The sequence below is a fragment of the Acinetobacter baylyi DSM 14961 = CIP 107474 genome, from assembly GCF_000368685.1.
Classification (GTDB): Bacteria; Pseudomonadota; Gammaproteobacteria; order Pseudomonadales; family Moraxellaceae; genus Acinetobacter; species Acinetobacter baylyi.
On sequence record NZ_KB849627.1, the window covers coordinates 82,634 to 197,976 of the forward strand.

Below are 115,343 nucleotides of genomic sequence, written 5' to 3' on the forward strand. Positions count from 1 at the left end.
TACTTTGCCGTAGTGGTAAACGTTCAGCGCTTGCAGCAGAAGCCGCCTTTAATGCGGGCTTTGAGCAAATTTATAACATTTTGGAAGGATTTGAAGGTGATTTAAATCAACAGCAGCAGCGTAATAGCCAAAATGGTTGGCGTATTCACCAACTCCCATGGCAACAGGATTAACTCAACCTTTATATCGCAAATCATTTAAATCACTTCATTAAGGAATAAATGTGGCTAAATGGGATATTTCTCCTGTTGTACAAGGTTTACAACAGGCACGTCACGAATGGCGTGAACGTCAAAATCGTATCAAAGAAATTGGGGGACGAGAATTACCATCTAAAGAGGTTTTAAAGTCAATTCTTGATGACTTGTGCGGCATTCTTTTTCCAATGCGTCTGGGACCAGCAGACCTACGTCAGGAAACTGAAGACTATTATATTTCCTATACACTAGACCGTGTTTTAAATGCATTATACGGTCAGGTCAAACTTGCTTTAGATTATGAATTAAAAAGCAAGTCTAGACAAAATTATGAGCAGGATAGCGCAGCAATTAGTCAACAAGCAGAAATTGTTGTTCAAAATTTTGCAAAGACCTTACCACACATACGCCGCTTACTGGATGCAGATGTTTGTGCCGCTTATGAAGGTGATCCCGCTGCACACAGTGTAGATGAAGTTCTACTATGCTATCCAGGTATATTGGCAATCATTCATCATCGTCTGGCCCATCAGTTATACCCACACGTTCCACTATTATCGCGAATTATTTCCGAGCTTGCACATTCTGCGACGGGTATTGATATACATCCTGGTGCAAGCATTGGTTCAGGTTTCTTCATTGACCATGGTACGGGAATTGTGATTGGAGAAACATGTATTATTGGAGAAAAAGTCAGAATTTATCAAGCGGTGACTTTAGGTGCCAAACGCTTTGAAACCGATGCAGATGGCTCGCTCAAAAAAGACTACCAACGTCATCCAATTGTAGAAGATCAAGTGATTATTTATGCAGGTGCAACAATACTAGGCAGAATTACCATTGGTAAAGGCTCTGTCATTGGTGGCAATGTCTGGTTAACACATAGCGTACCTGCAGGTAGCCAGATATTACAATCACCATCAGAATCACATCATCAGAAAAAAACGGCTTAATACTTTACTGATTTTTTAAATATGAGGTTCTCTATTAATAACACGGCGCTCCAATAAGATTAAATCTCTTTTTTATAATGTTTTTTCATAAATATATATTTATGAAGAATAAGAGCGATATTTATAGGAGGTTATATTAATTTATTATTTTAAAAAATCTATAAAGCAACTTAGGCTGCTTAAAGAAAATAAAAGCTCCAGATTAGGCTATTCATTTAAAAACACCATGACTGTCATATTAGGAAACCTTATTCATGACAAAAAACACTGAAAAAGTTCAACTTGCACTTGGGGATCATGCAGCTAGGCAGTTGGCGAACGCGACTAAAACCGTTCCTCAACTTTCTACGATTACACCACGCTGGTTAACCCATCTATTACAATGGATCCCTGTTGAGGCAGGTATTTATCGTGTAAACCGCGTCAATAATACTGATGATATTCAGGTTGCTTGTACGCAACGTGATGAAGCTACCCTCCCTCAAACTTTTGTAGATTATGACCCTCAACCACGAGAATATTTTCTCAATGGCGTTTCTACCGTTCTTGATATTCATACCCGTGTAGCGGATCTTTATAGTAGTCCACATGACCAGATTAAAGAGCAACTTCGCTTAACGATTGAAACCATTAAAGAGCGTCAAGAGAGTGAACTGATCAATAACCCTGAATATGGTTTATTGGCAAGTGTTTCAGATGAACAACGCATCTCGACACTTAATGGTCCCCCAACCCCAGATGATCTAGATGATTTACTTCGTAAGGTATGGAAGGAACCAGGATTCTTCCTTGCCCATCCCGATGCGATTGCAGCATTTGGTCGCGAATGTACACGTCGAGGTGTACCACCACCAACAGTGAGTTTGTTTGGTTCTCAGTTCATCACATGGCGCGGAATTCCACTTATTCCGTCAAATAAAATCCCGGTTGAAGACGGAAAAACTAAAATTTTACTCCTGCGTGTGGGTGAAAAGCGTCAAGGCATTGTTGGACTATTTCAACCAGGTCTTGCAGGCGAGCAATCACCAGGTTTATCCGTTCGGTTTATGGGAATTAATCGTAATGCGATTGCATCCTATCTGATTTCTTTATATTGCTCACTTGCAGTATTAACAGAAGATGCATTGGCTGTATTAGATGATGTGGAGATCGATAAATATCATGACTACCCAGTTAACTACAAATAATATTACGGGTAGTCCAAACAGTGAAGTGGCTGGAATTTCACCCCCAGCCAACTTTCCTGATGAAGCCACCCTATCCCGTCTCGCAAGCGAGTTTTTTGCAGCCTTACCAAGTTCTGGCGGTCATGCATCTGGACTTAATCTGGACCTACCCAATGTCGGCACTCCACCACATGCTCCACAACCTGTCGAACCTGTGGCAGCGTTAAGTGGACGTGCTCCAAATATTGCTTACCAGAAAAGTTTGAATCCTGAATACCCTGAGCATATACCCAATTATCCAGATTATCCTGAACGTCGTGCTATTGCTTCTTCTCCTGTGATTGGAGGGGCAAACTTGCCACGACCACCCATTGAACCACATTTTCCACAAGCAATTCATCAGCAGCCAAATGTCCCTTTGGTAAGCCCAAATGTGCCATTAAATCGTGAACAATCGCCTTTTTATTTCCTAGATGATCTTGCGTCTCCGACAAAATCAAGTTCAGATTTTGATGTGACAAATCATTCAACACCCCAATCATCTCAGTTACCTCAAGGAGAAAAACTAAACGCCCTGTTGCGTGAAGATCGTCCAAATATCACTACTGCACATCAACCACATACCACATCATCAGGATTCTACTTTCTTGATATTCCAAAAGTTGAACAGTCATATCAGAACTATGTGCCGTCTCAATCCACTTTTGTAACCAATAGTGCTCAGCCCTTAGACATACACGCCATACGGCGCGATTTTCCAATCCTTCAGGAACGTATTAATGGGCGGCCTCTGGTATGGTTTGATAATGCAGCCACGACTCAAAAACCGCAATCTGTGATTGATCGTATTGCTTATTTTTATCAACATGAAAATTCCAATATTCATCGTGCTGCACATGAACTTGCAGCACGTGCAACCGATGCTTATGAACATGCACGTAATGTAGTCGCTCGTTTTATTGGGGCAAAATCATCCAAGGAAATCATTTTTGTTCGTGGGACCACCGAAGGCATTAATTTAATCGCCAAAACCTGGGGCGAACAAAATATTGGTGAAGGTGATGAAATTATTGTCTCTCATCTGGAACATCATGCGAATATCGTACCCTGGTATCAGCTCAGCAAAAAAACTGGAGCCAAATTGCGGGTTATTCCTGTGGATGATACAGGTCAAATCCTTCTTGAGGAGCTACCTAAACTTATTAATGAACGTACTAAACTGGTCTCAATCACTCAAGTTTCAAATGCTTTAGGAACGGTCACTCCCGTCGCTGAGGTCATTAAAATTGCTCATAGCAAAGGAGTTCGTGTATTGGTGGATGGTGCTCAATCTGTTTCGCACATGCCAACCGATGTACAAGCGATTGATGCCGATTTCTTTGTGTTCTCTGGACATAAAGTATTTGGGCCAACAGGCATTGGTGCTATTTATGCCAAACCTGAAATTCTGGAGACAATGCCAGTATGGGAAGGTGGTGGTAATATGATTCAAGATGTGACATTTGAACAAGTCATTTACCAACCTGCCCCGAATAAATTTGAAGCAGGTACTGGTAACATTGCCGATGCCGTGGGTCTAGGGGCTGCGCTGGAATATGTCGAACGGATTGGTATCCACAATATTGCCCGTTATGAGCATGATTTACTTGAATATGGTCAACATGCCTTAAGCAGTGTAACTGGCTTGCGGCCAATTGGAACAGCAAAAAATAAGGCCAGTGTGATGTCATTCATCCTTGATGGTTATTCTACTGAACAAGTAGGCAAAGCTCTTAACCAACATGGTATTGCAGTTCGTTCAGGACATCATTGTGCTCAGCCTATTCTACGCCGTTTTGGTGTGGAGCAAACCGTACGCCCTTCGTTGGCTTTTTATAATACTCACGAAGAAATCGACTTAATGATTTCAGTCTTAAATCAACTCGCTAGAAATAAACGGAGTATTTAAAACCTTAACACGTAGAAAAAGACAGTATTAAAGCCATCTTTTTCTACGTCACCTCTATTTCGGATAAAAAATTGACTAGAAAAATAAGAGGCCTAGAGTCATCAGTCGAGCGACCGCACCAAATTCCGATTATGAAACTATTGCTTTAAACAGAATTCAGGTAAATTCAACTTTTCAATAAAGAAATATTCATACTAAATCAAAAAATTTAAGTTCAATCTCTTTGATCATTATTCTTTCACTATATACAATTCATTTTAATTGCCATAAATTATTCATCTCATATGAGCCCAGAAAATCCGTTTTTAAATCATGAAAAGAAAGAACAAGAGCGTCAAGCCAAACGTGATGCTGTGCTTTTAGCAGCGGTAAAAATTTTTAATGAACAAGGTTTTCACTCAACCTCACTCGATGACGTTGCAAAGAGTTTGGGAATTTCCAAACCGACGATTTATCACTATTTAGGCAATAAAGAACAGGTTTTGCTTACTTGTGTCGAAATTGGATTACAACAGTTGATCGAAGCCGCAAAAGATGTCGAAAAGCAATCAATCTCTGGTTTTGAAAAACTTAGACGTTTTTTATTCTTATATGGTTGCCGCAATTTAGATGACTTTGGTCGTTGCGTGATTTTAACTCATGATGATGCACTTTCGAAAGAAGGTTTAGTTAAATTTAAAGCACTCAAACGCGTTGTACATGAAGCACTTTTAAATATTATTCGTGATGCTCAGCTAGATCAATCCATAAATGCAGAACACGATCCCAAAATTCTAGCAGCGACTTTAACAGGTGCCATTAACTGGTCGGCAAAATGGTATAATCCAAATGGTGTTTTAAGCAAAGAAGAGACCATTCAAAAAATGGTTGATATTTTAACCTACGGTTTCGAAAAAAAATAAGTTAGAGCGGCCTAATGCTCTAACTTAATCAATTGTAAATGCGTCTCAGGGGTGTAAATTAACTGTTTTTATAGCGTTGTATCAGCTCTTTAAATGGCAGTGTATGATCACTTAATTGTTCTGTTGGAATACTGATTGATTGCTGAATAATGGCTTTGCCTTGTATAAAATCAGCAGGCCGATTGACACAATCCAGTGCTATGATTGTGCCTTGACGTAAATAAATCACGGTAAATGAGCCTGAGTCGGGTTCACTGCGTAGAACCTCCTGATCATAGCCAATTGAAAGCCCAATCGTTTGTAATTTCAGATCATACTGATTTGACCAAAACCACGGTATGGCCGCGTAGTCTTCACCTTTATCTAAGATTTCTTTGGCGACAATCATGGCTTGATCATTGGCATTTTGTACAGATTCGAGTCTGATACGCTGTCCATCGGCAAAAATATTTTCATGATTAGCACAATCGCCAATTGCAAAAATATCAGGCAGAGAAGTTCGGCAACGGCGATCCGTTTCAATGCCATTACTCGATATCGCACCTGCCTCAATCAAAGCATTAATTTCAGGGTTTAACCCTATCCCAACAATTACCATATCCGTCGCAATTCGTGTTCCATTGGCGAGTATCACCGTATGCACACGCCCCTGATCACCTTCAAGATGATCCACTCCTTGCCCTAAATAAAATTCAATGCCTTTTTGCTGATGATATTGCTGATAAAAATCAGAAATTATGGGCCCTGCAACACGCGCCAGCACTCTTGACTGTGCTTCAACCAAAGTCACATCTCGATTAATTTTGCGTAATGCACTGGCAGCCTCTAAACCAATATATCCACCACCAATGACCACACATTTTTGAACACGATCAAGCTCCTGATTAATGCGATCTACATCTTCGCGATTACGAATATAATGAATCCCGTCTAAATCTGCACCTTCACAACTTAGCCGACGTGGTTTTCCACCAGTCGCCCAAATCAATTTTCCATAGTGATATTCGTGGTTTTGCTGGGTCAAAATACGATGTGACTGGGCATCAATCTGAATCACGCGTTGTCCAAGCTTTAGGTCAATATTTTTATCCTTCCAAAACTGTTCTGGACGCAACAAAATTCGCTCAAACGTTTTTTCACCAGAGAAATACTCTTTTGATAATGGTGGTCGCTCATAAGGCAAATGTAATTCTTCACCGATCATCAAAATTGATCCAGTAAATCCTTGTTGTCTGAGTGCGACAGCCGCCTGTCCGCCCGCATGCCCTGTGCCCACGATAATCACATCGTAATTTGACATTTATTCCTCCAGTGCAATTTCAACTACAAGATCATCACATTGTTCATCAATGATGACCTGACAGGCTAAACGAGAAGATTCGCGGCGTGATAAGCTACTATCGAGCATGTCATTTTCGTCATCACCCAATGGGTTTAAATGAGCATAGCCCTCCAGAATGTACACATGACAAGTAGCGCAAGAACAACAGCCACCGCATAAAGCGCTAATATCCCCAACTCCCGCATTTCGCAAGTTCTCCATGAGTGAAAGTTGATTTTCAACGGTAACCGAGGTGCGTTCACCTTCACGAGTGACAATGGCAATCGTTGGCATAAAACTCTCCTTTTTTTTTCTAATGATGGGCATGTTCAGGAATGAGAACCGCTTTTATACAGCGGCCTTGTGCCTGATCTTGTATGGCCTGATTAATTTCACTTAGTGCATACTTTTTGATAAGTTTGTCGAAAGGAAATTTGCCTGCTTGATAATGTTGAATCAATTCTGGCAAGAAGGTATCCAGATCACTATCGCCTTCGATAATGCCGTGAATACGGTGACCAAAAGTAATGAGTGACACCAGATTGACATTGAGTGTGGTTTCTACACTGGGCGGAACTCCGACTAATCCAAGTAAACCATGACTGCCCAATGATGCCAGTGCCGCTTCAACCACTTCACCTCGTCCACTCGATTCAAATGCAAAATCGACACCTTGCGGTAAGATATTGCGGATGTGTTCGGTAATATTACCCTGTGCTGGATCAATTACATGATGCGCACCCAACTCAAGGGCCAGTTCACGACGTGAAGCCATTGGTTCAACTAAAATAATGGTTGCGCACTGTTGAATGACGGCTCCCATTACCGCTGCCAAACCAACAGGCCCCCCGCCAAAAATCGCAATAGTCGAACCTTGAGGACAAGCCAGTGAACGCATCACCCCTCCTGCACCTGTTTGTAAACCACAACCAAGTGGTCCTAAAATTTCGATCGGTAAATCCTGAGCAACCTTAACAATGTTACGTTCATTGGCAAGCGCATGACTGGCAAAGGAAGATTGTCCGAAGAAATAACCCGATACCGCCTGATCATTTTGTTTTAGCGTAGAGCTTCCATCTGGGCGCGCACCGACATAGTTGAGCTGCGGAAACTGAGTACAATAAGGTGGTAAATGTTCTTTACAGCGTGGGCATTCACCACAACTGTTAAAACTCATTAAGACATGATCACCCACGGCCACTTTGGTCACTGCTTTACCAATTTTTTCAACCACACCTGCTCCTTCATGTCCAAGAACTGCGGGAAGTGGAATTGGAATTAAACGATCGCGAGCGACCAAGTCGGTATGACACAACCCCACACCTTCAATACGGACCAAGACTTCATGATCTTTTGGCTCATCAAGTTCAACCTGTTCAATACTAAAATCCTGATGCGCCTGACGCGCCACTGCTGCTGTAATTTTCATTGCATTATTCCCTTAATCCATTTAATTTTTTAACTTAAAGCCATAATCACAGACTTAGACTCCAGATATGCATCTAAAACTTCCTGTCCATTTTCACGACCTATTCCAGATTGCTTAAAGCCTCCAAATGGGAAGTTCGGATCTGCCAATAAAGCACAATTCACAAACACGGTACCCGCATCCAGCGCTGCTGAAACTTGATGGGCAATGGATAAATCCTGGGTCCAAAGATGTGCTGCCAAACCATAAATGCTGTCATTACTCAGTTGAATGGCTTCATCTAGACTCTGGTATGCTGCAGTGGCAAGTACTGGCCCAAATACTTCTTCTTTCATAATCGCGGCATGTGCAGGAACATTTTTTAAAATGGCTGGACGAACGTAAAAACCGTGTTCGGGTAAAGTCATTGCGGATAAATCAAGTGACTCGATTCCTTGTTGCTCTGCTTTATTCAAAAATTCTTGAATACTGTGCTGTTGACGGGCATTGACTACGGGCCCCAATTGCGTATTTGGATCATCGCTAGACCCTATTTTCAGGGTTTTGGTAAATGCGGCTAAACGCGCTAACACCTCATCATAAATGTCATGATGCACGTACAAACGTGTTCCTGCATAACAGACTTGTCCTGTATTAAAAAAACAGCCCATCGCAATGGTTGGAATGGCTTTATCCAAATCTGCATCTTTATGCAAAATGACTGGAGACTTTCCGCCAAGTTCTAGCGTTACACGTTTAAAATCGGCAATACTAGCCTGTAAAATAGAACGTCCTGTTTGAGTTGATCCTGTAAAGGCAACTTTAGCAATATCTGGATGAGTGGCCAGAGCATGACCAATGTCACTGTTACCGGTCACGACATTAAAAACGCCTTCGGGAAAACCAATCTCTCGTGCAATTTCTGCCAAACGTAAAGCTGTGAGGGGTGTGTCTGACGCAGGTTTCAGTACAATGCAGCAGCCTGCTGCTAGTGCAGGCGCAATTTTCCACATTGACAAAACACTTGGAAAATTCCACGGCGTGATGGCGGCCACCACCCCAACAGGTTGACGACGGCTATACGCATGAAATGAACCCGCAACATTGCTTAGCTCACCTGCGCTACCCATAATTTTACTGGCCCAACCCGCATAATATTTAAGCCAAGCCACTACGGCGGGAATGTCTACAGTTTGTGTGATTGAAATCGGTTTGCCAGCATCTATCGACTCTAATTGCGCCAAACGAGTGCTATCCTTTTCAATTGCATCGGCAAAACATCGAATTAAATTTTCGCGTTGTAATGGCGTCACCTCATGCCAGGCTGTACTATTTAATCCCTGTTTCGCTACTGCGACAATCGCATTCAAATCTTCCACAGATGCTTTTGGAATATGTGCAATCAAGATTTCATCACAGGGGTTTATATCCTGAAAGGTCTGATTAACATCCAGTTTTTTACTACCTGCATACAAAGCCAATTCAGGTAAAAGTTCTTGAAATCTGGCATTCATGTTGGGTCCCTAATTTTTTGGGACGAATTTCTCAAGTGCATTTGAGTTTGCTCAAATGCAACCTTTAAAAATTCGTGTATAAAATTAATATTAGAGGTCAAACTAAAGGCTAAAGCATGTCGTTTAGTATCTCGTGATTGACCTTGTATTATTCATTTCCTAATGCAGTCGTCGCCTTAAGTCTGACGGATTTTTCCCCATTTTTTTTAAAAACAATCGGGTAAAATGTGATTGTGAATTAAATCCTGACGCCTCAGCCACCATGGAAATAGATAGATCGGAATTATTCAACAAATGCTCTGCCCGCTGTAAACGGCATTTCAAGATATATTGGTGAGGAGTAATCCCTGTTGCCTCACGAAACATACGACAAAAATGGGCAGGCGTTAAGTCGATTTCACTTGCAAGGATATCCAAACTAAACTCTTGCTCAGGATGTTCACGGATCATATTTAAAATATGATGCAATCTATGCGCAGAACAACTTGTTATTGGAATTTGATCCGTCAGTTGGGTATCAGCACGATTTAAATGTGCGACAAAAGTGGTCATCAGTAAATCAATATATTGATCCCGTTCTACACTTTGTGGTTCATACAAACTAGCCAGCATTTGTCTAATTAACGCAATACCTAAAGTATCTCTGTATGCAAAACGGACGTCTGTAACGAAATCTCGGATTGCGCGTGGTAAGGTCAGGGTGACAACATCTAATTCACCATTCACTAGCCAGCCAGAAGCAACATGTGCAGGCATATTGGTCATGTCACTAGGTTTAGAGCCTGTATGACTCCAACATTGACCGTCACGCATATGTACCTGCTGTTTACCACCAATATGAGCAACCAGCATTGGCTCGGGCAATGCGTCTAAATTATAATGACCCACGAACTGACGCCAACGCATCATTTGCCAGTCACTTTGTTTGTTGACATAACTCACTTCTGGGCGACAACCCAAAGTTTGACTCACGACATCTTCGTTACGAAGTGCTAATCCTTGCATGATGATCTCCTCATTTGGCGACAAGCACCACATTGAGATTCTTTAATCCATTTAAAAAATTAGAACGAAAGCGTCTTGGTTCAGATTTTAATTCGAAACGCTCTACCCGTTCTGCAAGCAACTCAAACACGACTCGCAGTTGCATTTCAGCTAAACGTGAACCGACACATACATGCTGACCAAAACCAAATCCCACATGTTGAAATCCTTTACGTGTAACGTCAAATTCGTCAGGACGTTCAAACACATCTTCGTCACGATTTGCTGAGGAATACCATAAAACAACTTTATCACCCTTGGCAATTTTTTGCTCACCAATCATGGTGTCTTGGGTTGCTGTACGGCGCATATGCAACACAGGTGAAGCATGACGTACCATCTCGGCTGTTGCCGTTTTAAGTAGTTCAGGATTTTGTTTAATTTTGTCCCATTGCTCTGGATTTTTGCAAAAATTGACGATGGTATGACTCATAGAGTTACGAGTAGTTTCGTTGCCACCAACCAAGGTTAAAATCAGATTTCCAATAAAATCCCGCAATACAGGCGCTTTACCATCAATAGGGACCGTCGCAAGCAACGTTGCAATATCGTGTCCTGGATTAGCACGTCGCTCTTCAAACAATGCCTGACAAAAGCTCATAAACTCAATCATAGTTTGCTGCATGGCTTCTGGTGATTGTCGAAATTCTGGATCATCTTCACCGACAAAAGCATTAGTCCAGTGATAAAGATCTTTCCAAACATCTGGTTTAACGCCCAATAATTCTGCGAGTGTCAGTAATGGTAACGGTGCCGATAATAACTGCACAATATCCACTTCCTGATCAAATGGAATTTGTTCAATTAATAATTTGGCTCGTTCACGAATTCGATTTTCAATATCGCCAAGTCGCGCTGGCGACAATGCTGGCATGATTGCTTTGCGATATTGAGTGTGAAGCGGTGGGTCAATCGAAATAAACGGAATTCCAACTGCAGATTCCCCTGCACCTGTCAGACCGACTTCATTTTCATTAAAAATACGATGACCACCATTTTCATAAGCCGATGAAAATACGGCAGGATTACGAGATACCTCACAAATATCTTTATGTTTCATCACAGCCCAGAAACCTGAACCATCAACTTCATCATTCCAATAAACAGGTTGTTCTTTACGAAGCTGCGCAAATAAATCATGAGGGACACGTTGCTGATATAAATCAGGATCTTTTAAATCAATTCGAGACATTCCTTGCTCCTTAATATTCATTATTTTATTGAGGAATTTTGGGTTTTAAAATGCTTTTCCAATACGTAACAGCACAGAAACATCATTTTTAAAGCCCCCTTCAACCTGTACATCGCGTGCTAACATGCCTGTAGCGATGACACCATTTTTAAATGCGTGAGTCGTGGTTAAACGAAGTTGTGTTACATCCGTTTTCATGCCTGTGTATTGATCGTTTAGAAACTGTTTGCCACCAAATTTCTTTGAAAAACCAATCGCATAGTTGGTCTGTGCACTCGGCTGATAACGCAAATAAGCCTGTGCTTGTGAGGATGGATCTGTTTTTACTTCAAAACCATTGTGATCTTTGGTCTTATAAAATCCAACATCATAAGCAGCATCAATGAGAAATCCTTTGCCTAATCCTTGAATTAAACCAATCTGTGGCGTAAACACCCAAGTACCTGTACCAATATTGACTTTACCAACATCATAATCGCCTGTTGGTGCTGTCACGTAACCACTTAAAGCAATCGTTGTGCCTGTGGGTTCATTTGAGGCTGTGGGATATAAGGTAAAACCAAAATTAAGATCACCTAAACCAGAATTATCAGGTTGATCAATCCCACCTACCGTTGCTTTGTCGATATAACCCGAAGTTAAAAATGTTTGTATGACTGTTTTATAACCTGCAATTTCCTGCCAACTTACTGCGCGTAAAATTCCAGCATAAACCTGAGCATCGGATTGTGGAATTTTACCAACTCCATCGACTTTTAATGTACTGGCATCTTGATAAGCTAAGTAAACCAGACCTACTTTTGTACCATCTCCTAGCCAAGTAAAATCAGCAGGCAACATATCAAAAGCATAACTGCTTACTGAAATGGTAGAACATAATGAACCCAATAACAGGCAATGTTGAACCTTCATAACTACTCCTTATCTGTCCATTCTATATTTTCTTGGTGAGCAAACTGCTGACCTTTTTTTATGTGTCTTGGTATGAAAATAAATCTTATTTTCAAGCCTTGAGCGTCCTTTATAAGGCTTATTCCTAAAGCCCTTACTCATGAGTATAAAGTTCTACCCTCAGTAATCAATGCACAATCTAACGGCTAAATTTGCACTTTCTTGCGCTTTCAAAAGACCAAAACATCAAATAAATCACCACTCCAGTGGGAACAATGAAAATGCTTATCCGTGTTATTCTTTATCTGGATCTGTCACTGCAAATACCATCATTAGATTGGCATACTGTCATGAGGTGATAGTTATTTACGATCCGTAATAATGTATTCATAGACATCTTGATATGATTTCAATAATCATCGAACTTATAAACTGCTCTTAAAATCACGATGTCGTCTTGCGTGGCTATCTCCTGTATCATGCCGAGTGAGCTTGGGTTGAAGAAGCCAAATGCGCTTTATAATCTTCAATCAGTTTGCGTTTCAGTATTTTCCCTGTCGCTTCTCTTGGAAAGTTTTGACAAAATTCAAAAACCTGTGGGCATTTCACACCACCTAAAGCTTGACGCACAAATTGTTTGAGTTTCTGGGCTTCATCTGCGCTCGACAAAATACACGCTTTAAGCTGAACAATTGCAACCACTTTTTCGCCCATTTCGTCATCAGGAATTCCAAAAACGGCGGTATCATTCACATCAGGATGTGTCATTAATAGATTTTCTATTTCTTGAGGATAAATATTGACTCCACCCGAAATAATCATGAAGTTTTTACGATCGGTCAGATATAAATAGCCATCTTCATCTACCCAGCCAATATCGCCCAATGTGGCCCAACCTTGCTTGCTATAAGCTGTTTTAGTTTTTTCAGGGTCTTTGTAGTATTCAAACTGTGGGCCATCCGCAAAATAAATATCACCAATTTGCCCCACAGCCAGTTCGTTTTGCTGTTCATCCAGTACTTTAATTTTTCCTAGTACTGCTTTACCGACTGAACCTGGTTTATCAAGCCATTGCACTGAATCCAATGCAGTAATCCCACATTGTTCAGTGCCTGAATAATATTCATGTAAAAGTGGTCCCCACCAGTCAATCATTGCCTGCTTAACTGGTACGGGACACGGTGCAGCCGCATGAATGACAGCCTTAAGCGAGGATGAATCAAAACTCTGACGTCTGGTTTCTGGCAAGTTAAGTAACCGAATGAAATGTGTCGGCACAAAGGTGGCATGACTGATCTGATATTGCTCAATTAAATTGAGCGTTTGCTCTGCATCATACTTATCCATGATCACCACAGTGCCACCAAAACGATGAACAGCTAAGGCCCATCGTAACGGCGCAGCATGATAAAGCGGTGAGGTCGATAAATACAGGGTGTCTTGATTCATCTGGTATAAATCACGTCCCATCGCCATTAGTGGCACTGGCTGCATCAAATCACCTTCAGGTAAAGGCGGACGTACACCTTTAGGACGACCCGTAGAACCAGAAGAATACAACATATCCCCGCCTGGACTTGGGTCTGTAATATCATCTTCCCGACATTGGCTGAGCGCTTGTGTGAAAGAAGCCACTGAGGTTTTTTGCCCTGTGGCATATAAATAGACATAATCCAGTTGACTCAATTGGAGTGCTTCTAAAGCGGTATCGACCAAACATTCCGAGACAATCAATATTTTGCTTTCTGAATTATCTAGAATATAAGCCAGATCTTTTGCGGAGGTTTTACACGAAATCGCGGTGAGATAAAGTCCTGAACGCTGTGCTGCCCACGCCACCGTAAAAATATCGATACTGTTTTCAAGCAATATCGAAACCACATCACCACGCTTGAGACCATGTTGACGAAATAAATGTGCGCAGCGATTTGCCAACGCATTCATTTGTGCATAGCTTAGAACTTGCTGCGTACTGGCAAAGATACAAGCCGCTTTATCAGGGGTGTTCTGTGCATGAACCATTGGATGCATCTCTTGATCCTCATTCCATGTGGCATTTTTAATTTGAAAATTAACGCCCTTTCCATTCTGGTGTGCGTTTCTGTGCAAATGCTTTTGGTCCTTCAATCACATCCTCTGAATTCAGCATGCATTGCATCGCATTGTACTGCCATTGCTCCTGCATGGCTTGTTCAACCGAACTCTCCAACCCTCTTAACACGGTCTGTTTGGTAGCACGTATCGATAGCGGACTACATGCCAAGATTTCATTTGCCCATCTCTTCGCTGCTTCGAGTACGGGTCCACTGGTTACTTCATTGACAAAACCCAGCTCGAATCCTTCTTGTGCCGATACCCGACGTCCCGTAAGCAACATTCCCATACTTCTTTTTAACCCAATGACTTGAGGTAAACGTTGCATTCCACCTGCCAAGGCAGCCAAACCGACTCTTGGCTCAGGCAAGGCAAAAACAGCATTTTCAGATGCAATAATTAAGTCGCAAGCTAAAGCCAGCTCAAACCCACCACCCATTGCGACGCCATTTACAGCAGCAATGACAGGTTTAGTTAAATCGAAACGTGCTGTTAAACCTGCAAAACCTGATTGCGGTGTCACCAGACCACCACCTGCTGCTTGTTGTTTTAAATCATGACCTGCACAAAACGCTTTTTCCCCTACACCCGTCACAATCGCAACCCATTGCTCATCATCATTTTGAAATTGATCAAAAGCTTGAGCCAACTCCTCATGGGCAGATGCATTTAATGCATTAAAACTTGCAGGACGATTGAGAGTAATAATTGTTAAATGTTGCTGTTTTTCAACCTGAATAAAGTGGTATTCCATTGCCACTCTCCTTAGATTTTTTAATTGATAATTTAAATAAATTGGTTAAGACGCTCACGAATAATCTGATTGGCATCACTAACAATGCGTTGCAGTAGTTCATGACAACTCGGAATATCCTGAATTAAGCCCTGTACTTGTCCAGCCCAGATCAGACCCGCATCCAGATCGCCTGTTTCCAGTGCCTGACGACCTTTGGCACCCGACACATAGCTACGAATATCTTCAAACTGACTGTCAAGTTGGCTTGAAATTTCGACCACACGATCTGACACACTATTTTTAGCGACACGTCCAGTATTGTGAAATTTTCTAAAAATTAGGTTTGTTGCGCGTTCATCATTGCTAACAATGAATTGCTTGATGGCGTCATGGATCGGTGCCTCTTTAGTAGCACAAAAACGGGTACCCATATTGATCCCTTCTGCACCCAAGGCCAGTGCTGCAACCAGCCCACGGCCATCTGCAATTCCACCACTAGCAATCATTGGGATACTGATTTGATTGGCGGCAGCAGGAATCAACACCAAACCAGGTACATCGTCTTCACCAGGATGTCCTGCACATTCAAATCCATCGATTGAAATAATATCTGCACCCATTTTTTGGGCGGATATAGCGTGACGCACCGATGTACATTTATGCAGAATTTTTACCCCATATTTTTTAAACTCATGAATGTGTTCCTGTGGTTTTCCACCTGCGGTTTCCACAATCTTGATCCCACTTTCAATAATCGCCTGACGATATTCAGCATACGGTGGCGGATTAACCGAAGGTAAAATCGTTAAATTCACGCCGAAAGGTTGATCAGTCAGATCACGACAACGTTGAATTTCTTTGACCAAATCCTCAGGTGTTGGCTGTGTTAATGCAGTCAGGATTCCTAATCCCCCCGCATTGGAGACTGCACTCGCTAGTTCAGCACGTCCGACCCACATCATCCCACCTTGAATAATCGGATATTCAATTCCAAGTAATTCAGTAACACGCGTTTGTAATTTCATGAGCAAGCCTCCAAAATCGTAACATTCGCCATACCACCACCTTCACACATGGTTTGTAGGCCATAACGCTTACCTTGTGTATGTAATGCATGAATCAATGTGGTCATGAGTTTGGTTCCTGATGCGCCTAATGGATGCCCCAATGCAATTGCACCGCCATGAATATTCAGCGCTTCAGGGTTTGCATCTAACGCTTGTAGCCATGCCAGAGGCACTGGTGCAAAGGCTTCATTGACTTCATATAAATCAATATCAGTAATTTTAAGTCCTGCTTTTTTTAGGGCTTTTTGTGTAGCAAAAATTGGCTCTTCAAGCATCATCACTGGGTCACCTGCACTGACACTCATATGTATTAGACGTGCTTTAGGAGTCAGATCATAGGCTTTAAGCGCACGCTCACTGACGATGAGTACAGCACTTGCTCCATCACAAATCTGACTGGCATTCGCCGCCGTCACCACACCATTTTCTACTAAGGGTTTAAGCCCTGAGACAGATTCAAGATTAGCATCAAAACGAATACCTTCATCAATACGATGTGCTTCACCATCTACGTCAAGTACAACAATTTCATTTTCAAAATTACCCGTTTCGGTAGCTTGAATTGCGCGTTGATGACTCAACAAAGCGTATTGATCCAGTTGCTCACGATCAAAGCCATATTTTTTTGCCATCATTTCAGCGCCTGTAAACTGGCTAAATTGATCAACATCAAACCGTGCTTTAATGCGTGGGCTTAAAGGATCTGCGGGGAGTCCTGCTTTGGCATGTAAGCTCGCATTGCTCAACATCGGGGCACGCGACATACTTTCGACACCGCCTGCAATCACCACATCCTGCATGCCCGATAGAATCGCTTGGGCAGCAAATTGCACAGCTTGTTGTGAACTACCGCACTGCCTGTCAATAGTGACGCCAGGCACATGAATCGGTAATTTAGAAGCAAGTACAATATTTCGGGCAAATGCAAAAGTTTGTTCGCCTGCCTGAGTGACACATCCAAAAACTGCATCATCAATCACATTCGGATCAATACCTGTACGATCCAGCAAGGCATTAATGACTTCTGCACCCAGATCAACAGGATGCCAGCTAGCCAGTTTACCGTTACGACGACCGCCTGCGGTACGCACCGCATCTACAATATAAGCAACATTCATATTTCACTATCCTGATTAAATTGTGCTGCACGTTTTTCTAGAAACGCCACAAGTCCTTCTTTGGCTGATTCACCTAGACTGATTGCTGCAATACTGCGCGCTTCAAGCTCCAGATGTGTTTCAAGGGTATTTTGATGGCTATTCAACAATAGCTGTTTGACATTGGATAACGCAGGTGTGGCACTATTCAGCAACTGCTCAATCAATGCAGTTTGACGCTTTTGCAGTTGCTCAGTGGTGACCACTTCACTAATCAGACCGATTTGATCTGCTTCAGCAGCGCTCAGTTTTTGATTGAGTATTAAAATCTGTTGGGCTTTGCGTAAACCGACCAATTTAGGCAAATGCCATGTCAATCCAGCGTCTGGACTTAAACCAATCGCCCCATAAGATGGTGCAAATTGCGCATTTTCAACTGCAATAACCACATCCCCAATCAGCGCCAGACTCATACCAGCACCTGCTGCAGTTCCATTGACCACCACCAATAAAGGCTTGTTCATACGCATAAATCGCGAAATGGCTAAATGTAAAATACCCGCAAGCTCACTTAAAAAAGCAGGTACCTGCGCTTGAGCTTCAGTAAATGCAGCAATATCACCTCCAGCACAGAAAAAACGTCCAGCCCCTGTAAGGACAACACAGCGAATGCTTCGATCCTGATCACATTGAATTGCAGCATGAAGTAGCGCTTGTGCAAGTGCCAAATCAATCGCATTGCCTTGCTGGGGACGATTTAAAGTTAAATACGCCACACCTTTTTCTACTTCAACTAAAAGATGCTGACTCATTGGCAGGCCTCCATTGCTTCACGCGCGAGACGTGCCAAGATGGGGAAGCTTTTAGCACGTTCCTGGGCATGAATGGAGGCCGCAGATCCACGAATGACACGCCCCTTAATGCCATGAAAAATTGCCGCCAAGCGGAAAAAATTAAATGCGACATAAAATTTCCATTGTGAAATACTCTGTCGGCCTGTGCGTGCACAGTAACTTTCTATATATTCTTGCTCTGTCGGAATATTCATAGCTTCAATATCGGTATCGACCAGACCCGCGACAATGTCAGGCGGCATTTGATACATCATGGCGTGGTAGGCAAAATCAGCGAGGGGATGACCTAATGTTGATAATTCCCAATCCAGAACAGCCAAAATTTTGGGTTCAGTGGGATGAAAAATCATGTTGTCGCAGCGAAAATCACCATGAACGATGCGAGTTTCATCCCCTTGTGGAATGTGTTTCGGTAACCATTCAATCAGCATATCCATATTAGAATCATGCCCTGCTTCAGGGTCATTAAGATACTGTTTTGACCAACGTGCAATCTGTCGTTCAAAATAATTGCCAGACTTACCATAATCCTCAAGCTTCAACGCAATGGGATCGAGGCTATGTAATTTAGCAATAGTTTGATTCATGGCATCAAAATATAAAGGACGCTGTTGTAGTGATACCTCTGCAAAAGATGCATCCCAAAAAATTCGTCCTTCGACTTTGTCCATAAGGTAAAACTCAGTTCCCAGAATCGAAGTATCGGTACAGAGTCCATGAATTTTAGCCACAGGAAAACCTGTTTGATATAAAGTAGTTTGAATACGTGCTTCTCGCTCTACCGCATGTGCACCCTTTAATGCACCATTGGGCTTTTTACGCAGTACATAACTTGCATCAGGGGTCTTGATCTGATACGTCGGAACAGACTGGCCACCTTTAAACTGACTAATTTCAATATCACCTGAAAAATCACTCACATGAGCTCGCATCCATTCAATTACAGCATGCTTATTCAGTTCCATACCTGCTCTTACGGCAGCAACCCCGGTATTGGCTTGCGCATTTAAACTCGTCATCACTCAGCCTCCTTGCTTCTGTTGCTTGCTTCGTTTCAGCCAATCTCGCTTAATTTTCTTTGCAATTGACCACTTATGTACTTCGGTCGGACCGTCATAAATACGAAAGGCTCGAATCTCACGGAATACTTGCTCGACAATTGTTTGCTCGGTCAAACCAGAGCCACCCATCACTTGTACACAACGATCAGCCACTCGCATTAAGGTTTCACTCACCGATACTTTTGCCATCGAACTTTCAAATGTACCCAATTCACCCTGATCTAAAACCGAGGCACACCAATTAATCATGAGTTCAACCTGCTTTAGATCAATAAGGTTTTCGGCCAGCATAAAGCTGCATCCTTCATGATCAATCAGCAACTGTCCAAATGCCATACGCTGATTGGCATATTCGGTCGCAATTTCATTGGCACGCAAACAGGCACCATACCAGCGCATACAATGCGAAAGACGGGCTGGAGAAAGCCGAACCTGCGCATATTTAAAACCTTCACCCGGTTCACCTAGCATTTGTTGTGCTGGCACTCGCAAGTCATTCATCCATAATGTTGCATGCCCACCTGGCATTGAACTGTCAATGGTACGTGGTACTTGCTCAATCTGAATCGCAGGATGCGGCAATTCGACCAGAAACATACAAGCACCTTGTTCTGCCTTAGCCATAATAATGCCGACCTGTGCACCATCTGCACCAGTAATAAAGGCTTTTCGACCACGAATGACCCACTCATCGCCCTCTTTCCAACAACGCGTTTGCATCATGGATGGATCAGAACCTGCGCCATTTTCTTGCGCAGGTTCGGTCATAAAAAAAGCAGAACGTGCATTTCCTTCGACCAAAGGCTTTAGAAATTTTTGCTTGATAAAATCACTGCCCACTTGACCTAACAAATACATATTGCCTTCGTCAGGCGCGGCAGTTTGACAAGCCAGCGGCCCTAAGGGTGATAAACCCGTTTTAATCAAAACCTGTGCTGTTCCACGCTGACTTAAATGTGTACCATCAGGCAAAATATGTGGTGCAAGAACCCCCGCCTCACGCGCTTTCTCTCGCAGTTCAACAGCCAATTCTTCGGTTGGGCAATTGTGATGATCACGCCGTGGGTCACGCTCATACGGAATTACCACCTCACGTACAAACTTTTCAACCTTAATGGCGATGTCATGTGCCAGATTTAAATCATTATTGATCATTTTGCTGTCATCCGTATTGCACCATCTAATCGGATCACTTCGCCATTTAACATTGGATTGAGGATGATACTTTCGACTAATTGGGCAAATTCATCAGGCTGCCCCAAACGGCTTGGAAATGGCACTTGAGCACCTAATGAGTCTTGAACATCTTGCGGTAACGTGGCTAATAAAGGTGTGAGAAAAATCCCTGGTGCGATGGTCATGACCCGAATGCCGTAACGTGCAAACTCACGTGCCAAAGGCAAGGTCATGCCAACCACGCCTGCTTTGGAGGCTGCATAAGCAGGCTGACCTATTTGCCCATCAAACGCAGCTACACTGGCCGTATTAATAATTACACCGCGTTCTTCACCTTCAACGGCTTCTCTATGCAGCCGTGCAGCAAATTTCGATAAAACATTAAATGTACCGTTTAAATTAATATTAATAATCTTGCTGAAGGTGGATAACGCAAGTGGATTACCTTCACGATCAATGGCTTTACCAGGAGGACCAATACCTGCGCAATTCACCACAACGCGTACTTTCTTCTTATAAAATTCTTCTGCCTGTTGAAAAGCCTGATCAATCTGTTCTTCATTGGTCACATCGGCCTGCACAAATAGTCCACTGACCTGACGTGCAAGTTGTTCACCTAATGATTGATTTAAATCGATAATCACTAACCTTGCTCCTTGCTCAGCAAGGCGCTGTACAACTGCACCTCCTAAACCAGAAGCACCACCTGTCACGAGTACAACATTTCCCTTTAGCCTCATTTTTTACTCCATTAAAACTCATAAGTAAGTATTATTCTTAAGAGTAAAATTAGAAGCACCATTTGCTAAAGTCAACGCAATGAAAAGAATGATCAAAAAGCGTAAAAAAAATGATCATATTCTTTGATTAAAAAAAATAAAAAATTCAATACCAAATTTACCAATCGAAAAATATCGAACAGCATTGAATAAAAAGCATAAAATTTGAACAATAGACACTCGATTATGTGCTTGCTAACGCATATCAATCTACTGATTTTAAATACTTGAAATAACACAATTCAGAGTATGTCGGGTATCCGAGTTGCATGTTAAGTTAAAACCGTTTGGACAAAATTTATTCTTTAAGTATCTAGGCATTAAAGTCGTAGGTTTATGCAACAAAGTCCCTTATTTTTAAAATAAAAAGTCATAGCCGTACGGCCTTTAGCCATTTATAAATGCTGTGCTGTGATACGCCGAAACGTTCTGCAACATCAATGACAGATATCCACGTTCAGTAATCAATTTAACAGCTTCATCTTTAAATTCTGGGGTGTATCGTTGTCCACTCATAATGTTCTCTCCTATGCAAAAAGAATAGACAATATTTATCTAGGAGAGTGGTGGCTGTCCAGTTTGACTCATTGGAGCAATTGCAGGACTATGCTACAAAATGGCTGTGGTTTTACAATCACCAGCGACCACACAAAGCCAGTGAAGGATATTCTTGGGTAAATTAAACAAAACCGACTTAAAGTACCTTCAACTTAACGAACAACCCTGAAAGCTGTCGACTCTGATACAGCTTGATTTGCAGCAACATCAAATAAGGTTCAGTATTCTCTGCAATAGCTTAAGCAGAGTAAACTTGATCTTCAAGATAGAGTTCAGGTGGTCTGCCTTTAGAGAAAATTTGCATCTGCATGTCTTGAACCATTGGAGAAAATGTTGAACGAGATATACCTATATAACGCTTAAACTGAGAATCTGAAAACTTTTTTGAGCCGAAGTATTTCATGCACAAATAATGCTTGAAAATCCAAAATCTTACAGCATGAATATTCACCAATAGATGAGTATTTTTCTGATTTATGAAAGAGGCTTTATCTATAATTTTCACCTCATAAAACACAGTTGCCTGAGGTGAAAATAAATTCTATATTTATATAGATTCTAATGCGATCAAATTCCAATCAGATCTTTTAGCATACTTTTAAAAAGCTCACGTTCATCAGTTGAATATTTCTCAAAGATCTCTTGCTGATGATTTTCAGCAATCCGATATAGCATCTGAGCAGCTTCAATGCCCTGCTCTGTCAATTCGTAACATTCGCCAGTATCAAAAAGTAAACCTTTTTGCGCTAAAATTTCAGTTGCTTGTTCAATTTCAACCACAGGCATAGCCACTTCACGCTGTAACTCACATTTTGAAGTTGCAGTTTTGCTTTCGAGTACGAGTAATAATCGAGCTTCACTCGTACGAAAACCACTTGCGAGTTGCTTCGGATGATAGTTTGCTTGATAAGCACGTACTGCCTGAGTCAGTAGATAATACATGTTGTGATAGAGACGACCAGGGAAACCATCGCCTTCACCAGCAGCAATTTCTTTTCGATCCAAACTTGGATGTGGTAAAACCGAAGAATATGCTCCTTGATGGTAAAGCAAAGGCGAGCGACCATGATCATAAAATCTGACCACACGTCCAATAATAATCCAGTGATCACCACCTTCAACGATATTAAATTTTTCGCATTCAAAATTCGCTGCACATTGTTTTAATAAGATGCATTGCCCTTCACCATGGTCAAAATCAGTTCCTGCAAATTTATCTTCACTGCGTCGTGCGAACTTGTTCGATAAATCAATTTGATTTCCCGACAAAACATTGACAGAAAAATGTGTCGCTTGTTCAAATACTTTAAAACTCGAAGAATTCTTATCGATGCTCCATAAAATAAGTGCAGGATCCAGCGAGACAGAGTTGAAACTATTTGCAGTCACTCCTACTCGTTCTCCTTCAGCATTTTGCGCAGTCATGATCGTCACACCTGTTGCAAAGTTGCCCAATGCTCTACGGAATGCTTTCGGATCTAATACTTCAATTGACTGATCTTGAGTCATCATATTCATGTTCACTATCCTTGTATACTTCAATTAAACCATTGTAGGGTCAGCTTCCATGCCCATTACAGCACGACCTAAAATTTGTGCACATACATCATAGTCTGTATAAGCATGTGCGCCAGTCATGTGAGAATCCCGAAATAAACGCTGTAATTCACTGTTATCTAAAAAACTGGTTGCACCCGCACTCGCCATTAAACGATCAACAGCCTCGATACACATTTTGACTGCGTATGCTTGATAAAGTAATCAATTGGCTGAACGCGCGTGTATTCTGAAACCAAGCTTGACTGGTATTTTAAACCGAATGCAAAATCTTGTGATTAAGCGCAAAGACGAACAAGACCAACGTATTTCACTTATTCGCTTGAGTGAAGAAGGCTTAAATCATTTTGAACACCAAGCCGTCAAAATGGAAAAATCTTATGCACGAATTCAAGAACTCTATGGTGAAGAAAAGCTTAAAGAACTCATTGAAATGCTCAAAGATTTTGAAAAAGTCAGACTATCAGACTAAATTAGGTCTCTTTACTTATATTTTATCAACTGATGAATCAAAAGATATAATAGCAAAAGTCTGTTTTGCACTAATTAAGGTCGCCAGTAAGCAAGTGGCTAATCCTCCTAGTGCATCGAAACCAAAACGAAGTGAGGTATAAATCTAGACTATTCTTCCTCTATACAACTCATGAGTATTACGTTGATGGGTTAATACATGTGCAATTAAAATACCTAAACCTCATAAAAATTAATGGAGCAAATGGACTAATGTAAAACCTCAACAATCCCAAGCATTAAGTTATTAGGTGATAAATTGTCAGCGAAACATTTTTACAGTCAAGTGAATAAAATGCATGCACGTGTAGCTATCTTAAATAAATTTACAGAATTAACCCAACTCCATAGCCAATTTGTCACTTAAATTTAAACGAGTTAAAGACATTTCAAATTATAAATCCTTGTCCAACAAAGCCAGTATGGGTTAACTTTTTCAATCGAATCAGATGAATTTTATAGATGTTTTAAAAAGTACGATAAACCTTCTGGTGCACGTCCATTTAATCGGCTGCTAGTGGTGACACGAACCAGATTACTCCGAGTAACTTTACAGCATTGTTTAATAAATTTTTCAATTAATGAGACATCCTCATGACAAGGAATAGGTTCAAAGCCACCTGCCTGAATATAGGCTTCGGCACTAAAGCTTAAATTCGCCCCATGGATATGTTGATGATCCATGCTGTCTTGATAGTGCGCCAGATATTTTTGCTGTTGTTGTACTGATAAGTGACTAAGATCATCCAGTGTAACGACTCCACAAATGGCATCTGTAGGTTGATGTAGCATTTGGCAGAGTATCCAGTCTGAATCAACAATGGTATCGGCATCCGTGCAAGCGACCCAGATCACGCCCTGATCAATTAACTGTCGAATGCCAAGATCTCTCGCCTTACCTACACAAGCAAAATTACATTCAATCCAGTTCACTTGATGTGATTCTACAACCGAGCGGGACTGATCCGTGCAACTGTCCAACACCACTAAAATCTCGACCTGTTCATGGCCCGTGTGCTGTATGGCCTGTTGGATCGACTGCAAACAGGCAGATAAATGCTGTTCTTCATTATGAGCCGGGATAACAATACCTATTTTCATATTAATCCCTGCTGTTTTGCCAAAGATGAAGTATTTACCGTCCAGATATCAATGATGAAATCTGGATCATTCAGACTTAAATAATGAGCGAAAGGTAAAGATTGTTTTAAATGATGATGGACTTGATGAGCATCCAGTTCAAAGTCCTGAATAGTATGTCGCCAGTGACAACACAGAATTTCCCCCTGTAGCGTTAGGCTGTCTTTGAGCTGATCGATAAATTCATGTAGTTCAGTGAGTGATAAGTAATAAGCCACTTCACTAATAACAATCAGATCAAATTTCTGTTCAGGAAAATTTTCAGGTATTTTTTTCTGTTTAACACTCACATGATTCAAATTCTGTAAACGTTGCGAAGCCCAATGAATAGCATGTGCAGAAACATCTACACATAAAAGCTGATCAGCACGTTGGGCTAGATGAAAACTTAAATGACCATTGGAACAACCGATTTCCAGCACTGATGAATAACGCGGTTGAGTAAGCAATGCCAAACAAATCTGCCTTTTACGAGCCTCATACCAATGATGATCATAGCCCCAAGGGTCATTATTGGTATGATATAAATCTTCGAAATATTGACTAGAATCATTCACAAAGATAAACCTCCCAAGGCATCAATAAACGTTCGATAATTGCTGCAGATAAAACCGCAGCATTTCCTGTACTCTCATCAGCTTCGATCTGACTTTTGAACTGCATAATGGCCTGACGTTTTTTGATTAATTGCGTTTGCGTCAAGCTATAAGCTCTGGCCTGTTGCCAGTTGATACGCGGATCTAACGGCCGCGCCCAATGCCATGCCCAGATCAGCACCTGTAAATATGCTAGATCATGCGCTAAAGCAAAGGCTTGTACCGTTTTTCCTACCGCTTCATGATCGGGATGTCCATCCTGCGCATAGCTACAAATCAGAATATCCTCTGCTTGAACCAGCGCGTCTAATGCTTGCCAAAGTTGCTCTGTCTGCAAATGAATCTGTCCATCTGGTAAATTTAAGGCAATTCGTTGAGCAAAATCTGAAACCTCTAAACAATGTAATGCCGCTAGACTTTCTTGTGGACGAATTTGATTTAATTGTTCTGGACTATATTTGCTTGAATTCGGATGGCTTTGGGTACCATTGCTGACGGCAATAATCAATAAATGACAATTCAAATTAATCAACTGTTGCATCAAGCCGCCACAACCGAGTATTTCATCATCTGGATGCGGTGCCACAATCACAATTCGTTTCGAGTGAAATTTTTCAAGATTCAGTGGTGAGAGGGGCTGTTGAAAAAATGCATGTAACCATTGTTCTCTAGATGTACCTTGCCCTTCAATGATGCGATCTTCAACCAAAGGATGTTTTAAAGCTGCCATGACACTTGCTCCTGTAAACATCGCTCAGCAATTTGCTCATCATCAAATGCCGCATGACTTTGCCGAATAAATACTGGTAAATCTGCCATTAGACTGGCAAAACTCGCTTGTTCACAAAAAGGTCTTGCTCCTAACGCTTTTCCAACGCCTTCAATAACCGCCAGACAGCTTTTTTCGGCCTGTGCACGCAATATCCGTACTTCCCGTTCATGACTGAGCTTGGGTTGACTATCAATCAGTTGTGCGACGTATTGGAAATATTGTCGGGTTATCATAACTTGAGTTGCCAATTGACCTAAATGCATTTTTTTAAAAGGATTTGGGGTTTTAAGACAGCTTTGTTGCAGCTCATCCATTAACCGTACTGCCGCACCATACCAACAAGCTGCAACACCCGCAGCACCATGCCAAAAACCAGCCCGATCAAGGTAATCATTGGGACGGCCAATGAGTTTGACTGCTGTATCCTGAAAATTGACTCTGGCAGTCTGTGTACCTTGCATGCCTACGGCTTGCCATTGATCTAGATCAATGGTGATCGAGGGTTGGTTAAGGTCAACAATGCAGAGCTGAGATTGCCCGTGTTGGTCTTTAAAACTGATTAATGCTTTTTGAACAAATTCAGCACCTGAGCACCACGGTTTAATTCCCAAACAACGCCCATTTTCGACCTTTAACGGCGCTGGCCCACCATCGGCAGCCCAAACAGCCCATGTCTTCTCATCGATTTCATTTTCATATCCGAGCTCATGCAGAATGCTTAGAGCGTCACAATGTGACTCAAAAAGCTTAGCTAAACTTAAATCAAACCCAGCAATCTGAGCAAAAATTTGCCAGCGTTGATAAGTCTCATTAGAAGCAGGTTCAGGCAATCTCCCAGCAGAATGGATCAAATTTTTAAGCAAAAGTGGTCGTTGATTTAATTTCTCTTCAGCTGAGTACTGCTCAAAGCGATTTAACACATCGAAAATTAATCTATTTATAGATACTTGATTTCTCATTCTTAAAATATTAATTTGAGTTAATTTTTAACAATAAATGAAAATTTTGTATAGTTAAATAGACCAATTGTAATGAAATGATATTTATAAATAAATATTACTTAATTAATGAGATTTTAAAATTTTTAATTTAACATTCATTTAAGTGAACATTTTAAATCATCGTTTAATGATATCTGAAAATATAATATATAAAAAACAATCATACACTTAAAATATACTCAACTTCTTTCATAAATTACTTTTTACTCAGCTCTAAATTATAGATTCATGCAATCAAATTGAGCCTTAAGCCAAAATTGGTTTGCTTCTATTTCGATAACATTCCACTCAAATCTTGAAAGTCTTTAATGTACCAAATACATGCTCAACCCCAATTCTTGTTTTATTCATTTTCCCGATGATATCCTATTGGTACAGAATATAATCCACAACGCTTTTTAGCCTTGCTTGGTAACAGGCTATCAGCATATAGCGCATAAATACCTTGATAACCCTTATCTCCAAGAATAAATGAATTTTTTGAGACTACATAAAAATTACACTTGAACAGCTCAAAATTATGTACAGCACCTTTGCTCATGCATAGTATTTACTGGGTTCTACTGTGAATGATTGCTTGAATCTTAAATATGTGAGCTTTTTCTTACCACTATGGCAACTCGATTGTTTTTTAGGTCTTTGTATTGGAATTTCAGTGACATCTATGATCACAACATTCCAGTCTATACCTTCACCTGCGGAGATATTTCTGGGTAAATTAAACAAACCTGACTGGATTAAAGTATCTTTAACTTGATGAACTATTCTGGAAACTGTTGGCTCTGATACACCGTAACTTGCAGCAACATAAAATAAGATCCGGTATTCTCGCCAATAACTTAAACAGAGTAAACTTGATCTTTAAGACACCGTTTTAATGGTCTGCCTTTAGGGGTAATTTGCATCTGCATTTGTTCAACTATGAGAAAAAATATTGAACGTGATACGCCTATATAACGCTTAAACTGGGCATCAGAAAGCTTTTTTGAGTCGAGATATTTCACACACAGATTATGCATGAAAATCTAAAATTTTTCAGAATGAAAAAAATAAAATGATGAACACTTTTTGATTTATGAAAGAGGTTTAATAACACCCATAATTCTCCAATTAATACTATTTTCTAAATAATTAATAACAATAAACGTTGATCGCTCAATTAGCTCTTTTAAAAAAATTGCGACTCTTAATCGCTTAAATAATAGTGTAGATCATTACTATCCATGAATAATTTTCTTTATTAGGAATATAAAAACGCTTCTATAATAGTATGAGATAATTCTGAATAACAAATAATACCAAAGATACCTATATATAGGGATTTCAGCTCAACGATTGAATCTGTATGATTTTATAATCCTCAGCGCAACTCCTGACTCCATGTCGATTTAGGTTGTTGGTACAGATGCCAACAAGTCTGTTGCAGTGATTGCATCAATTCATGCTTTGCAGTTTGTCCATGCGGTACTACACAATACACCACATGAATTCCCTTGGGGTGAAAATCCCTAGCCAAGGACTGTGCTAAAGCTCGAATACTGGCAGACATGCTTTGACTGAGTAAATCCTGCTCCGATTCGATTGGTTGTTGAGTTCCTAGAAAAATCAAGGTGCCTCGCTGTTTAGACAGCATCTGACGAATCACAGCTTGGGCAATACTCACCGCAGTTAAGCCTGTGTTTTGCCAATAGTTCTCAAGCTGTTCAGCGGACCATGCATGGCTATTTTTAGCGAACACAAAGTCAGGCTGAAAAATGCATAAATCGACAAAATACCCTGATTTCTGAATCTGCCGTATAACGCTTTTGAGTGCAGCCGCATCAAGCAGATTTAGTCGTACACGGATCAGCCTCTGTGCTTGAACCTCAAGCTGTGACTGTGTTTGTGTCACATCATGCTGAAGTTGATAAACAGGTATATTGGGGCTAAAAAGCGGGCTCAACGCCTGTATATCATTGCCCACGATCACCGCGCAACCCTGCACTTTTTGTTGGGCTTTTAACCATTGCGGCAGCAACTTAATCATCTTAGAATTTCTCCTGATAAGGACGTAAATCCAGTTCATGCGTCCATAAATCAACATTTTGCTGATAGAGCATCCAGTAATTTTCAGCAATTGCATCAATATTTAAACCACCCGTACCGCGTGTTAACCGCGCCAGCCGTCCCAATCCCCATAAGGCTTTATTGACACGATCACCATCGACCATGCCGTCCACCATCACGTGTGCCACATGGATATTTTGCGAGCGATAGAGTTCAGCCAAATTCAAGGCATAGCTTCTCAGCGCAGACTTGCCCATGCTAAATGCCGCAAAAAAAGGTTTACCCCGCAATGAGGCACTGGCACCCGTAAAAATCAATGTGCCCTGCTGCTGTTTTTGAAAAATGCTTAAACTACGCTGCGCCACCAACACTGAGGATAAAAAGGTGGAACGCCACATTTGGCTAAAAAACTTTAGGCTACTCTGTAAAAAGATCGAAGGAATATTACCGCCCACATTATGGATCACCGCGGCCAATGCTTCTGGCTGATCGTTTAAATGATCAAACAAGGTCTGCAGCTGCTGCTCATTTTCAGCATCTAGCACATAAGCCACCGCCTGCCCACCTTGGCGATGAATTGCCGCTGCCACTTTTTCAACCTTATTTAAGGTTCGCCCCGCCACATAGACTTTGAATTTTTCCTGAGCAAAACGGCGACAGACTGCTGCACCAATGCCTTGCTCGGCACCCACGCCAACCACTGCAATAATCGCTGTTGGCTGCGTTATGTCTTGATTTGACCGATTCATAATTGTTGTATCCAATGCTGAATATGCGGATAACTGTTAATTTTTGGCCCCCAGATTTTACTGGTACGCACCACTTCTAACAGTTGTGAACCCACTGCAATATCGGCAATGGTTTTGCTCTCACCGACGAGCCAGCCCGTTTGGCCCAATACCAACTCAATGCGCTCTAAATGCCGAGTAAATTCTGCCTCGATATCCGCCTTCGCCATTCGTCCTGTGCCTTGCATCTTCACCTGCAGATTCAACGCGGCTTTAAGCAAAGGTTTCATCAATACAATCTCATGCTTGGGACGACCTTCCGCACTAATCGCGACCGCACGATTTAAGGCATCGGCATCACTGACCCGAAAATATACTTCATAGAAATATAACAATTCGTCCGACCAGTCTTCCCACAATTCGACATAGGCTTTTTGTAATGGATCTACAGGATATAAAAGTGGCAAATCTGGATATGCCTCATCCAGATAACGGGCAATTTTAGTACTGTCCTGAATGCGTTGTCCGTTGATATCTAGCACAGGGACTTTGCCGACTTTGCTGAGTCTTGGGACTTTAGCCCCCAATACCCCATTATAATTCACAGTTTCAAATGCAATGCCTTTAAACTGCAACATCCGCGCGACTTTTTTGCAGAATGGTGAAATTTCCCATTGATGTAAAACCACTGTACTCATTGTTATATTTCCATCTTTTTATTGAATTGATCTGAATGACAAACGAGCAGCGCAATGCTGGCTCAACTTATCTTACAGATATTTACTCACTTGGCGATGTGTAACCCAGGGTATTTTTCTCGCTGATTAATGAATAAAAGTCGATTGTTCTGGCGATAAACCAATTTTGATTTTGGTTTTTGCCACGATATCCGACTCATCGGTATCATTTGGATGGAAGTCACGACGATAATAAGAGAAAAATTGTGGCACCAGTTTTCGATAGGATTGTACGGTAAAGCCTGCAAACTTAGCCCACGATTTCAGATTCAGTAATTGCTTGTCTCTGGACATTAACACCACTTGGTAGACATTCGAGAAGGTTGTGATGAGGACCAAGCTCAAACTAAAAATCGCAACCCGCGGGATATAAGCATCTAAACCTTTGCCATAGAGATATTCATACATGTCATAGGCAACCGCTTTGTGTTCGGTCTCTTCGACACTGTGCCATAACCAGAGATTTCGAATGGTGGTATCCGTCATTAATTCATTAACGTTTTTCATCATCTCCACCACCAGTACTGCGGTGTAATGTTCCAGTCCAACTGTCACCAATAGATTCCACTTTTTCGGAAAAGTGCGTTCAATCGCTTTAAGGATGATGCCTGTCGATTTTTCTAATGATTCAGGATCTAGCCCATATTGTTGTGCACTAACATGGAAGGCATGATGTTCTTTGGAATGCATCGCCTCCTGACCAATAAATGCGCCAATATCACGATCCAGTTGCGGGTTACTTTTGACTTGGTCTCGTAAAGCCCTGACCGAACGAACAAAGTAAGACTCTCCTTCTGGAAATAGGGTGGAAAGGCCTGTGAAATAATGGGTAAAGGTTGGTTCATTGTTACACCAGTATTTGGGCATATCCTGAAATTCATAATCCATACGTCGGACAGGAAATGATGTAGGTATCTTTTGCTTTGATTTTTCTTTTAACACTGACGCAGACATAATTCACCTCAAGAATAGATCTCAAAATATTAAGTTCCAAAAAGGAACTCAATAAGAAAATATAGGTGCCTTGATAAGTTGTCAATAAAGCGGATATCTTAATCCTTCAAGTTGTCCTAAAATGACAGCCCGCTTCCTGTAAAGACATATAGATGGTATTGCGATGAAATGGCATGAACTCGGTGAAATGAATTGTCCTATTGCACGGACTTTGTCAATTTTTGGCGACCGCTGGACCTTGCTGATTATTCGTAATGCTTTTATGAAAACCCGACGTTTTGATGATTTTCAAAAGCAGTTAGGCATCACCCGTCATTTGCTGACCGAGCGTATTAACCGTTTGGTGGAACAAAAGATTTTTGAGAAAGTGCTGTATCATGAAGCACCAAAACGTTATGAATATAAGCTGACTGAAAAAGGCTTAGCCCTGTACCCTATTATTGTCACGATGAGTACATGGGGCAATATTTGGCAGAATGAAAATAAGCAATTTCCTGAGTTACGTTATCTGCATAAAAACTGTGGGCAACTGACCAGTCCAAGTCTGACCTGTGACTGCTGCAAACAGCCAATTGATGCGAGACAGATGTCGCCAGTTTATGTGTCGGGTGAGGAGTAAACTGATGCCAAACTAATTTTCTTTGAGCATCCTATAAATATATCCAAAATATTATGAATGTATTGCACAGCTAAAATATATTCATAATAGCTCTATTATTAAAACAAAATTAAAAATGATTGTCTTAAAATAAATCCATCCTATTCATTTTACTTTAAAGAAAAAATTTAATCAAAACATGCTTAATATTTGGGTTAAAACCAGTAGAAAATTTTCAACACCACTTAAACATTTTTCTAGCAATATTGATAACATCTACTTTATTGGTTAACTTGTTTTATAGAATCATCTAGGGCACAGGAAGAAAAGAATACATTCGAATGGAAATCAAACAAATCAAATATTTTTCAACCGTGGTTGAGGCTGGCAGTATTGGTAAAGCCGCTCAAAAGTTAGATGTCGGTGCTTCTGCCATTAGTCAGCAAATTACCAAGCTAGAACAAGAGCTCTGCATTCGTTTATTACAACGTAATGCATTTGGTGTGACCCCAACCCCCGCGGGTCTTGCTTTTTTAAAACACTCTCAATTAATTTTGCGTCAGATTAATTTTGCGATTGATGCAGCGCATTCAGCACGTCTGTCTGGTCATGTGAGTTTGGGTTTTCCGCCAACCATCAGTGCATTGATTGGCATCCCTTTAATGAAATTAATGTCTGAACGCTACCCGGATATTCGCCTAGAAATTGTCGAAACGCTGTCAGGCAATCTGATTCAGTCAATTAATTCGCGCCAGCTTGATATAGCCATTATTTTTACTCATGAAATTGATAAGCAATGGGCCATTCAGCCCTTGGTTAAAGAGCAAATGTATCTGATGGCACGAAAAGAAGTGCTGATCAAACATGGTTTGTCGGATTGTTTGCAAACGGGCATTATTCAGTCACAGCAAATTGGGGATATTCCACTGGTCCTCCCCCGACAGCGCCACAGTTTACGTAAACTACTCGAACACAAAATTGGTCAACTCAATGTGGTGTATGAGATTGATGGCCTACACCTGCTCATGGATAGCCTGATTCATCTAGATCTGGCCAGTGTCCGGCCAGGAAGTGCTTGTTTACAGAAATACAAGCACCAGATCCAGCTCTTAAAAGTGATTGATCCTGAAATCGAGCGAATTAATTATCTGGTCAGTCTGGCAGAAGAAGAGCTTTCGCCAGCAGCACTGGCAGCCAAATCAGCCATTAAAGCCTGTGTAAAAGAATTAATTCGGGCACAAATCTGGCCGTGTTCCGAACTCATTTTATAAAGGGTCATTAATTTTTTTAAATACCCAATTACTTTTAGACTCTCACTCCTTTTCTGTTTTTCCTCGTACATTCCTGCCACATGATAAATGAATTGTTCTTTATCAAACTTTGATAAGTCGTTTGAACTGGAAACACGGTATCACCCTCTCTTACCAAAATATCTGCATGACGTTGTGTCACGATCAATACGACACCTTAAGACGGACCATGCGGTCATAAAAAAAGAGACACGTGATGGTTTCCATTTTTCAGACCAAGGAGGTCTTAATGGAACAGGTTGCTAAACGTAGTGCTACGTTTAAAAAAATTCTAAATGTCACCAGTGGCAATTTCTTAGAACAATATGATTTTTTTCTTTTTGGATTTTATGCAACCTATATTGCAGCCAAGTTTTTTCATTCAGAAAATGAATACGTCTCACTTATGATGACCTTTACCGTATTCGCGGCAGGTTTTTTAATGCGACCGTTGGGTGCGATTTTTCTAGGCGCCTATGTCGACCGCGTGGGACGTCGTAAAGGTCTGATTATCACTTTAAGTTTAATGGCACTGGGTACTATTTTAATTACCTTTGTTCCAAGTTACGATGCGATCGGCATCATTGCACCCATCTTGGTGGTGATCGGACGATTATTGCAAGGATTTTCTGCGGGTGTTGAATCCGGTGGTGTATCGATTTATCTAGCCGAAATTGCCACAGACAAAAACCGTGGTTTTATTACTAGTTGGCAATCGGGTAGCCAGCAAATTGCAGTAGTATTTGCAGCGTTACTGGGTTATTGGCTGAATTCCGTATTGAGCCATGCTCAGGTCAGTGACTGGGGCTGGCGTATTCCATTTTTAATTGGATGTTTGATCATTCCGCTTATTTTTGTGTTCCGTCGTACGCTGGAAGAAACAGAAGACTTTAAAGCACAAAAAACCCATCCAACGACCAAAGAAATTTTTAGCACGCTTGCAAGTAACTGGCGCATTGTACTGGCCGGTATGATGATGAGTGCCATGACCACGACCACGTTCTATTTCATTACGGTTTACACCACTGTCTATGCAAAACGTACTCTAGAAATGTCGATCACAGATAGTCTTTTAGCAACTGTATTTGTAGGGTTATCCAATTTCTTCTGGTTACCTATGGGTGGCTTGCTTTCCGACAAAATTGGCCGTCGTCCTGTGCTGGTCGGCATTACGACACTTGCAATTTTTACCAGTTATCCGGTTTTAAGCTGGTTGGTCAGTGACATTAGTTTTACCAACCTAATCATTGCACTTGCGTACTTCTCTTTCTTCTTTGGTCTGTATAACGGCACCATGGTTGCCACGCTGGCAGAAGTAATGCCAAAACGCGTACGTACAGTTGGCTTTTCTTTGGCATTTAGTCTTGCCGCTGCGATTTTTGGTGGCATGACGCCGATGGCGTGCACCTTCTTGGTTGAGCACACTGGCAACCCAAGCACTCCGGCTTTTTGGCTCATGTTTGCTGCCGTATGTAGCCTGATCTCAAGCCTGTATTTATGCCGTGGTGCTAAAAAGAACAATCCTGACGCAGTTGTTGAACCAGCAAAACTGAGTGTCTAACACGTCAGCATCATTTGAAAATTTTAATGAACAGCACGGCGTGCATATTGCAACCGTGCTGTGTTCTTGTGTCCTTCAAGTGAGTTACTATGAAAAAATCTCCGATTGTATTGAGTATGTGCTTAGCTGGTGCAGGTTTAGGCTCTACATTCACCCATGCAGACACGCTCGAAGTGATCAGCTCTGGCGGTTTTTATTCATCTATGGAAAAACTCATTCCATTATTTGAAAAACAAACTGGTCACACAGTTCATCTGTCTTCTGGTTCATCTATGGGTGCATCGCCCACTGCAATTCCAAACCGTCTCGATCGTGGTGAGCGTTTTGATGTGGTGATGCTGGCTGCTCCAGAACTCAGTAAGCTTGCAGAAAAAGGGTATGTCGATCCACATTCACAACGTGCTCTAGTCAATTCAAGCATTGGCATGGCTGTTCCCAAAGGTGCACCAAAGCCAGACATTAGCTCTGCGGCAAAATTTGAACAAGTTTTACTCAATGCTAAGCACATTGGCTATTCAGCAAGTGCGAGTGGTACACATCTTGAAAAAGATGTTTTCCCAAGCTTTCCACCGGTCGAATACAAATTAATTTCGAGTAAAGCAGAAAAAGTCGTCGGCGACCGCGTTGCAAAACGTATTGCTGAAGGACAGTTTGATATTGGCTTCCAGCAAATTAGTGAAATCAAACCGTTTACTGGCCAATATGGTCAAGTTGATTTGGTCGGCCCGATTCCTGCACCTTACCAAAAAGTCACGGTATTTGCTGCTGGCATTGGTAAACACTCTGAACATGCAAAAGCAGCAAAAGAACTGATTCAATTTGTAAAATCGCCTCAAGCGACACAAACGATTGAAGAACAGGGTCTTGAGCAGGTTAAACAATAAAAGCTCTAAAAGGCAGCATTTTGAGAGGATGTTGCCTTTATTCTTTCGGCGGTTTACGCAGCATAATAGAACAAAATGCACAGCGATAAACCCGTGTAGAATAATAAACAAAGGACAATGTAGTATTTGCCGTGGAACTCAAACAATTAAAGTATTTTATTGCCGTGATCGAGTCTGGAAGTTTGGGTAAAGCTGCAAAAAATCTCGATATTGGCACTTCTGCATTAAGTCAGCAAATCTCAAAATTAGAAAGCGAGCTTTCTATTCGCCTTTTACAACGTACTACTTTGGGTACAGTCCCCACCCCTGCGGGTTTAGCATTTTTTCAACAAGTACAACTGGCGCTTAGGCACCTAGAGCATGCCGTAGATTCTGCGCATTCTTCACGCTTAAGTGGTCATGTGACCGTCGGTTTTTCACCAAGTGTGGCGGCTGTGATTGGCACACATTTTTTAAAACTCATGAGAAACCGTTACCCCGACATTAAAGTCCGTTTAATAGAAGGATTATCGGGTGATTTAAAAGCTTTAGTTAATGCAAGGCAGCTCGATGTGGCTATCATCTTTCGTGACGATGTCGATCCACAATGGGCTATACAGCCTTTGGTCAAAGAGCAAATGTTTTTAATCTCGCCTAAAGAAGTGCTGAGTCAGTATCACCTTGAAAGTTGTATCGACACGCAAACCATTACGCATACACAGCTTAAAGCACTTCCCCTGATTTTACCGAGCCAACGACATGGCCTGCGCTTGTTGCTCGAACAAAAAATTCATCAACTTAAAGTGGCCTATGAGATTGATGGACTGCATTTGCTGATGGAAAGTATCAGCCAACTCGAAATGGCGACTATTCAGCCTGCGGGTGCCGCATTAAACTCACGCCAAGATTTATGTTTACTACGCGTCGTTGAACCTGCCATTGAGCGTATTAACTATTTAATTAGTTTATCTGAAGAAGAACTCTCGCCTGCCACTTTAGCCACTAAAGTGGTGATTCGTGCATGTGTAACCAACTTGATTCAAGAAAAGCGCTGGCCCAGTGCGAAGCTTATAAACACTTAAGCCATTTGTATTTATTTTTACTAAACACCCATTCAAGCTGAGCCTCTCACTGCATATTGCCTTTTAAAGCTACATTAGCCTGAGCTAAAAAAGGAAGAAATCTATGCATGATGTGATTGTCATTGGGGGTGGAAATGCCGCACTGTGTGCCGCGCTCACAGCAAAAGAGAGTGGTGCTTCTGTGATAGTTTTAGAGGCAGCGCCTAAAGAATGGCGTGGTGGTAATTCACAGCACACGCGTAACCTCCGTTGCATGCATGATGCTCCTCAAGATGTACTGGTCGATGCCTATCCCGAAGAAGAATATTGGCAAGACCTACTTAAAGTCACTGCTGGCAAAACCAATGAACACTTGGCCCGTCTGGTCATTCGTAGCACGGCAACATGTCGCGACTGGATGCGTAAATATGGTGTCAATTTTCAGCCGCCACTATCAGGTGCTTTACATGTTGCGCGTACCAATGCATTTTTTATGGGTGGTGGTAAAGCCCTCATCAACGCCTACTACCGAAGTGCGCAAGCACTTGGTATTGAGATTTTATACAACACCAAAATTAAAGACCTCAAGTTAAACGAAGGACATTTTGAAGCTGCAATTGCAGAAGATGGCCGTGTGTTTCAAGCAAAAAGCTGTGTATTGGCCGCCGGGGGATTTGAGTCAAATTTAGAATGGTTGAGGGCAGCATGGGGACAAAATGAAAACGGTGAATGGCCTGCCGATAATTTCATTATCCGCGGAACACGCTTTAATCAAGGCAACTTACTCAAATTTATGATCGATCAAGGCGCCGATATGATTGGTGATCCATCGCAATCGCACTGTGTGGCTGTAGATGCACGCGCACCGTTATATGACGGCGGCATCTGCACCCGTATTGACTGCGTTTCACTGGGAATTGTGGTTAATAACAAGGCCAAACGTTTTTACGATGAAGGCGAAGACTTCTGGCCAAAACGTTATGCGATTTGGGGTCGCCTTGTGGCCAAACAGCCACAGCAAATCGCCTATTCCATTATTGATTCAAAAGCCATTGGTCGCTTTATGCCACCTGTGTTTGCGGGGGTAAAAGCAAATAGCATTCAAGAGCTGGCCGAAAAAATCGGGCTAGATGCAAAAACCTTAAGCTATACCGTAGACAAATTTAATCAAGCCTGCGTACAAGGCACCTTTAACCATACGGTTTTAGACGATTGTACCACTCAAAATATCGTTCCCAACAAGACCCATTGGGCCGTTCCGCTCGATCGCCCGCCCTTCTATGCCTATGCGCTTAAACCCGGCATTACCTTTACTTATTTAGGCTTAAAAGTCGAAGACGATGCTGCTGTGCGTTTTAACAATAAAGCCAGCCGCAACTTATTTGTGGCAGGTGAAATGATGGCAGGTAACGTACTTGGCCAGGGTTATACCGCAGGCGTTGGCATGTCGATCGGCACGACCTTTGGACGCATTGCCGGAAAAAATGCAGCCCGCTATGCACTATCACAAGGAGTTGAACATGAATGCTAGTACTAAAGCCTTAATTCCAGTTGTTCAGCTCTCTGAGCATGAGCAGGAAGTTCAAAGAGCGCTACAAATTTGTAATGCTTGTCGTTACTGTGAGTCGTTTTGTGCCGTATTTGCCGCCATGACTAAACGTCTTGAGTTTAATCAAGCCGATATTCATTACCTCGCAAACCTGTGCCATAACTGTGGCGCATGTTTACACGCTTGCCAATATGCGCCGCCACAAGAGTTTGGGGTAAACATCCCAAAAGCGATGGCGCAAGTACGTTTAGAAACTTACCAAGAGTTTGCGACCCCGCAACCTTTAGGCCGACTTTATAAATCTGTGGGTATTCCTTTTGTCTCGGTATTAACACTTATTTTCTTTTTTTGCATGCTCGCTGTGGTGTGGTACAAAGGCACCGACCTGTTTGCAGGCTATCAAGGTAATTTCTATGCGATTTTCCCGCATAACTTTTTGGCTCTACTGTTTGGAGCAACCTTTAGCGTTGCCATAGTTTTGCTCGGTATTGGCATTAGTAAATTTTGGCGACAAACATCTAACGTTATTCAAGGCAAAGTTGAGAAACCCGATCTGGTTCAAGCTTCTCAAAATGTATTAACGCTTAAATATTTAGATGGTGGACATGGCAAAGGCTGTAATGAACAAGATGATCGTTATACACAAATCCGCCGTGTGTTCCATCACCTAACGTTTTATGGCTTTATGTTGTGCTTTGCAGCAACCATTGTAGCGACGTTATATCACTATTTCCTCAACCTACATGCGCCTTACCCTATCTTGAGCGTGCCTGTAATTTTAGGGACGTTGGGTGGGTTTGGCTTAGTGATTGGGCCATCTGGCCTGCTCTATTTAAATCTGAAACGCCATCCCTTGCATGGTGACCGTGAGCAAAAACCTGTAGATCGAGGTTTTATTTTCCTTCTACTTATCGTTAGCGCTTCAGGGCTAGCCCTTATGGTATTTCGTAATACTCCATACATGGCACTCTTACTGATTTTCCATTTAGCCACGGTCATGACCTTCTTTATAACGATGCCATTTGGAAAGTTCGCGCACGGTTTTTACCGCAGTGCATCTTTACTCAAATTTGCCATCGAAAATAGAACAAAAAAATAGTAAATTGCTGAGAATTGAATATAAGGCGATGATAAATTGCTTATATTCAATGCAACAAGTACTCATACGCAATAAACCAAAGCTTCTATTCAAAGCCTTGGTTGAATAGGATTGAGCGCGATTCTAGGCAATACGATACTTTGATTCTTCTGGTATACGCTGTAAAGCTTGACGTTGCTTTTTAAAATGTGGAAGAACATGTTCACCAAGACGGTATGACTCTTCAAGATGTGGATAGCCAGCTAGAAAGAACAACTCAATACCAATACTATTATATTCTTGAATACGTTCAATGATCTGTTGGTAGCTCCCCACTAAAGCAACGCCTGGTGGCACTCCAATGTATCCAAACCCCGACCAAACATTTGGATGGATAAAAAAGTCGCTAACATTTTTACTGCCATCTTTTTCGGCGTACTCTTTTTCAAAGCTTAATACACGCGCTGAACGTAAACCCGCATGGGCTGCTGCCGCGTGTAAACGTTGCTTTTCAGCAGCTTCATCGAGAAAACGCTGTGCCTCTGCCAACGCTTCTTGTTCAGTACGGCGAGCAATTGTATCTATTGACAAGCCAAACTTTATATTTTCACGACCATATTTTTTTGCTCGTAAACGGACATCAGCAATTAGTGAAGCAATTTCTTGAGGTTTTTCAGCCCTCATCAGATAGTAATCAGCATGCTTGGCTCCGAATTCTCGAGCAGCTTCAGAAGAACCTGCTGTACAAATAATCGGAAGACTTGCTTTATTAAGTGGATATTTCAGCCCCCCGCCTTCTGCCGAATAGTACTTTCCCTTATAGTGAAATGAGGGATTATTCCAATATCCTTTTACAACATCTAGAAACTCTGTAGCACGTGCATAACGCTCATCATGAGGTAAGTCATCGCCTACTTGACGTTGAATGACTTCAGATCCACCATTAATGATATTCCAAACCAGTCGATTACCCGTTGCACGCTGATAAGTTGCCGCAGTTTGAACAGCATTATATGGACTAAAATGATAAGCCTGAAATGCAGTCACAAAGTTAAGTTTTTTGGTTTCTCTTGCAAGTAATGAACATACTGTCCAAGGTTCTTCGCCAGTTGGCGCGTTCACCATGAGCGCACCAGCAAAACCATTGATTTCTGCTGCTCGGGCTACCTGACTTAGGTAATCAATATAGGTAAAATCGTCGCCAACTTCATAGTTTGAGACTGCTCCTGTATTTTCAATATTTTCATTATTGGTCCAATCACCGCGATTGCGTGGATCACCTGGTAAATACTCTGTCTCACCATGAAGCGGTAACCGTGTAAAGAATTCAATTCCCATTTTTTTCTCCGTAAATTTTTAGAATTTTGCAGTGAGAGAAACCCCAATTTGACGTGGGTTTCCGTAGGTTAAGACATACTGGCCAGCTGTACCATTTGGTCGTCCGTGTACTTGATATTCTTCGTCTAAGAGATTTTTTACATATGCATTGACTTGGTATTTATCACTTGCAGTGTGATAGCCAATATTAGCATTCCATAAGGTGTATGCTTTTTGACTCAAGATTGGGTCAACAGAATAATCTTGACGATTGACTAAAAAGAATTCACGGTCACGATAACTTGCATCTGTGCCTAAAATTAACCGTGCACCGTTATCGAGATTAAAGGTGTATTCCCCACCAATACCCAATGTATATTTAGGTGATCGAACTAATACATTACCCGTATTGTCTGCATTAACTACATTTGTCACCGGATTACGGTCTACGAAGCTAGTATATTCACTATCCAGATAGGCTGCCGCTAATCGTAGGCGTAAGTTATCGGTCGCTAAATAATCTAATTCTAATTCCGCACCTTTCACCTCAGCCTTGGGGCCATTGGCTAAAACTGAGGTTACACCACCGCCTTGTCCAGCCGTCGCCACCAATAAGTTTGTTTGAATATCTTTGTAGTCATAATAAAAAATATTGGCATTGGCGGTTAAATTGCCTTGTAACCAATTAGACTTCAAACCTAGTTCATAGCTATTTAAATATTCAGGGTTAACATCTGCTAATTGCGTCAGGCTACTTGAAAGACCCGTGTTAAAACCGCCTGAACGGAAACCTCGAGCAAAACGAAAGTATGAATTGATATCAGAGGTAATTTCATATTCTGGCGTGATATCGTAGGTCAGCTCATTCCATCTCTTTTTACGACTTGTTGAACCATTTGCATTCGGTGCTGAATTATAGACTGCATTACTGTATGCATCCTTTTGCCACCAACTGCCTTTGGTGTAGTCACCTGAGGTAATTTGAACAAGATTTAGATCAATATCTTTTTCTTCACTTGTCCAACGCAAACCACCTGTTACTTTAAATTTATCGGTAAATTTATAGGTGCTGTTACCAAATAAGGCAAAACTTTGTGTGGTCTGTTTATAACTGATATCTCTAAAGGCAGGTGTTCCCGCCGTTTGGGCTGGAGCTCCATTCGGTAATGTTTTATTTACTCGCGCACTTACGCCTGTTGAGTCCAAATCCTCATTGAAGAAATGAAAACCTGCGATCCAACTGAGTCTTTTTTCAGCATCAGAAGAAATACGAAACTCTTGACTATATTGGCGCCATTCATTATCGCTATAGCTTCTTGCTACATCGTAAGGCGTATAGTCACCATCAGAAATAGATCTTTGCGTGGTTTTGTCAAATGCAGTAATGGATGTAAAAGTATGACCGCCACCTAAATCTCCTGTGAGTGTAAGTGAGGCACCATCATGTTGGATTTTATTACTTTCAGGTAAATCTAAATTTGTATCTCGACCTTGTGGTCTTTCATAAACACCCCAGTATTTTCCAATACTTAAAGAACCATTATTTCCAAGACCGTTATAAGTTTGACTATGTAGATTGACCAAAGCATTCCAATCATCATTAACCTTTCCTAATATTTGGAAGCGAAATGATTTTTTATCTACATCCCCGTAGTGCTCACCATTGGCTAAATTTTTTGCATAGCCATCGCGATCTTCTGAATAGAACGCTCCCCGTACGGCAACGTTATCTGATATTTTTCCGTTCACGGCGCCTTCAAAAGTACGAAGATTATGGTCGCCTATTCCTATTGTTCCATAACCAGTCGGTTTATCTGTAAAAACAGGTTTTCGTGAAATGTAATTTACTGCACCAGCCGTGGTGTTTTTACCGTAAAGCGTGCCTTGTGGACCACGTAGAACCTCTATACGTTCTAAATCGAATAAATCTCCAGCACCAGCAACAGGCGCATTTAAATAAACCCCATCTGCATAAATACCAACTGGAAAAACTGTAGAGGCTGCAACATCGCCAGTTCCTAAACCACGAATATACCAACGTGGACGACTATCACCATCTGGGTTTTCAGCTGCTGCATTGGGCGTATAAGTTAAAACATCGCCAATAAATGTTGAGCCTTTCGCGGCTAAATCTTTGCCTGAAACCGCTGTAATTGCAGTCGGGACTTTTTGAATGTTTTGTGCACGATATTGTGCAGTAACGATAACATCGCCTAATTTTTTCACATCTTTAGCATTTACCACTTGAGCTTGTTGCTCAGCAGGAATTGCATCGGCATCATCGTTTGCTAAAGCCAATGTCGAAACACTCGCCGTTACTCCCCACATAGCAGTTAAAATACTCTGCCTAATTTTTGTAACCTTAAACATGGTGACTCCATTTAAATAAATCTATCCATGTATTGGCAACTTCCATGCCATTTAATTTACTTAATTAATTTCAATAACTTAATAAAATTTTGGAAATTAAAATGATTCAATGTTGCTGATAGATAGACAGTCTAAAATGTATTATTGTTGTTATTTCAACATCCTCAATTCAATCTTTTTTGATATCTAATATTCACATTAAAGCCATACATATGTATGGCTTTAAATTCATGAGAAACGGTGATTTTTAAAATTTATAACTAAATTGGCCTTGTACAGTCAGAGGACGCATTGGTTGTAGAAACTCGCTATTCGCTCCTGCTAAACCATTCACAAAATTTCGTTGATTGGTTAGGTTAAGAATATTAAGGCCCACCGTCCATTGTGGCTGGCGATAATAAAGACCTAAGTCCAAATTGTAGTTATTCGGTATTTTCACGGTTTGACTTAAGTTTGTGTACCAGTAACTTGTCCACCATCCTGATAGGTTTACCCCAAAACCAGACTGATGTTGGTAATCTACATAAGCACTTGCAGAGTACTTGGGAATTCCTGCTGCATCATAACGTCCGGCTTTACGTTGGTTTAAAGCGTTACTGTCTCCCCAAACCGTAGCATTGTCCGCATGAAAGCCAAATGGTGAGAAACCAGCAGGTATTATAGAGCTGTATTGGGCATCTAAATAAGTGAAATTACTACCAATCGCTATATTTTTTTGGAGTTGCCATCTTAATGATGACTCAATACCTTTTATTTCAAAACGAGCCATATTACCGTTCGTATCTGGCGATAAATCTCGTTTTTGTTCAAATCCGCTTAGGGTTAAAAATAATTTGTCAGTGATAGGTTCATATTTAAATCCTACTTCTTTTAGCTCACTTTGACTGTCAAAAGCTAAAGGATTGAGTTGATTTACTGCACCCCAAATCAAGAAAGGCCCAAATACTCCCGTATTTAATGCGGTGCTTTTGTCATAGGTAAAATAGAGTGTGCTTTTCGCAGTAGGCTTAATAAACGTACTCAGTTGATAGCTCAATAGACTATATTTGTCACTCGAAGAACGGACATCTGTTGGGGTTAAAACAAGTGGGTTTTCAAGTTTTGCTCTTACAGAACTATGGTTAATGCCTAAATTAATACCGAATACATCGTTAAAGGTAAAGTTTTGTTGAGTGAACACACTCAACGTATCCCAGAAACCAGAGCCCGTATAGACAGCACCTCCTCCATTCGGTGGAAAGCCACCTTTTTCAGCATATAAACCATTTCCAATTGGATACATGCGCGGTAAATTTAAATAGCCAAAATATTGAGAATATTGAGGCACTCCGGCTTGTCCAATCCAACCTCCTGTTGAGCCGCTATTGTTCATTAACCCCAGTAAATCACCAGGGTTCTTCTGTGATGGATCATTGGTTAAATCATAAGGATTAATATTAAAACTATTATTTGCAGCTAAAGAGGTAAACTTCTCATGACGATATGTTCCGCCTGTACTGCTTTTATTATTAATTTTTACGCTACCTATTTCAAAATCATAGTCAGCTAAAAACTCTAGTCGGTTATCAATTAACTCATGATCTAAATCTGTAAAGAAGCTTCCAACAGAGTCGCCTAAATCTTTGTTATTTTGATAGAGCGTACTGTTTGCAATAGACCAATGTTCATTTAAATCTTTAATGACTTTTAATTGAGTGCTAAATCGCTTAGCACTATTTTTATCTTCACTACGTCCTGAAACATTATCATCTAGCTTAACCAATTCATTACCGGGGATTGATGGATCATATACCCAACCTTTAATGGTTCCTGCTTGATCCGCAGTTGAGTTCGGTAACGGCGTGGTCTGAACTCCACCAACAGCAACATATTGGTTTTTATCGTTCTTCTGACGAGTTTGCCAACCAATGACTTTAGAATTTGCAGCACCAGATTCAAATACAGGAGACCAAAAAGTCGAACCGTTTTGAATAATAGGCGTAGCTCTACCTTTGTAATAAAGACCATTATCAACCGATTGTTGCGATGCTCTATTCCAGCCATGTGTGACATTAAAATCATAATAATCGTCGTAACTGATATTCCAATCGACTCTTAAACGATCATTTGGGCGCCAAGCAAGTGCCCCATAAAATGCATTAAAGTTATTTTTCACATTGTCATAATAGTCATCTGTTTTTTGAGCTGTTGCACTCACGCGAAATGCTAATTCTTTTGAAATGGGTGCCGTATGATCAATACTGACAGAGAAATTAGGCTCTGCGCCTTTACCTGAGTAAATGGAACCTACAGTCCCAGAGATATTGGTCTCGGCTTTATTAAAATTAGGCTTTTTGGTGAGGTAGTTAATATATCCGCCAGAACCTGAAGTCGGCGCAAAAATCACACCGGTTGGTCCTGCTACAATATCGGCTCCTTCATAAGCATTGAGATTCGTTGGATGGCGAGTGCTGTAAATACGTTGACTATCTTGAAAAACCTCCGAGTTCTGCCCACGAATTTGTGGAGCAAAGTTAGCATTTTGTCCCCCACCTCGTGTAATGCTTGGCGCATATTTGACGAGATCATCCGCACTGCGAATAACATCTTCTCTAAATTGTTGTTCTGATACTTGGGATACTACACGCGGAGTATCCAATACAGAGCTATCCGTTCCATAAATCGAGGTAACTTTGCGTTTGGGAACTACGGTCGTTTTATTAGTCGCTCCAGTAACGACTACATCGGACAAAGTAATTACATCACTTTCAGAATCACCTGCTTGGTGTGATGTTTCTTCGGCAAAAACATATAACGGTAAAGTTGCCCCTAATACGCTAAGCGCAATAACTAAAGGTTTTAATTGAAAAGGCTGTCTCATATCACACTCAGTAAAGTAAATTTACAATGCGTTACGCAAAGCCTATGCCAACCATTAAATGACCAAATAATTTATCCTAACCACTTGATTCAGTTGTTTTTAATTTTGTATTATTTACTTATGAATTCTATTCATGTTTATTTTTTCAACAAAGCTGTTGAAATAGAGACACTCATCAAAAATAATAATTATATAAGTTGTTGATAAATATATTAAAATTATATAAAAATATTGGCATTTATTCTGCAATACCTCAGAAGATGAAGATCTAATCAGGTATTTATAATGACAAATCAAACATTTCAGTTATCACGTCGAAAATTTTTAACACAAAGTCTCACGGCGCTAGGTGGCGTCTCTTTGATGGGCAGTTTATCAGGTTGTGGCCCCTCTCCAGATAATAGTAACGAATCAAAAAGAGCTTCTTCAGCAACACCTAAGCATGGAGGAGTTATACGCTTGGGACTGATTGGAGGACAACAATCAGGCAGTCTAGATCCTCATCTTTCAGCATCTAGTAGTGGTATTACACGAGGTTTCGCTATTTATAATAAGTTATGGGAATGGGATGAAAATATGCTGCCCCGACTTGCTTTAGCGGAGTTTGCCGAGCCTAATCACAATGCAAGCGAATGGACCATCCGTTTACGCAAAGGCTTAGAGTTTCATCACGGTAAAACCATTACCGCTGATGATGTGATCTTTTCAGTGAAACGCCTAACAGACCCTAAACTCGCTTCACCATTTCGTAATCTGGTGCAGTGGATTGATCGAGATCGTATTCAAAAACTCGATGAATACACAGTTCGTATTCCTTTTATTCGAACGATTCTCGGCTTTGTGGCACTGCCCGAAACTTGGGTAAACTTTGGAGGAATTGTACCGACCGACTTCGACCCTATTCATAATCCAGTCGGGGCTGGTCCATATAAAGTTCAGGAGTTTATTCCAGGGCAGCGTACTGTTTTTACCCGTTTTAATAACTATTTTAAAGCTGACAAACCTTATGCAGATCGTTTTGAAGTGATTGATTTTAAAGATCAGGTCTCTCGATTAAATGCTTTATTGGCTGGGCAAATTGATGTCGCAAATGCGATTTCTCCTGAGTATATTAAAATTTTGGAGCAAGCAAAACACATTCAAACCATACGCTCTGAGACCAATACACATAATAGTTTTGACTTTAATACTCAACAAGCGCCGTTTAATGACCCTAGAGTGCGTCAGGCATTTCGTTTGATTGCAAACCGGGAGGAGTTGGTACAACGAGGCTTAAATGGACAAGGTCGAATCGCCAACGATCTTTATTCGCCGCAAGATCCTGCCTTTCTCAATTTGCCACAGCGCCAACAAAATATTGCCGAGGCAAAAAATCTATTAGCGCAAGCAGGTTTTAAAAATGGTTTAAGTGTAGAGCTTGTTACTCCAGTCAGTAGTGCTCAATCTGCACTAATTTTTGCCGAGCAAGCGAAACAAGCCAATGTAAATATTCGAGTGAAACAAGTTGATTTTGCAACGTTTAATGGTCCTAATCGCAGTAAATGGCAACTATCGAGTAATGCGACTAATGTTGGCACACCCTATTTATCAACTGCCGTTGTTAACGATGCCCCAATTTCCACGACGAATCGTGTGAACTTTAAAGACCCTGAATACAGTGAATTGTTTTTTAAAGCAATAGCTGAGCCAGATTTAGCCAAACGCAAAATCTATTTAGCTCAAGCACAAAGAATTCAGCATGAACGTGGTGGCATGCTCATTTGGGGGTTTAGTCATACCATTGACGCTGCAGCTAAAAATATTGGTGGTTTAGCTTCCGAACATACGATTTTTCCAACTTGGCGATTTGAGAAACTCTGGAAAGCTTAATACTCATCTGTAAACTCACTATATAAAAAAAGCTGCCGAAGCAGCTTTTTTTATGGAGACATAATTATTTAGGCACTGTAATCACAGAGAGTTTATCTACACCTACACGTTCAATACTTGCCAATAATTTTGCGACTGTTCCATACGGGATCGTCTCATCAGCATTTAAATTTAATGCTAATTTAGGGTTACTGCTTTTGCGTGACTTTATTTCTTGTTCAAAGTTCGCAAGTGTCACCTTATCCTTATCAAGGAATATTTCACCTTGTGGATTTACACTAATCACCACAGCTTTGTTTTGATCTGTCGATTGAGTTGGAGCAGCCTTGGGTAAGTTTACTTTCACGGTATTTGTTAATAAAGGAGCTGTCACAATGAATACGATGAGTAAAACTAACATGACATCGACTAACGGCGTAATATTAATTTCACTGACAACATCATCTTGTTCAGAAGTAGAAATTGCCATTATGCAAACACTCCTTTTTCTTTGACTTCCTTAGTGGAATTATCTTTAACCGCCGAATTACCAATGGTACCTTTTTTAGCAGTTGGTAATTGAAATCCTGCTTTTTGATTCAGGCTGACGAAGTCCGTTGCAAAGTCATCCAGATCTGCGCCAATTGTTTTTACTTTACGCACAAAGTAGTTATAAGCAAGTACCGCAGGTACAGCAACTGCAATACCAATACCCGTTGCAACCAGCGCCTCTCCAATTGGTCCAGCCACGACGTCCATACTCGCATTACCAGAACTAGCAATCGCTTGTAATGCATGAATAATCCCAAATACTGTACCGAACAGACCAATAAATGGTGCATTATTCCCAATAGAAGCCAATAGAGCTGAACCTTTTTCCAATTGGCGGCGCTCAGTTAGAACTTGTTTGCTTAAATGGCGCTCTAATAGGTCCTGACGGCTCCAACTGTTTTGCAAGTCTTGATGCGTTTTTTCATCTGCTTCAATTAAAGTCTGAAAACCGGCATTAGCCACTCGTGCTGCTGGGCCTTCACCCAATTCAGATTTGGTTACTGCATCTGATAAGTTTTTTGCTTTCCAAAACTCTTCTACAAAAATTTTACTTTGTTTTGTTGCTCGCTGCGTCTGGACCACTTTAACCACAATCAACACCCAAGTCACAATTGAGAAAGCAACCAACAACCAGATCGTGCCGTCGTGGATCAATGAATTAATATCTGACATGAAAATATCCTCTTAATTTAAATTTTATTTCGGTAATTGATAATGAATTGGAACATCGACCCAGCCTTCTACAGGGGTTTTCCCTTTCAGCGCAGGTGAAAATTTCCATTGCTTTACTGTTCTTACGGCAGCACTGTCTAGAAGTTTTTTTCCACTACTTTGCTTGACACTGACTGTATCTGGACTGCCATTTGCTAATACCTTGACCCGTAAAATCACTGAGCCTTCCCAACCACGTTCTAAAGCTTGTTCAGGGTATTCAGGTGCAGGGTTACTGAGATATCCGGCATAACCTTTGGCTTCAGTCACAGGTAAATTGTCATCTGACGCTTTTACAGGCTCAGCTACTTTTTTAACTGGTTCTGCGACTACTTCTTTTGTGGCCACAGGCTCTGCAACCTTTTGTGGAGTTGGTTCAGCCACCGCTTTTGCAACTGGCTTAGGTTGTTCCACACTTTTTTGGACAGGTTTGGGCTGTTCAACCTGTTTGGGAATTGGCTTAGGCTTTTCCACGACAGGTGGAACTTTGGGTTTTTCAGTAATCGGTGGAATTTTGGGTTCAATCACTTTAGGTGGTTCAACGGGTTTTACGATTTCAATCACCACAGGTTCGGGTTTATGAATATCTAAAGCGGGTGTCGGTAATTGTTTTGCGACATACCAAATTCCAAGATGTGCTGAAACAACCGCAATAATTGCGATTAAGACTTTATTCGACTTCACTGGAGCAGGTTGAATAGCTTCTTGTTCATGCCGTGTAAACGGATCTGCAATTTCAGGTGTAGTTGCACCTGTCACAAATTGCTCAAAGAGCAAAGCCCGCTTATGGGGATTAAAGATTTGATCACGCATAGGAACTTAAACTAAAAATAAAATATTGACTGAGAAATTGCACAAGCTATGCCAAAATAGTAAGCTATTATTTTTTATAGATTTAACTCACATCTTTCAGATATTTAATATAAAAAATGTTGATTTTCAGACATTGTTATGTTGTTCAAACAACAAGATCTCTTTGATATCGCAAAGAGATCTAAGTTTATGATTTTTACATATATCTTAATAAAGGTAAGACTTCTTCAGCTACCCTGTAAGCCTCTTCTAAATGCGGGTTACTGGCTAAAATAAAATGTCCCACCCCAATATCAATATATTCTTGCAAACGTTCTGCGACTTGCTCATAGCTTCCGACTAAAATACAGTTTGGGCCACCTCTTACATTTGACATTCCCGCCCAAACATTTGGACTCACAAATAAGTCTTCAAAACGGTTGCCCTGTGCCAAGGCTTGCTGGCGCTTCGCGCCTACAGACTCAGTGTCTTTGCGCTCAAAAGCATTATTATCAACAGCAATCGTTTCATACATTTGTTTCAGTTCTTGAAAGGCTTGTTCTTGGGTTGGGCGGGCTAAAATATCAATACGCATGCCAAATTTAACTTTGCGTTCCGGCGAATTCTGCTCAAAGAAGTTTTGAGCCTGTTCGATCACTTTCTTCTGCTGGTCTACAGGTTCGCCCCAAGTTAAATGGATATCTGCATGACGTCCTGCGACTTGTAAAGCTGCATCACTTGCACCTGCTAACCATAAGCGTGGAACTTCATATTGATTCATTGGGTATTTCAGGCCGCCCTGTTCAACATGGAAAAACTTTCCATCGAAATTGAAAGGTGCATGGTGCGAATAACCTTTCACAAATTCTAAAAATTCATTGGTTCGTGCATAACGTTGATCATGTTCAATAAAATCCCCATACGCGCGTTGTTGTGCACCGCCTCCTCCTGAAATCACATTCCACTCTACTCGTCCCTGACTTAAACGCTGCAAACTTGCAGCCATTTGGCTTGCATAAGCAGGATGAATAAACCAAGGTTGAATTGCGATGAGTAAACGAAGTCTTTTAGTTTCTCTGGCCAATGCAGACGCTAACACCCATGGTTCTTCAGTATGTGGAAAAGCAGGAATGAGTGCGCCATGAAAACCAACAATATCGGCTGCTTTCGCCACTTGCTCGACATAATCATAGTAAGCAAATAACTGATCTTCATGTTGCGGTGCAACACGTTGTGGAGATTGAACTGCTGGGGTTAATTGATTCCATTCACCGCGTGTGTGTAATTGATGTGCTCGACGACCATCCCCGTGAACAGGGATTCTCCATAAAAACTCGACTGACATAATGAATCTCGATAATTTAAAGTTTTGACGATATTTAATTCGTTAAAGGTCTTATGAGCAGGAATCATGCCGTTATTTTTTTTAATTAATTTTTTACTATATTATTGTTTTATATGAAGATTAAAAAATCAAATTTAACGGCTGTGTTGATATTCCAACACTTGAGTGCTCAAGAATGTCCCTATCACAACACAACGACGACATTTAACCTCAACAGTAACTCTAAAAAATTATAATTTATTGATTTATTTAAGATAAATTTATTGGCGTGGTTCTTGCTCAGTATCCAATATATTTTTTATTTTTTATGATGATATGCGTACTTTTCCACATCTACTTTTAGGTTTTAGTTTTTTGGGTCTTATTGCTTGTGGCGCACAAAAAACAGAAGAGACCACTTCAAAAGAGTCTGAACAGCAACAACTTCGAATTGCTGTGGTTGCCAATGGCACTTCGGGTAGTTTGGACTTTATAGGTGTGCCGCAACTCATTTCACAAGATCAAATCTTTTTAAAAGCATTAAAGCAAAATCACATTGAATTAAAATGGGAACCTGTGACCACAGCTGCAGTAGCAACTCTGGTTAATGAAAGTTTTCTAAATAATAAAATCGATTTTGCTTTTTATGGAAATCTTCCTGCTGTAGTCCTGAATGCAACAGGCGTTAAAACACAGATTGTTGTACCCGGAGGTATTGGTAATAACGTTTACCTTATTGTTCCAGAAAATTCACCTATTAAATCTATTGAAGAATTAAAAGGTAAAAAAATTGCATTACATCGTGGCCGTCCGTGGGAAATTAACTTTGGGCAACTCATACAAAGTAAAGGATTAAGCTTAAAAGACTTTCAAATTGTGAATTTAAATCCGCAGGCTGGGGCTGCGGCTTTATCTGCCAAAAGTGTAGATGCCTTTTTTACTTTAAGCGATGCGCTTACATTACAAGATCGCCATCTGGGTAAAATTATTTGGTCATCACAATCTTTGCCCGCAAATTGGAAAATGCGTGCCGAACTCTGGGGTAGCAAACGTTATATTGAGCAACATCCAGATACCACACAATTACTTGCTGATGCGACAGTACGTGCAATGGACTGGATTTCACACCATCAAGATGAGTTTCAGCAAAGTCAAACTAAGTTTGGCCAACCTCTGAGTGTGATTCAACGTGAAAGCCAGAACACGGCAAGCACATGGCAACAAGACTGGTCTCCAGACTATCAAGTCGACTTTCTTAAACAGCATTATTCAAAAGTCATTGATCATGCTGTGAAAAATCAGCTTATTCAAACGCCAATCAAAGCAGATGAACTGTTAAATCCGAAGTTTACACGTCAAGCGATTCAAAATTTACAGACTGATCATTCTTCAAATAAGCAGGAAAACTAGACAATGAAAATACTAGTAAAGCCACTTATTGAGCAAAATAATGTTTTATTTAAAACCCTACTAGGTAAGAAATTTTCTTCTAAAAAGGTGTACGGGCTGCTCTCTGTGATTTCACCCTTATTAGTATTACTTGTTTGGCAGTTGATTAGTTCTTTACAGATCTTTCCAATCCAAATTTTGGTACCGCCCAAAACTGTTTGGAATACATTCATTGCGTTGTTACAAAGTGGTGAGCTTCAAATGCATCTTAAAGACAGTCTATCTCGTCTGTTTTTGGGATTTTCTATCGCAGCAATCAGTGCAATTGCTTTTGGTATTGCCTATGGTGCAAATACTCTCTTTCGTAATTACACCTATATTCTATTTAACGTTTTTTACCAAATTCCAATCTTTGTCCTTATTCCTATTTTTATTTTAGTTTTTGGGATTGGTGAATTATTTAAAATTTTACTAATTATAAAGGCCTGTTTTTTTCCAATAGCGTTAGCAACAGCCGATGCAGTCAAAAATATTCCCAAAAAATATATTGAACTAGGACAAATCTATCAGCTTAAAACACGAGCTTGGCTCAGGCTTATTATTCTTCCATCCATACTCCCGCCGTTAATTGGTGGACTACGCATTGCACTTGGTCGTGCATGGTTGATTTTAGTTGCCGTTGAACTACTGGCAGCTGGAACGGGTATTGGGCAAATGATGGAACTAGGACGTCAAATGTTGCGCTTAGATGTGGTGATGGTTGGTGTGTTTATCACAGGCGTCGTCGGGTTTGGTTTAGATAAAGTTTTACGCTTAGTGGAACAACGCTTTATCTCACCTGCGCTTATTTCGGGGGAAAAATAATGTCTCAGCGTAGATTTACTTTAAAACAATCATGGCAACGGCCAATCATTTTAGTTCAAGGCCTGATACTGCCATTATTGTTATTAGGCATATGGCAATACAGCTCGGGCTTAGGTGCTAGTCATGCCTATGCATTTGTTCCTTTACAAAACATTTATTTCGCATTAGTTAGATTGCTTGAAACAGGTGAATTATGGCTAAACACATGGGGGAGTCTTAAAAAAGCTGGAATAGGATTCATCTTAGGTTCAATAAGCGGTTTAATTTTGGGTTCTTTGCTTGCCTATTCGAAAGTTTTAAATGCTTTAGTTTCTCCACTATTTAACAGTATTCGACAAGTTCCGTTACTGGGTTTAACACCTTTAATTGCCTTATGGTTTGGTAATGGAGAAGAAGCCAAAATTTTTATTATCGCGCTTGCTTCGTTTTTTCCATTAGTAATTAATACATATCAGGGTCTTAGCCACAACGATGCAAAATACGACGAAATCGCACGTATTTATCAATTTTCATTTTGGCGAAAATTTAAAAAAATACGCCTTCCCCAAGCCCTACCCCATATTTTAACGGGTCTAAATTTAGCCATACCCTTTACTTGGATCACCACTACAGCAAGTGAGTTGCTATTCAATGCGGGTGCGGGACTCGGTAACTTAATGATGAAAGCCGAGATTAATGCCGAAATGGATATTTTGTTGGTTTGCGCCATTACGGTTACCCTTTGTGGGGCGTTTATGACAGCAAGTATTCATCTTATTTCAAAACGCCTACTGCTATGGCGTACCTAATTTGTCTTTTTTAAAAATATTGATAGGATTTTATATGTCATTCTCACTACTTTCTATTAGAAAACTTACTAAATCTTTTGAGCGTGATCAAAATACTTTGACCGTTTTAGATGGGATTAATCTCAACATTGAGCAAGGCGAATTTATCTCGATTGTTGGTAGTAGTGGCTGTGGAAAATCAACACTATTACGTCTTATTGCTGGATTAGATCAAGACTATGACGGTGAAATTCTACTGAATCAAACTCAGATAAAAGGCACAGATTTAAAACGCGGTCTCATCTTTCAAGAGCACCGACTACTTCCATGGCTTACTGTTTTTGAAAATATTCATTTAGCACTTGAAGAGACTCCACTCACTCGTGAAGAGAAAAATTTACGGGTAAATGAGCATATTGAAATTGTCGGGCTGAAGGGTTTTGAAAAGGCGTATCCATATGAGCTGTCTGGTGGCATGGCACAACGTGTTGCAATTGCCCGTGGACTCGTCAATAAACCGGATATTTTACTTTTGGATGAGCCTTTTGGAGCTTTAGATGCCCTCACACGAAGTCACTTACAAGCTGAACTTCAGCGAATCTGGCAACACGAAAAAATCACCATGATTTTAGTCACTCATGATATTGAAGAAGCTGTCTATCTCGGAGATCGTGTGATTGTGATGTCAGCGCGACCAGGAAAAATTAAGGACATTATTCAAATTCCATTAATACATCCTCGACATAAGGAGAGTGAACTTTTATTTGGTTACCGCAATCAGGCACTTAATAAGCTAGATCACACAGCATAATTAATTTGAATATTAATCGATATTAATATTATTTAGAAACCAAATAGTATTGTGATATAAATATTTTTTACATTTAATTGATATAGGATGAAGAAAATGGGTTTATCAATTTGGCATATTTTACTTTTTGCAGTGATTGTTATTTTATTATTTGGAACCTCAAAACTAAAGAGTTTAGGTAAAGATTTAGGTGGTGCAATTAAAGATTTTAAAGACTCAGTAAACTCTGATGATCAAAAATTATTGCAAAACCAGCAATACAAAGATATTAGTCCAATTGAATCACACAATAAAAAACAGAATAAAACATGAGTGATTTAGTATTATGTTTAATATCAGCTTTGGAGAGTTATTAGCTTTTGCAATTATTGCGCTTATTATTTTAGGACCTGAAAAACTTCCTCACACGTTAAGATCAGTCCTCCTTAAATACAGAGCAGTTAAAAACCAAATTAGTAAAATTCAAAATGATATCGAAAACGAACTTGACCTGATCGAACTTAAGAGAGTTATGCAAGAAGAGCTGCAAAAAATAAAACAAAATGAAGAGCAGCTCAAACAACAACTCGCTCTCATGCAACAAGAAATTGAAAATGTACAAACATCTGTTTCTATTGAACGAAAAACCAAAGCACGGCGCATCAATGACTATATCTATACCCGTTCACAAGATGAGTTAAAGACACCATTTTTAGCTCATTTTAAAACAGCCAATAAATTCAGTGAGGATCAAGCCGCATGACGGAACATATTGTCAGTGAAAGCCTCACTGAAATGAAATATAGCGAACATTTAAAAGAATTAAGAAAACGACTGATCTATAGCATTGGTATTGTTTTAGCGATTTTTTTATTATTACTCCCGCTTGCTCAGAAGAACTACCATTTTCTTGCTCACCCTTTAATTTCATTGCTTCCTAGCAACTCCACCATGATTGCAACAGATGTGATGAGTACATTTTTAGCACCATTTAAACTCAATATTTATTTTTCGATTTTATTAAGTATTCCCTTTATTCTTTATCAATTTTGGCAATTTGTCGCTCCCGCACTTTATCAAAAAGAAAAAAGGTTCGGTATAGCACTCGTGATTTCGAGTAACCTTTTATTTTATTTAGGAATTGTGTTTGCCTATACTTTAATTTTGCCACTTGCTTTAAAGTTCTTCGTATTGGCATCGCCCGATAATGTGTTACCCATGACAGATATCAATAGCTATCTAGATTTTTGTTTAAAGCTTTTTCTAGCTTTTGGTCTGGCATTTCAAATTCCAGTTTTAACTTATATTCTTATTTTTATTGGCCTTATTTCTATTCAACAGCTAGAAGCACATCGTAAACACATCATTGTATTCTTCTTTTTTATTGCAATGTTTATTACCCCTCCTGATGTTTTTAGCATGCTTGCTCTTGCAGTCCCAATGTGGTTGTTATTTGAATTGGGTTTATGGGTCACAAAATTCACAACGCAAAAAAACATCCATTAAAAAATGGATGTTTTTTCTATGTAAAACCCTTAAGCAATTTCATTTTCATTCTTATTAGGTAGTAAGTTATATCTTGATAGAAGATTACGTAAAACATTACGCGATAGGCCTAACATTTTTGCTGTCTTGACCTGATTATTCCAGCAACTTGAAAATGCAGTATTTACTATTTTATCTTCAATAATATGCCATGCTTCCCCATCATATTCTTGAAACAAACGCTTCAAAATACTTTCAAACTCTTGAATAAGATCATTGTCTGGTAACACGGCAGAACCCGTTTCCTCAGAAAATCTTAAATGCTCAAGATCAATTGTTTTACCGCCACTCACCAGTAAAGCATAGTGAATATTGTTTTCTAGCTCACGAATGTTGCCTGGCCAGCTATAGTTCAGCAGCGCATTTCTTGCTCTATCACTGATGTTAGGTTTAGTGGTAATAAGCTTCTGAGAGTATGAACTTAAGAAGAAATCAACTAGAGGTAAAATATCTCCTTTACGTTCACGTAATGGTAAAATATTAAGCACAACTACGTTTAAGCGATAATATAAGTCTAGACGAAACTTATTTTCTGCTACAGCTTTACGTAGATCGACATGTGTGCCCGACAAAATACGAACATTAATTGGAATTGGTTTTCGACCACCCACGCGTACGACCTCTTTTTCTTGCAAGACTCTTAACAGCTTAACTTGTAAAGTTAGAGGTAATTCACCTACTTCATCTAAAAATAAAGTACCACCATCGGCTGTTTCAAAAATACCAGCACGAGTTTTATTAGCACCCGTAAAAGCACCAGCTTCATAGCCAAACAGTTCAGATTCAGCAAGCGTCTCGACCAAGGCACCACAATTGACTGCAAGAAAAGGCTTATTTTTACGATCACTTTTCAAATGGATTTCGCGTGCAATTAATTCTTTACCTGTTCCTGACTCTCCTTGAATAATAACACTAGCAGAGCTTGGAGCAATCGTTTCAACTTGATTTAGTAATTTACGAGAGTTCTGATCTGAAAAAATAATTGCTTTTGCTCTTATTGGTTTTACAGGAACACCATTATCAGGCAAAGTAATTACTTTATAATCATTATCTAAAAAGGTTTTCATAATTACCCCATAAAACTTATGATACAAAAATTTTAAAAATCTATATTACATTTCATAGGGTTTTTTAATAAATAACAAATAAATATATTTAATCCCAAATTTACCTACTTTATTCAAACCAATTTTATCTTATAAATTAAAAATCAACATAATTCTTTTTTTATGATATGTTGCTTCTCAAGCACAATGTTATCTTTTTGATTAAATACAAACACTTTAAAAAATTATAAATCGTCCGTATATTTGATTTATATAGTTATAAATATTGGCATTTATTTTGCTCATCCATTTAAAATCCACAGAATAGGTTTAATAATGAGCATCGAATTTGTAGGTATGGTTTTCCCTAACCAATGGTCTGAAACCAAAGGAACGCGAATTGGCCATAAAATTGATCTAGAATATCTACGTTACCACGCACGGGCACATGAATATGCCGGTTTTGATAAAGTCTTAATTGCTAGTGGCCCAAGCAGCCCAGACAGTACACAAATCGCGGCATACCTTGCCCAACATACAGAACGTCTTGGATTTATGATTGCCCATCGACCTGCACTCCTTACTCCAAATTTAGCTGCACGTTCTTTTGCTACGCTTGACCATACTACGGGTGGTGGAAGAATTCGTTTACATGCAATTACGGGAATTACAGCTGAGCCACAAGAAGGTGATTATATTGTTGATAAAGTTCAACGCTATGAGCGGACGGGTGAATATCTAGATATCATCCATAAACTTTGGAAAAGCGATCAACCGATTAGTTACGAAGGTAAATACTTTAAGTTAGACAATGCTTTTTGCCCATTAAAGCCAGTCAACGGTACAATCCCAATTTCATTCGGTGGCTCATCAAACATAGCTTATGATATTGCAGTCCGCCATGCAGACCTTTATTCATTGTGGGGGGAACCACTAGCTGGAGTAAAAGAGCAAATTACTAAATTGAAGCTCGCAGCAGATAAAGCGAATAAACCACGGCCTCCTGTTAGCTTATCTGTACGTCTTATCATTGGTGCAACTGAAGAACTCGCTTGGCAACGAGCAGAACAGATTCTTGCAGATATTCAAAAAAATCCGACTTTTCAAAATAACGGTACATTGTCGGGGCATAAAATTAAAGGTATTGGTTCACAGCGCTTATTGGCAGCAGCTCAGCAAAGTGATCGACATGACCGTGCATTATGGATGCCAACTGCAACTGCTGTAGGCGCTTATGGCGATACGACTGCTCTAGTTGGCACGCCTGACACCATTATTGCCTCATTACTCGATTATGTAGATTTGGGGGTAACGACTTTTTTAAATCGGGGCTACGATCCTATATATGATACAGTCGATTATGGTCGTTATATCATCCCCGCTGTGCGCAAGGAGGCAGCCAAAAAATTAAAACAAATCGCTTAAACATTTATAGAAAAAAGCCGCCAATTCAATATCTTTGAAGAGCGGCTTTTTAATAAAAATTTTCTTTACTGAGAAAATCTTTAGTCCGTCTTTATTGCAAATCAGGTTTACAAATAGCTTGAATTTTCTCTCCGGCAATCACCTTTTTAGCAAACGGAATTGAATCTTTTAAAGAAGCATTCACAGTTTCGCTATGTCCTAAACCATGATACAAATGACCTTCGACCACAGTACCCGCTTTACAAGCATCTGCCACTAGCTTCATTTGAGAACGAGCATCTGGAGTTCGGTCATTTGCCCCTGTCCCAATAAATAATGGATGACTGATTTTTAGTGTAGGATAATAACCATAATCATTTGATTCTTTCTCTTGCAGTTTTTTATAGCTTGTCGGTGGATTAGGTTTATATGCTTGTGCTGGTGAAAGTCCTGCGGTTTGAATATCACCCATAAAGCTTGTTAAGCAGGCATTTCTTGCTTGTTCAACTAAAGGAGCAGCTTCAGGAGTAAAAATTTCTTCTGTTTTAATTTCTGGATATAAACTTTGTGTCACTAAAAAACTATAGATACCATAAGCCAATGATGGACTAACTTCATAAGGATTTAACTTTAACTGATTTTTTTCAGGCGTCGCTTCAGGATCTTTATAAATCACGCCTGTACCAATTGAACCTTTAATATTTAAGTCAGGTGCGTACGTAGCCGAATAGGAAGAAGCCGCAACAGCCCCAGCGCCTCCTTGCGATTGACCCACAATCACAAACTTATTGGCAAGTGGTAACTTGGTTTTTAAAGCAGCTCTACCACTATCTAAAATACTATAAGCCAGCATTGGGTTATTAATTAGCAAGTGAGGTCCTGCAACACCTAATCCTTCGTAATCTGTGGCAACGACTGCAAAACCTTCGTTAAGCCAACGATTTAAATATTGTACATCTCGGTATGATCGGCCACTCCAAGAGGGCGCACAAGCATCAGCTAACCCTACAGTACCATGTGCCCATAGCACCACTGGCCAACCTTCTTTCGGTGGATTTCCTTTCGGTAAGTGAATACTTCCTGAAACTACAATAGGTGTTTTGCTATCTTTACCACTCGTAGAACTGTAGAGAATCCGAATAGCCTGACTATCATTTGCCAAACGAATATAAGGATTATGAACTGCTTCTGTTCTTAGTAGTTTTCCAGGTTGTGCAGGAATAGCTGATTTCCATGTGTAAAACTCGGAAACTCGCCCATCTCCATACTTTTCTTGTGGTGCTGGTGGGAGCTGTGCCATTGATAATGTTGTCGCAATCATAGAGCAACTTAAAAAGGACGCTTTTAATAATTGCGTTAAATGCTTAGCTTTCATGATTTATCTCTTTAATCGATATACTTTTATGAAGAACATTTTCAGAAATCGTAACTAACACGACTATATAAATAGGTTCCATATGAACCTTCTGGAGAGTTAAAGCTGTATTTCACTACCCCGTAAGGTTGAGAAGAAATCGTCTGATCTGGGTGACTGTTAAATAAATTATTTGCCCCCACGTTAAACTTTAATCCTTTGACCCAATGATCTGCCTTGTAGCCAATATCTAAATCTGCAATCCATTGCTCACCAAAGGTTTGATCTAGACTTGGAGATGAACTGCTTAAAATTTTCCATTTCCCGTAACGACGTACTACCGTATTTACACTCCAGACATCATTATTCCAGAGTGCACTCAATGTCGTTTTACTAGTTGGTGCAGCAGACTCAATTAAACTCGCTGTATTACGTCCAGCGATTAATGACGAAGAAATGACTTGACCTGTCGATGTCATCGAATCTCTCGCCTGAGTAATTTCATTCTTGTTGGCAGCAAATCCTAAATTTAATGCAAGGTTACCATATTCATTAAAATGCAGATTATGCTTAAAATTCAGCTCAGCACCACGTGTTCGGGTATCTAACAAGTTGTTAAAGAAAGCGGCATTATTAATGTTGGAATAGGCTGTTCCAGCAAAGGCATTGGTTACAATTGATCCAGTCAAATTGTCTGATAATAAAATTCTATTTTTAATATCAATTTGATAAACATCTAATGTTAAGGAGGTTTCATCGTATGGTTTCCAAACAAAACCTACAGAATAATTTGTTGATTTTTCAGGCTTAAGATCATTACCACCCAAGAGTTTTGCAGCTTCACTTCCTGCGGCTAATGTCCGTTGCTGGACATCATGATAAACACCTGAGCCTGTAGATGTTTCAACTGACTGGACACTATAGGTGGAATAACCTAACTGGGCCAATGACGGGGCACGATATCCTGTACTGGCAGATCCTCTTAAATTTAGCTTAGGATCAAAGTCATATTTCAGTGTCAATTTGCCATTAGTGGTATTACCAAAATCTGAATATTTTTCACTACGTAAAGCAACACCCACATTAAGGTCTTTTACAATTTCAGTTTCTAAATCTAGGTAAGCCCCATAAACATTACGATCGATTTTTCGTTGGTCTGCATCAGTAATTCCAGAATAAATTTCTGGTGCAGTCGTTACGTTGTAATAAGGTCCACGCGTATAAGCAACTGGATCACCCGCAACTTGTTGATATTGTTCCCAACGATACAAGATACCCGTCGAGACAGTTATTGGGTGATAAAACCATGATGTATTAGCATCAAGACTATAGTCCAGCCCCGTATTCAACTGAGAAAAAATATTATCACCGAGTGAATAAGAAGAGGGTGAGCCTGAACCATAACTTGGGTTAATCCCATTGTCCTGATCGGTATGCACTTTATTGCGACCATAGGTCACGAAACCATCAAGTTTACCTGTTTTTTGATCCCCTTTTTTTGCGCCAGCAGTTAACGCGAAATCATCAACCGTCACAATACTTAAAGGAATGCGTCCATCCGGATAACGTTCTTTATAATAGATTGATTGATTAACTGCGGCCGTTGCAGTTGATGGCTCATAAAACCCTTCGCCAATGGTTTTACGGTGCCCATAGGTTCCAAAGCTATATAAGGAAGTATCATCTGCTAATGGTAAATCTGCGTTATAACTGAGATTTATCTGATCTTTTATTTCTGGTGAACCAAAACGCCATGTTCGATATGGTGTATTTTGGTCATTATATTGTGCATTTGTACTACTACTTGAATTATAAAATTTTCGACTATCTGGCAAAGTATTATTGGCAGCATCGCGTTTGCCTGCATCAAATGCGACAGTCACACTTCCATCATTTGGTAATGCAAAGCTTTTCCAGCCTAAAATTTTTTGCTGATCACCATCTCCTTGAGTATATCCTCCATATTGATAAGCAATACCTCCTCCAGTACTTTTGGCTTTTAAAATAATATTCACAACACCTGCAATGGCATCAGAACCATATTGCGCTGCAGCACCATCCCTTAAAATTTCTACACGTTCTACAGCGCTAATCGGAATTAAACTCAGATCTGTGCTAGCAGAACCGCGTCCTCCTGCAAACGACTGACGAGTAAAGTAAGCAGAGGTATGGCGGCGTTTACCATTGATCAAAATCAAAGTTTGATCCGTCGATAAACCACGTAACGCAATTCCAGGTGCAACAGAAGAAGAAAAACTGCCAGCTGGAGTACTTGGCAAAGTTGCAGAAGCAGAGAGTTTAGACAACGCTTTTGCTAAATCTGACTCACCTGTTTGTTGAAGCTGTTGTGGTGAAATAATATCAACGGGTGCAGGTGCATCTAATGAACTTTTTACTGCACGGCGAGAACCTGTTACAACAACGGATTGTAATGTGATGACATCCTCTTTCGCTGACAAATTATTTTGATCATTTGCCATCGCAATTGAGGCAGCAAGAGTATTCAGAGCAAAAAGTGAGGAGCGGAGAATGAATTGAGAAAAATATATACGCATGTTGGCTTCCTTAACAATCTAGTCCGATATAGCAAAGCCAATGCCAAGTATTTTATTATTTATTATCAATATCTTAATTAATTTAAACACAAGAATCATTGTTTAAATTTAAACAATGATTCAAAAAAATGTTTATAAAACTACAGTTGCTAAATTTGCAAATCGTTTAGACAACTTGATTTTGTAAATATGACTGATATAACTGAAAATAAGCTGACTGCTGTTGTATTAAGTGATCATGTGAACCTTCTTCTACAACATAACCATTTTCAATCACGACAATTTTGTCGGCCTTGCGAATAGTACTCAGCCGATGAGCAATCACAATACAGGTTCTATTTTGGCATAAGCGTCTGAGCGCATATTGTATTTTTTGCTCGGTATAGATATCGATTGCTGAAGTAGCTTCGTCTAGAATTAATATTTTGGGGTTTGCTAAATAAGCACGAACTAAACAAACAAGTTGCCTTTGTCCATGACTAAGATTTTTACCAAGTGCTCCAACTTCGGTTAAATAGCTTTGCGGCAGTTGTTGCAATATCTCATCCGCTCCTAAGTCTTCAATCACTTGGATAAGTTTCTGATCTGAAGCATCAGGTTGAACTAGACGTAAGTTATCTAAAATTGTTCCACTAAATAGAACATTATCTTGTAACACAATACTCACATGCTGTCTTAAACTTCCAAGATGAATATCCTGAATTGGATAACGGTCTAGGAAAATTCCACCCTGCTGAGGTTCATAAAATCGCGTTAGCAACTGAACTACCGTACTTTTTCCATGTCCTGTTGGCCCTACAATCGCAATGATTTGTCCAGCTTCAATTTCCAAATTAAAGTTTTGTAAAACAGGTTTTTGGGTATAAGCAAAATTTACCGACTGAAATCGAATATGACCATTTAACTGTTCAAGCTTCGCAGCATTCGGTTGTTCTAGAATCGTAGATTGAGTGTCTAAAAGTAAAAAAATACGTTGTGCACATGCCGCCCCATTGGCATAACGTTCAAATAAATCGGTCAGTTCCTGTAAGGGTGCTAAGAATAAAAATACATAGAAAATACTCTCTGCAAACTGCCCTATACTAATCATGTCATCACTATAAGCATAACTGCCAATCACAATAAATCCGGCTGTGGCCAAAGTCGAAAGCAAACCTGTAAAAGGAGCAAACCAACTGGTCCGCTTGCTGCCATAAATAATAGAGTTATTAAAGTCTTTTAATAATTCTTGATAACGAGATTGATTGGTTTGAGTATAATTTAACTGCTGAATGATTTTTGCTCCATTTACTGTTTCAACCAAATGAGCAGTAAATCGACTGCGTTCCTCCGCAACTCGTCCCCAATGTTTTTGTGATGACTTTTTAAAAATAGCGGTCATTCCAAATAAAATGGGTAACGTCGCAAATAAGCACCAGAAAAATGGTGGATAGATATGCCAAAGCAGTACTGAAGCTAATCCGCAACGCAAAATTGCCGAAAGTAACTCTGGTGGTCCTTGTATTAAAACAGGCTCTAGTGTTTCGACATCACGATCAGCCCGTGAAATAATCCTGCCTGCCTTAGTACGATCAAAATAGCCAATATTTAAACTTTGGATATGCTGAAATAATGAACGTCTTAAACCATTAATTACTTTCAAAGCTGCTCGGCCTGAAAGATATTTTGATACGCTCGCTAAAGCAAAACGACAAATCCAACTTAGGGTTAAAATGCTAATCGCAATAGATAAAACAGGCTGATTCAATACCATTTTTTCAGCAATGTGTTGAAAGCCCGAATCTAAAATATATTTTACTACCCAAGGCCGAACAAAAACGCTCATCACTTGTAAAATTTCTACCGCAATTAAAGCAAGCAGCAAGTAACGGATGGGATAAACTAAAGGAATAAGTTTTTTTAGCATGCCTCTATGAATTGAGGTATTTGCCAAATTTTCTTCAATTTGTAGATCAGCTGATTTTGCAAATGAGCGGAAATTTTTAACACTTGTATTCATGCATCAATCTCCTGCTGCTCTAACTGAAAACCCATCAGCTCTCGATAAAATAAACAGTCTTTAACTAGTGCTGCGTGCGTACCTTGGGCAATGATGTGACCCTGATCAAGCACAATAACGCGGTCAGATAAAGCAATCGTCGTTTGTTTGTTAGAGTTAATAATGATTGTTTTGCTAAAATGGTTTCCATTATCAGAAAGTACAGATAGACGCTGTAAAACTTGTTTTTCTGTAGTCGCATCTAAGGCGCTAGTAGAGTCATCTAGCGCTAAAATTGGTGAGTTTTTCAAAATAGAACGGGCCAAAGCTAGTCGTTGTTTCTGTCCTCCCGACAAAGTAACTCCCTTATCCCCAATCAACGTATCTAAGCCATCATCGAGTCTTAATAAGAGTTCAGATGCACAAGCTAAATGTAAAGCCTCTTTCATCTCTTGCTCCGTTGCATCTTGCTTGGCAACTCTTAAGTTATCTGCCAAAGCGCCACTAAAAAAGAAATTCTCCTGAGGAATGATCTGAACCAAATGACGTAATTCAAATAGGCTTAAGTCTTTAATATTCAGCCATCCCATTTGCTTAGAACCAATCAAAACTTGTCCTTCTGTCGGGTCAATAAATCGATTGAGTAAATTCATCAAAGTCGTTTTACCTGAGCCAGTTTTACCTACAACAGTAACGATTTCACCTGCTCGAAATTCAACACTGCATTGCTTTAAAATATAATTTTTTGTTGTTTTATCCTGAAAGCTGACATTTTCTAATCTAATGTTTAATTCATCACGCCATTCCAACATGAGAGGATATTGCTGATCTTCAATTGCGGACTTCTCATCTAGCATTTGCCAGATTCTTGTTGCAGACGAACGCGCATCAGCAAAAATATGTAAGACTTGACCAATGCTTTCAATACGAAACACCAATAAATTTGCCATGAGAATGGCAGCAACAAATTGCCCCACTTGCAACTGATTTTGACCAATTAAATAAGCACCAAATGCAATGACCCATAAGTAAGAACCCGCAATAATCACTTGCGGAATAGGCAAGCGTTTTGCACTTGTCTTGATGGTCTGAATAGAATGATAAATAAATAGATCTACAGCATGGTTAAAACGTTGTAAAAGCTTCTCTTCGAGTTGAAAAGCTTTAACTACCCGAATTCCATTCACGCTCTCTGCCAAGGTATCGCTGACTTTTTCGTATGCAGATGCAACTTGATGGTCCAGAACGACTAATTGATTGGTCAGTTTAAATAGAACCCAAAGCCCTAAAAAAATAAATAATAAGGGAACAAGGCCAAGCCCAGGATGATACCAACACAAGAGCCCAATGGTTACGGTAACAACCAAACTTGACTCAAACACTTGCCGCCAAAAGTTAATGAGTGCTTCTTTTAACTTATCTGAATCACGTGTTGTGCGTGATAATACCTCTCCCAACCCATGCTTCCAGTGCCATGAAACATCTAAATGCTGTACTTGGCTAAATATTCTTTCTCTTAAAATACTCAGTAGTTGCTGACCAATGCTTAAAGCACTTAACCCTGCCAGATACTGAATAACAGCTCTAATACTGGCAATACTCGTAAGTAAAATGAACCAAAACCAAGGATTTAAAGGATCATTAATAGCATGCTGAAATAAGGTTTCTCGTTCACTATGTTTTAAGGTATCAATCGCATGTCCGATTGAATATTGTTGAAGTGCTAACCCGATATTCGCAATAATAAATAAAGTCGCCGTCAATAAGAAACGAAATGGCATGAAACGATATAAAGCCAAACTTCGTAATAATGGATAATTTTCAAACATAAAAGATAGTAAAAATTTAAGATTCCATTTTATTGCCAGATTCATGCCAAATTAGTGATCTGCAAAAAAAATTTAAATCATTGTTTTATATTGTTTTTATATGGCGCTATTTATATAGGTGTTGTTTTTAAAACACCTGCGGAATTCTTGTGTTGTAATCGCAACAAATTTTGATATATCAACATCATAAAAAAAGATATTAAAAATAATTCATAAATATCAATAAATTAATGAATGGCATCAATTTTGCTTTAAAGCATGAAAACCTCAAAAGGATGTCACGATGACAACACTTCAAACTCAACCATTAAACACACTTTGGTATACACGCTGCCCTGTACCAACTGGTCTAGGCATTTCAATTCAAAAAGGTTGGTTCAAAGAAAAGTTTAATGAGCAACAGATTGAAATAAAATCAATTCGAGAATCAAACTCTAAAGATATTCGCAACTCTCATTTTAACCACACCCTTGCCAATTCAGTTCGACATGGCGGTAGTATTCCAGCCATCTGGGCATATGCATCTGGTCAAAAAACCAAAGTGATTGGCTTATCTTGGGCGGATGAAGTTCAATTGTTATTAACGCGCTACGATTCAAATATCAAAACTGTTGCAGATTTAAAAGACAAACGGTTTGGTATTCCTTCGAATCAAGATGCAATTATTGATTTCTCACGTGCACAGGCGATTCGTGGTCTAGAGAATGCCTTAAAAACGGTAAATTTGAAGGTAACTGATCTTGAGTTAGTCGATTGTTTGCGAGCAGATATTTTAGCCGCACAGCAACAACAGCCTGAAGAAAATGATTCAAGTTTTTATGGTAATCGCAACAAAATCAATGCAAGTGCAGAGATCGTAGCATTAATTAAAGGTGATGTTGATGCTATTTTTCTAAAAGGTGCACACGCTGCGCAAATTGCTCATGATTTCGCCCTGCATACCATTATTGATATTGGCTCACATCCAGACCCTATTCTACGCTCTAATAATGGAACACCAAGAACGCTGACTGTAGATGAAGATTTTCTAACACAATATCCAGAGCAAGCCCAAGCGATTGTCGATGCTGTTTTACAAGCAGAACAATGGGCCCATGCACATGCCGATGAAACCCATCGTTATTTGGCAAAAGAATGTAATAGTAGTGAGCAATGGGTTCATGCGGCGTATGGTGCAGATGCGCATCTGAAACTGAACACTAACTTTGATGAGACTTCCATTATTGCTTTACAAGACCTGAGTGACTTTCTCTATCGCTGGAACTTTATTCCTGCACAAATTAATGTTCGTAAATGGCTGGCGCAGGATATTTCTATTCAAGCTCAAGTAGCGTAACGATACAAAAAGCAAAAAGGTTGTCTTGATGACAACCTTTTTTATTTTTAGCATTCAAATTCAAGTAACCGTAAACTATCGTAGTAGTTAGCATCGGTAATATTAATCTCTTTAATAACAATTATTTTAACGGAATCTTATCGAGTTTTATCCAATTTTAGGATTAGCTTTCAGCTGGAGTTACTTTGGTTTCGCCCAAAGTAACCAAAGGCATTGTCACCTACAAAACCTGTTCTTTTCTTGGATTTATTAAAACCTCTCGTAGAAACAGTCTCTTGTTTAAACCATGCAGGTTGCAGATGACGTTTCCGAGTATCATATTTACTTTCAAACTCGGTTATTTACTAAATTTAGTCACATTTTCCGCCTGCTTCTTTAGAAGTACGGAGTTGTATTCTCCTGGTGGAATATTATTTAAATAATAATTTCCAACATGATAGAGCCTCCAGCGAATTGGATCATGAGTGGTATGGGTTCGTGCATTACGCCAGAAACGGTCTAGATTCCACTTCGACAAGGTTGAACTTGCCCCGAGTAATCCAAAAATTTCACTCGAAATTTTTAAAGATGCATGATCAGACTGACTTCGTGTAGCAGCAACCGATAAAATCAGTTCTGTTTGTAAGTCTTCATCTTCTACATTTGCCAAATGCTGTTCAAAAATCTGTGCCGAACGATCCAATAATGCCTCGGCTGAACGAACCAAAACAGCAAACTCACCAATTTGTTTAATGATATGAGATTCATGTGTAGGTGAATCGACGCCACTTTCCACCCATGGACGAGCATGATGTTGTAAATAATCAATCCCGCCTTGTAATGCCCCTTTGGCAATTCCTGTGTCCATTGCAGCATGTAAAATCTGAGGCCAAGTAAGCCCTGTACGTAAAACCGTACCTAAACCACCTGTATTTCGTTTGGCCACATAACGTTCATCAACAACCACATCTTTAAAATTAACAGTGCCACTGACGCTATTATTTTGGCCCATCGCATCCCAGTCATTGAGCAACTCTACTCCCTGCGTATCTCGATGAATTAAAATTGAAACTGGTCCGTCATCACTACCCGCAAATAAAGAAATCCATTCTGCAAGTAAAGAACCCGTAGAATAGAATTTACTACCGTTTAAAATTAATTTTCCTTCTGAGTTTCGCTCTACTCGCGTCTTATGCTGGAATTTATCTTTACCACCCACTTCTGCAAGTGCATTGCCCAAACGTTTTCCACTTAATACATCGGCAAGTAATTGATCACGGATTTCATCGTCATAGCCAGTTAAAATTCCTCGGAACATAGTGAAGTGAATCTGTAATAACTGCCCTACACCACCATCGGCAGATGAAATAATTTTCACCACATTCACTAATGTTGAAATACTGGCACCTAAGCCTCCAAATTGCTTAGGTACAATAATCGCGGTTAAACCAGCTTCTGAAATTAAACGCGCCTGATCATAAGGTACGGTCTTGTTATAACTTGGGTTTCGAGCAAATTGATTCAGTTGATTTGCCATCTCTTTTGCAATTTCAAGTGCTTCTTGCTCGCTTTGAATGTGTCTTACGCTACCTAATTTTAAAAAACTGTGTTGGTTAATATCATTCATTTTTAACTCCAGAAAATCTGTTCTTCTTTATGCACTAACTTCAATTAGGTTGTTTTTAAACAAGCTTGGCGCATGTGTAAGCAAAGTTTTGGTATATGTATGTTGAGGATGACTCAGCACTTGATCTGTTTCACCATATTCAACAATATGTCCATTTTTTAATACGGCGACTCGATCTGCGATTGCACGAACAACCCCTAGGTTATGGGTCACAAATAGTAAGGTCACACCTTGCTGCTGGAGGTCTTGTAGCAGTTTTAAAATAGATGCCTGAACTGAAACATCCAAAGCAGAGGTAATTTCATCACAAATCAAAACATCCGGTTGGCACAGCAAAGCTCGTGCGATAGCCACACGTTGTCGTTCTCCACCCGATAAATCTCTGGGATAGAGTTCCTGAACTTGTAGAGGCAGAGAGACTTGTTTAAGTATCTGTATGACTTTTTCTATGGCTTCTTGTCGAGATGCTCCAAAGAAATGCTGCACAACTTTAATTAATGTCTGACCAATCGTATGCGCTGGATTCAAGGCTTTATAAGGGTTTTGAAAGATATATTGCAGTTTATGTCGCTGCTGCAAATGACGCTGTTGCCCACGCAAGGATAAGACTTCATCTGCTAATGTAATTTGTCCATCTGCATTTTCATTCAGGCCAGCAATTACACGTGACAAAGTTGTCTTACCTGAACCCGATTCACCAACCAACGCTAAACATTCGCCTTTTTTGAGTTGAAATGAGATATCAAAAAGTGCCTGTTGCTGCCCATACCATGCATTAATATGTTCAACTTTTAGCAGTGCTTCTCGATCAGCTTCTCGTTCAATAACCTGATGATCAATCTCTTTAAAATTAATCACACCAACATGATCCGAATGATGACAAGCAACAAAATGTGGGTCAAACTCATCTTTTAATTGAGTTAATTCAGGTTGTTTTTGACGGCATATGTCTGTGGCGAAACTACAACGTATTGCAAAAGCACATCCCGCTGGCCGCTCATTTGGTGACGGCGCGTGCCCTTCAATCGGAGATAAATATTTACGAATGGCCACATCGGGAATGGCGTTCAGTAAACCTTGTGTATAAGGGTGTTTAGGGGTTTCAAATAGTTGGGTTAATATCGCATCTTCAGCAATTCGCCCTGAATATAAAACAATCACTCGATCAGCAATGTCTTTTACAACTGTTAAATCATGCGATACATAAATAGCAGCAACATTATATTCACGACATAATTTACGAATGATGTTCAACACCAAAGTCTGCGTCGTCACATCTAGGGCGGTCGTTGGCTCATCTAAAACAATCAAACGTGGCTGTAGCAAAAACGCCAATGCCAATAAAATTCGTTGTTGTTGTCCACCTGAAAGTTGATGGGGATAACGCTTGAGAAATAGCTTATCATGAGGTAATCCCACTTCATCTAAAATTTTGGCTACTTTCAGGTATTTTTCAGCACTTGATAACTGTGCCTGATGGACTTCTAATAATTCAAATAAATGTTGACCAATACTTAATGCTGGGTTGAGTGCCGTTCCAGGATCTTGAGCGACATGACTAATTTTATAGCCACGAACCTGACGTAAAGCATGATCATCTAAACTGAGAATATCCTCATCATCCAGTTCGATTGTGCCTTGAATAATCTTGGCACCATGCCGTGCATAGCCCAATAAAGCACTTGATAATGTCGTTTTACCAGAACCACTCTCCCCGACCAGACCTAGAACTTCACCTTCTCGCAAGTTAAATGAAATATTAGAAACGATATAATTACCGGTGTTTACCAATGCTACGGTTAAGTCTGTTACGGTCAATACGCTTTTTTTAAATGTATTTGCCATATTTATTTTTCCTCAATCCGAGCTGCTGCACGTCCAACGCCCTCTGCCAATACATTGGTTCCAAGTGCAAACAAAGCAATTAAAATGACAGGAGTAAATACGGCCCATGGTTGAACTAATAAACCAGCGCGATTTTCATTAATCATGAGCCCCCAATCTGCTGCTGGAGGTGCCACGCCATAACCCAGAAAAGCCAAACCTGATAACATCCCCACTGCCCATGTCAGCATCACACCAAGATGAATGAGTAATGGTGTCAACATATTGGGTAAAATTTCACGGAATAGAATATAAGTTTTTGAATAACCAAGAATTCGGGCAGCTTCGATATATTCCTGTTCCACTAGGTTAAGTGCAACGCTTCGTGCAAGACGTACAACTCCAGGAATAAAAGCAATTGAAACTGTTAAAACAATGAGCCAAGGCTGTCGACCTAACATCGAAACAATAAGTAAGACCAAAATAAGATCAGGAAAGGCCATAAAAACATCAGTCAGCCAAGTTACGAACTGATCAATCTTATTTCGGGCAAAAGCAGCGAGTATGCCCAAACTAGAACCAATCACTAATGCGACCAAACTGGCAGCCAGTGTCATCCAGATAATTGAAGCACCGCCAGCAAGTACACGTGACCAAACATCATGACCAATATAGTCATAACCTAAAAATGATTTTTCTTCAGGTGGTCCATAAGTCAAGCCGACCAATGCAGTGGGCTCAAAGGGAACTAAGAATTGTCCAACCAGTGCAAAAATCAAAACTAGAGTTGTAACTACAAAGCCAAAACGTACTTGTCTTTCACGGATTAATGTTTGAAAAAAGTTTCTTTGATACCAATGAAGTGAGCTCATTTCCCACCTCCTTGCTGAATATTCTTTAGAGCATTGCGACGATCGACAGGTTTTACCGTAATTGGTCGGCCAGATTTCCATAAACGTAATGCCTGACGGCGTCCTGGCGAACGTGCTTTATGTCTTTTTGCAGTTCGTATTTTTGGAGTGAGTAAAGTCGTGATTAAATCTGCAATTAAATTAACCATCACCACACAAATGGTGAGCAATAAAACGATTGCTTGGATGGTCGGGATATCTCTCATTTCAATTGCTGCATTGAGCGCATTACCAATGCCAGGGTAACTGAAAACCACCTCAATAATGAGAGCACCACTCAGCAAAACTCGTATGGTCAATGCTGTACCCTGTACCACAGGAACCAATGCATTAGGTAAAACATGTTTCCAAATAATCCGGCGCTCAGGAATACCTCGCAGTCGTGCAGAAGTTACATATTCTGACTCTAATGCATCAATCATAGAACCACGTACTAAGCGCATTAGATAAGGTGTGAGTGATAAAGCTAAAGTTAAAATTGGTAAAATTAAAAACTCTAATTGACTATAAGGCGACTCATTAGGAATTAACAGCGATGCAGCAGGCAATACGTGTAAAACCGATGTTGAAAAAAACATCATTAACCAAATCGCAATGACGAATCCTGGCACTGCTTTAAAAACGATAGAGCTTGAGACAACAATTCGGTCGAGTTTACTATCACGATGAAGCGAGAGCCACACACCTAACACGACTGAAAGCGGTACAGTAACAACAATTACGAGACTCGTAAGCGCAACTGTATTACCAAAATAATTCTGAATAATTTGTAAAACAGGCACGTTGGAATCAATCGATTGCCCAAAATTACCTTGCAATAATTGACTCAACCAATGCCAGTATTGAAGCAATATCGGATCATTCAGTCCCAATTGTTCACGAAGTATTTGTACCGTCGCTTCAGATGCTTCTGGTCCTAAAATGACGCGAGCTGGGTCAGATGGAAGTGCTTGTGTCGCAATAAAGACAACGAGACTAATAACAAAAACAACCAATATCCCTGACACCAAACGTGTCAAAAACCAAGGTAACCATGCAGGAAATTCAAATGACTTGGTAATTGCTGGTTGTTGAATGGATGCTTCTATTTTGCTGGATTGAATTGTCATATCGGTTACCCTCTGCGCCAGAATTCATCTGTACGCCATGCAGCGAAACCAGTGCGATCAGGTGTTACACCACCAATTTGGTTCGAATGTGCATCAAGGACATTATTAAACCCCCAAATGAGTAAACCACCTTGCTCATGTTGAATATGCTGTGCTTCGTGAACCAGAACTTTTCGTTTTTCTAAATCGGGTTGTTGCAATGCCGCATGCACTAGTTCGGTAAAACGCTCATTCTTAAATCGAGTTTTATTATTTGCCGCACCCGGCCCATCAATTTGCAAAACTGTTAATAAGAAAGGACGTGAAACGTTCGAGCCTGTACTAAATGCCCAATCTTGTTTTACAGCATCCGCAAAAGTAGCAGCTTCAACCTGTTTAACATTAACAATGACACCTGCCTGAGCAGCATGTTGAGCAAAAACTAATGCGGCATTGCTATCTGGCCCTGTATATAAATCGACCTTTAAACTGTTATTAAAACCAGCTTCTTTAAGCAAATGCTTGGCTTTATTCAAATCTTGCTTTCGTTGAGCGATATTGTGGTCATATACAGGATCGCTAAATGAATAAAGATCATTTGCGACTCTTCCTTGTCCAGCTAAAGCCCTTTTAACTAAATCGTCTCTATTAGCAATTAATCTAAAAGCTTGTCGTACCCGAGCATCATTGAACGGTGCTTTAGACGTATTCATATCAAATGATTGCCAAGCATCGGTTTCCGATGAAACTAGATTTAGCCGTTTATTAGACTGAATTAGAGCAATATGCTCAGCACTTACGCCAGAGGCAATATCAATTTGGCCGGATTGCAAAGCAGCAAGGCGCCCTGTCTGATCCTTAAAATCAATAATTTCTATTGCATCTGCATAAGGTTGATTTTCTTTCCAGTAATTTTCAAAACGAATAAAACGTGAACGCTGACCAGGTGTAAAACTTTCAAGCTTAAATGGGCCAGCTCCAACTACATTTTTAACTGGATCATAATCTGTAGGAACAATACCACCCCAGCTCATCCACGCTTCTGGTAAAGCAACCAATCCCTTTCCCTGAGAAAAAGGAATTTCAACAGTGTATTCATCACGCTTTTTAATTGCATCTCTTTGTAAAGAATAAAGATAAGCTGCAAATGGTGAGGCAAGTTTGGGGTCAGTTAACCGTCTTAAAGAGAAAATGATATCATCAGCTGAAATGGTTTTACCATGATGAAACTCAAGCCCTTTTTTTAGACGAATAGTCCATTTCGTCCCATCATCATTGGGTTCAGCAAATTCAGCAAGAGCAAGTTTTGGCTGAATATCTCTACCCCATTCCCATAACTTCGCGTACAAAGGCCAACCTCTAAACGCACTAGACATACCAATTGGTTTATGCGCGTCGAGATTACCTGCTTGGTTACCATTGATCACTCCAATTTTGATCACACCGCCTTTTTTCGGCGTATCACTTTGGGTTATAGCGGCAGTAGTACTTTCAGAGGATGAAGAATCAGGTTTAGAACATCCTGTGAGGCTGATTGCAGCAAAAGCACCAACACCTAATCCAGTTTGTTTAATGAGTTCCCTACGGGTAATTTTATTCATACCTTCTCCCTTAAACCACGACTTCTTGATTCAAGTGGGAATCAATAGATGAATTTCTATTTAGCTTAGGCAACTCAAAACCATGATTAAGCTCCAATAATGGGAACAATAAATCTGCTACACGATAGGCTTCTCCTATTAGAGGGAAACCTGACAAGATAAAAGCTGATACGCCATAGCTTTCATATTCTTTAATCCGTTTGGCAATATTTTCAGCACTACCAACTAAAGCAGTCCCTGCGGCAGGATTTAAAATATCGAAACCAAATAAAGATGGACCAGTCCAAACGTTAGGATAAATTTCAAAATCTTTAGCTTGAGGCAAAATGCCTCGACGTAATTGCTCTAAGTTTTCTTGAATAGATGGATTATCACTTCGATAACTTTCAAAACTTTCGTTTGGAGGAAGCTGTCGTTTAACGGCTTCAATTGCATAATTTACATCAATCTTGTCAAGTAATGACTGAGCGTATTGCCAAGCCTCTTCTTCTGTTTCCCGAACAATAATTTGTAATCGAGTACCAAACTCTAAAGTTCGGCCAATTTTTGCTGCTTCGGCCGCAACTTTACTAAACTTTTCTCCAAGTAACGGCGGTGTATTCGCGAAGCTTAAATAAACATCTAATAATTCAACAGAATGCTGAACGCCTTTGGCAGAAGTTCCTGCTCCCCATAGAGGAACTCCCTGTTTTTGGGTCGGGCCACGCCATCTCGACATTGGTGATCCACTATCTAGGCGCGGAGAAATTTGAATAAACTCGCCCTCAAATCCCGAGGTATCCCCTAAGTAGTTTTGCTGAAATACACTCCAGTACTCTTTACTAAAGTCATAACGCTCATCATGCGTATAGTGAATACCTAAAGCTGCCAAGCCTTTATCATTTCCATTAACGACATTAAATAACAAACGACCTTTAGAAAATGCATCAAAAGTTTGGGCATATTTTGCCAGAACTGCTGGTTGGACTTCTCCAGGATGTTGAGCAACTAGAAACTTTAAACGTTCAGTAAATGGAATTAAACTTGCAGCAACAGCAATTGTTTCATACTCGCTAGTCCCCATCAGTGAACCATAAAAACCAAGTCGATCCGCAGTAATCGCAATCTGTTGCAAGTGTTCGTAATCCGTATCCCACCGTCCAGATTCCAACCAAGGATATGGCCCGTCTGGAGAAGTGAGGTACCATAAAAGTTTTACAGCCATAGTATTCTCGATCTTTATTTTTAAATCTTTATCTAATTATTCAGAGGAAGTAAGCCTAGAGATTTTGCTTTTTCAGTCAATCCGCTCATCTTCCATTGCTGATGTAAAACCCCTTGTCCATATTCTCTGCTTCCACCAATTAACTCCGCAAGCAGCTGAATTTGAGCACCTTCTTCAAGCAATAAAATAAACTCAGCAGTTTCTTGTAGTCCTTGGCGTCCCCATACAGTTGCTCCACCATTAGCTTCCAAGATGGCTCGATATTCAATATCAACTTTGAGCTGATCTAAAATAAAATCTACTTCGGCTTGACGACGATCAATATAAACTGGCAACTCTTTAAATAAATGGAAGCGTTGAACAGGCACATAACGAATCGGTAAAGTACGATGGGTTTGCGCCCAGGCACCCAAATTCGGCGCGTGTACATGGGATATTGTTGTGACATCCACATGCTCGCGAAAAAGCTTATTGTATCGACCACCTGCAGTTTTTCTGCCTAATAAAACTTCACCGTCAAGCGTTTCAACCAATACTTTACTTTTTTTGTCTTTGGACCAAGGCCCAGCATAGTTAAAAGTGATCAAGGTATTATCAGGTCCACGTTCAACAAAATTCACTGTTCCATTTGCCGTGATTGTTTTAGTTTCACGAAATACTTCAAAAGCAAATTCAGCTTTTTCTCGGTTCAAATCGATAAAATTATTTACTGCATTAGAAAGAGGAGTTTGTATAAGTGTTGTCATAACTAATATTCCATTAAAGTTGTTTATTCTGGCGGCGTTTTAAAACTTCGAGCAATGGTCTATGATCAACCCAATTATCAATATTGACATCTCGCTCTAAAAAGCCATGCAACCAAAGAAAATCTTTTTGTTGTTTTAAAAGCTCTAATCGTTCTGTGCTTAACGAAGGATGCAATGATTTATGAAAATTATTGCGATAAGCTGTGGCAACACTTTCCGCCCCCGCAATTGTTTCATCTTGAAGTATGGTCAGTACCTCATCTAAATGATCTTGTGCCCAATCTGCTGTATCAAATAGTTCTTCAAGAAAATCGACTACTACATCAAAATGATCTTCCAACAAATCTTCATGAACAGTAATGGGACGTGGCGTTCCATTATTCACACGAGAGGTTATGTCAGGAAATTGATCTAAATCAATGCCAACCTTTAAACCGCGTTTTGTTGCTGCCTCAACAGCGGATGCGCCTTTCACATAAACGGCATCTACTTGACCTGTAATTAATGCATCAAGGCCCGACCAATATTGACTTGCATCACGATTCTCTTTACGCCCTGCACGTTCAGGTACTTCAATGAAATTTACATCTCGAAAACTAAGATTGGCAAGCTGTAAAGCACCACGAATACCTTGTAATGACATGGCCCTAAATATACTGCCAGCTCGTTTATCAGCGTATTCCGGTAAAGCAACTTTCGCATTTAGTAAATGCTCTGGCTGGCTGATGTCTGAATCAGGTCGAACAATAATAACTTGCCATTCATCAATCCACGTCAAACCAATCAGTCGGCTTGGAGCACCTTCAGAACGCGCAGCTAATGCAGGTACATTTCCACCTTCTCGAAAAAGAGCTGGCAATTGGTGATCAAAATGATGAACCGATAAACCTTTACGCGCATCTTGCAAGACGGCAACATCAATACCGTGCTTTTCAAACTTTTTAACTAAAGTACCGCGTTTTAATGAAATACCTGTTGCTGTAGGTACTGGACATCGAGTGACCCAAATTTCAGACAGGATGTTTTTTACAAATTCTTTAGAATTTTCTTTTTTATTTACTACAAGTGACATACGGATTCCTTAGGATAATTCCACTTTCATCACTTACATTGAGCAGCTTTTATGCCAATTTAATTTATTATTTATTTTCAATTATTTATGCAAATATAGCAGGATTGGAAATGTTTATATTCCATCATTTTTTTAAATCATTGTTGTTTTTACAACATTGAGTAAATAATACATTCTAAAGATCATTGAATATGAAAATTGACTTTAATCTATACGGTATATTTTTATTCACTTACAAAATGATTATCCTTCAAAATTTTTTATTCGATATTATTCATTCAGAAAGACGCATCCAGAGATGCCAAATTTGAACATTATTTAACCATGAGTAGATTCATTATCTGGCATTTAAATGATGTATCAATTCACCAAAGTAATTTTCTTTAATGAATTATCCAATGGACTTCTGTACCGATAGACAAAACTTCTAAGGCCCATCTTTCTACAAGTAACGCTTAAACCAGTATATTCCCCAATATCACGTTTATCTGAGGTTCCAATCTTCATTTTATCTACTGCACGCGCTGATAATGCCACTTTCTTTTTGTTCGTTATTTCCTCACTCATCTTAGAATCCTTTTTGTCAATTAGTCTCAATTTGTTAAGATGGCAATCGTGAATATTTAAGTTCAACACTTAACACACTACTGGCTTCATTGTTGATCTGTAAAATACATGCAAAAGCGCATTTTCAAAGATTAAGCGAGATATCTGTAGAAGTTCTTAGAATTGGTTATACAGCCAAACTTTCAAAGTTAACTTATTTATTATTTAAATTTAAGGATTTAAGATACATGAATAGCACAGAAACAATGGCTGACCTTTCCTCGTATACACCTATGATGCAGCAATATTTTAAGGTAAAGCTGGAACACCAACATGCTTTACTTTTTTATCGCATGGGTGATTTCTATGAACTCTTTTTTGATGATGCACGAAAAGCGGCAAAACTTTTAGGCATTACACTCACGCATCGTGGTAAAGCTAATGGTGAGCCCATTCCTATGGCAGGTGTTCCCTATCATGCTGCTGAGGGATATTTGGCACGCTTAGTTAGAGCAGGACAAACTGTTGCTATCTGTGAACAGGTAGGTGAAGGCGAGAACGCAGGCTCTCGCTGTAAAGCCCCCATGGAACGCAAAGTTGTACGCATTATTACCCCAGGTACGATTACAGATGACGCATTGCTTGGCAGTTATCAATCTTCAAATCTGGTTGCACTTTGTATTCAGCAAAATAAAATCGGGATTGCATTACTGGATTTGAGTGCCAGTATATTTAAAGTTCAACAGCATGAGTTTAAAACTGAACAACTCTACATTGAACTTGCCCGCCTCATGCCAAGTGAAATTGTGGTTGATGAAGATCTGGTTGATCAAAACATTTTAGAGCAAATCAAAAAACAAATTGAATGTTCTATTACCAAACGTCCTAATGTTGACTTCAATCTAAACAATGCACAAAAAACCCTGTGTGATCAATTCGGTGTAACCACTTTGTCTGGCTTTGGAATTGATCATTTACCACTTGCAAAAGCGGCTGCGGCTGCATTAATTCATTACGCAAAAGAAACTCAAAAAACAGCATTACCGCATATTCGTTCAATTCAATTGGAACAAAGCACTGATTTTATTGCACTTGATCCAATTACCCGCCGTAATCTGGAAATTATTGATCCACTCTTTGAGCATGGAACTTCACTGTTCAATTTGATTAATGATTGTCAAACGGCAATGGGCGGACGATTACTGAGTCGCATACTTATGCAGCCAATACGTGATACTGCTATTTTAGACGCACGACTTGATGCAACTGAACAATTATTAATTGGCTATCATGAATCACCAGTGCGTTTGGTACTCAAAGAAATTGGAGATATCGAACGGGTATTAAGCCGCGTTGCTTTAGGTACTGCACGACCACGTGACTTAGTACAATTACGTCAGGCGTGTGCTCAGATTCCATTTTTAAGGCATGCGCTATTACCTGCAATTCAAACAAAATCTTCAAAACTTCTAAATGAGCTAGATCATGAGCTTGGGGATTTTAAAGATTTGCATCAATTGTTATTGTCAGCAATTGTAGAAAACCCACCTGTTCTACTTCGAGATGGAAATGTCATTGCAGAAGGTTATGATGCCGAACTAGATGAACTCCGTAAGATCCGCGATCATGCCGGTCAATTTCTTGTTGATCTTGAAATAAAGGAACGTGAGTCAAGTGGAATCCCAACTTTAAAAATTGGCTACAATCGTGTCAGTGGTTATTACATCGAGTTGACACGTGCTCAGGCAGAACAAGCACCTGCATATTATATTCGTCGTCAAACTTTAAAAAATGCAGAACGTTATATCACGCCTGAACTTAAAAGTTTTGAAGATAAAGTTCTTTCAAGCGAATCACGTGCACTTGCACGAGAAAAACTGTTATTTGAAAGTCTGCTTGAGACACTGAAAAAAAATATCGCCAACCTACAAATGATGAGTTCTGCAATTGCCCAAATTGATGTATTGGCCAACTTTGCTCATCAGGCGCGTTTGCAAAATTGGAACCGTCCTGATTTTAGCCCAGAAATTGGTATTAAAATTCATGATGGTCGTCATCCTGTTGTTGAAGCACTGAGTAAAACCCCTTACACCCCAAATGATACCTTTTTAGATAGTCAGCATCGCATGGCTATCATTACTGGCCCTAACATGGGCGGTAAATCGACATTCATGCGTCAGACTGCTTTAATCAGTTTACTGGCCTATTGTGGTAGCTATGTTCCTGCAAAATCTGCCAAGCTTGGTCCAATTGACCGTATCTTTACACGTATTGGCTCGGCAGATGATTTATCGACTGGTAAATCTACATTTATGGTCGAAATGACAGAAACCTCTCAAATTCTACATCATGCGACCCATCAATCATTGGTTTTAATGGATGAAGTTGGGCGTGGAACCAGCACTTACGACGGTTTATCACTTGCTTGGGCTTGTGTACTCGATTTAACCAAACGAATTAAATGCTTATGCCTCTTTGCCACACATTATTTTGAGCTAACAGAGTTAGGTAGTGAATCTGCTATCGACAACTATCATGTTACGGCAAAAGAAATGAATGGTAATCTTATTCTGCTGCATAAAGTCCAGCATGGCCCAGCGAGTCAAAGTCATGGATTACAAGTTGCAAAATTGGCGGGTATACCTGCAAGCGTGATCAAGGAAGCACAAAAACGTTTAAAAATTCTGGAAAAGCAACAACAGCAATATTTTCAAACTGCGGTACAAAACGATTTGTTTGCTATACCAGAACTCCCTCAAATTGATGAAACGAAAATTGAGATTAAAAAGACCTCTCCTGTGCTTGATCATCTTAAACAACTTGACGTTGATAGTTTAACGCCGAGACAAGCACTTGAAGCACTTTATCAACTCAAAGATCAATTGGAACACTAATTACGCTCAAACAGTCGAGTTTTTTCTCATCAACTATAAGTAGCCATCGTGCTACTTATTTTTATCAAATGGTAAAATATATAATTTTTAAAGAGTTTTTTCTTTTCGTGATTCAAAATATAAAAAATGATGCTGTATAAGAAAAATATACAAATTATAAGCTTATAAACACCGTTTATTTAATTGAATATTCTGTTATATTTAGGCTGAATAATACTCTAAAAATCAAAATACTTTTACTGTTCAAGGAACTTCTATGGCCTATGTTAGATTGCTTTATGTCAGCAAAACCGCCAAACAACATCATGAAATAAAACATGACCTAATGGAAATCTTGACAACAGCAATACGTTTTAACTCAATAAATAAAATTAAAGGGGTTCTATATTATGGAAATGGCTATTTTGTCCAATGTCTAGAAGGTGAAGAAAAAGTCATTTATGATGTTTTTTATAATCGAATTATTAAAGATTCTCGTCATCAAAACTGTGAAATACTGTCCTGTAAAGCTGTAAATGAGTTACTTTTTCAAAAATGGAGTATGAAATTTGCGCCATTAAATAAAAAGCTTCGAGATTTTTTTCAGCAATATCATATAGACGAATTTAATCCTTATTTACTGACACATCAGACGACTGAGCCATTTATAGAATTGTTATCTCAGGAACCACATCAGGAAGTTGACCCTTACCCTCATTCATCCTGATAACATAAAAAATTTTTAATAACAATATTTTATAGCCAATAGTCAAAAGTGAGCGGAAAAAAATTTATTGGGTGTATTTATCGATTCATTTTTTACAACACATCCAGTTTAGATTAACTGTATGTTTTTATTGGTTTAGGTTTGCTTATCTTTTGACACTCCAGACAATTAAATTCACAATATAAATTAATTAATATCAGCCACTTAAATCCATTTCATGGTTTTAGATAACAAATATCAATAAAAGGAATTGTTCGTACCCCCCTTTTTTGCCTAAAATAGGCCAGTTTTAATGAAAACCATATTTTTTAGGTAGCTGTCGCCATGACCTTTGTTGTCACTGAAAACTGTATTAAATGTAAATATCAAGATTGCGTAGAAGTCTGCCCAGTTGACTGTTTCTATGAAGGTCCTAACTTTCTGGTGATTAATCCAGATGAGTGCATTGACTGCGCTTTATGTGAACCAGAATGTCCAGCAAATGCAATTTTCTCTGAAGATGAATTGCCTGAAGGCCAGGAAGTCTTTATTGAACTGAATGCTGACCTATCACAAAAATGGCCAAATATCACACAAATTGGTGACCAACCTGCTGATCGAGAAGAATGGAATGGTAAACCAGATAAACTTCAGTATTTAGAGAAGTAATTTAAAAGATCAGCATTAGCTGATCTTTTTTTATACTTTAAATCAACATTTGATTGCAAAATTTTCAAAATTTGTTCTTCATTTTGCACTAAAATAACGAGCTTAGAATAAGTTGTTGATTTTATTATGTCTCAGTTTTTGAAGGGTGTTCTTGCAATAAGTATCATCCCGATAATGATGGTTGGCTGTACCACTGCTCCTCAAAAAAAAGGAAAAATCTTAGACTTACCAAAGGGACATCGTATTCATATTCCTCAGGAAACTGTGACTATAGAACGTCCTGTTCGCCCTAAAGTAACACCAAACTCTTATTTGAATTGGCTGCAAAATCCGTCTAATCGGATACAAATACAAGAATATGAGCAATTTTTATCACGAAACGATGTAGCAAATATTGTTCCAAATTACGAATTATTGAAAACAGCTCGCGATTGGCAAAAATGTGGACGATCCGAATATGCGGTTCCCAATAGAGAGCTTTGGAATAATGCCATTCCTACATTACGTGTGCTCAAATATTTAGTGGCAGCAAAAATTTTGACTGATTTTGAGGTGACATCTGTTTATCGTGATTTACCATTAAATCAGTGTGCTGGTGGCGCGAATTCTTCCCGGCATTTGTTTAATTCGGCTATCGATTTTCGTATTGGTCCCGAAATTCCTCAACCGCAAGATTATGCTTTTATTGAAAATACCAAATTTAAGCTTTGCCAATTTTGGAATCAACATGGACAAAGTCTGAATATGGGACTAGGTCTGTACAGTTCAGGTCAAATTCATATTGACACTCAAGGCTATCGTACATGGGGGCCAGACCATAGCCGAAACAGTTCAATGTGTAATTACTGAAAACTTTAAGTATATCTGATCAATTAAATGTTAATTATTTAACGTCGATACTTTATTTGTTTTTAAAAACTTTTTCCTTTCGTTTTGAAATCTCATAAAATATTGCAAGTTTTAAAATGCATCATCCATTATCGGATAAAGGTATAATTTGTTATGCAACAGCTGTGGACAGACATTGATCATTATATTGAATCAAATTTAATCCCAGAGGATTCAAATCTCAAATTCGCACTTCAAAATACAGAAGATCAGGGCTTTCCAGATCATCTTGCTGTTGCCCCCAATCAAGGCATGTTGCTTCAAATGCTTATTCAGATGAATCAATGCAAACGTGTACTTGAGTTAGGAACATTTGCTGCGTACAGTACAATCTGGTTAGCTCGTGCGCTTCCCAAAGATGGATATCTGATGACAATTGAAGGTAGAGATACGCATGCTGCTTTAGCTCAGCAAAATATCGACCATGCAAATTTACCCGTGAATATTGAGTTAAAAGTCGGTAGGGCTGCTGATATATTATCCAAGATTGACACTGACACATTTGAACCTTTTGATTTTATTTTTATTGATGCTGACAAGCAAAGCTACCCTGAGTATCTCGATTTAAGTCTAAAATTATCACATTCGGGTACTGTTATCGTGCTTGATAATGTTATTCGTGCAGGTGCTCTAATCGATCTAGATAATCAAAGACCGAGCATTGAAGGCATCCGATTGACCTTTGAGGCACTGCAAAACCATCCTCAACTTTTATCTTGTACTGCTTTACAGACAGTTGGTAGCAAAGGTCATGACGGTTTCGCTATTGCGATTGTGAAATAGTGTTTAAAAATTAAACTTAACTTTTAAACACTTAAAAAACAAATACCTAAATCAAATTTTCATGCTTTTCCATATAGTTATCCACAACATTTGCGGATAACTAGTTTTTTCTATTTTGCCACAAGCAATGGTACTGTTGCATTTCTAAAAATAGACGTTGCGATACTTCCCAAGAAAAACTGATGGATCTTACTATGACTAAATGCCCCAAGTACAATCATCTGAATACCCAGTTCTTTCTGATACTCTAGAATATTTTCAGCGACATCCCCATAACGATATACTGTTATTACATCCAAACCTGCATTTTTCAAAAATTCTTCTGGATCTTTTAATACTTCTGGATGATCACCTACATATAACAAATGACATTGTAAGGTTTTGAGCAAATCACTTTGTGCGATTCGTTGCATAAGGTTTAAACATGTAGGTGAATATTCATATGCGAAAATAAAACGTGTTGGTATTTTAAAATGCTCACCTACTGTCATGACTGTACAATTGGCACCTCGAATAAAATTTTCTACATTACTGCCTATTGGTTTATTTTTTTCTGCCGCCCGTTCGCCAACTTTACCTATAATGACAAAATCTGTTTCTCTTAATACATTAAAACTTTGCTCCAAAAAATCGCCTTTTTCTTGAATTTTTGTACTTTGTATTCCATATTTTTCTAAGATCATATCTGAGATATGCTTGAGCAAATTATTACTATAGTCGATAGCTAGATCACTTTGTTTTTGTTCAAGCTCTGCAAGCTCTTTAAGTAGCATTGCATTGCTTTCAAAGCCGATCACGCCACTAATCTCACCCAAATGGTAGCTTGCAGGATAGTAATCCAATATTTGTAGTAAAACCAATTCTCGCTTTGTTTGCCTTGCCACCCAAGCAGCAGCTTCAGCAATTGCATTAATACAGGGAGAAGAATCGATACATGCGATTACACGATTCATAAATGCCTCTCTTATTTCTGATTTTATTGCCTAGAGATTTAACCCTTAGTTTTAAGTTAGCATATTTAAGTATTGCTAGGTTCAATTTAGATTATTTTTTTTAAATTGATACATTTATTGCACAATTCGACTATTCAAATCATTATAATTCATATTATATTTGTGACAAATATCACATTATGATATAAAAACCAATAAAACCTATCGTAATTAAATTATTAAAAAGAATAACCAATAATAAAACAGTTATTTTTTCAATTTATTTGTTGAGATTAATCACTTTTTTCATTAAAAATGTAGTGCACATTATTTTAATTTAAAAATTTAAGAGGGTAATCATGTTTTCATTATTTTCTGGGAAACTTAGCAGCGTATTAACAACAGCATTTCAAGGTTTGACTTCAGCAGTAGGTAAAATTGTTAATGCAGTAGTCACTGCTGCGGAAACAATCACTGATGTCGTGGTTGAAACTGTCGTCACGCCTACTGTTGAGGTACTTAGTCATGTTCCTGTTTTAGGAGATACCGTAAGCTCTGTCACTGGTTTAGTGAGTTCAACCACTGACAATCTATTTGGTACATTACATAATACAGCCACTAACATTGAATCTGGAAACCTTGCGACAACTTTAACTGGTCTCGCTACAGATACCAGTAACTTACTCGGTAGTTTAGCAGTAGATACTTCATCTACTTTAGATCATGTGTCAACTACACTTATAAATGCAGCTCAGGATATTCCTGTTGTGGGTGAGGTTGCTTCAAGTGTTTCTAATCTTATTTCCTCAACTGCCGAGAATCTTGTAGGGACAGTTCAACACTTGTCTGAAAGCCTTCAATCAGGTGATGTTCTGGGTGCTGTTAAGGGTCTTTTATCTGATACAACTTTTGTTGCTGGTAACTTAGTGACAGATACCACCAATACAGTCAGTGATTTGTTAGATAGCACATCACTAATCACTAACACTTTGGCACAAACTCCTGTACTTGGTGATGTACTTAGTAGTGTTGTAGCGAGTGTAGATAACGTAGTTGGAACTGTAGGTGATGTTGGTCAATACGTTGCAAATGTAGATCCAGTTGCTTTAGTAAGTGATGTACTTCATGCTCCTGCAGAAACTTTAGGTACGGTGGTAATTGATGTATCTAAAGTCGTTAGCGATGTTTCAGATGACTTGAATCCACTAGTTGCCTCTACTTCGTCTACTCCAGTAGTAGGTACTGTGGTCGAAACTGCAACCAATGCTGTTGATCTGGTTGCGGGTACCGTTGCTGCAGTAGGTACTGGTCTGCATGGCTTTAATGCACTTGATGAGTTGTTTAATCATACTGTTTCTCCAGTATAATTATACTCAAATAAATCCATCAGAAAGATCTTGATTCTAAATCAAGGTCTTTCTAATCTCTCATACGAATGAAGTGTGCTGGATTACCGGCCACTATCTGATTCTGCATCACATCTTTAGTCACCATGCTATTCATACCTATCACAGCATGATCATCAATTTTGACACCGTCTTTAACCCCAACATGTGCACCTAACCATACATCTTTTCCCACTGAAATTCCTTGTGATCGAACTGTTTGCTGATAAATTGGCTTATCCATCTGCATTCCATGATCAAATGCGTATAAGTGACAATAAGCTGCAATTCTTGCTTGATTTGCAATTTTAATTCCAGCTTTTCCACCATCTAAAATGCAGTGATGATTGATCGCAACTTCAGATCCAATATCAATCGGGCCATGTAAAACTGAATCGGCCGCAATAAAGCTATGATCACCAATAATGATTTTTCGCCCAGGTTCTGCAAAAATATGTGCCAACGGAGAAATAAAACAATTCTTGCCGATCTCAACAGTTTCCATATCCATTAAATACCGTTGATACTCTTTTTGCCACTCCTCTGCCCATACTTTATGTTTCGGTTTTAGGCTCCAATACAACCAAGGCATGTAATTCAATCGATGTTTGTGTTGTTCTCTATATTTGAGCAAAGGGTCATTCATCATGTTCACTCTCTAATCGCTTGAGTTTTTCACGACCGCGAGTTAAATCTTGTAATTTTATACTTAAGGGCTCAATCTGAGAGACCAAAACAGAAGCTTCAACCATTACACCTTCAGGCAAATAGTGTTCAACAAAATCAATATGCTGTTTCTTAAACTCATACTGGAGTATCGACCATTCATTAAAATGACAGTTTAAACGAATTTTATGCTTTTCAATCAGCTCTATTTTTTCTGCCAATGTCAAACACTTACCAGCGCAACCTCCATATGCCCTGACTAATCCGCCAGTACCAAGTTTGATCCCTCCAAACCATCGATTGACTAATACCAATACATTGGTCAGCTGATTTCCTTCAATAGTTGCCAAAATAGGACGTCCAGCTGTGCCTGATGGCTCACCATCATCATTAAAACGCACTTGATGTCCTAGTTTCCAAGCCCAGCACTGATGTGTTGTAGATACATCTTTGAATTGTTCTAAGCATTCTTTAATCTGTTGCTCAGTTTCAACAGGAATAGCAAACGCCTGAAACCGGCTTTTTTTAACTTCTTCTTCAAATGAAACTAATTCTGAAATCGTAAAAGACATAAAACTCAATCAATTGATACAAGCTCAGCCATTATACGCAATTTCATATTTTTTAGAGGATAAAAAAATCCTCGAACATGTCGAGGATTTTATTTATTTTTAACGTTCTCTTAACGCTTCTTTGGCCTTATTGAATGGTTTCAATAAGTAATCCATAATGGTTTTCTGACCAGTTTTAATATCTACTGTAGCAACCATACCTGGTGTGATATTAAAAGCTTTACCAGCCTTATTATATAACTTATCGGAGTCTGTACGAATATATACACGATAATAGAACTGATCCTGTTTCACTTCATCACGAATTGTATCTGGTGAAATCACAGTCACTTTACCCTTCATACCACCATAAATTGAATAGTCATAAGCCGTAATTTTAACTAGCGCTTCCTGACCAGGGCGAATAAAGGCAATATCACGTGGCAAAATTCTTGCTTCAATTAAGAGTTGCTCATCTAGTGGTACGATGGTCATTAACTTACCGTTTTGCGGAACAACACCACCTAGAGTCGTTACTGTAATTTCTTTTACAACACCGCGTACAGGTGCTTTAAATACAGTTCTATTTAAAGTATCAGTTCGTCCTTTAATGACTTGCTGCTGAGTTTGAACATCAGTATTTGATTTAGATAACTCTTCACGTGCTTTTACGTAGTAACTGCTACGTGCATCGTTGATCTTATTTTGTAAATCATTTGCTTCACGTTTTAGTCGTAGTACTTCAACTTCACTCGCAGCACCCTTGGCAACCAATGGTTCAGTCATCACGAGTTCTTGCTGAACCAAATGCAAGGCCTGTTTTAATCCAGCGACCGTTTCTTCAAGATTTGCACGACGTGAATTATATAAAGCTGTTTCTTCTTGTACCAGTTTTGGCTCCTGCTTGACTTCATCAGGAAAGGCCAAAGGTGTTCCGTTGACTTCAGCTCTTAATCTGGCAGAGGTTGCCTGAGCCGCCATCAGTAATGACTGAGACTCACCTACATTTGATGCAAAGCGTGTTGGATCAAGTTGAGCCAGAATTTGACCCTTCTGAACAATATCACCTTCTTTTACATCTAGTTTGGTCAGAATCCCACCATCTAAAGACTGAATCATTTGTTCTTTTGAAGATGGAATGACTTTACCTGTTCCTGTAGAAACTTCTTCAAGCTTAAACACCCATGCCCAAACCACTAAAATCACCAAGGCAATTCCGACAATCCAGATGATTAAACTGGCTCTTGGCAAAGGTGGCTCTTTATAAGAAACATTTAATGAGCGGGCTTTTTCTTGTTGTTGATCGCTCATGATTGTGTCCCCTGTTGTGTGACTGCTTTAGGTTGAGTTGACTGTTTTAATATTTGGTCACGTGGACCATCCATCACGATCTTTCCATCATTGATCACAATAATACGATCAACTAGCTCAAGTACTGCTCTACGATGTGTCGCAACAACAAGTGTACGGTGTGCCAACCATTGCTTTAAATGATCAATTAACTGTTTCTCTGATACATCATCAATTGCAGCAGTCGGTTCATCTAAAAGTAGAATATTTGGCTGACGAATCAATAGCCGAGCAAGAAGAAGCGCCTGACGTTGGCCCCCAGAAAATCCGACACCGCCTTCCAAAATAATATGATCCAGGCCTTCTTTCTTTTCTTCTACGAAACTTAAAGCGCCTGTTACTTTAAGCGCCTTAATGATTTCATGATCATTTGCCAGAGGCGCACCCAGAGTCAGATTTTCACGGATTGTTCCGTAGAATAGACTGGCATTCTGATTGAGTAATCCCATATCACGACGAATATCAGCCGGATCAATTAATGACAGTTCGAGATCATCTAAAGTAAGTTTTCCATTGATTGGAGACTGCATACCTGAAAGTAATTGCAATAAAGTTGATTTACCAGCCCCATTTCGACCTAAAATTGCAATTTTTTCACCTGCTTTAATTCTTAGTTTTTGAATCGCCAGATTAGGTTTTGAATCCTCAGGATTATATTGAAAAACGACGTTACTTAAATCATAGTCTCCATGAATCACTGGTTTGTGGACAAGATGAGCGCGATCTGGTTGATCAACAGGCTTTTTCATGAGCTCATCAAGACTTTGCTTGGCAACTTTCGCTTGTTGTAAACGTCCGAGCACACCAGTAATTTGAGAAATTGGCCCTAACATACGCGATGACAAGATTGAACATGCAACCAGCGCACCCGTGGTCATCTCTCCATCCATCACGGCGAAACAGCCCACTAAAACGACAAGGGCGTAAGTTAAGCCCTGAAGCTTTTGAGTCCATGCAGATAAAACTCCCACAATCTTACGTTGTTGCATACTATAATCAGCAGACAACTCATTCATGTGGTTCCATTGGTTTTGAAAGCGCGACTCTGCACGTAATAATTTGATATCTTCAATCCCTTGTACTGCTTCAACCAAAATAGCATTACGAATTGCAGACTCTCGCATACCTTCTTGTGCCAATTTCGCAAGTTTTTTCTGAGCTAAAATTCCAGGTAAAATCATTAAGGGAACCATGATTACCACTACCCAGAAAACATGCCCGCCAATAATCCACAAAATGACTAAAAAGAGTAAGAAAAAAGGCAAATCAGCAATGGCAGTAATTGTGGTGGATGTCACCAGTTCACGAACACCTTCAAGCTCTCGAATTTGAGAAATAAATGTTCCAGTAGATTTTGAACGCTCTTTATTTTTAATCCGAAGTGCATGGCCAAACACGCGATCAGAAATTTTTAAGTCAGCTCGCTTGCCAATAATATCTGATAAATAAATACGGCTGACTCTGAGCACAAACTCAAAAATCGCTGCTATAAAAACACCACCTGCCAGTACCCATAAGGTTGGAATAGACTGAGAGGGTACGACACGGTCATAAACCTGCATAGAAAAAATAATCGTTGCTAAAGCCAAAATATTTGCAATTAAAGATGCAAACATAATGTCAATATAACGTTTCCAGTCTTTTAAAACGATTGACCAGAACCAATTGGCCTCATAAGGTTTTATATATTCATCTACACGTGCATCTGGAATAGAAGATTCGGGACGCATGATGTAAATATGTTTGATTAAACCTTTCAGACTGTCAATTGCAAAACTTTGTGATAACCCATGATCACCACTCAACTGAATACTCACGTTTCCTTCTGTATCAGCCTTATCCACCACCCCTATCTGACCATCTTTAAATTCTGCAATGACAGGTAGACGCCAAGGATTTAATAGATCTGAATTAAATTTCGCAACGCGCAAACTTAATCCAACTTGACGACACATCAGTTCCAGAACTTCTTCAGGATTTTGATTCTGATTCCAGTCAAGCTGGAGACGTATACGCTCTTCTGAAGACTCGATACGATAATGTCTGGCAATGGTGAGGACAGCCTGCAACCATGGTTGATAATTAAATGTATTATTGGTCATGGTTGAACCTCAAACCCTTGAATTGAAATATTATTCAGGTCATAAGCATTACGTGAACGTCCCGTTGTTGAAATATATTGAACAAGACTTGAGTAAATATCATAACGGGCACTTTCCAACTCATTAATTGATGAATGGATGGCTTGCTCGGCATTTAAAAGATCCAAGACAGAACGAGTGCCTAATTTATATTGTTCTTGATAAAGTTCGCGTGTTTTAACTGCTGTAATTTCACGTGCACGCAATACCTTAATTTGCTCCTGTTTGTTTTCGATATTTTCTCGTGTGGTTTTTACAGCATCCATTACATCTAGATAAACGGAGTTAACTTTGGCTTTCGCCGCTTCCTCGGCAAAACCAGCCGATCGAATCTGAGCAGTAACAGCACCACCCTGATAGAGTTTGGTATTGGCCTCTAATGAAACAGAACTATAGAAACCATCTTCTTTGTTATTATTATTGTTTACACCATTAGCAGCCTGACTCACAGAACCGACTAAGGACAGTGTTGGATAACGACTCAAATCTGTTTGCTTTTTATCTGCTTTAGCGACTTCAACTTGTGCCTGAGCAACAAGCATATTTGGGATAATATTAAAATCAGGCTCTTTATATAAGTCAGATACCTGCACAAGGTCTTCTGGAATTGACCAAGATTTGTCATAAGCATCAAAACCAAGTAATACGGTTAAACGTTGTTGATTTTGACGAAGCAAAGAACGCTGAGCAATGAGCGCAGCCTGTGCCGATTCAACATAAGACCTTGCCTGCACTGGATCAGCTTGACTGCTAATACCTGCCTGTGCTCTTAATTCTGCAATATTCTGAATACGTTGCAAACCTTTAACTTGTTGCTCTGCAATCTCTACTAATTTTTTATAACGTTCAATGTTGACCACGGTGGTCGCAACTTGAGTTGCAATGGTATCAATACTTACTAAAACATTTGCTTGTTGGAGCTGCAACCTTGCTTCTTGGGAAGATACATTAGACTTCACTTTACCAAAGTCATATACCATCTGTGTTGCACTAATCGTGTACATTTGACGTCCACGCTGCTCAGAAGAAGATAAATTTCCTCCTGTACTAATCCCTCCTGTAATCTGAGGAAAATACTGAGATCGTGCGACATCAATATTGGCATTTTGTGCTGCCATAGTAGAGATTGCTTCGCCAATTGAAGGATTACGTTTTACCGCAATCTGGACTGCATTAATTAAGCCAATCTCATTTAACCTTGATTCGACAGGACCCGTATTATTATCAACTGCTACCGCCCCATAACTCACCTGAGGTAGTCCTTGCACAATGATTGGATCTAGTTTTACGGTTTGAAAATTCTGCATCTGGACAGTTTTGTAACCATCTTTTGGTTTGGACTTGAATAAATCAGTAACTTTTTCTTTCAAATTATTGAAACTAAGTTTATCCGATGTTTCGGCGAATACAGAAGTCGTCACCAGTGAAATTGAACTGCATAGCAGTAACATTTTCAAGCAGGTTCCCTTGCTCCCCTTATCACTCATTTGAGATGTAGATTCTGATCGATGCATAGTAAGTATTTTTTTAGGGTTTAACAGCGGTAAAATTTTTACATATATTTATCACAAAAAGACATAATTTGCTAAACAAATCACACCTTTCTATTAAAATTTTTCCAATAAAAAACCTGACTTATCTTAATAAAACTAGTAAGTTAATTAAAATAAGTCAGGTTTATTGAAAAAATGGACAGATCATCTAGACTGTAAAATCATCTCCTAGATATACCTTACGTACCTGTTCATTTTCTAAAATATCCTGCGGAGAACCCTCTGCAATTACAGCGCCTTCACTTACAATGTAAGCATGCTCACAGATAGCCAAAGTTTCACGCACATTATGATCGGTAATGAGTACGCCAATACCGCGATCTTTTAAATTACGAATAATGTCTTTAATATCACCGACCGAAATCGGATCCACCCCCGCAAAAGGTTCATCAAGCAGCATAAACTTTGGGTCTGCGGCCAATGCACGCGCAATTTCAGCACGTCGTCGCTCACCACCAGATACACTCATCCCTAAAGAATCTTTAATATGCGTGATTTTAAAATCATTCAATAACTCTTGGAGACGTTGCTGACGCTGTTGCTTATTCAGGTCTTTTCGAGTCTCAAGAATAGCCATAATATTTTCAGCAATCGTAAGTTTTCTGAAAATAGAAGCTTCTTGAGGCAAATAACCAATTCCCTTTCTCGCGCGTTCGTGCATAGCTAGATCAGACAAATCAAGATTATCAAGATGAATTTCACCTTTATCCATGCGCACCAACCCGACAACCATATAGAAACTGGTTGTTTTACCAGCACCATTCGGCCCAAGCAAACCAACAATTTGTCCACTTTGCATCTCAAACGATACGTCTTTTACCACCCAACGTTTGCTGTAATTCTTTGCAAGATGCTTAATGCATAAAGTCTGAGGTTGTTGTTGCGCGATTTGCTCCATTAGTCACGTGCTCCTGGAAAGCTTTTAGATGCAGATGGTGGAATCACCAGTTGTACACGATTAGAGCCTGAACCTTGTGCTTCAATATCACCCTTATTCATACTGTAACGAAGCGTATTTCCGCGAACACTTGCCCCATCCTGATTCAGATAAGCATTTCCACTCAGCGTGATGATTCCTGTTTCAGCATTATAAACAATCTTTTGTGCTTCACCGCGAGCAATGCCCTTTTGAGCATTAATTTGCTGTTGAAACTTAGCTGGACGACCTGTTGCATTAATCGTTTGTAGCTGACGTTGTGAATTGAGTTGGCCTACAATCGAGTCTGCTTGCAACTTCATGGTTCCCTGCTCAATCACAACATTACCAGTATAGGTTGTGACTCCCGTTTTATCATTGTATGTTGCATGATCGGCCACCAACGAAATTGGCTGATTTCGATCTGATGGAACAGCAAAAGCTGCCGAACAAGACATTCCCAATAGTGCCACTGGAGCAACTTTTTTAAGGAAAGCTGTTGTGCAAAATAAGTTAAGAATTCGGTGCATACTTTCCTCGAATATTAAAAAACTCGTATTGACCAGTGTTTAAATCTGCTTTTAATCCCTGACTGATAAAAGATGACTGTGGAGAATCCACATTGACTTGATGAGTCGTCTCAATCATTTTTTTCGGAGGATAGGTGGTTAACTCATCAGTTTGAAATTGCATTTTTCCATGATCAGAGAGTTTAGTTGCAACAACTTGATCTGAAAGGACAACCTTTTCATTGTCATTGTAACCATAGGCATATTTAGAAAAAAATGTTGAATCGACATTGCCAGCTTTATATGTGGATGCATTCAGATTTTCCAACTTAGATGTCTGATTTTGCATATTTTGCTCTAGACGATCTACTGTTGCACGTACATACAAATGCCCTTGATCATCCGTTTGTGTAAGATTTACTCCCTCGGCCGAATAAGTCATATTTCGAGCCGAGTCGACATCAAGTTTTTTTGCCTTACCACTATAGTAATAGTAACCGCCACTAATACTTGCGATTACAACAGCAGCAATATAAAGAGCTCTGGTATCCATGATACGGCGTATCTCACCTTTCTCGGTCGATTAAACTATTAATGGGGTACAGCTAGATATTTTGCAAGAAGTTCTTCGTAAACTCCTTTTGCATTCAGCAACATATCACAAACTTCTCTGACCGCACCACGACCACCCATAGCCTGTGTAACCAGATCAGCTCGACGACGAACCTCACTATGACCGTTTGGAACCGTCACACACATCCCTGCAATTGAGAATGCAGATAAATCGGGCCAGTCATCTCCCATATACAGGCAATCTTCAGGAAGCAAATTAAAGTGCGCACACGCTTCTTTCAAAGCAATGCCTTTGTCTTCTCTGCCCTGAAAAACAAGATCAACCCCTAAATCTGACATACGTTTTTCAACAATCTGACTTTTTCGACCCGTGATAATAATCACTTTTAAACCAGCCTGTTGAACCAATTTCATGCCTAGACCATCACGAATATCAAATGATTTAATTTCATCACCTGTATTGGTGAGCGTCACGAAACCGTCACTCAGAATTCCATCAACGTCTAAAACCAATGCTTCAAGGTGACGAGCCTGTTCGATCAATGCATAAGATGCCATGTATTAACTTACCCCTGCCTGAATGAGGTCATGCATACTGATGACACCAATCACTTTATTTTGGTCATCAACCACAACAAACTGGTTGATCTTTTTCTCATTTAATTTTTGCAATGCTTCTACTGCACGAGCTTCTTGCGATATGGTCGCTGGATGCTCAACCATCACTTGTCGCACAGGGAGATTAACATCAAAGCCCTGCTGCTTATCGATCAGTCGGCGTAAATCGCCATCGGTAAAGATTCCTAGCAAATGATCATTTTCATCTACAATCGTTGTCAAACCAAGTCGTTTATTTGAAATTTCATATAAGACTTGATTCATTGGTGTATCTGGAGAAACCTTGGGTAACTCCTGTTGAGTATGCATCAAATGTTTAACATGCAATAGTAAACGCTTGCCTAACGCTCCTGCAGGATGCGAACGTGCAAAATCATCTGCGGTAAAGCCACGTGCTTCAAGTAAAGCCACTGCTAGCGCATCACCAAGTACTAAAGTTGCTGTCGTACTAGAAGTGGGTGCCAAACCAAGAGGACATGCTTCATTTGAATCGCCTAATGTAAGCGCGATATCCGCATTTTGTGGCATAGGTCCTTTATCGTCGCGACTTATCGTAATTAAGGGAACCTCAAGATGTTTGATCAATGGCATCAGCATCATGATCTCATCGCTTTTTCCTGAATTTGAAATCGCAATCAAGACATCACCACGAACTAGCATTCCCAAATCACCATGACCTGCTTCACCTGGATGCATGAAAAATGAAGGTGTACCAGTAGATGCAAATGTAGCCGCCATTTTACGACCAATATGCCCTGACTTGCCCATACCCGTCACAACAACCCGCCCCTGACACTGCAAAATAATTTCGCACGCCTGATCAAATCGTTCATCAATCTGATTAACTAATACATCTATTGCATGTTGTTCAACAGAGATGGTTTCAAGTGCGATTTTTTTAAAATCGATAGCATGGGTCATGAAAAATAGCTCAAATAACAGAATCTTTGTACACTGTACAGACCAAAGATTTTAAAGCGAAAATTTACGTTATTCTAGCATATGTCTATTCAAGTCACGTTTCTAAATGTATAACTTTTCACAAGCTTATAAAATTCGGCGATAAATCTTTGTTAAAAATGTAGCTTACGTTATGATGTAACACGATTTTTGCTGAGTATTTTGAAGAACTTTATGCAACCATTTGTATTATATAACTCCGAGCAACGTAAGAAAGTTGAATTTGTCCCTCGTAAACCTGGGCATATCGATATGTATGTCTGCGGTATGACAGTATATGACTATTGTCATATTGGGCACGCTCGGGTAATGGTTGCATTTGACTATATTATTCGTTTCTTACGTAGCCAAGGCTGGGATGTCCGTTATATCCGTAACATTACCGATATTGACGATAAAATCATCAAACGTGCTAATGAAAACAATGAAACCATTCAGCAGTTAACCAGTCGATTTATCGATGCAATGAACGAAGACGCAGCTAAACTGGGCTGTGCCGAACCTGATGAAGCGCCTAAAGCGACTGAATATATCGGCGAAATGCAAAATATGATTAGCACGCTCGTTGACAAAGGAAGTGCTTATCCAGCTTCAAATGGTGACGTTTATTTTGAAGTCAGTAAGTTTGAAAAGTATGGTCGTTTGTCAGGTCGCAAGCTCGAAGACATGCAAGCGGGTGCCAGCGAGCGTGTAGATATCGAGGTAGAGAAAAAACATCCATTTGACTTTGTACTTTGGAAAGGCGCCAAGCCAAATGAACCTTCTTGGGTATCACCTTGGGGAAATGGCCGCCCAGGCTGGCATATTGAATGTTCCGCAATGTCAACTTGCTGCTTAGGTAATCATTTTGATATCCATGGCGGTGGATCTGATTTGACCTTCCCGCATCATGAAAATGAAATTGCGCAAAGTGAGGCTTCTACTGGCGAGCAATATGTCAACTACTGGATGCATGTTGGTTTTATCAATGTTGATGGTGAGAAAATGTCTAAGTCCTTAGGCAACTTTTTCACCATTCGTGATGTGATGGAGAAGTTCCATCCTGAGGTCATTCGCTACTTTATTGTATCTTCACATTATCGTAGTCCAGTAAACTTCTCTGACGTCGCTCTAAAAGAAGCCAAAACTGCTCTAACACGTTTTTACCATGCATTTAAAGCATATGAGCAGGTATATGGACAAAATGACAGTACACAAAAAGACGAACAATTCATCGAGCGCTTTAATATCGCAATGCGTGATGATTTCAATACGCCTGAGGCTATAGCGGTATTATTTGAACTCAACCGTGAACTGAATCGTGCTGTAAAAGAGCAACAAGCTGAACAAGCAGCTATATATTATGTAACTTTACGTCATCTCACTCAAATTTTGGGTCTAGTGCAACACGACGTTGATGAATTTTTAAAATCGGATATTGGACAAGAAGTGTTAAGCCTCTCTGATGATGAAATTCAGGCAATGATTCAACAGCGTGCAGATGCTAAAAAAGCGAAAGATTTTTCAGGGGCTGATGCAATTCGTCAAGCACTTTTGGATCAAGGTGTTGTCCTTGAAGATACCCGTCAAGGTACATTATGGCGACGTGCTGATTAATTCGGCAGTCGGTATAATTGTATATTGACACTCAAAGCAAAATGTCTATAATGCATCACACATTGCGGGAATAGCTCAGTTGGTAGAGCACAACCTTGCCAAGGTTGGGGTCGCGAGTTCGAGTCTCGTTTCCCGCTCCAAAATTATAAAAGTCCTCATCGAAAGATGAGGACTTTTTTTATAGGTCTTATCTGAAGCAGAAAATGAGCATTTGGGATCCTTATACCTTACAATGATTCTCGTCTTAAGGTAAAAAGATTAATCATTTATACTTTCAAGAGACTCTAATCTTTACAAGCTATAAAATTTTTTCAAGTAGTTCTATTCTAAAATAATTTAATTTTATTACTTTAATAATAGTGGTATTTCTATAATACCTAACTGCTGTTTAGTAACTTTAGAAAGATCATCAATATGTTGATATAACCAATCTACAAATTCCGAACCAATCATCACTTTAATATTATTTTGTAAAGCACGTTCCAATGTTTCCTCAGATACATTAGCTGTTGTAATAAACCATTTTTGATAATCAATATCTTCAAAATCATTGAAAGCAATAAGCTGTGTTAAACCATGACTACTAGATATATTAGAGTGATGCTTAACTTGTATCATTAGATTAGATTCTGAAAATCGATCTGTTCTACGTGCAAGAATATCTATGTCTGAAATGTTCGAAGTTTGCCTTTTTGATTGAATATTCGCTGTATATCCTTCAATTATTAGTAATTCTTTAATAAGTTTTTCTAATCCGTTACCACCAGCTGATAACCAAGTAGTACCTGATGTAATAGATGCTAATAAATCATGCTTAAACTTATCTTCTTCCTCAGCGACCCTTTCTAAAATATATGTTTCTTGCTTATAAGCGCCATTTATCTTAATGGACTCAATAATTCTAATAATTTCATCTTTAAACTCTGTTAAATCAGCATTTGATTGTCTGAGCCTCAATCTGCTTTCCAAACCTTGAGTAAGTGATTTTCTAGGTATTCTTACAATACGCCCTTCATTTGTTCTAAAAAAATTAACTGAAATTAAATTACAAGCTTTATTCTTTATTTCATTTGAATCAAAGTATTTTTTCCCATTAACAACACCTAAAGTAATCGCATTTGGTATAGGCACGAGAACAATATCACCTTTTTTAAGATTGAAAAAACGTTTGACACTATTCTTTTTTCTACCAATACCTTCAGGATAAAGTTTATTAATTTCATCAATCACCTGACTTACATTTTCATATTCAGAAAAGTCTACTTTAGCTCTACCATGACCAATAAAATCCTTTTCTACAATTGATATAGGACTTCTAACCATAAGAAATTTCATAAGTTCCCCTTGAATAAAGGTGCTATCGTATTAACAAGTTAATTTTTTCTAAAATTAACATAATACGCCTTATATAAAATCCTTAAATTCTTATTCTGGTATTAATATCTTAAGATAGGCCATTCTAGAATGCAGCCTAGTAGAATGGCATTTTTATTACTATTCATGTTTTACGCCTATTCTTTAATCATCACTCTCCAAGTTTTGGTTTATCTAATTCAGTTAAAGTTAATCGATATCTCTCGCTACAGAAAATAGTATTCAATCATGTTTAAGCCACATCCACGCTAACACCCCAGCCATACATAAAATTGCCGGATAGACAAACCACGGATGTGGAATGGTCCAAATCATTAGTCCCGCAGCCAAGCTCATGCTCAACGTCGAGATGTATTTTGCCTTTTTAGAAATACGCCGATGTTCTTGCCACTCACGAATGAGTGGACCGATATAACGATGATTTCGAAACCATTGATGAAGTTTTTCAGAGCCTCGAGCGGCAAAGAAAACAGCCAAAATTATAAAATCAACGGTGGGTAAACCGGGAATAAAAATACCCAATATGCCAAGCGCAATACACAACCAAGCCAAACCAATAAACACCCAACGCGCCCAAACAGAACGGGCAAGCTTACTGACTGGTTGAGCAGGTGCTAACGACTGCTCATGTTTTACGATTGCATTTACTTGATTGAGTTTGTCCATATCGGGTATTCCCTTTATCCACTTTTTATTATTTCAATTCATCAAGCTGATCAAGCGCCTGACCAAAATATCCAAAGGCATCTAGCGCTCCTTGAACGACTCGGTCTTGTTGGGTTTGGTCAAAGCCTGTTTCATCAAGTGCTTGTACAAAACGTTTCCAGACTTTAGCGCGCCCTTCAGGATAGGCAGCTAAATTACGCGCAGCAAACGTTTCAGAAAAACCCAAATGCTTTTGAGCTTCTTTAAATAAAAATGCAGCCCCTAAAGTTGAACCTTCAGACACATAAATCCAGCCTAAAGCTTCGGGTAGTTGTACGTTTTCACTGTGTAATTGCTGCCCGTTGGGTTGAATACCCAAATCATTTAAATCAGCAAGTGCTTGTTTTGAGCGGCCGCGAATGTCGAGGTCTGGAATCAGTCCTGCCACACCCTTTTTTTCAAAAAGATGTTCAATTTCACGCTGAAAGTAATATTGAGACAACGTAAATTGCGCGTATTTTTCTTTACTTGAAAATACTTTTGCTTGTGACATTAATTGATGCATACGTTCATGTTCAGCAGCGGTTTCTTGTTTCAAACGTAAAGACAAGCTGTTGCTAATGATTTGTTCTGTAGATGAGTTCATCATCTTTCTCCTGCAAAATGGATATCGCTCATCGGTTAACGGCCCCGATTGAGTTTGAGTTGGACTGGAAAATCCACAACAATGGTCACGGCTCGACCGTTAATTTTGTGGGGTTTAAATCTGGATTTACGTGCAGCTTGCATGACCCGTTCATCAAGGCTTTGAATGCCCGAACTTTGTCGTAATTGGATATCGATTGGCTGCCCTTTTTCATTAATGCGAATCCGAAGCTCAACCAAACGATTTTGTTGTTTTAACTCGCGGTCATCATAATCAAGCCCGCCAAAACTCAGCACATCCACGCTACTCACCTGAACAACGTCATCATGTTCAACTTGAGTACTTGGTGCTTTGGAATATTCTTGCTGCATTGCAGGTGTTTTGACGCCGCCACTTTGGGTTATGCTATTGGTGTTTTGTGGCAAATGCTCAGTTTGCGTTTGTTCAAGGTCTGTCGAACTCAGTTTTTTATCGTTATGAACCGCTCGCCTTTCTGTACGCTGCAATGGTTGGAGCGAAGTTGAATTGTTTAAAGACGTTTTTGATTGTGCTTGCTGTTTGTCATTTAAATTATTTTGCACGACCTCTTTAGGGGCAGTTTTTGACGCTAATGTTTGAACATTGGTAGGTGAGTTTTTTGATTCTTCTGGTACTGAAGATATCGAATTGTTTAACGTAGATTTAGGCGCTAAACTTTTTTTAGGTTGGCTTTCAGTCTTTTCAACCGATGGCTTTTTAGCAGGCGCCAATGACACAAAACTTACTTTTAAGGCATCTATTTTTGGTGATGTCGCAAAAGTATAGGGTTCAATTAAATGGCTCAGCATCCAGACAACAAACACGTGCAGAGCAATCACCACGACTACGGTTAAGCACTTATAAAAATGCTTCGGCCCCTGTGGTAAAGGCAACATAACTATCGGCTTATGTGTAGGAAATAAAGATTTTGATTTCATGGCTTATTCCCTAAAAATGGTGCTCAAGCTTGAGGCTAATGTTGTGTTTATCGTAGGAATAGAGCCAATCGACATTGCTTTTATTATGGTTATAGCGATAGGTTAAATTAGGCGTCATGCCATAAAACTCAAAGCGCGGCATTTGCACGACAAAGGTATAGTTCTGTTCAAAATCATGACGACGAGCTAAGAAAGTTTCTGCATATTTATCAAACATACGCCAACGATAAGAACTCAGCAAAGTGGTATTAAATCCTGTGCTCCAAGATTTGCTTAAGCCCAACCGCACACCTTGCTGCTGGTATGCAGCCATATATTTTTCTTGGGTCGAATGGTCGACTACGTCTAAACCACTAAAAACGGTCCACTGATTTGGGAGGATTTTCCAGAAAGTAACAAAAGCTGAACTTTCTACCCCATCTAGGGTTTTATATTTCTGATAATTTAAATCTTTACTCTCAGCTTCAAGCTTGAAGGCTTTATCTGCTGAGATAAAATGCATCCACTCGGCACGCGCGCCCCACGCATTGTAAAGGCCATCATTGCCATAACGTTTATGTTCAAAAAGCGGACTCACCCCAATTTGATTTTTTAAGTCAAAGTAGCTGTAGCCAGCATTAATGTTAACGGTAGATTCATTAAATGCCGCGTGGTCGTTATAGGACTGTCCAAACGCCAGCGCACGTAAAGCCACGCCATGATGCCCCTTAATCGCATAGCGTTTTATAAGACTGGCTTCGTAATCTAAACCCGTTGCCGATTCAGCTTTAGGCGTCCCACGGGTAACTTGCTCAATTGGGATAATATTACCGTTACTATCTTTGCCATAAAGCGTCCATGTTTTACTCTGTTCAGAAGAACTATTTAAATTACTGACATAGGTATAACCCGCTGAAACCGAGCCTTGCCAAGAGTCTCGTTCTTTTAATGCCTGAACAAAAGTATTCACTGTGGTTAAAACTCCAGACGGGATTACCGCAGGGTCACTTTGTTTAAGTTGATCTTGAATGGAAATAAAAAGGCGTGCTGCTTCCTTATTTTTCTGTTGTTCAAACAGCACGCGCGCTAACTCAAGTTCACAAATTAAATTATGAGGTTGTTGTTTTAGGCTGCTTTGAAATTTTTGTTCAGCCAATTTCAGTTGACCCTGAGAACGTGCAACTGCCCCTTCGGCAAAGTCGGTTAAAGCCCGATCGTAGCCAACATATTTCTTATAATGTTCTAAATAAACCGTGGCTTTGAGCCACTGTTTTTGCATGACTGCCAAATATAACGCCTTGGCAAGATCATTCTGGTTTTGTTCAATACTGTATTCTTGTCCATTAATTTGAAGTTTTGGTAATTGCTCGGTACTACGAATGGTTCCCTGCTCGTGAAACTGGCGCTGTTCTTGTAAAAGCGTTTGGTCCAAGCTTTGATTGAGACGAAGCTGTGTGTCTTCGTCGGCATATAAAAATGGACAACTCAACAATGTCAGACAGCACAAAAGCGTTCGTTTCATAAAACAATAAACCTGAAGCAACCAAGCAAAAGCCCAAAAAACAAAAGGAACCTACATATGTAGATTCCTTTTGCATTCATTAATTTTTAGCACCGCCAAATGCAGTGTTGTAAGACACGTTATCAAACTGGGCAATACCCGCTAAAGCCGAAGCATTTGCACCGAAGAATTGACCTTGAACCACACCAGAGTTGTCGACACCAGCCGTACCGTTAGCCGTTGCCAAACCTGCAAACGCAGCAGTACCCGGGTTAAATGCCACACCATCTAGGCTTAACGATGAAACAGCTGTACCAGTTCCTGTAAGCGTTCCTTCAAGTGTGCCCGTGCCATAATTTGCAGTGAAGGTACCACTTAACAGATTGCTTGCAGAGCCGTTAATCCCTGCAACGGTATAAGTTGCAGTACCCGCGGTTGGAACAGTGGTATTGGTGTTATCACCCGCGTAGTAAACGGTATGGCTCGCGCTTGCCGGCGTGTCGCCCGCTTTCCACCATTCACCAAAATAGACTTCCTGTGTGCCCACCTGACCAAAGTTAAAATTACCTAATGCACTGTGTGAAGGTGGCATTGCCGACACTGGAATATGCGAAATATTAAAGGTTTTGCTGCCAACCGTTACATTGGTGTTACTGGTTCCCTGAGCAGCAAAAGCCTGAGCCAAACCTTTTAACGAACTAAAACCTGTAAAAGCGTTATATGGCGCCCCCGCAGCTTGAACCGATACCGCCGCGACACCATCTGGATGGCTTGCATTGGCAGCAGCACCGATTTTGATGTTACTTTCATTACTCGAAATACCATCAATTCCTGCATAAGCAAATGCAGTTGAACAAGCAACAAGACCCAAGAACAATTGAGAGATTTTCATTTGTTGTTACTCCATCTTTTTTAAAACTAAGTTATTGTTTAATTTAAAATAACGATTTCGCTATTTTTAGTTTATTGAGTAGGTCCAGCTGTAAACCCACTCAGTTTTTTTGTAAATAACAATCATTCAATATTATTATTTACGATTACCTGACTCCCCTTTTATGTATGTGTAGAGGGAATCAAATGCTGTTTAAAATTTGGTAGTCCAACTCATTTTCATCGTTCGGCCAGGTGCGGCCATGGCACTACGGGTTAAAGGATCGATATAAAACTGGTTAGAAAGATTACTGCCGACAAACTCAACCGTGTTGTAGTTATCGACCTGATAACGCGCATAGGCATCAAAAATCCACGTGTTATCCCAAGCCAAAGGCACATTAAGGTAATAGCCTTTATTGACGCTAGCATCATTGTTTTTGCGTAGCGGGCTTTCATAAGCTTTATAGAATGTTGCACGTGCACCAAGCTCTAACTTTTCATCAAAAAAGCGTGCGCCAAACAAACCATGGAAACTCAGTTCAGGTGTAGCCATGGTCACCAAGTAGCCATTTGGGAAACCGTCATCAACACAACGCTGATACGGTTCACGGAACTCAAGGCCCTGCTCGGTTTGAACCGTGCCGCCTAAAATCATTTTGTTAATAGCACTATTGGTGTCACACACTTCATTTTTTAAGTTATAGGCCATGCTCAGGTCTGTGAAGAAACCACCATTATCAAAACGGCTTTGTAACTCTAGACCTGACAGCTTTTGCTCATCCATATTGGTAAAAATAAGGTTTTGGTCACGCTCAATCACATTTTTGGTTTTGTTGTAGTAATAGGCGAGCTTAATGTCGGCATTGCGCGCTGTACTGAACCAGTCACGCATGTCATAGACATAACCCACTTCGTAGTTAAAAGCATGTTCAGGTTTGATTGCTTGATATGGCAACATGGCAGAAAAACCGACAGTGCTTTCAAACAAACTTGGTAAACGATATTCCTCTGCATAGCGTGCATAAATTCTGCTGTTTGGCGTGAGATGAATAGAGGCGCCTAACTGCGGTGCCCAGCCACTATCTTTAACTTTGTCGGCAGACTCAACTGGAACTTGCTCTACCACCGACATAAAGTTCCCGCCAGTGACGACATACTTTTGTCCAGAGGCATTGAGCTGGTTTAAAGGATTATCGGCAAGCGACAATTGCCCATTCGCATCTGCTTTCCAGCTCAGCGTATTTTTCTGTGACCAGATCATGTTATACAACGTGCTCTCTGATGCAGGCACAGTGTCGAGCTGCCCATCCCAATCAGGATTTTTTGTGGCATAGCGCTGTTTTAAAACATTGATTAAACGCTGCTGAGTCGAGGTGTAACTCTCAGGCATGGTCTGATATTCAAAGGTATATTCTTTAAGCCTACTTTTTTTGGTAAACAGCGGATTTAAACTCGGGTCAATCTCGGTCTGCAAAGACTGATTTAAAAAGTCATCAACCGCCCAATACGAGCGATAACGCATGCCCGCATCAAAACTTAACCAAGACAGCGGCCGATAATTAAAGTTAAAGTCGAACGTTTTTTCCTCACGGCGCCCTGCTCGTGGCAGCGCCTGATAGAGCGAATAACTTGGGCCAAATTCGCCATATATATCGTCGGACGTCAGTTTTTCTTTTAGGAAACTTCCACCGAGTGTCAAATCAAGCTGGTCTAACAAACGGGTTTTATTACTGACCGTAATGCCTTTACGCGTATTGTCAGAATGGCTTATTGCCGTGTTAATAATGGTGTTATCTCGAAAATCGATTGTGGTTGGCCAGCCACCACGTGTGTAGGTCTGGCTTTCGGTGTCGGTTTGCCAAATGTTGGCATAGAAATCAACCCAGCGATTATTCTCAGGCTTAAACTTATATTCGAGGCTATAGGCTTTAGAGTGAATATTGCTTAAAGGCCACTGCGGAACCCCTAAGTCAGGCGTAATGCCCCAAACAATTCGAGACGGCATAATTTCACCAAAAATATTTTTGGTATCTCGGTAAGTCAGTTTGAGGGTCTGGTGATCAGTTGGACGATAAGTCCCTTTTAATAACCACGACTCCATATGACTTGAAGTGTTGGGAACTTCATCGCCCGGTTGATAGGCATAAGCAAAGTAAGGAATAAAATCGAGGCTACTGTCTGGCGTCGCTCGTTTATAGTAGCCCGCGCCATGGGTGCCCGAAAAATAGTTACCACGCTCACGTACTGCATAGACAGCCAGTAAATCAAATTTATCTTGCTTGGTGGCAATTGCCAGTCGGCCCGCTAAGTCATCGCCCGAAAAATGAGAGTTATCACTTCGGGCACGATTCTTTTTATAAATATCAGGGTCATATTTGGCCCCATTCCTGTCGATCCAAGGCGTGGTGTCATCATAGTTTTGGCCCACTTTACTCATGTCTGGCAAAGACGGATCAATGGAGTTGGTTGAGCCTTCTACTTTTAACTCGGCACCAAAAGACTTACCAGGACGAACAATGTCATCGGCCTCTAGCGTTTTAACGACTACACCACCACCTACAGAAGTTGTGGTATTGCGCTCTAAAGATGGGCCTTTAATGACTTCAATGCCCGCAATGAGATTGGGGTCGATATAGTTTCGGTTGTTTACCCCATTGTAGCCACGCCATACGGCAATCGACTGTTCAGTGCCATCAATGGTTAAAGGCACACGACCAACGCCCTGCACACCACGTACACTTGGGTCGAGTGCGCCACTGTTGCGGGCATCGCCGCTATAGACTCCCACCATACCTTGTAAAACATCGGCTGGGTTGGTTCCTTTAAAACGTTCGACATAGTCTTTGCCCGCATAGACTGAAGAACGGTTTGCGTCATAAACTTTATTATAGCCTTCTGTGTCACGGTCTTCTTTGCCGTACACCACAATTGGCGTGAGTCGTACCGATGCATCTTCTTCAATGACAGCGCTACTTGGTGGCAGACTAACAGCCTGAACCTTAGATGAAGTGACGCGTGGTGTAGATTTTTTGCTGAGTGTGTAGCCCTGTCCAACCTTTACAGCATTAAATTCAGTTGCTTTTAAAAGCTGCTCAAAACCTTGCTCGACAGCAAAATTGCCTTTTAAGCCTAGGCTATGCAACCCTTGGAGTTGCTGGGCATCCATTGCAATTGAAGTGCCTGATTGTTCGGCAAACTGATTCAGTACGTTAGCAAGACGGCCCGCAGGAATGTTATAGCTTTTAACTCCAGCTGTTTCTGCATAGGCCTGCTGCATAGGCAGCGTAACAAGTCCACCCATCGACACAGCATGTATCGCAAATGCCAGTGTTGAAAATCGAAAAATCGATCGATTCCGCTTTTGCCCTGTTCCCGCTTTTTTCATTTGCCCCGCCCCAGTAAATCGTAATAAGAATCATTCAATACAACTGATTAAAATGATCCATATTTATTGCTTCTACTTACTATGACGAACGACTTTCAAAAAAGTGGAACCTAAAATTGAAAATAAATTTAATTTTTTATTATTTTAAAGAAACCATGACCACAAACGGCATGATTTGCTTAATTTTCAGGTCTGGAAAAACCGTAGCCAAAAGCTTAAGTGATTCTGTGGTTTGGTCTAAAGGCAACACAGCATTAACCCGTACATGTTGCAATGCCGCATCATTAAAAATAATTTTGCCTTTGTAGTTGCGGTCTAACTCTTGTAGCACTTGATTCAATGGTAGGTTTTCTACCATAAGCTGATGCTTTTGCCATTTTTGCTGTTCGTTATAAATATTCAGTACAGGCAGTTTTTGTACACCATTTTTGTCCATTTTAATGGCTTGCCCTGCTTCAACAATGGCCTGACGAGTCGCGTGCAATTGGGTCGTTTTAACCTGTGTCGCTTCTACTTTTACCTTTGAGTGCAACATTTTGAGTTCAGTTGCCGAAGGGTCATAACTGACGCTAAAAGCTGTGCCGAGTGCCTGAATTTGCCCATGACTGGTTTTGACCAAAAACGGTCTGGTTTTATCTTTGGCAACATCAACATAAATTTGACCTTGCACCAACTCAACCACTCGCTGGTTGGTTTTAAAATCAAGATTAACTGCGCTTTTACCGCGTAAAATTAAACGTGAACCATCTGGTAAGGTTTGCGTGGTCCACTGCCCCGATTGCCCTTGTATGTCGGCAGTCACATAGGCCACGGTGGTATCAGTTAAATAAAATAGCGCCCCACTCATGGCAACAAAGACAACGGCAAAAGCTGTTCCTGCCCGCAAATGTTTATAGGCTTTGCCTGAGTTTAGGCCAGCTTTAAGAGCAACCTTGGTGACTTTTTTATGTCCGCTGGTTTGGGAAAGTTTTTGAATTGATCCAATACACTGTTCAATGTCAGCAGCCACTTGGCGATGTTGCTCACTGGTTTTCTTCCACTCTTCAAATTTTTGATTGGCGGTTTTTCGCGAGCGTTCATCATCCGAACTCAGTTGAACGATCCAATACGCGGCTTCTTCAACCAGTTGGTGATGTTTGCTTTTGTCCATAGCCATTTAAATGCAAGCGTCCATGTCTTGTCGGTTTTGGTAGCACTGAATTAAGCAACTCGCCAAATATTTTTGAATCATTTTGGTCGACACATTTAAACGCTCGGCAATTTCTTTATGGGTATAGCCTTCGAGGTAATGCAAAATAAAAGCTTGTTGTGCTTTTTCAGAAACCCCTTCGAGTGCTTTGCAAAGCTGGTTAATTGCTTGAATAATTTGCATTTGGTCTTCGGGTGAAGCCACTGCGTCAAGCATATATTTCATTTGACTCAAGCCATCTAAATAGGCCTGTTCAATGCGTTTACGGCGCACTTGGTCAATGAGCAGGTTTTTAGCAATCGAGGTTAAATAAGCACGCGGTTCCTTAATGCCGAATAGCTCGTCTCGGGTTTGTAGCAGTTTAATAAATGTGTCCTGAACCAGATCTGCGGCCTGATCAGTATTACCTAATTTTTGTCTCAACCATTGGTGAAGCCAGCTTTGGTGACTTCTATATAACTGATCTACAAGTAAAGAAGTTTTGTTCACAGCAATTGGACTCAAAACAAGGAACCTAAAGATGATAATAATTATCATTTAAATAAGTCAAGCAGTAAATTAAATCTTAAGAAATGATCGAAATTTTTTTAAGCTGTATACATCAATGAAGTTCTGGCTTTAATATTATGACAGATCTAAACATTTACTACCTTCCTGTGCAGGTTCAGTCATCAAGAAACTTGAACATACAACGTCCTTTAACTAAAAACACAAAAAATTTCTGCGTAATAAAATCATTGCCAATTTCACCCAGTAACTACATTTTGCCTTTATTAAGTGCAGCAGCCTGGCAAGCCAGTTGCCCCTTTGACTACTACCAAGGTTGGGCGTGATTCGGGTCTGGATCTTCACTCCAAAATTTTAAAAGCCCTAATTGAAAGATTAGGGCTTTTGTCTGATGAATTGGTCAAGTTTGGTTATTCAAAATAATCAAATTTCGTCTTAAAATGCTTTATTTTTCCCTATTCACCGCCAGAAAAGTCTATATCTTTTAGATATTCCTAGATTTTGCTGTCATACATAGACCATTAAATTTGGAATGCTATCATACAAAAAGCAAATGACGCTTTTTTCAGATCCATTACTTTTGTCTGATACGAAATATCTAAGCATTTTTTAAGATGCTAATGCCATTTTTTCAGCACGTTGTTGCAATTTTTTTACGGCCTCTCTAGCTTGGGCGGCCAGTTCTAAAATATCCAGATTAGGAACTTGATTATTTTCAATGACTGTTTTTCCACCAATCAACATATGTTTAATCTGTGCCTGACCACCACTGGCGACAGGCCCAATTGCTACATCATGCAACCCCATATAGCGTAGATCATTTAACTGATAAACCACCAAATCTGCTTGCTGACCTACCTCAAGTGTCCCGATTTCATTGAGCCCTAAAACTTGTGCACCGCCGTGTGTTCCCCAACGAATCACATCCTCAATCGTCGCAGCATCAGCACCGCCCTCAAACAGACCACCTTCATATTTTGGCTTTGCCAGCATGCCCTTACGCGCACGCTGTAACATCCATGCTGCATGTGTTTCAGACAGCATATCTGCCGCTTCATTGGATGCTGCACCATCTACCCCAATTGAAATATTCATTCCAGCCTGCTCCAAAGCCACTAAATCGGCTATACCACTGCCTAGTCGAGCATTACTTTGAGGACAATGTGCAATACCCGTTTTCGTTTGTCCCAGAAGTTGAATTTCTTCGGGTAATAATTTCACCAGATGAGCAAACCAGACATCCTCACCTATCCAGTCATGTTCAGCGCAAAACTGAACAGGCGTCATGCCAAATTTTGCACGTGCAGCATCCAGATAGTCGACCGTTTCAGATAAATGACTATGTAGACGAATACCCAGACGGCGAGCCACTTGTGCAGTTTCGCGTAATTGTTCTGGTGTAGTTGAATGCAGTGCTGTGGTGGGTGCCATCACAATCCGTTTAAATGCTTGCGGGCTATCATCATGGTACTTGCTCACCAGACGCTCAACATCTGCAATCACACTGTCAAATTTCTCAGGACGTAAGGCCTGTGGAAGTTCTGCTTCAAGTCCACGGGTTAAAGTGCCACCACCACGACATAAAATAAAACGTAGTCCCAATTGATCAGCTTCATCAAACAAAATTTCAGCACCATCAAACGGCATATTTGGCCAGTATAAATAGTGATGATCTGCAACAGTTGCACAACCTGAGCGTAAGAGTTCAATCAACCCAATACGTGCTGCCAGTCGAAAGCTGTCTTCATCAAAGGCTCCGCGAAAGCGATATGGCGTAGACGCAAGCCACGGCGTCAAACTCTGATTCAGTCCTTGCGGTTCGCCTTTTAATAAAGATTGAAACAAATGATGATGTGTATTCACCCATGCTGGATAAATGGCACAATCTTTTGCATCAATAATAATTTCATCAGGCTGGGAATTGAGCGCAGAAGCCAATTCTGTGATTATTCCATTTTCGATACGTATGCAATCTGCATTTGAACGTGCTGCATCACCCGCCAAACCTGTTAAAATCGAATGGGCATTTTTAATTAGATATTTCATCAGGATTGCTCACTTTCATGCCATTTATTTAAGAACATTTGGCTCAACATCGACATCAATATAAAGAGCACAAGCCCTGTGCAAGTAATTAGAAATAGCGCTGCAAACATGAGCGGTAAATCGAGTTGAAAGCCTGCCTGTAAAATCTGATAAGCCAGTCCAGCACTTGTCCCCCCCGTGCCTGCTACAAATTCGGATACCACGGCCCCAATTAGTGCCAAGCCACTAGAAATACGTAGCCCACCAAAGAAATATGGCAAAGCATTCGGTACACGTAAACGCATTAAAACCTGCCAACGACTGGCTTTATTGATTTGAAAAAGATTGAGTAAACCTGCATTGACACTACGTAAACCCAAGGTGGTGTTGGTCAAAATTGGGAAGATCGCAACCAACATGGCACAAACCACCAGAGCCAGAGTCGTATTTTGAATCCAAATAATCACTAATGGTGCAATGGCGACAATGGGTGTAACCTGAAACAAAATCGCATAAGGCATAAAGCAAGCTTCTATCACTCGGCTTTGCACAAATAAAAATGCAATCAGGGTTCCAATCACAACCGCACAAATAAATGCAAGCAAAGTAACTTTTAAGGTCACCCACAAACTACCAAAGAGTAGTCCTGATTGAGAAACCAGGGCATGACCAATATCTGTCGGCTTCGGGATTAGATAAACAGGAACATTCATTTGCTGCAAACTGATTTGCCAGATTAAAAGCAGAGTTACCCCCAAAGCCAGTGGTGCTGCAACACGACGAAACTTTGGATGATTCATTAATGGTTTAACCATGATGCTCTCCTCCACTCGCTTGCTCTAAAATCTCAGATAAATGCGCGCATTGCTTCATAAAAATATCAGACGTTCTAAAATGCTCATCACGATATTCTGGTCCTTCAATCGAAATATCAGCGACCACGCGTCCTGGTCGCGCACCCATAACAATGACGCGTGATGATAAAAACACGGCTTCATAAATACTATGCGTTACAAAAACGACCGTTAAATCACGCTCCGACCATAGTGTGCGAATATCACTGTCCAAACGATGACGCGTAAACTCATCCAATGCCCCAAAGGGTTCATCCATCAGTAATAAATCTGGTTCTGTTACCAATGCCCGTGCCAGTGAAGCACGCATTTGCATCCCCCCTGATAGTTCTTTTGGAAAAGATGCTCCAAACTTACCAAGACCTACAGAAGTCAGGGCTTCTGCAACTTTCTCATTACTTGCGCTTTTAGCAACATGACGCAAATCTAGTGGCAAACGCACGTTATCCTGAATATTGGCCCAAGGCATCAGCGTCGCCTCTTGAAATACCATCGCCATTTTGCACTGAGACTGCATATCTGTTTTACCATTCCAACGGACCTGTCCTGCTGATGGTTGTTCCAGATCTGCAAACATTTTAAGTAATGTACTTTTGCCGCATCCTGACGGCCCAAGTAGAGAAATAATTTCTCCACGCTGAATATCCAGATCAAAACGCTGTAAGGCATGTGTCCCATTTGGATAAATTTTTTCAACGCCACGAACCATTAACATCGGACTGACTGAATTCGGATGAACTTCAGTTTCCGTTAAAATCGATACTGCTGAATTCATAATTAGGTTCCCCTCTTGCATTGGTCTTTACTACCTAATCCATCAGCTTAGTTTTTCTTGGCGACGGGTTGCACAAACTGTGTGGTATATGCTGCTTTCCAATCCGTTTTAGTATTCAACAAATTGGCCTGAACCATAAAATCACGTGTTTTTTTCCAGCGTGCATCAGTCATCACACCTATGCCCATCGTTTTGGCGTCACCGCCATCAATCAGGGCGAGTTTTTTCATTTGAGTCAATGCAAAAGCAAGCAATGGATCATCCATATTTGGATTTTCTTTTTTAATAATGGCATTGCCTGGTGCTGGATTTTTCAAATAGCTTTGCCAGCCTTCCATGGATGCCTGAACAAAACGACGCATCACATCTGGCTTGGTTTGGATCAGATCATTTCGAGTGACTAAAATACCTCCATAGGCTGGATAACCGTCATTGGCAAATAAAAAGAATTTACTGGAAGGTTCCGCTTTTTTAGCCTGAAATACCTCAGAAGTTGCATACGCTTGCTGAGCAACATTTTTACCAGCTAAAAATGGCTGCATATTAAAGGTATAAGGTCGTGCCTGAGCATTGTCCAATTTATATTTACCGCGCAACCATGGCCACCAACTCGCTTGTCCACTGGTCGATACCAGCACTGTTTTACCTTTTAAATCTGCCAATGATTTTACATCACTATGCGTAATTAAGCCTTGAGGATCAAACTGAAACGGCGCTGCAATGGCCTTGATTGGAAAACCGCTTTCGATTCCTTTTAATACCTGTAAATCATAATTGACAATGACATCGGCACGTTTAGCCAGAAGAAGTGTCATATTATTAATTTGTGGTCCACCCACTTTAATCGTGACATCTAGACCATGCTTTTTATAAATGCCCTCAGCAAGTGCCTGATAATATCCGCCCTGTTCTGCCTGTGCATACCAGGTGGTTTGTAGAACAAGTTTATCATTGGCCTGAGCGAAAGAAGTAAAGAGTAAAGATGCGGCAATAACAGCCCAACGCGATTTGCCTAAACGATGATTATTTTTCATAAAAAACCTCTGAAGAATAGGTGAAAGCTTTTTTGCTATTCATTCAAAGGGGAATTTGAGTACACCAGATTTCATCGACACACTCTCAGAACTTTGTATGATCAAATACAAAGCCTGTCCCCCTAAGAGGAACAGCTTCCGCTGTAGAGCAATGTCCCATGCGAATGCACGCACTAACCGCTTATACTCAATTATAGATTAGCAAGAGCTGTGCCAAAATTAATCAGTTAGATTTTCTATTCAAATATTGGCTTAAAATTTGTATACAAAGATGGGATGATTTGCCCAATCACAATCAGATCGTGTTTTTAATTTTTATTTAATCATTAAATTAACAACTCTTCTGATATTGGCTAGGTATTTCGATGAAAATCAAGTAAAACAAACCATGGTCTTTTCCAATGAATCTTTCACTTCATTATAATCTTGATAACAGAAACGCTATGAAACCACATACGCTCGTTAAACGTTCCAGCTCACAAGTTACAGATCAAGCTGTCGAGGTGATTCATGAGCGTATCCAGCAAGGCTTTTATCCTGTGGGTTCTGCGCTTCCATCACAACGTGAATTGTCTGCAGAGTTAGGAATTAGCCGCGCTTCACTTAGAGAAGCCTTGACCCGTCTCGCAGCACTTGGACTGCTGAATATTATGGCAGGCAAAGGCGCTTACGTGACCGCGATTGAGAGCCAACCCGTTGAACAG

General features: G+C 39.9%; 101 protein-coding genes, 1 tRNA gene and 3 pseudogenes (2 of these 105 running past the window's edge). 33 read left to right on the forward strand and 72 right to left on the reverse strand.

Annotated features, from left to right (window positions below):
- The 5 genes from F952_RS07480 to F952_RS07500 all read left to right on the forward strand — a co-directional run.
- Positions 1–173, forward strand: partial view of a rhodanese-like domain-containing protein gene (locus F952_RS07480; protein ID WP_004925107.1) — the 3' end only. The gene continues 322 nt to the left of window position 1, outside the view; 173 of the gene's 495 nt are visible here — the last part of the coding sequence; its start codon lies beyond the left edge, outside the window; its stop codon occupies positions 171–173.
- A 50-nt stretch (positions 174–223) separates the two neighbouring features.
- A complete protein-coding gene (gene epsC / locus F952_RS07485; protein WP_004925109.1) occupies positions 224–1,150 on the forward strand; it encodes a serine O-acetyltransferase EpsC in 927 nt (308 codons plus the stop codon).
- Between the two features lie 254 nt (positions 1,151–1,404).
- Positions 1,405–2,337: a family 2A encapsulin nanocompartment shell protein gene (locus tag F952_RS07490; protein ID WP_004925112.1), complete on the forward strand. Its 933-nt coding sequence runs from the start codon at positions 1,405–1,407 to the stop codon at positions 2,335–2,337.
- A complete protein-coding gene (locus F952_RS07495; protein ID WP_004925113.1) occupies positions 2,312–4,264 on the forward strand; it encodes a family 2A encapsulin nanocompartment cargo protein cysteine desulfurase in 1,953 nt (650 codons plus the stop codon). Before F952_RS07490 ends, F952_RS07495 begins: the two co-directional genes overlap by 26 nt.
- 284 nt (positions 4,265–4,548) lie before the next feature.
- The gene (locus F952_RS07500) at positions 4,549–5,166 is read left to right on the forward strand and encodes a TetR/AcrR family transcriptional regulator (protein ID WP_004925116.1); all 618 of its coding nucleotides are present in this window, start codon (positions 4,549–4,551) and stop codon (positions 5,164–5,166) included.
- A gap of 58 nt (positions 5,167–5,224) precedes the next feature.
- Here the strand turns inward: F952_RS07500 and F952_RS07505 are convergent, their stop codons facing one another.
- From F952_RS07505 to F952_RS07590, 18 genes and pseudogenes are all read right to left on the reverse strand, one after another.
- Positions 5,225–6,466 carry an NAD(P)/FAD-dependent oxidoreductase gene (locus F952_RS07505; protein ID WP_004925120.1) on the reverse strand — a complete coding sequence of 414 codons (1,242 nt, stop codon included), beginning with the start codon at positions 6,464–6,466 and terminating at the stop codon, positions 5,225–5,227.
- A complete protein-coding gene (locus tag F952_RS07510) occupies positions 6,467–6,781 on the reverse strand; it encodes a 2Fe-2S iron-sulfur cluster-binding protein (RefSeq protein WP_004925123.1) in 315 nt (104 codons plus the stop codon).
- Positions 6,782–6,800: 19 nt separating this feature from the next.
- Positions 6,801–7,916 carry an NAD(P)-dependent alcohol dehydrogenase gene (locus F952_RS07515; protein WP_004925126.1) on the reverse strand — a complete coding sequence of 372 codons (1,116 nt, stop codon included), beginning with the start codon at positions 7,914–7,916 and terminating at the stop codon, positions 6,801–6,803.
- A 29-nt stretch (positions 7,917–7,945) separates the two neighbouring features.
- Positions 7,946–9,409: an aldehyde dehydrogenase family protein gene (locus F952_RS07520; RefSeq protein WP_004925128.1), complete on the reverse strand. Its 1,464-nt coding sequence runs from the start codon at positions 9,407–9,409 to the stop codon at positions 7,946–7,948.
- 159 nt (positions 9,410–9,568) lie between these two features.
- Complete coding sequence (locus F952_RS07525; RefSeq protein ID WP_004925130.1) at positions 9,569–10,414, reverse strand: helix-turn-helix domain-containing protein; 846 nt, start codon at positions 10,412–10,414, stop codon at positions 9,569–9,571.
- A 10-nt stretch (positions 10,415–10,424) separates the two neighbouring features.
- The gene (locus tag F952_RS07530; protein ID WP_004925134.1) at positions 10,425–11,645 is read right to left on the reverse strand and encodes a cytochrome P450; all 1,221 of its coding nucleotides are present in this window, start codon (positions 11,643–11,645) and stop codon (positions 10,425–10,427) included.
- A 45-nt stretch (positions 11,646–11,690) separates the two neighbouring features.
- Complete coding sequence (locus tag F952_RS07535) at positions 11,691–12,557, reverse strand: transporter (RefSeq protein WP_004925137.1); 867 nt, start codon at positions 12,555–12,557, stop codon at positions 11,691–11,693.
- Positions 12,558–13,013: 456 nt separating this feature from the next.
- The gene (locus F952_RS07540; protein WP_004925140.1) at positions 13,014–14,567 is read right to left on the reverse strand and encodes an acyl-CoA synthetase; all 1,554 of its coding nucleotides are present in this window, start codon (positions 14,565–14,567) and stop codon (positions 13,014–13,016) included.
- A 40-nt stretch (positions 14,568–14,607) separates the two neighbouring features.
- The gene (locus F952_RS07545; protein ID WP_004925142.1) at positions 14,608–15,384 is read right to left on the reverse strand and encodes an enoyl-CoA hydratase-related protein; all 777 of its coding nucleotides are present in this window, start codon (positions 15,382–15,384) and stop codon (positions 14,608–14,610) included.
- A 32-nt stretch (positions 15,385–15,416) separates the two neighbouring features.
- Complete coding sequence (locus F952_RS07550) at positions 15,417–16,391, reverse strand: NAD(P)H-dependent flavin oxidoreductase (RefSeq protein ID WP_004925145.1); 975 nt, start codon at positions 16,389–16,391, stop codon at positions 15,417–15,419.
- On the reverse strand, positions 16,388–17,551 hold the full coding sequence (locus F952_RS07555; protein ID WP_004925148.1) for an acetyl-CoA C-acetyltransferase: 1,164 nt from the start codon (positions 17,549–17,551) through the stop codon (positions 16,388–16,390). The genes F952_RS07550 and F952_RS07555 overlap by 4 nt, the downstream gene beginning before the upstream one ends.
- Positions 17,548–18,342, reverse strand: a complete 795-nt coding sequence (locus F952_RS07560) for an enoyl-CoA hydratase/isomerase family protein (RefSeq protein WP_004925151.1) — start codon at positions 18,340–18,342, stop codon at positions 17,548–17,550. Before F952_RS07560 ends, F952_RS07555 begins: the two co-directional genes overlap by 4 nt.
- Positions 18,339–19,403 (reverse strand): phosphotransferase family protein, encoded by a 1,065-nt coding sequence (locus tag F952_RS07565; protein WP_004925154.1) that lies wholly within the window; start codon positions 19,401–19,403, stop codon positions 18,339–18,341. The genes F952_RS07560 and F952_RS07565 overlap by 4 nt, the downstream gene beginning before the upstream one ends.
- A 3-nt stretch (positions 19,404–19,406) precedes the next feature.
- On the reverse strand, positions 19,407–20,600 hold the full coding sequence (locus F952_RS07570) for an acyl-CoA dehydrogenase family protein (RefSeq protein ID WP_004925157.1): 1,194 nt from the start codon (positions 20,598–20,600) through the stop codon (positions 19,407–19,409).
- Positions 20,597–21,361 carry an SDR family NAD(P)-dependent oxidoreductase gene (locus tag F952_RS07575; protein ID WP_004925161.1) on the reverse strand — a complete coding sequence of 255 codons (765 nt, stop codon included), beginning with the start codon at positions 21,359–21,361 and terminating at the stop codon, positions 20,597–20,599. Before F952_RS07575 ends, F952_RS07570 begins: the two co-directional genes overlap by 4 nt.
- 415 nt (positions 21,362–21,776) lie before the next feature.
- Positions 21,777–21,916, reverse strand: a pseudogene (locus tag F952_RS16855) (transposase); the annotation flags it as partial.
- Positions 21,917–22,525: 609 nt separating this feature from the next.
- The gene (locus F952_RS07585; protein WP_004925167.1) at positions 22,526–23,476 is read right to left on the reverse strand and encodes a p-hydroxyphenylacetate 3-hydroxylase reductase component; all 951 of its coding nucleotides are present in this window, start codon (positions 23,474–23,476) and stop codon (positions 22,526–22,528) included.
- A 24-nt stretch (positions 23,477–23,500) separates the two neighbouring features.
- Positions 23,501–23,698: pseudogene (locus F952_RS07590) on the reverse strand (p-hydroxyphenylacetate 3-hydroxylase oxygenase component); the annotation flags it as partial.
- 79 nt (positions 23,699–23,777) lie between these two features.
- On the opposite strand from F952_RS07590, the gene F952_RS07595 reads away from it, so the two are divergent.
- Together F952_RS07595 and F952_RS16860 are read left to right on the forward strand one after the other, a co-directional pair.
- Positions 23,778–23,987, forward strand: coding sequence for a MarR family transcriptional regulator (locus F952_RS07595; RefSeq protein WP_228681278.1), 210 nt, complete (start codon positions 23,778–23,780; stop codon positions 23,985–23,987).
- Positions 23,988–24,263: 276 nt separating this feature from the next.
- Positions 24,264–24,392 (forward strand): annotated as a pseudogene (locus F952_RS16860) (IS5/IS1182 family transposase); the annotation flags it as partial.
- Positions 24,393–24,481: 89 nt separating this feature from the next.
- Here F952_RS16860 and F952_RS07600 read toward each other — a convergent pair.
- From F952_RS07600 to F952_RS07635, 9 genes are all read right to left on the reverse strand, one after another.
- Positions 24,482–25,126: a glycosyltransferase family 2 protein gene (locus tag F952_RS07600; RefSeq protein WP_004925176.1), complete on the reverse strand. Its 645-nt coding sequence runs from the start codon at positions 25,124–25,126 to the stop codon at positions 24,482–24,484.
- Positions 25,123–25,722 carry a class I SAM-dependent methyltransferase gene (locus tag F952_RS07605; protein ID WP_004925178.1) on the reverse strand — a complete coding sequence of 200 codons (600 nt, stop codon included), beginning with the start codon at positions 25,720–25,722 and terminating at the stop codon, positions 25,123–25,125. The genes F952_RS07600 and F952_RS07605 overlap by 4 nt, the downstream gene beginning before the upstream one ends.
- Complete coding sequence (locus tag F952_RS07610) at positions 25,715–26,491, reverse strand: PIG-L deacetylase family protein (RefSeq protein WP_004925182.1); 777 nt, start codon at positions 26,489–26,491, stop codon at positions 25,715–25,717. Before F952_RS07610 ends, F952_RS07605 begins: the two co-directional genes overlap by 8 nt.
- Positions 26,479–27,492, reverse strand: a complete 1,014-nt coding sequence (locus F952_RS07615) for an acyl-CoA dehydrogenase family protein (RefSeq protein ID WP_004925186.1) — start codon at positions 27,490–27,492, stop codon at positions 26,479–26,481. Before F952_RS07615 ends, F952_RS07610 begins: the two co-directional genes overlap by 13 nt.
- 579 nt (positions 27,493–28,071) lie before the next feature.
- Positions 28,072–28,353: a hypothetical protein gene (locus F952_RS17175; RefSeq protein ID WP_197535391.1), complete on the reverse strand. Its 282-nt coding sequence runs from the start codon at positions 28,351–28,353 to the stop codon at positions 28,072–28,074.
- A 541-nt stretch (positions 28,354–28,894) separates the two neighbouring features.
- Positions 28,895–29,560 (reverse strand): Rossmann-fold NAD(P)-binding domain-containing protein, encoded by a 666-nt coding sequence (locus F952_RS07620; protein ID WP_004925189.1) that lies wholly within the window; start codon positions 29,558–29,560, stop codon positions 28,895–28,897.
- A 1-nt stretch (position 29,561) separates the two neighbouring features.
- Complete coding sequence (locus F952_RS07625) at positions 29,562–30,329, reverse strand: SDR family NAD(P)-dependent oxidoreductase (protein WP_004925192.1); 768 nt, start codon at positions 30,327–30,329, stop codon at positions 29,562–29,564.
- Positions 30,326–31,006 carry a glutathione S-transferase family protein gene (locus F952_RS07630; RefSeq protein WP_004925194.1) on the reverse strand — a complete coding sequence of 227 codons (681 nt, stop codon included), beginning with the start codon at positions 31,004–31,006 and terminating at the stop codon, positions 30,326–30,328. The genes F952_RS07625 and F952_RS07630 overlap by 4 nt, the downstream gene beginning before the upstream one ends.
- A 126-nt stretch (positions 31,007–31,132) precedes the next feature.
- Positions 31,133–31,999 (reverse strand): metal-dependent hydrolase, encoded by an 867-nt coding sequence (locus F952_RS07635; protein WP_004925197.1) that lies wholly within the window; start codon positions 31,997–31,999, stop codon positions 31,133–31,135.
- Between the two features lie 163 nt (positions 32,000–32,162).
- On the opposite strand from F952_RS07635, the gene F952_RS07640 reads away from it, so the two are divergent.
- From F952_RS07640 to tcuB, 7 genes are all read left to right on the forward strand, one after another.
- The gene (locus F952_RS07640) at positions 32,163–32,618 is read left to right on the forward strand and encodes a winged helix-turn-helix transcriptional regulator (RefSeq protein ID WP_004925200.1); all 456 of its coding nucleotides are present in this window, start codon (positions 32,163–32,165) and stop codon (positions 32,616–32,618) included.
- Between the two features lie 320 nt (positions 32,619–32,938).
- Entirely contained in the window at positions 32,939–33,868 is a 930-nt protein-coding gene (locus tag F952_RS07645) for a LysR family transcriptional regulator (protein WP_004925203.1), read from the forward strand.
- Positions 33,869–34,136: 268 nt separating this feature from the next.
- Positions 34,137–35,447 (forward strand): MFS transporter, encoded by a 1,311-nt coding sequence (tcuC, locus tag F952_RS07650; protein WP_004925205.1) that lies wholly within the window; start codon positions 34,137–34,139, stop codon positions 35,445–35,447.
- Between the two features lie 89 nt (positions 35,448–35,536).
- Complete coding sequence (locus tag F952_RS07655) at positions 35,537–36,331, forward strand: substrate-binding domain-containing protein (protein WP_004925208.1); 795 nt, start codon at positions 35,537–35,539, stop codon at positions 36,329–36,331.
- A gap of 131 nt (positions 36,332–36,462) precedes the next feature.
- On the forward strand, positions 36,463–37,392 hold the full coding sequence (locus F952_RS07660; RefSeq protein ID WP_004925211.1) for a LysR family transcriptional regulator: 930 nt from the start codon (positions 36,463–36,465) through the stop codon (positions 37,390–37,392).
- 103 nt (positions 37,393–37,495) lie between these two features.
- On the forward strand, positions 37,496–38,902 hold the full coding sequence (tcuA, locus tag F952_RS07665) for an FAD-dependent tricarballylate dehydrogenase TcuA (protein WP_004925214.1): 1,407 nt from the start codon (positions 37,496–37,498) through the stop codon (positions 38,900–38,902).
- On the forward strand, positions 38,892–40,019 hold the full coding sequence (gene tcuB, locus F952_RS07670; RefSeq protein WP_004925218.1) for a tricarballylate utilization 4Fe-4S protein TcuB: 1,128 nt from the start codon (positions 38,892–38,894) through the stop codon (positions 40,017–40,019). Before tcuA ends, tcuB begins: the two co-directional genes overlap by 11 nt.
- A 123-nt stretch (positions 40,020–40,142) precedes the next feature.
- Here the strand turns inward: tcuB and F952_RS07675 are convergent, their stop codons facing one another.
- The 3 genes from F952_RS07675 to F952_RS07685 all read right to left on the reverse strand — a co-directional run bounded on the left by F952_RS07675 (position 40,143) and on the right by F952_RS07685 (position 46,545).
- Complete coding sequence (locus F952_RS07675) at positions 40,143–41,336, reverse strand: LLM class flavin-dependent oxidoreductase (RefSeq protein ID WP_004925221.1); 1,194 nt, start codon at positions 41,334–41,336, stop codon at positions 40,143–40,145.
- 18 nt (positions 41,337–41,354) lie between these two features.
- Positions 41,355–43,685, reverse strand: coding sequence for a TonB-dependent receptor (locus tag F952_RS07680; protein ID WP_004925222.1), 2,331 nt, complete (start codon positions 43,683–43,685; stop codon positions 41,355–41,357).
- Positions 43,686–43,932: 247 nt separating this feature from the next.
- Positions 43,933–46,545 (reverse strand): TonB-dependent receptor, encoded by a 2,613-nt coding sequence (locus tag F952_RS07685; protein WP_004925225.1) that lies wholly within the window; start codon positions 46,543–46,545, stop codon positions 43,933–43,935.
- A 285-nt stretch (positions 46,546–46,830) separates the two neighbouring features.
- Here F952_RS07685 and F952_RS07690 point away from each other — a divergent pair, with 285 nt between their 5' ends.
- Positions 46,831–48,414, forward strand: coding sequence for an ABC transporter substrate-binding protein (locus tag F952_RS07690; protein ID WP_004925227.1), 1,584 nt, complete (start codon positions 46,831–46,833; stop codon positions 48,412–48,414).
- Between the two features lie 64 nt (positions 48,415–48,478).
- Here the strand turns inward: F952_RS07690 and F952_RS07695 are convergent, their stop codons facing one another.
- From F952_RS07695 to F952_RS07710, 4 genes are all read right to left on the reverse strand, one after another.
- On the reverse strand, positions 48,479–48,883 hold the full coding sequence (locus tag F952_RS07695; protein WP_004925230.1) for an ExbD/TolR family protein: 405 nt from the start codon (positions 48,881–48,883) through the stop codon (positions 48,479–48,481).
- Complete coding sequence (locus F952_RS07700) at positions 48,883–49,617, reverse strand: MotA/TolQ/ExbB proton channel family protein (protein ID WP_004925233.1); 735 nt, start codon at positions 49,615–49,617, stop codon at positions 48,883–48,885. The genes F952_RS07695 and F952_RS07700 overlap by 1 nt, the downstream gene beginning before the upstream one ends.
- Positions 49,618–49,641: 24 nt before the next feature.
- Positions 49,642–50,469: an energy transducer TonB gene (locus F952_RS07705; protein WP_004925237.1), complete on the reverse strand. Its 828-nt coding sequence runs from the start codon at positions 50,467–50,469 to the stop codon at positions 49,642–49,644.
- Positions 50,470–50,665: 196 nt separating this feature from the next.
- Positions 50,666–51,793, reverse strand: coding sequence for an LLM class flavin-dependent oxidoreductase (locus F952_RS07710; RefSeq protein ID WP_004925239.1), 1,128 nt, complete (start codon positions 51,791–51,793; stop codon positions 50,666–50,668).
- 315 nt (positions 51,794–52,108) lie between these two features.
- On the opposite strand from F952_RS07710, the gene F952_RS07715 reads away from it, so the two are divergent.
- From F952_RS07715 to tatC, 7 genes are all read left to right on the forward strand, one after another.
- A complete protein-coding gene (locus F952_RS07715; RefSeq protein ID WP_004925243.1) occupies positions 52,109–53,182 on the forward strand; it encodes an ABC transporter substrate-binding protein in 1,074 nt (357 codons plus the stop codon).
- A 3-nt stretch (positions 53,183–53,185) separates the two neighbouring features.
- Entirely contained in the window at positions 53,186–54,025 is an 840-nt protein-coding gene (locus F952_RS07720; protein WP_004925248.1) for an ABC transporter permease, read from the forward strand.
- Positions 54,025–54,813, forward strand: coding sequence for an ABC transporter permease (locus F952_RS07725; RefSeq protein ID WP_004925250.1), 789 nt, complete (start codon positions 54,025–54,027; stop codon positions 54,811–54,813). The genes F952_RS07720 and F952_RS07725 overlap by 1 nt, the downstream gene beginning before the upstream one ends.
- A 19-nt stretch (positions 54,814–54,832) precedes the next feature.
- Complete coding sequence (locus F952_RS07730; RefSeq protein WP_100222837.1) at positions 54,833–55,603, forward strand: ABC transporter ATP-binding protein; 771 nt, start codon at positions 54,833–54,835, stop codon at positions 55,601–55,603.
- Positions 55,604–55,699: 96 nt separating this feature from the next.
- Positions 55,700–55,915 (forward strand): Sec-independent protein translocase subunit TatA, encoded by a 216-nt coding sequence (locus tag F952_RS07735; RefSeq protein ID WP_004925257.1) that lies wholly within the window; start codon positions 55,700–55,702, stop codon positions 55,913–55,915.
- Between the two features lie 13 nt (positions 55,916–55,928).
- A complete protein-coding gene (gene tatB, locus F952_RS07740) occupies positions 55,929–56,345 on the forward strand; it encodes a Sec-independent protein translocase protein TatB (RefSeq protein WP_004925259.1) in 417 nt (138 codons plus the stop codon).
- Positions 56,342–57,088 carry a twin-arginine translocase subunit TatC gene (gene tatC / locus F952_RS07745; protein ID WP_004925261.1) on the forward strand — a complete coding sequence of 249 codons (747 nt, stop codon included), beginning with the start codon at positions 56,342–56,344 and terminating at the stop codon, positions 57,086–57,088. Before tatB ends, tatC begins: the two co-directional genes overlap by 4 nt.
- A 29-nt stretch (positions 57,089–57,117) precedes the next feature.
- On the opposite strand, the gene F952_RS07750 is transcribed toward tatC, so the two are convergent.
- A complete protein-coding gene (locus F952_RS07750; RefSeq protein ID WP_004925264.1) occupies positions 57,118–58,194 on the reverse strand; it encodes a sigma-54 interaction domain-containing protein in 1,077 nt (358 codons plus the stop codon).
- 315 nt (positions 58,195–58,509) lie between these two features.
- Here F952_RS07750 and F952_RS07755 point away from each other — a divergent pair, with 315 nt between their 5' ends.
- Positions 58,510–59,598 (forward strand): LLM class flavin-dependent oxidoreductase, encoded by a 1,089-nt coding sequence (locus tag F952_RS07755; protein WP_004925267.1) that lies wholly within the window; start codon positions 58,510–58,512, stop codon positions 59,596–59,598.
- Positions 59,599–59,689: 91 nt separating this feature from the next.
- On the opposite strand, the gene F952_RS07760 is transcribed toward F952_RS07755, so the two are convergent.
- The 4 genes from F952_RS07760 to F952_RS07775 all read right to left on the reverse strand — a co-directional run bounded on the left by F952_RS07760 (position 59,690) and on the right by F952_RS07775 (position 67,293).
- Entirely contained in the window at positions 59,690–60,898 is a 1,209-nt protein-coding gene (locus tag F952_RS07760; protein WP_370458621.1) for a lipase family protein, read from the reverse strand.
- A gap of 95 nt (positions 60,899–60,993) precedes the next feature.
- Complete coding sequence (locus F952_RS07765) at positions 60,994–63,486, reverse strand: TonB-dependent receptor plug domain-containing protein (protein WP_004925272.1); 2,493 nt, start codon at positions 63,484–63,486, stop codon at positions 60,994–60,996.
- A gap of 166 nt (positions 63,487–63,652) precedes the next feature.
- Positions 63,653–65,485: an ABC transporter ATP-binding protein gene (locus F952_RS07770; protein WP_004925274.1), complete on the reverse strand. Its 1,833-nt coding sequence runs from the start codon at positions 65,483–65,485 to the stop codon at positions 63,653–63,655.
- Positions 65,482–67,293, reverse strand: a complete 1,812-nt coding sequence (locus F952_RS07775; RefSeq protein ID WP_100222834.1) for an ABC transporter ATP-binding protein — start codon at positions 67,291–67,293, stop codon at positions 65,482–65,484. The genes F952_RS07770 and F952_RS07775 overlap by 4 nt, the downstream gene beginning before the upstream one ends.
- A gap of 283 nt (positions 67,294–67,576) precedes the next feature.
- Here F952_RS07775 and F952_RS07780 point away from each other — a divergent pair, with 283 nt between their 5' ends.
- Entirely contained in the window at positions 67,577–68,629 is a 1,053-nt protein-coding gene (locus tag F952_RS07780; RefSeq protein WP_004925281.1) for an ABC transporter substrate-binding protein, read from the forward strand.
- A 337-nt stretch (positions 68,630–68,966) separates the two neighbouring features.
- Here the strand turns inward: F952_RS07780 and F952_RS07785 are convergent, their stop codons facing one another.
- From F952_RS07785 to F952_RS07825, 9 genes are all read right to left on the reverse strand, one after another.
- Positions 68,967–70,235 (reverse strand): acyl-CoA dehydrogenase family protein, encoded by a 1,269-nt coding sequence (locus F952_RS07785; protein ID WP_004925283.1) that lies wholly within the window; start codon positions 70,233–70,235, stop codon positions 68,967–68,969.
- Positions 70,236–70,262: 27 nt separating this feature from the next.
- Complete coding sequence (locus F952_RS07790) at positions 70,263–72,080, reverse strand: ABC transporter ATP-binding protein (RefSeq protein ID WP_004925286.1); 1,818 nt, start codon at positions 72,078–72,080, stop codon at positions 70,263–70,265.
- 2 nt (positions 72,081–72,082) lie between these two features.
- Positions 72,083–72,931, reverse strand: coding sequence for an ABC transporter permease (locus F952_RS07795; RefSeq protein ID WP_004925289.1), 849 nt, complete (start codon positions 72,929–72,931; stop codon positions 72,083–72,085).
- Entirely contained in the window at positions 72,928–74,079 is a 1,152-nt protein-coding gene (locus F952_RS07800; protein ID WP_004925292.1) for an ABC transporter permease, read from the reverse strand. The genes F952_RS07795 and F952_RS07800 overlap by 4 nt, the downstream gene beginning before the upstream one ends.
- Positions 74,080–74,084: 5 nt before the next feature.
- Entirely contained in the window at positions 74,085–75,659 is a 1,575-nt protein-coding gene (locus F952_RS07805; protein WP_004925295.1) for an ABC transporter substrate-binding protein, read from the reverse strand.
- Positions 75,660–75,669: 10 nt separating this feature from the next.
- Positions 75,670–76,863, reverse strand: a complete 1,194-nt coding sequence (locus F952_RS07810) for an LLM class flavin-dependent oxidoreductase (protein ID WP_004925298.1) — start codon at positions 76,861–76,863, stop codon at positions 75,670–75,672.
- Between the two features lie 32 nt (positions 76,864–76,895).
- Positions 76,896–77,609 carry a class II aldolase/adducin family protein gene (locus F952_RS07815; RefSeq protein WP_004925301.1) on the reverse strand — a complete coding sequence of 238 codons (714 nt, stop codon included), beginning with the start codon at positions 77,607–77,609 and terminating at the stop codon, positions 76,896–76,898.
- 13 nt (positions 77,610–77,622) lie between these two features.
- Entirely contained in the window at positions 77,623–78,681 is a 1,059-nt protein-coding gene (locus F952_RS07820) for an ABC transporter substrate-binding protein (RefSeq protein WP_004925304.1), read from the reverse strand.
- A 360-nt stretch (positions 78,682–79,041) separates the two neighbouring features.
- Positions 79,042–79,248 carry a hypothetical protein gene (locus tag F952_RS07825; RefSeq protein WP_004925307.1) on the reverse strand — a complete coding sequence of 69 codons (207 nt, stop codon included), beginning with the start codon at positions 79,246–79,248 and terminating at the stop codon, positions 79,042–79,044.
- Between the two features lie 227 nt (positions 79,249–79,475).
- Between F952_RS07825 and mutS the strand changes: the two genes are divergently transcribed.
- The 5 genes from mutS to F952_RS07850 all read left to right on the forward strand — a co-directional run bounded on the left by mutS (position 79,476) and on the right by F952_RS07850 (position 85,146).
- Entirely contained in the window at positions 79,476–82,121 is a 2,646-nt protein-coding gene (mutS, locus tag F952_RS07830; protein WP_004925309.1) for a DNA mismatch repair protein MutS, read from the forward strand.
- 256 nt (positions 82,122–82,377) lie between these two features.
- Entirely contained in the window at positions 82,378–82,827 is a 450-nt protein-coding gene (locus F952_RS07835; RefSeq protein WP_004925310.1) for a BLUF domain-containing protein, read from the forward strand.
- Positions 82,828–83,151: 324 nt separating this feature from the next.
- Positions 83,152–83,475: a ferredoxin FdxA gene (gene fdxA, locus F952_RS07840; protein ID WP_003650851.1), complete on the forward strand. Its 324-nt coding sequence runs from the start codon at positions 83,152–83,154 to the stop codon at positions 83,473–83,475.
- Positions 83,476–83,601: 126 nt separating this feature from the next.
- Complete coding sequence (locus tag F952_RS07845) at positions 83,602–84,324, forward strand: D-Ala-D-Ala carboxypeptidase family metallohydrolase (protein WP_004925315.1); 723 nt, start codon at positions 83,602–83,604, stop codon at positions 84,322–84,324.
- Positions 84,325–84,477: 153 nt separating this feature from the next.
- Complete coding sequence (locus F952_RS07850) at positions 84,478–85,146, forward strand: O-methyltransferase (protein WP_004925318.1); 669 nt, start codon at positions 84,478–84,480, stop codon at positions 85,144–85,146.
- A gap of 110 nt (positions 85,147–85,256) precedes the next feature.
- Here F952_RS07850 and F952_RS07855 read toward each other — a convergent pair whose 3' ends face one another.
- Complete coding sequence (locus F952_RS07855) at positions 85,257–86,099, reverse strand: universal stress protein (protein WP_004925320.1); 843 nt, start codon at positions 86,097–86,099, stop codon at positions 85,257–85,259.
- 338 nt (positions 86,100–86,437) lie between these two features.
- Here F952_RS07855 and F952_RS07860 point away from each other — a divergent pair, with 338 nt between their 5' ends.
- Complete coding sequence (locus F952_RS07860; RefSeq protein WP_004925323.1) at positions 86,438–87,445, forward strand: hypothetical protein; 1,008 nt, start codon at positions 86,438–86,440, stop codon at positions 87,443–87,445.
- Between the two features lie 52 nt (positions 87,446–87,497).
- Here F952_RS07860 and F952_RS07865 read toward each other — a convergent pair whose 3' ends face one another.
- From F952_RS07865 to F952_RS07910, 10 genes are all read right to left on the reverse strand, one after another.
- Positions 87,498–88,109 (reverse strand): acyltransferase, encoded by a 612-nt coding sequence (locus F952_RS07865; RefSeq protein WP_026056865.1) that lies wholly within the window; start codon positions 88,107–88,109, stop codon positions 87,498–87,500.
- Positions 88,102–88,701: an IMPACT family protein gene (locus F952_RS07870; protein WP_004925328.1), complete on the reverse strand. Its 600-nt coding sequence runs from the start codon at positions 88,699–88,701 to the stop codon at positions 88,102–88,104. Before F952_RS07870 ends, F952_RS07865 begins: the two co-directional genes overlap by 8 nt.
- A gap of 99 nt (positions 88,702–88,800) precedes the next feature.
- The gene (locus F952_RS07875; protein ID WP_004925331.1) at positions 88,801–89,991 is read right to left on the reverse strand and encodes a beta-barrel domain-containing protein; all 1,191 of its coding nucleotides are present in this window, start codon (positions 89,989–89,991) and stop codon (positions 88,801–88,803) included.
- Positions 89,988–92,132 (reverse strand): type I secretion system permease/ATPase, encoded by a 2,145-nt coding sequence (locus F952_RS07880; protein ID WP_004925335.1) that lies wholly within the window; start codon positions 92,130–92,132, stop codon positions 89,988–89,990. Before F952_RS07880 ends, F952_RS07875 begins: the two co-directional genes overlap by 4 nt.
- A complete protein-coding gene (locus tag F952_RS07885; protein WP_004925338.1) occupies positions 92,129–93,622 on the reverse strand; it encodes a TolC family outer membrane protein in 1,494 nt (497 codons plus the stop codon). The genes F952_RS07880 and F952_RS07885 overlap by 4 nt, the downstream gene beginning before the upstream one ends.
- Positions 93,623–93,872: 250 nt before the next feature.
- Positions 93,873–94,622 (reverse strand): LPS export ABC transporter ATP-binding protein, encoded by a 750-nt coding sequence (gene lptB / locus F952_RS07890; protein ID WP_004925341.1) that lies wholly within the window; start codon positions 94,620–94,622, stop codon positions 93,873–93,875.
- Positions 94,622–95,170, reverse strand: coding sequence for a lipopolysaccharide transport periplasmic protein LptA (gene lptA / locus F952_RS07895; protein ID WP_004925344.1), 549 nt, complete (start codon positions 95,168–95,170; stop codon positions 94,622–94,624). Before lptA ends, lptB begins: the two co-directional genes overlap by 1 nt.
- The gene (gene lptC / locus F952_RS07900) at positions 95,154–95,702 is read right to left on the reverse strand and encodes an LPS export ABC transporter periplasmic protein LptC (protein ID WP_004925346.1); all 549 of its coding nucleotides are present in this window, start codon (positions 95,700–95,702) and stop codon (positions 95,154–95,156) included. The genes lptA and lptC overlap by 17 nt, the downstream gene beginning before the upstream one ends.
- A 38-nt stretch (positions 95,703–95,740) precedes the next feature.
- Positions 95,741–96,280 (reverse strand): KdsC family phosphatase, encoded by a 540-nt coding sequence (locus F952_RS07905; RefSeq protein WP_004925349.1) that lies wholly within the window; start codon positions 96,278–96,280, stop codon positions 95,741–95,743.
- Between the two features lie 3 nt (positions 96,281–96,283).
- Positions 96,284–97,261, reverse strand: a complete 978-nt coding sequence (locus F952_RS07910) for a KpsF/GutQ family sugar-phosphate isomerase (protein ID WP_004925352.1) — start codon at positions 97,259–97,261, stop codon at positions 96,284–96,286.
- A 213-nt stretch (positions 97,262–97,474) separates the two neighbouring features.
- Here F952_RS07910 and cysS point away from each other — a divergent pair, with 213 nt between their 5' ends.
- Both cysS and F952_RS07920 read left to right on the forward strand, forming a co-directional pair.
- Entirely contained in the window at positions 97,475–98,896 is a 1,422-nt protein-coding gene (gene cysS / locus F952_RS07915) for a cysteine--tRNA ligase (RefSeq protein WP_004925355.1), read from the forward strand.
- 64 nt (positions 98,897–98,960) lie between these two features.
- A tRNA-Gly gene (locus tag F952_RS07920) sits at positions 98,961–99,036 on the forward strand.
- Positions 99,037–99,241: 205 nt separating this feature from the next.
- On the opposite strand, the gene F952_RS07925 is transcribed toward F952_RS07920, so the two are convergent.
- The 13 genes from F952_RS07925 to F952_RS07985 all read right to left on the reverse strand — a co-directional run bounded on the left by F952_RS07925 (position 99,242) and on the right by F952_RS07985 (position 114,639).
- On the reverse strand, positions 99,242–100,231 hold the full coding sequence (locus F952_RS07925; RefSeq protein WP_004925360.1) for a restriction endonuclease: 990 nt from the start codon (positions 100,229–100,231) through the stop codon (positions 99,242–99,244).
- A gap of 261 nt (positions 100,232–100,492) precedes the next feature.
- Positions 100,493–100,936 carry a YbaN family protein gene (locus tag F952_RS07930; RefSeq protein ID WP_004925364.1) on the reverse strand — a complete coding sequence of 148 codons (444 nt, stop codon included), beginning with the start codon at positions 100,934–100,936 and terminating at the stop codon, positions 100,493–100,495.
- Between the two features lie 28 nt (positions 100,937–100,964).
- Positions 100,965–101,564: a biliverdin-producing heme oxygenase gene (locus F952_RS07935; protein WP_011182296.1), complete on the reverse strand. Its 600-nt coding sequence runs from the start codon at positions 101,562–101,564 to the stop codon at positions 100,965–100,967.
- A 32-nt stretch (positions 101,565–101,596) separates the two neighbouring features.
- A complete protein-coding gene (locus tag F952_RS07940) occupies positions 101,597–102,517 on the reverse strand; it encodes an energy transducer TonB (RefSeq protein ID WP_004925370.1) in 921 nt (306 codons plus the stop codon).
- 10 nt (positions 102,518–102,527) lie between these two features.
- A complete protein-coding gene (locus tag F952_RS07945) occupies positions 102,528–104,018 on the reverse strand; it encodes a hemophilin secretion modulator (RefSeq protein WP_004925372.1) in 1,491 nt (496 codons plus the stop codon).
- A 79-nt stretch (positions 104,019–104,097) separates the two neighbouring features.
- The gene (locus F952_RS07950; RefSeq protein WP_004925375.1) at positions 104,098–104,889 is read right to left on the reverse strand and encodes a Slam-dependent surface lipoprotein; all 792 of its coding nucleotides are present in this window, start codon (positions 104,887–104,889) and stop codon (positions 104,098–104,100) included.
- 192 nt (positions 104,890–105,081) lie between these two features.
- Positions 105,082–108,255, reverse strand: a complete 3,174-nt coding sequence (locus tag F952_RS07955) for a hemophilin receptor HphR (RefSeq protein WP_004925378.1) — start codon at positions 108,253–108,255, stop codon at positions 105,082–105,084.
- Between the two features lie 139 nt (positions 108,256–108,394).
- Positions 108,395–109,411, reverse strand: coding sequence for a FecR family protein (locus tag F952_RS07960; RefSeq protein WP_004925381.1), 1,017 nt, complete (start codon positions 109,409–109,411; stop codon positions 108,395–108,397).
- A complete protein-coding gene (locus F952_RS07965; RefSeq protein WP_017385064.1) occupies positions 109,412–109,933 on the reverse strand; it encodes a sigma-70 family RNA polymerase sigma factor in 522 nt (173 codons plus the stop codon).
- 627 nt (positions 109,934–110,560) lie between these two features.
- Positions 110,561–111,997, reverse strand: a complete 1,437-nt coding sequence (locus F952_RS07970; protein WP_004925387.1) for an amidohydrolase family protein — start codon at positions 111,995–111,997, stop codon at positions 110,561–110,563.
- Positions 111,997–112,791: an ABC transporter permease gene (locus F952_RS07975; protein ID WP_004925391.1), complete on the reverse strand. Its 795-nt coding sequence runs from the start codon at positions 112,789–112,791 to the stop codon at positions 111,997–111,999. The genes F952_RS07970 and F952_RS07975 overlap by 1 nt, the downstream gene beginning before the upstream one ends.
- The gene (locus tag F952_RS07980; protein ID WP_004925394.1) at positions 112,784–113,605 is read right to left on the reverse strand and encodes an ABC transporter ATP-binding protein; all 822 of its coding nucleotides are present in this window, start codon (positions 113,603–113,605) and stop codon (positions 112,784–112,786) included. The genes F952_RS07975 and F952_RS07980 overlap by 8 nt, the downstream gene beginning before the upstream one ends.
- Before the next feature lie 47 nt (positions 113,606–113,652).
- Complete coding sequence (locus tag F952_RS07985; protein WP_004925396.1) at positions 113,653–114,639, reverse strand: ABC transporter substrate-binding protein; 987 nt, start codon at positions 114,637–114,639, stop codon at positions 113,653–113,655.
- 443 nt (positions 114,640–115,082) lie between these two features.
- Between F952_RS07985 and F952_RS07990 the strand changes: the two genes are divergently transcribed.
- Positions 115,083–115,343: the start of a FadR/GntR family transcriptional regulator gene (locus tag F952_RS07990; protein WP_026056861.1), read on the forward strand. It continues 447 nt past the right edge of the window; only the first 261 of its 708 coding nucleotides appear in the window; the start codon lies at positions 115,083–115,085; its stop codon lies off the right edge, out of view.

Coding starts and splice junctions, on each gene's coding strand:
- F952_RS07490 (WP_004925112.1), top strand. CDS start 1,405: ATGACAAAAAACACTGAAAAAGTTCAACTTGCACTTGGGGATCATGCA.
- F952_RS07495 (WP_004925113.1), top strand. CDS start 2,312: ATGACTACCCAGTTAACTACAAATAATATTACGGGTAGTCCAAACAGT.
- F952_RS07500 (WP_004925116.1), top strand. CDS start 4,549: ATGAGCCCAGAAAATCCGTTTTTAAATCATGAAAAGAAAGAACAAGAG.
- F952_RS07505 (WP_004925120.1), bottom strand. CDS start 6,466: ATGTCAAATTACGATGTGATTATCGTGGGCACAGGGCATGCGGGCGGA.
- F952_RS07510 (WP_004925123.1), bottom strand. CDS start 6,781: ATGCCAACGATTGCCATTGTCACTCGTGAAGGTGAACGCACCTCGGTT.
- F952_RS07515 (WP_004925126.1), bottom strand. CDS start 7,916: ATGAAAATTACAGCAGCAGTGGCGCGTCAGGCGCATCAGGATTTTAGT.
- F952_RS07520 (WP_004925128.1), bottom strand. CDS start 9,409: ATGAATGCCAGATTTCAAGAACTTTTACCTGAATTGGCTTTGTATGCA.
- F952_RS07525 (WP_004925130.1), bottom strand. CDS start 10,414: ATGCAAGGATTAGCACTTCGTAACGAAGATGTCGTGAGTCAAACTTTG.
- F952_RS07530 (WP_004925134.1), bottom strand. CDS start 11,645: ATGTCTCGAATTGATTTAAAAGATCCTGATTTATATCAGCAACGTGTC.
- F952_RS07535 (WP_004925137.1), bottom strand. CDS start 12,557: ATGAAGGTTCAACATTGCCTGTTATTGGGTTCATTATGTTCTACCATT.
- F952_RS07540 (WP_004925140.1), bottom strand. CDS start 14,567: ATGCATCCAATGGTTCATGCACAGAACACCCCTGATAAAGCGGCTTGT.
- F952_RS07545 (WP_004925142.1), bottom strand. CDS start 15,384: ATGGAATACCACTTTATTCAGGTTGAAAAACAGCAACATTTAACAATT.
- F952_RS07550 (WP_004925145.1), bottom strand. CDS start 16,391: ATGAAATTACAAACGCGTGTTACTGAATTACTTGGAATTGAATATCCG.
- F952_RS07555 (WP_004925148.1), bottom strand. CDS start 17,551: ATGAATGTTGCTTATATTGTAGATGCGGTGCGTACCGCAGGCGGTCGT.
- F952_RS07560 (WP_004925151.1), bottom strand. CDS start 18,342: ATGAGTCAGCATCTTTTAGTTGAAGTAGAAAAAGGTGTGGCGTATTTA.
- F952_RS07565 (WP_004925154.1), bottom strand. CDS start 19,403: ATGACGAGTTTAAATGCGCAAGCCAATACCGGGGTTGCTGCCGTAAGA.
- F952_RS07570 (WP_004925157.1), bottom strand. CDS start 20,600: ATGATCAATAATGATTTAAATCTGGCACATGACATCGCCATTAAGGTT.
- F952_RS07575 (WP_004925161.1), bottom strand. CDS start 21,361: ATGAGGCTAAAGGGAAATGTTGTACTCGTGACAGGTGGTGCTTCTGGT.
- F952_RS07585 (WP_004925167.1), bottom strand. CDS start 23,476: ATGAATATGATGACTCAAGATCAGTCAATTGAAGTATTAGATCCGAAA.
- F952_RS07595 (WP_228681278.1), top strand. CDS start 23,778: ATGCAAAATCTTGTGATTAAGCGCAAAGACGAACAAGACCAACGTATT.
- F952_RS07600 (WP_004925176.1), bottom strand. CDS start 25,126: ATGAAAATAGGTATTGTTATCCCGGCTCATAATGAAGAACAGCATTTA.
- F952_RS07610 (WP_004925182.1), bottom strand. CDS start 26,491: ATGGCAGCTTTAAAACATCCTTTGGTTGAAGATCGCATCATTGAAGGG.
- F952_RS07615 (WP_004925186.1), bottom strand. CDS start 27,492: ATGAGAAATCAAGTATCTATAAATAGATTAATTTTCGATGTGTTAAAT.
- F952_RS07620 (WP_004925189.1), bottom strand. CDS start 29,560: ATGATTAAGTTGCTGCCGCAATGGTTAAAAGCCCAACAAAAAGTGCAG.
- F952_RS07625 (WP_004925192.1), bottom strand. CDS start 30,329: ATGAATCGGTCAAATCAAGACATAACGCAGCCAACAGCGATTATTGCA.
- F952_RS07630 (WP_004925194.1), bottom strand. CDS start 31,006: ATGAGTACAGTGGTTTTACATCAATGGGAAATTTCACCATTCTGCAAA.
- F952_RS07635 (WP_004925197.1), bottom strand. CDS start 31,999: ATGTCTGCGTCAGTGTTAAAAGAAAAATCAAAGCAAAAGATACCTACA.
- F952_RS07640 (WP_004925200.1), top strand. CDS start 32,163: ATGAAATGGCATGAACTCGGTGAAATGAATTGTCCTATTGCACGGACT.
- F952_RS07645 (WP_004925203.1), top strand. CDS start 32,939: ATGGAAATCAAACAAATCAAATATTTTTCAACCGTGGTTGAGGCTGGC.
- tcuC (WP_004925205.1), top strand. CDS start 34,137: ATGGAACAGGTTGCTAAACGTAGTGCTACGTTTAAAAAAATTCTAAAT.
- F952_RS07655 (WP_004925208.1), top strand. CDS start 35,537: ATGAAAAAATCTCCGATTGTATTGAGTATGTGCTTAGCTGGTGCAGGT.
- tcuA (WP_004925214.1), top strand. CDS start 37,496: ATGCATGATGTGATTGTCATTGGGGGTGGAAATGCCGCACTGTGTGCC.
- tcuB (WP_004925218.1), top strand. CDS start 38,892: ATGAATGCTAGTACTAAAGCCTTAATTCCAGTTGTTCAGCTCTCTGAG.
- F952_RS07675 (WP_004925221.1), bottom strand. CDS start 41,336: ATGGGAATTGAATTCTTTACACGGTTACCGCTTCATGGTGAGACAGAG.
- F952_RS07680 (WP_004925222.1), bottom strand. CDS start 43,685: ATGTTTAAGGTTACAAAAATTAGGCAGAGTATTTTAACTGCTATGTGG.
- F952_RS07685 (WP_004925225.1), bottom strand. CDS start 46,545: ATGAGACAGCCTTTTCAATTAAAACCTTTAGTTATTGCGCTTAGCGTA.
- F952_RS07690 (WP_004925227.1), top strand. CDS start 46,831: ATGACAAATCAAACATTTCAGTTATCACGTCGAAAATTTTTAACACAA.
- F952_RS07695 (WP_004925230.1), bottom strand. CDS start 48,883: ATGGCAATTTCTACTTCTGAACAAGATGATGTTGTCAGTGAAATTAAT.
- F952_RS07700 (WP_004925233.1), bottom strand. CDS start 49,617: ATGTCAGATATTAATTCATTGATCCACGACGGCACGATCTGGTTGTTG.
- F952_RS07705 (WP_004925237.1), bottom strand. CDS start 50,469: ATGCGTGATCAAATCTTTAATCCCCATAAGCGGGCTTTGCTCTTTGAG.
- F952_RS07710 (WP_004925239.1), bottom strand. CDS start 51,793: ATGTCAGTCGAGTTTTTATGGAGAATCCCTGTTCACGGGGATGGTCGT.
- F952_RS07715 (WP_004925243.1), top strand. CDS start 52,109: ATGCGTACTTTTCCACATCTACTTTTAGGTTTTAGTTTTTTGGGTCTT.
- F952_RS07720 (WP_004925248.1), top strand. CDS start 53,186: ATGAAAATACTAGTAAAGCCACTTATTGAGCAAAATAATGTTTTATTT.
- F952_RS07725 (WP_004925250.1), top strand. CDS start 54,025: ATGTCTCAGCGTAGATTTACTTTAAAACAATCATGGCAACGGCCAATC.
- F952_RS07735 (WP_004925257.1), top strand. CDS start 55,700: ATGGGTTTATCAATTTGGCATATTTTACTTTTTGCAGTGATTGTTATT.
- tatB (WP_004925259.1), top strand. CDS start 55,929: ATGTTTAATATCAGCTTTGGAGAGTTATTAGCTTTTGCAATTATTGCG.
- tatC (WP_004925261.1), top strand. CDS start 56,342: ATGACGGAACATATTGTCAGTGAAAGCCTCACTGAAATGAAATATAGC.
- F952_RS07750 (WP_004925264.1), bottom strand. CDS start 58,194: ATGAAAACCTTTTTAGATAATGATTATAAAGTAATTACTTTGCCTGAT.
- F952_RS07755 (WP_004925267.1), top strand. CDS start 58,510: ATGAGCATCGAATTTGTAGGTATGGTTTTCCCTAACCAATGGTCTGAA.
- F952_RS07760 (WP_370458621.1), bottom strand. CDS start 60,898: ATGATTGCGACAACATTATCAATGGCACAGCTCCCACCAGCACCACAA.
- F952_RS07765 (WP_004925272.1), bottom strand. CDS start 63,486: ATGCGTATATATTTTTCTCAATTCATTCTCCGCTCCTCACTTTTTGCT.
- F952_RS07770 (WP_004925274.1), bottom strand. CDS start 65,485: ATGAATACAAGTGTTAAAAATTTCCGCTCATTTGCAAAATCAGCTGAT.
- F952_RS07775 (WP_100222834.1), bottom strand. CDS start 67,293: ATGTTTGAAAATTATCCATTATTACGAAGTTTGGCTTTATATCGTTTC.
- F952_RS07780 (WP_004925281.1), top strand. CDS start 67,577: ATGACAACACTTCAAACTCAACCATTAAACACACTTTGGTATACACGC.
- F952_RS07785 (WP_004925283.1), bottom strand. CDS start 70,235: ATGAATGATATTAACCAACACAGTTTTTTAAAATTAGGTAGCGTAAGA.
- F952_RS07790 (WP_004925286.1), bottom strand. CDS start 72,080: ATGGCAAATACATTTAAAAAAAGCGTATTGACCGTAACAGACTTAACC.
- F952_RS07795 (WP_004925289.1), bottom strand. CDS start 72,931: ATGAGCTCACTTCATTGGTATCAAAGAAACTTTTTTCAAACATTAATC.
- F952_RS07800 (WP_004925292.1), bottom strand. CDS start 74,079: ATGACAATTCAATCCAGCAAAATAGAAGCATCCATTCAACAACCAGCA.
- F952_RS07805 (WP_004925295.1), bottom strand. CDS start 75,659: ATGAATAAAATTACCCGTAGGGAACTCATTAAACAAACTGGATTAGGT.
- F952_RS07810 (WP_004925298.1), bottom strand. CDS start 76,863: ATGGCTGTAAAACTTTTATGGTACCTCACTTCTCCAGACGGGCCATAT.
- F952_RS07815 (WP_004925301.1), bottom strand. CDS start 77,609: ATGACAACACTTATACAAACTCCTCTTTCTAATGCAGTAAATAATTTT.
- F952_RS07820 (WP_004925304.1), bottom strand. CDS start 78,681: ATGTCACTTGTAGTAAATAAAAAAGAAAATTCTAAAGAATTTGTAAAA.
- F952_RS07825 (WP_004925307.1), bottom strand. CDS start 79,248: ATGAGTGAGGAAATAACGAACAAAAAGAAAGTGGCATTATCAGCGCGT.
- mutS (WP_004925309.1), top strand. CDS start 79,476: ATGAATAGCACAGAAACAATGGCTGACCTTTCCTCGTATACACCTATG.
- F952_RS07835 (WP_004925310.1), top strand. CDS start 82,378: ATGGCCTATGTTAGATTGCTTTATGTCAGCAAAACCGCCAAACAACAT.
- fdxA (WP_003650851.1), top strand. CDS start 83,152: ATGACCTTTGTTGTCACTGAAAACTGTATTAAATGTAAATATCAAGAT.
- F952_RS07845 (WP_004925315.1), top strand. CDS start 83,602: ATGTCTCAGTTTTTGAAGGGTGTTCTTGCAATAAGTATCATCCCGATA.
- F952_RS07850 (WP_004925318.1), top strand. CDS start 84,478: ATGCAACAGCTGTGGACAGACATTGATCATTATATTGAATCAAATTTA.
- F952_RS07855 (WP_004925320.1), bottom strand. CDS start 86,099: ATGAATCGTGTAATCGCATGTATCGATTCTTCTCCCTGTATTAATGCA.
- F952_RS07860 (WP_004925323.1), top strand. CDS start 86,438: ATGTTTTCATTATTTTCTGGGAAACTTAGCAGCGTATTAACAACAGCA.
- F952_RS07865 (WP_026056865.1), bottom strand. CDS start 88,109: ATGAATGACCCTTTGCTCAAATATAGAGAACAACACAAACATCGATTG.
- F952_RS07870 (WP_004925328.1), bottom strand. CDS start 88,701: ATGTCTTTTACGATTTCAGAATTAGTTTCATTTGAAGAAGAAGTTAAA.
- F952_RS07875 (WP_004925331.1), bottom strand. CDS start 89,991: ATGAGCGATCAACAACAAGAAAAAGCCCGCTCATTAAATGTTTCTTAT.
- F952_RS07880 (WP_004925335.1), bottom strand. CDS start 92,132: ATGACCAATAATACATTTAATTATCAACCATGGTTGCAGGCTGTCCTC.
- F952_RS07885 (WP_004925338.1), bottom strand. CDS start 93,622: ATGTTACTGCTATGCAGTTCAATTTCACTGGTGACGACTTCTGTATTC.
- lptB (WP_004925341.1), bottom strand. CDS start 94,622: ATGGAGCAAATCGCGCAACAACAACCTCAGACTTTATGCATTAAGCAT.
- lptA (WP_004925344.1), bottom strand. CDS start 95,170: ATGCACCGAATTCTTAACTTATTTTGCACAACAGCTTTCCTTAAAAAA.
- lptC (WP_004925346.1), bottom strand. CDS start 95,702: ATGGATACCAGAGCTCTTTATATTGCTGCTGTTGTAATCGCAAGTATT.
- F952_RS07905 (WP_004925349.1), bottom strand. CDS start 96,280: ATGGCATCTTATGCATTGATCGAACAGGCTCGTCACCTTGAAGCATTG.
- F952_RS07910 (WP_004925352.1), bottom strand. CDS start 97,261: ATGACCCATGCTATCGATTTTAAAAAAATCGCACTTGAAACCATCTCT.
- cysS (WP_004925355.1), top strand. CDS start 97,475: ATGCAACCATTTGTATTATATAACTCCGAGCAACGTAAGAAAGTTGAA.
- F952_RS07925 (WP_004925360.1), bottom strand. CDS start 100,231: ATGAAATTTCTTATGGTTAGAAGTCCTATATCAATTGTAGAAAAGGAT.
- F952_RS07930 (WP_004925364.1), bottom strand. CDS start 100,936: ATGGACAAACTCAATCAAGTAAATGCAATCGTAAAACATGAGCAGTCG.
- F952_RS07935 (WP_011182296.1), bottom strand. CDS start 101,564: ATGATGAACTCATCTACAGAACAAATCATTAGCAACAGCTTGTCTTTA.
- F952_RS07940 (WP_004925370.1), bottom strand. CDS start 102,517: ATGAAATCAAAATCTTTATTTCCTACACATAAGCCGATAGTTATGTTG.
- F952_RS07945 (WP_004925372.1), bottom strand. CDS start 104,018: ATGAAACGAACGCTTTTGTGCTGTCTGACATTGTTGAGTTGTCCATTT.
- F952_RS07950 (WP_004925375.1), bottom strand. CDS start 104,889: ATGAAAATCTCTCAATTGTTCTTGGGTCTTGTTGCTTGTTCAACTGCA.
- F952_RS07955 (WP_004925378.1), bottom strand. CDS start 108,255: ATGAAAAAAGCGGGAACAGGGCAAAAGCGGAATCGATCGATTTTTCGA.
- F952_RS07960 (WP_004925381.1), bottom strand. CDS start 109,411: ATGGCTATGGACAAAAGCAAACATCACCAACTGGTTGAAGAAGCCGCG.
- F952_RS07970 (WP_004925387.1), bottom strand. CDS start 111,997: ATGAAATATCTAATTAAAAATGCCCATTCGATTTTAACAGGTTTGGCG.
- F952_RS07975 (WP_004925391.1), bottom strand. CDS start 112,791: ATGGTTAAACCATTAATGAATCATCCAAAGTTTCGTCGTGTTGCAGCA.
- F952_RS07980 (WP_004925394.1), bottom strand. CDS start 113,605: ATGAATTCAGCAGTATCGATTTTAACGGAAACTGAAGTTCATCCGAAT.
- F952_RS07985 (WP_004925396.1), bottom strand. CDS start 114,639: ATGAAAAATAATCATCGTTTAGGCAAATCGCGTTGGGCTGTTATTGCC.